Consider the following 111648-nt stretch of genomic DNA (forward strand, 5'->3'; position numbering starts at 1 on the left):
GTAGGTGAAGTCCCGCTGCTGGTTGCGCAGCAGGTCGTTGCCGTCACCCCGGCCGAACAGATACACGTCGCTGCCCGTGCCACCCTGCATGGTGTCGTTGCCAGCCTCGCCGTCCAGCGTGTCGGTGCCGCCCTGGCCACGCAGGTAGTCCGCGCCCGAGCCGCCCAACAGCGTGTCGGCCCCACCGGCGCCATACAGCGCGTCGGCGCCAGCGCCGCCGTTCATGACCTCGGCGGCTTCCGTGCCGTAGAGCGTGTCGTTGCTTTCGCTCCCGGCGTAGAGCCTTGCGCTCAGGTCCGCATCAGTGAAGACAGTACCGTCGGCAAACTCAATCAGATCAACACTGACGCTGTGATTGATGACGTTGCCCTGGAAGAATCCGCCCAAAGTCACCTCATCGGCGGCGCCCCGGATCTTTAGGACCAGATCGTCACCCTGGCGGGTCGCCTGCAAATCGGAAGCGTGAATGCCCTCCTTGAAGCGCAACACGTCCGCGGTGCTGGCCGCGTCGCTCTCCGCCACATGCGGCGCGCCATCGTTCGGCCGATTGCTGATGTAGTCGCGCCCACTGCCCCGTCCGAACAGGTAAACATCACTACCTAAGCCGCCGCGCAACAGGTCGTCGCCCGATCCGCCATCGAGCAGATCATTGCCGGCACCGCCATACAGCGCGTCGTTGCCTTGACCACCCAGAAGTACGTCATCGCCGGCATCACCAGACAACATGTCGTTGCCTGCTCCGCCGTCTAGAACATCGCCACCTTCTCTACCGGTAAGCTGATCCCACGTAGCCTTGCCGAGCAGGATATCGGCTTTAGCCGTTCCACGGCTATCGCCTCCTAGCAGCTTGACGCCTAAAGATTGCAGTTCTGCTTGGAACTGGGCATCAGCAGAATAGGCATCCACCCAGCCGCGCAGCTTTTCTGTTGCGCCCTGCCAACCCAGCTCGATCAAACTGGAGCCTTGTGTCTTGACCAGTTCCGCGAGGTCCAGCGTGGTCTCCTTAGCATCGCTCCGATACCTCGTGTCCATCAGCACATTGAGCGCCGTGAAATCGAAGCGAACGCCGCTATCGTCGATGTTCATCTCGATAGCATCCAAATACGGCTTCAGGCGAGTCTGAGAGAGCAGGCTGTCGTAGAGGGCCTCTTCGATCGCCGTGGTCTGCTCCTGATACTCTGCGCGCCAATTGATGCCGCTTCTTGCGAAAAACACGCCTGAGACGGTGCCCCGCAGTGCATCCATCACCCGCACGTCGCGTGCGAAGTCCGCTTCAACCGTCACCGGTGTCGGCGGCTGGAGAAAGCTGGTCAGACTTGCCGCTTGGCTGCGCCTGACATAGATGACATTAGGCGAGTCCAGGGTCCGTAGTCCCCACGAGTACCTGTCCTCGAGCACCGGTTGCTGGAAGAGGGGATCTGTCTTGGCCCACTCAGTTAGCAACTCTTGAATGAGCGCCTTTTGCTGAGCACGCGTCCCAGTAGCGTACTGGGCAAGCAACTCTGCAAGCGCGGGCGAAAGCGCAGCTGCCTCGCGCAAGTCCCGCAAACGTCCCATCCCCTTGAGGCTGGGGAGCCCCATCAAGCTTTCAGGTACTGCAACGGGCTCACCGTACTGGCTGTAGAAACCATCCTGTACGGTACTGAGATCGACGGCCGTGGTCACGCTGCCGTCCGCATGCGTGACGTTTACTGCACTGCTCGCGTTATAGCGCCCTCCATCCACCTGAATAAGGTTGCCATTGGTCGGCGCGTTGGGTTGCAGGCCGATCTCAGTGAGCCCGGCCTCTGACAGCGTCTTGAGTTCGCCTGACTCCGTCAAACCGTTTTGGTTTAGGTCCTGCCAAATCTTGAGTTCTGCAAAGGCACCGTCCTGTGCATCAATCCTTTGGTCACCGTTGGAGTCGAGTGCGCCTAATGCGGCAAGGCCGGATGTTGCCTTTTGACCGTTGGGAAGCTGTGTTTGGTCGCCGAACAGCTCGGCACCGCTATCAATCTGACCATTACCGTTCAGATCTCGGGCGAGCCAGGCATCATCCGACTTCAGCCAGCCGGTTCCGGTACGGAGTCCGTCTGCATCATGGTCGAACATCACTGTCGACGGACCATTGATGCCGAGGGTTTCAATTCCGTCGCCGTCCAGATCAATGGCAAGGGGATCGATGTAGACGATCCTGTATGTCGGCGGCGATGTTGGAGCTCCTGGGCGGCGCACTATTGGGTCGAATCGGGCCTGCGGCCCCCAAAGGTCAAACGCCGCCTCTCCAGCTCTTTGCCCTATTCCTTTCGCGGCCGTTATCGCCTCCCTGTAAAGGAAGTCGCCAGCGGCGCCAACTGCGAGACCACCTGCGACGGCAATTACTCCTGTTCCCCCGATGGCAGCCCCTAGTCCTATGCCAAAGCCGACCGCGCCAACGGCAGTGACTGAATCGAGCAAGCGATCCGAGCCTGCTGCGGCGTCGATGACGGCTTGGGCTTCTTTGAGTAGCAAATCTGCTTGATCAGCAACATCTTTGAGCTCATTCAGCCTGGTCGCAACGTCGTCGGCGATGCTTCGTAGCGCCTGCATGGCTTCGGGGCCCGCGCGGACTGCAACCACGCCGTTATTGAAGTAAAAGTACGCTTGTCCTGCAGTCACATGCTCCTCCTGTTTGCGAAAAGACGGAAGAATCCCCCGAATAAAAAGACCATCGATGCCCAAGCTGAGGCGCTGACGATCAACGCCTGCATTACAGCCACTCCCCCAGTGCGCTCTGCGAGGCGAGCGAATGCGATTCCGAAGTCTCCGGAGAGGCCGACGTACATCCCCAGTAGCGAGAGCGCACCTATGACGAAGTGCAGACCGTCCTCTGAAGAAGCGAGCGCGGCTCTTACGGTAGCTCCATGGCGCCTGACGGACGTTGCCCATATGCCGTCCGATACCGGCAGCAGATTGACGGACGGTATAAGGCACAAATCACCTAGGCATTTCTGGCTTGCAGCTCTTAACCCAGCTATCTTCTCGGCAGGTACGTTCTGATCCAGAATCCGCCCGCATCGCCGCGCCCAAAATGCCGAGGTGCCTATTGTCGTAGACAGGGTAACCAAGCTACTTACGAGCAACAGCTCCATGTACTCGAAGCGGCCCGCGAAGTGTCCCGCAATGGGCAGAGTAATCGCGCTGATGTTAGCAACGTTCACTAATAAGGTGCCGATCTTCATCTTGCTCGCTGATAGTTGAAGTACACGAGCACCACTAGGGGCGCAAGAAAGAGAAGAGTTCGTAGCAGCCTCGAAATTGCGGCCTCACTATTGATCATCTGCCGTAGGCGGACATACCAGAGGAATGAAAGTATCGGCATGATGGCCCAGATCGCAATCCATTTAGCGGCACCGCCGCGGCTGGTGCTTGCGAGGTCTGGGAATAGTGCGTTAGCCAGCAGCAGCGCAACGCAGCAGATCGAGCTCAGGTAGTAAGTCCTCCCCTCTGTTTTATGGGACACCGTCATGAATAACGTACGGACTGACTGTTTCTCGACTATCACCTGAGTCTTCATTTGCAGGTTTCACGCGATGAGCGACGGCGGGTGCAATGAGGCTCCAGGCGGAACGAGAACGCTCCTACACTGGCCTCGCTTAGGGGTTAGCGCTATCATTTAATCGACTTCTGGGCCTTGCTTCCCCTGTGGCGGCGGCACGCATCGCCTTTGCGCCGCGCGCGTCAAGATGAACTACTTCATCTAGCCTTAGGCCCTTGGGAATCGCGTGGGTAATAAAGACCATCGTCACCTTGCCCTTCAGCGCGTTGATGGTCTGTGCGAACTGCTCGGCCGTTCCCGCATCAAGCGCACTAGTGGCCTCATCGAAGATCAGCACCTTCGGTCGCTTCAGGAGGGCCCGCGCAATTGCGAGTCGCTGCTTTTGTCCACCGGACAAGCCCGCCCCGCGCTCGCCGATCGGCGTCTGGTAGCCCTGCGGCAACGCCTCGATGGCCGCGTGAATCTCGGCCATTTTGCACGCCTGCGCCACTTGTTCAAATGTGGCGTGCGCGTTGGCCATGGCCAAGTTTTCGTAGATGGTCCCCGAGAACAGCACTGTTTCTTGCGGCACCACGCCGAAATTGGCGCGCAGCTCATTGGCGCTCAGGTGCCGGATGTCGATTCCGTCCACCTTGATTTGCCCTTCGGTGGGCCAGTAAAAACCTTGTAGCAATTTGGCCAGCGTGCTTTTGCCACTACCGCTAGGACCCATGATCGCCACCGTTTTGCCGGGCTGGATTTCCAAGGTGAGGTTTTCGTAGAGGAACGGCCGGTCGAGTCCATAACGGAACGAGACACCCGCGATTTCGATGCGTCCGTTGCCTTGACCTTTGCGTGACGGCGTGAGGCTGTAGGGTTCGATGGGAGCGTTCATCAAGTCACCTAGCCTCGCCACGGCAAGTCGTGACTGCTGGAATTGCTGCCAGAGCCCGACCAGCCGCATCACGGGCTGGCTAAGCTTGCCGGCGAACATCTGGAAAGCTACCAGCATGCCGATAGTGAACACGCCCTTGCCACCTGTGGCCGGATGCATGACGATCCACGCGCCCACCACTAGGATTAGCAGCGTCATCAACTGCTCCAGCGTGGAAGCCACGACGTTATAAGTATTGCCAATCTGCTTGGTGCGAAACCCTGAATGGAGGAAGCTGGCCAGATAGCCGGCGTACTTGGCCTTGAGTTGTGGTTCGAATTGCAAACTCTTCACCGTCTCAAAGCCTGCGATGTATTCAGTGAGGAAGGCCTGGTTGCGCGCGCCGAGCATGAACTGCTCATTCAGTCGGCGCTGGAATATCGGCGCGACCAAGGCGGAGAGCAATGCGATGACGGCCAGAATCCCTAGAGCCAAGAGAGTTAGAGGGACCGCGTAGTAGAACATCACCGCTACTGCAATTAGCAGAAAGGGGATATCCAAGATCAACGTCACGGCTGCCGAGCTCACAAATTCGCGGATTGTCTCCACTCCATGCAGACGCGCTGCGACCACGCCCGTGGGACGGTTCTGAAAGTAGCGCGGTGGCAGTTTGAAGAGGTGGTCAAAGACCGTGGCGGCCAATACCGCATCGACGCGGTTCCCTGTATGCAGCACCAAATATTGCCGCACCCAGGTCAGAATGGCCGTCGCGGCCATGAAGATCCCCATGCCGATGCTGATGGCGATCAGCGTACTCTCGGTCTGGTGCACCACGACCTTGTCGATGATGACCTGCGTGAAGAGTGGCAGCCCTAGCGCTAGAAGTTGCAGGACCAAGCTGGCACCTAGCACGTCTCGCCAGACCTTGCGATGCCTTAATAGCTCAGGCACAAACCAGTGGAAACCAAAGGCAGTCGCGGCGGCTTGCTGATCGGGGTCATTGGCGGCTTCGGCTTGCGGCCGTAAGTCGATGACCCAGTCGGTGAAGCGCTGACCAAACTCTTCGACCCGTTCGGTCACAGGCTCGGTGGCGCCGGCAGGAATCCACGTCACTGTCGCTTCGTCGGCGGCAACCAGTAGGCCCGTGCGGCCGGCTGAAGTGTCAGTGGCGGCGAGCAAAAGGATGGAACCGCGGAGCAATGCCAGCTCATTGGCCCTAACGGCGCGTACGTTTGCGCCGAAGCCAAGCTCCCGAGCCGCCTCGACGAGGCTGGCAACGCAGTAGGGCGGCAGATGCCGCTGCAAGACGAGCTGCGCGTCAAACGGCTTGCGCGCGAGCGTGCAGCAAGATCCCAACGCCCAGACAAACTCCGGCTTCGATAGTCCCTCTCCCTCCACTGCAATTTCTCTTTTTGATTCGACTGACGCACTTTCTTACGCGTAAAGTAGCTTGTAAATAGGCTTTTGGGCATTAGGCGCCTAGCCGTGTCGAGGTTGCAACACGACTCCGCAGGACTGCTCCCCCATTGAGAGGAGTGGTTCAGATCTGAATGAGAAAAAAGTTCGAGATTGGCGAACTTCGGAATTACGGCGAGATGGCTGCCGGGTTTGAACTCGGTCACCGCCGTGCGTAGTGCGGACCCGATCGCTAGCCCTCGCCCACAGCCACGGGCATGCGGTCCCCGAACTCGACGCCATGCTGACCGTTGGTCTTGACGGTTCACCCTTCCCATTGGGCATGCGGGGGAAGGCGGCGCGCTGCAGCGTCTTGGCATTTTGATCATTGGCGCCACGACGCCACCAGGCGAAGCGCCCTTCCCCGGGAAGCCTAGCCCGGTGCGCCCTTTTGCGCGAAGGGGATCCGCGGGCACCGCACCAGCTCGCTTCTGCGGTCGGCAACACCGCAAGAACATCCCCCAAATGGACGAAGCGATCAGTCACAGACTGCCACTAGCCTTCGCGAGGGCCGTGGAACTGCCGCTCGGCATACGAGGGAGACTATATGCATCCAGTTTGGTCACTGTCGGCTATTGCCCTCCTCCTCGCCGGGTGCTCCACACCGCACTTCTTCAACCAGTCCGCAGATGTCACGGGCTCTAGCCTGGTGACGGATGCAAAGCAGCGGGCCATACTGTCCTTGAGTCGGACGGACTCACGCACCAATACGACGCGCCGGATCGTTTGTGCTGAGCCCAGCCCAGACGTGGCTCAAGCGCTTTCCGACGCGATCAGTGCTGGACTGAGCGTCAGCCTCAAGGCCGGAGCTGCAGATCCAGTAGACAAGAGTCTAGGCGGCCAGTTCTCGCGCAGTTCCGCCGCAAGCGTTGCGCAGCTCGGCGAACGCCTAGCAGTTGTCCAACTATTGCGCGACCGCATGTACCGGGCCTGCGAGGCGTATGCGAACGGGGCCATCAATGAGGCCGCTTATACGCTCCTCATGGCCAGGAACGACAAGACCATGATGTCGCTGCTGTCCAACGAGATGGCCGCAGGCGCATTCGGCCGTGCACTTGCCTTAATTGGAGGCACGAGCGCGACCGCCGGAGTCTCTGACCCGGATCTGACGAAGCAGAAGGAAGCAGTAAAGACCGCCTCGGCCAAGTTGGTGGCGGCATCGCAGGCGACTGAGCCGAAGAAGGACGAGATCAGCGTGGCTGCGGCAGCTCTGGACGGTGAGGTTGCGAAGCTCACTGCAATGGAGCGGCAAGTGGCTCAAGCCTCTACGGCTGCAGGCAGCGCCTTCGGATCGCTGAACAAGACGGGGCAGTCTGCCGAAGTGCAATCGGTCGGCGAAATCCACAAGAACTACATTGACGACGACGGGATCGACCCACTCGTCGATGCTTGCATCATCGGCGTCGAACGTCTGAACAATGAGAGTCCACGCGCTCAAGCCTTCCTGAACTCCATAAATGGACGCCTGATCGAGACGCGGACCCAAGCCTATGAAATTCCTGCACGAATCAATGAAATCCGAAAGAGCATAGCAGCCATGCAAGCTGACAGGACGGGTCTAACGATTGAGCTGGGGACCGCTCCGCCTCCTAACACTCCCCCATCGGAAAAGCAGCGGGAAGTCCTAAAGAAGTTGGCATATATAGATCAGTCCATTACTGCCAACGAGTTGGCTATCAAGGATCTTCAGTCACAGCAGTCCATCCTACTCAACACAAGAGGGGTGGAGTTGCGCGACCTATACCTCGCAAGCCAATCCGCCTTTGCCGCCTTCTGTTTCGAGTCGATCCTCGCCGGAGAGTCGCACTTCATGAATTCGCGCATGAAGCAAAAGAGAGCGCTCCGCGGAGTCTCACCTGATCGTGATCAAGTGACCAGCAAGCAATTGGACCTATGTCTTGGCGCATTGAAGGCTGATAAAGCCACGATCGATGACAAGACGCGTGCTGCCGTACTGGGGCAATGTGCAGATGTACTTAAGCGCGCTGCCGGCGAGGGCTCATCGCCAGATCTGGAAGGGACTCGACCGCCCGCGGGCCAGCAAGCAGGAAAGTAGCGGTCTCTGCCGTCAGCATCCTTTGTAGTTCTTGCGTCCGCTCTTCGTGATCGTGTAGGTGCCTCCGCGCGGGCCCACAAAACAGGTGGGCATGCCTGGGGCGGTCTTCGGTGATGCCTTGTCGCCCGGCCGCTCTGACCTTGAAACATCAGGCGCCGGCGCGACACTCGCGCCGCCCCTATGACAGTGGTACTCGCCAGTCTTCCTGTTGTTGTGACATCCCTCGCCATTGAGCCCTCCAGGGTGCGCGATCGCACCGGTCGAGACCAGTAGCGCAATTAGAGCTGCGTGCTTCATGGCAGATCCGTAGAGCATGGGTTAGGGGTTTATCTCCACAAGGCCACCCCCGCATCCTCATAACGGATGAAGCTTTGGGTTCTGCGCGCAACCCTATCCCGGGAAGCGACCGACGGAAGTGGCCACGCGACAGGGCTCGCCTACCCTTCTGGCGCGCAGTACCGCATGCGGCGCGCCGCCGCTTGCCGTCATACGCCAGGATCTTTTCCACTTTCTTAGCAGAGTCTCGCTGACCGCCCTCGCGCCCTTACGGCAGAGTCAGCAGCATTCCGACGTCCATCCGCGGCGGTGACTCACAGCCCCGCTATTCCGCTGCGCCTAGCTTCATGGCACGGACCAGAATCAGGGCCCGCGTATCCAGGCGGCGGTGCATCCCAATCAGCGGATCGCAGCACGCCAGAAGAGACGGGTTCTCGGCACTCGGCAGAGGAAACCCACGCTGAACGCCATTCTGGTGAAGGCTCCAATTCGGCGTTGGATCGCATGAAGAATCAAGAACGAGCGAAGGCGCAAAGCGGGCTCGGCCCCACGAACACCCGTCCCTCGTAGCGAAGCCGCACGTGGCGGAAGTGAATCCTGAGACGAATCACTTCCACCAACAGCTCAGGTCGCTGGGAGCAGCAGGGGTGTGAAGCAACGCGAACACCAGTAAAGCTGCCGGCCACGAAAGAAGGTGCGCATCCACCATCTGCGGTGAACCTTCTTGTAGCCGCCGGTGCCGCAGGCGCAATGCTTCCATCTCACCATTCATTGCCCCATGTGAACCCACTGGTCTTCAGGGAGCGCGCAGACAAACGCAGCGATCAGCTGAAGTGCGCCATTCTGCGCAGCCCATTCGACTTGATCGCGAACTCGAATCCGCTTCGTCAGCTTCGGAGTACTTCGGGCCGCCGCTCCGCAGATGGCTGCTGGCGGGTCCATCCCCACGGCCTCACGCAGGATCGAGCACAAGCGGCTCCACTGGGGCTCCGATGGGCAGATCCGATTGAAGCGCCTGACTTCTGCCATGACGTCGTCGACGGTAAATCCGTGTCCTGGCTGTTCCCTGGACTCGGACAAGCCGGCCATCTGCGATGGGACAGTATTCGAGAATGCGGCTCTTTCGTGCGCCTGGAGCTGCATGAATGTCTGCCACACGGTCTCGCTATTGCTCTCCACCACCTCTGGGAGCGGCCCAAGATCCGCCAGCACAGATGTTTTTTGCCCTACGTTCCACCACTCGTCCATTGCTCCTCCTCGTCAACGATGAAGTCAGGCTCACCCCACCTGCATCGGCTGCGTGGCCAGGAACTCTGCGGGTTCATGTGGCCGCCTTTTCGCACCTGCTTGGAATTGCACTTCCAGCCGATCGCGGGCTGAGGGGCCAGAGGCTGCATCGGCCTTCTTGGGCTGCCAGCCATGTGTCGGCGGCGGCAGCGCCGGGCACGTGCTGTCATCCACGACGTCATACCGCCAGGACACGCCCGCAAACCACGCCGGCGAAAGGGGATCGATGCGAATGAGCCGCGTGAGGATCGCACGCTGGATCGACACCGTGTAGGGAAGCAGCGAGGGCAGCCACTCTCTCACGACCAGGCGCACGTGCGTGCCCCGAATGCGATCCCGCGTATGGCCTGGCAAGACTTCACAAGCGACCCACGTCGTCGGGATGCCGTGCTTCTTGAGCACATCCCTCACAGCCATCTTCACCAGTTCATGCCGGGTGCCGTGCTGCTGCATGGTGGCCGGTGCTCCGGCTCGTCCGGGGGCTGCGCCCGGCTTTTGAGTGCCGAACAGGCGGCGGATGAATTGCATGACGTCTCCAGGTTGAAATGCCACCGTCAGGCGTAGCGGCGGAGTACGCGAGAAGCGGCCGTCGCAGGAAGGGGCCGCGGCGGCATGTAGACGGCGGAGTACAGGCCTCGCTGCTGGACCCGGGGCCGGAACACTCTCAGGCCGCAATGGAGGCAGCGATAGAGGCGGAAAAACGGAACGACCCGCATCCGGGAAAGCCTTGGGATCCGAACCCACTTCTTGCAATCGCATCTGCAGTCAAGGTACGTGAGTCTTCCTGGCTGCAAACGTCGGCCGAGGTACGCGGGCTCCGGCATCACCTGCGTTGGCGCGAAATCGCGCTCGATGGAATGAAGATAAATCCTGGACATGGCCAACTCCGGGCTTGAGGACCACTACACGGCTGCTGCCGTCGGGGCTACTTGCGCGTGAACCAAGCTGCGAGCACGGCGCACGCGAGCGATGGCCTCCAGCCATACGCCCTGCAGCCGGACTGCTTCGGCTGAGCCCGACGCCAGGCTATGTTCGTAAGCAGCCCACGCCGCCTTCTGCCACTGGATGGCATCCTTGAGCGGACCTTTCGCCGAGGAATGACCTTCGGCTTCGTTCGCTTCGTTCGTCCCCTTGCGTCGAGGAGAGGTCGACTCGAGAAAGGCTGCACGCGCGTGGTTGGCCGCAGCAATCGAGCGCCGCCAGATCCTGAGTTGATGGGAATCGTGGGGCCCGGCAAAAAGTGCATCCCATGCAGCCCGCTCCTTTCGCAGCAGCTGCTTGTAAAGGTCCTCGGCGTCAGCGACGGCCAAGTGTTCCACTGCAGGCATCCTAGAGTCCTCCGAGCGAAGCGGGCTGGTTCACGTTCGTGCAGCTGTCACGAACATCCAAGCGGACTCCCGACATCCCGGCGGCTGCGCCTGTCCGCAGAAGAGCGGTTGCGCGATCAGCCGAAGGCGGCAAAAGGGTCTGGGAGTACATGTTGCGAAATGCTACGGCCGGGCTTGGCTGCGCGAAGGGCCATTTCCTTCCGAATTGCTAGGCGGATTGCTTAGCGCCGTAGTTCTCTTGGGAGAGTCTCAAGTCGGCACTCGCCTGCGTAGGCAATGTCCGTAGCAAACCTCGGTGGTACGCAAATACCTCCACACGCGGGACGCAGCATGACAAGCGCGCCAACTCTTGACGCTAGCCGCCTTAGCCCTGCCGCGCGCTATGCGCCACTCGGGCACGTTGTTCAGCAAATGGTGAGTCGTCCGGAAAACACTCGAGTTCTATTGAATTCGCACGCCTAGGGTCGCCAGGAGCTCCAGTCCCGTGCAGCACCGAACCCCACAGGCAGGCTCAAGCTCTAGTGACCACGGAGAGGCTTCGTACTCCGGTGCCGTTACAAGCACGAAGTCGGCCGCACCTCGGGCATCTTGCATCCGCACGAACAGCACGTACTGGCAGTCGCCGCAGGTCCGCTTTTTGATCTGCCATCGCGGCCTGCCCGCAACGTCCTTGCGCCAGAGGATCTGAACAACTACGCGGCTTCGACCCTGAAGGAGGATCGCGCATTGATGGGGGAGCCGAATCGCGGGAACATCTGCGCCACGCAGTAAAGCCAGCAAGTCGTGAATGAAGCGCTCGACCAAGCCTCGCGTAGCCCGCATTCGATTCCGCACCTCAGCCAGTCCGTTGCGACGATTTGCCACGGCGAGTTGCGCAGCGGCAAGAAAGGAGCCGAACCGCCTGCGGTAATTTGCGGCCGACTGGCATCCGTAGAGCGGAAGGTCTCTTTCCTTTAGGTTGGGCTGCCGGCGAAGCGCATTGCGCAACGACTGGAGAACCTCTCGATCCGAGAGCCTGCATGCGGTGGGATCTTGTCGCTTTCGCTTGGCGCGCTCCCATGTTTCGCGATCAACGATGGCCGGCAGCACTGCCACTTTCCGGCTGAGTTCCGCATCGTCATCCGCACGTCGGCATGAACGCGCGCTATGGGCATTGCGACCCCAGACGAAATCCCCGACATACGCTTCGCACCCGAGAAGAAGGCCAATCCCAGCCTCGGAAAATCTCGTCCCGCGTGAAGTGACCTCGCCCTGGCTGTTCAACAGATCAGCGATTCGCTGCATCGATAGTTTAGTGGTCGTGTACAGGTGAAAGATCGTCCGAACGAGCTCCACCTCGTGCTCTGGGCCCAGGACCCAACGTACTCGGTCCGTCGGTGCTGGTTTTCGCTCGCCCGCTTCCAGCACTCGCTTCCGAGCTCCATCGGCAGAGACCGCAACTCGCCTGAATCCGAGACATGGCAGGAGTCCCATTTGGTAGCCCATTTCCACGACCCTGCTCTGGCCGGCGCGCGACTTGGAAGCCAGTTCCCGGCTGTACTCAGCGGCCATCACGCGTCTCATGCTCTTAAGCAGCGCCGTCGTCGGGCTTGGGTCCGAGGAAAAGATCTCGCCCACATAGTGGACCTGGACGCCATGCAGACGGCAGTGATATTCGTAATACGCCGCGGCATCGGTGTCCTGAAAGCGACCCCATCGACTTACGTCATACACGAGAACCATGGAGAAGCCGCAGTCATCGGACAGAACGTCCTTAAGAAGCTGCTGCATTCCTGCTCGGAGCTTGATACTGAGGCCGCTGCGCCCCTCGTCTCGGTATGTGGCGACGATGGCGATGCCGCGGATGTCTGCGTACTCGCTAATCGCGCGCTCTTGAATGGCTATCGAGAGGTCTTGCTGATCCGTGGACATCCGCACGTATTGCGCAGCCCGAATCGGTGGGGTGGATCTCGCGGAGGACGGCATTACCGAGTCACCGGCGGGCTGACACATCACAAAGCGCACGTGCAGCAGATTCCAGCGATTTGTGGAGGTAGGGCGCGAGCATGGGATCGTCGCGTGGGCGCATGAAGACCGGCAGTCGAGCGAGCACGCCCATGGATAAAAGCAAATAGTCGCGGATCCCATCGTTGCCGGGAGTCATTCTGCAGGCCAACAGCACGTGCGCACCCAAGTTGCGCTGGTACGCGGCGCGCCAACCCGCGCGATACGAGTGGGAGCGCTGGAAGCGGCACAAAACAACTTCGACGGTGGTATGCCCTTCGACGTCCTCGAATGCGATCAGCCCCCGCGGCTCTCCACTGGAGCGCCGCCCGAACTTCTGGAGTTCTTGGCGGAGTGCCTGTTCCACCTCGCCACGCACTGTTTGGAGCGCTCGATTCACCTGATGAAAGTCGAATCGAGGACGGAGCTGATATCCGATCTTCTCGTAAGCTTGACTGAGAGTCCCGAAACGCATGATCACCGTGTTCGCTGAGGGCAGCTCTGGAGCTGCGTTGATGATGGCCGTCGTGAGCTTGCCTTCGCGTTTCAGAACTAGTCTCAAGGCTTCAAGGATCTGGGCTTGCGATACGTATGTCTTCTGGCTGAAGTGACGCACGCGGCTGGCCGCTTCGAACAGCTCTCTCGGGACAATTGGTGCGAAAGCGGCATCGCAGCGGATCCATGTCTCAGGTGGGTTGACGATTTGCCGGGTGCGAAGTCTCTGGCAGAACTGGCCCACAATGTTGTTGCCGATGTACTTCTCGTTAGCCAGGATGGTCCGTACGAGGTTGCGGGACCAGCGTCGGTCGAAGCAGGTGCGTCCCTCGGCGTTTAGGTCTGCTGCGATTTCCCGTTCGCTCTTGCGCAGGTAGATGTAATCCCGGTAGATGCGCTTGACGACTCGGATCTCCTCTTCCGGGCCCGGCACCAGGGTGACGCGGTCCGACTGGATGCACTTGCGCTGGTGGTCCTGCAGGATCATCCCGGGATTCCTGCCATCCTCCAGTACTTGCCGGCGCAAGGCGTAGCCGGCGATTCCCCCGACCCGGTAGCCCATCCGCCCAATTCGGGCCTTACCCGCGGCCACCTTGACCGAGAGTTCGCGGCTGTACTCGCCGGCCATAGCCCTTTTCAGCGCTTTGAGGACGCTGCCAAAGGGAGTTCCATCAGCGCCGAAATGCTCGGCGCAGTAGATGACCCGGATCCCCGCTCGTCTGCAAAGGAACTCGTAGTGGGCGCTTTCGTCTGCATCCTGGAATCGTCCCCAACGGCTCATGTCATAGACAAGCACCGCTTGAAACTTCGCGGCGCCAGCGATGATGGCGGCCAAGAGGCGTGACAGGCCTGGCCGATCCCGCAGCGTCAAGCCGGTGCGCCCTGGGTCCGCATACGACTCCACTATCTGCATACCGTTGGCCTCCGCATAGGCGTGGATCAAGGCCGACTGGTTCGCGATCGAATACCGCTGGTGGTCCGTCGACATGCGGACGTACTCCGCCGCGCGGATTGGCTGTTGCTCCTTGCAGTACCTGTCCACGCTCGGATCATGCGCTCCCCTGCAGGTTAGGAGCTGTGAACAGCGTCACTTCGGCTCGCGGCAGCCAGCCGAGCGCCCCGGAAGCTTAGTTGCTGTAGAAGAGGAAGGCCTAGGAGCGACCTTTCCCTCAGAATTGAGGGCGTTGCGAAATTGGTCGCGTGATGCTCATCACAGCCACGAAGATCGGAAGCCCCCAAGATCACGGCATGTTTCACCGGCTAGCTTGGGTCGGCCTGCGCTGCTGCCGCATGCAGATGCGGGAGCGCATGCTGCGCTGGCGCCGACGGCAGGCACAGATGCGGAGCATCTAGTCTGCAGGCGAACGCTTGGTCAGGCCATCGGCGAGCTCAAGTCGTGTGACCGGGCCTCGAGCAGAATGCGCAGTCGTGATCCTCCACCAGGACGGGGGCGCCGCTTCGCTTCAGAAACGGCGGAGTGGCACGTCACGTGAATGCCAAGATCTTCTCGATTGGAAGCCGCCGGCATGTATGCTCGATCATGCTCCGGGCTCTGTTCGTGACCAGGCTCGTAGGACGAAAGCTGAAGTTGCGCGGGCTCCGGCGGGAAGTGCATGAGTTCGAGCCATACGCGATGCATCATGGATGCGCTCTGGCGCAAAGGCCGGCACGTTGCGGCAACGCGGTCCCGGCAGAAGGGCAGTCACGCGACGTCGCGCTTGGCAGGGGCGCCGCGCCCGGATTGTCCGTGCGGCGCGCCCTCGCGAATCGCCGTGTCCAGCGGCGCCCTGCGGCCGTAGCTAGGATGGGCGGTATTGCGGCGCGGAGGCTTCCAGCCAAATTCCTCCGGACTAGGATCCAAGCCGGCTCAGGCGGGCTTTGCAGCGTCGACCACCGCTCCGACGTAGCTCACGAGGCCTGCTGCTCCAGGCGAACCAAGGCTTCGCGCTTTCCCATTGTTCGGATCGCAGCGATCGCTTCGAGCTGCGCGCGTCGCGGCCTCACCTCGCCCGATTCCCACTTGTAGATCGATTGCCCCGAAACACCGAGCAGCTTGCCGAAGTCCGCCGCAGACAGGCCGAGACGTTTGCGGTGGTTGGCCAGCCCGTCCGCGCGAAACCTTAGTGGCTGCTGCTCATCGTCACCATCCGAAGCGACGCGACGGCGAGAGGCTGCGTTGGTGGACTTGGCATTTGCCTTGGCCGCGCTCTTCACGGACCGCTCCAGCGCATCAATGGATCGGCGCAGGGCCGCAATCTGCGAGCGATGCTGCGCAGCCGCCCTTTTCAGGGCAGCCAGCTCGGCACGGATCTCTTTGCGGGCAATCCTCGCGATTTCGGATTTCAGCGCAGTGGCGATGTCGGGCATGTCGCGGATTATGCACATTAGGAACTTTCGAACCTGCAGCGTGCATCACGGGTGCCACTTCAATTTTGGACTTGCCTGTCGGATCGCAGCGTCTTCCCAATCCATCGCTCGGCCTCAACTGCTGACTTGCGCGGACCACGCGCCTTACAGAACGGCTCGAAACTTTGCGTTTGCGACCTCTTTCTGCAGCCAGGGTCACACAATGAGGGATTGACGGGCCATGCGGCTGCGCTAGGCTACTTGCAGGAGCGTTTCGATGAACCCGGTTTTCGAGCAGGCCGTCGTCACGGCGCGATATTCGTTGCGCTTGTACGCGGCACCTTTCGTCGGCGCGGCACGGGGCGCCTTGCACGAGGTGCGCCGCGTCCGGCGCCAAATGGAGCGCGAGCAACGTAGGCTGCTTGCCCGTCCCCTGGGGGCGACGCGCACAAAGTGATGGCCACTGCCGTCGCACGCTGCATCTGCGCGCGGGCGGACATGTTGAAAGGCGTCGTTCCCGTTCGCCTTGCAGCACACACCTTGGATGGCCTCTCAAGCACGTTCCGGCGACAAATAGTGGCGCCTACAAGAGCGATCTCCCTGATTCACCCGGTCCGCCCATGTCGGTCGGGCGCCTTGCGCGAGGTGACGTGTGCGCTTGGTATTCCTGGATTTTGACGGTGTGCCGCACCCAGCCCCTACGAAGCCGGCCGAATCACAGCCGTTCGAGTGGGTTGCGCAGTTGACCGCGCCTCTTTCGAGGCTTCGGATTTGGGGATTGCGGTGCACTCGTCGTGGGCCCAGAGGTTTGAGCTCGAGCAGCTGCGGGACTTCCTCGGGCCCCTCGGGTCACGTGTGGTCGGCCGCGTTGAGCCGGGCTTCAAAGCGAGTTCGATTCTCCATTTCCTGCAGTCACGACCTGATGTCACCTCCTGGATCGTGCTCGACCACGACAGCCGTGAGTTCCCCCCGAGCTTTCCGGGACGCGTGATTGCGTGCGATCCGGCGCGCGGAATTTCGGATCTCGCAGTCCAGGAGCAAGTCCGCCGCCGCTAGCCTTGCCTGGTCATCCGGTTGCGAAAAGCGCTCCTTTAGGCGCATCAAATGCCCCTTCCGCATGAACTCGCGCGCGTCGTGAGGCAGCGTTGCCAAGAGATTGGCCTCACGCCACGGCGGCTGTCAGAGCTCTCGGTTGGCAACGACGACACTGTGCGGAAGGTGCTTGATGCGACGAGCGAGGATGTGAGCCTTTCGGATGCGGAGAGCATCGCAAATGCCGTTGGCCTGGCGCTCGGGGGCATGGGAGGTCGGCGGCGGCGTCGAGGAACGCAATGCGCAATGTCCGTTGCATCGCGAAGTGCATCCACGAGCTTTAGAGATCGCATGCCACCTCAGGCGCTGGCCGAGTCGTTGGCGACAGGAATTCCCGCCGCCGAATACAGACCGCACATTCGCGCACTGCTGGACGAAGCTCCCATGGGGTTGCTGGCAAGCCTCGCCGACGAAATGCAAGAACGCCGGGGCACCCCTGCGGCACAGACATGGCAGAGGATACGGCAGTTGGCCGCCACGCTCGCCTGCCTGCGTCCCATTTGGCGGTGAGTTCTGCACTTGCAGCACGTGTGCATCCGCCCAATCCACTGTTGGCCCACGCTTGCTCCTGCCTTCAATTTGGGCCAAACCGTCAGGGCAGCCGCCACGGAGGCAAGGACTTGGGAAGCACAAACAAAAAGGGCCGCCCTTATGGGGCGGCCCTTTTTCGGTTGAGTATGCAGCACGGCGCACAGTGGCTCAGTGCAACCAGCGCTGCGTGGCCGCGGCGACCCTCAACTCGCTCGCTGGACACGGCGTCAGGAAGTGGCTGCCCAGCGCATGCTCCGAGCTCTTGATGGAGGGCAGCCACAACTTGCGCGGTGCGAGCGGCCGCTGCAGCGGCAGGTCGTGCGGGGGCAAAGGCGAGTTGCCGCCCTGCGGGCCAGGAAGGTACACGGGGTCCTTGTTCAGAATGTTCATGGGTTGGCCTCAGGTAAAGGATTGGCCCACGCGCTCGTCGAGCGAGCGGCGTGAGCCAGTTGAGGGAACGCCTTTGCACAGGGGCCCAGGCGTGGAGATGCACGATGACCGGGAGTCCGGATCGACTTCGGCAGGTGCTGCGATCCGGCGGGACGCCGGTTCGCCTCGGGTGATGGTCGTGTCCCGGTGGGCACGACGAGGGTGGCCACCGCCACGCAACGCCTGTCATGTTGACGAGGCTTGCCGCTGCGCGCAAACGATCGGGGCCAGCTGGGACTGCCGTTCGTCGGCTCGCGTCCCTTGCCATCCCCCACAGCCCGGTGCCACCCAACGGTCGCAACGGACGTCTGCGGGTGTGTGGCGCTCACGCCCAGACATGCCGCTCTTAGCCCCCAAGGCGGCGCGCCTTGCGTTGTCAGCCCTGCCGCTGCAAAGAATCCAAAGCAAGACCAACTCGGATGCCTATCTCCTTGTGAGCGCGGTCCTCATGGGAGTGCTGCTGCGGGTCGCGCGCCGGGCGACGATCAAGACGCCGGCAGTTTGATTGCGCATGCTTCGGTACCATCGTCTGTGGGCGCGTTTGGAGAAGCAGGCGGCGGGCCGCCGCCTGCGCCTTCGCCATGGCCCACGCCGAGCAGGTGGACGTTGTGCGTGCAAAGGGTGTGCGCCCGGCGAATCAACCGCGTTCGGTGCGGAGACCGGCGAGCAGCGTCCGCAAACAATTCGCAGTCCCCTGCGGATCAGCAATTGGAAGGATCGTTCATGCAGAAGTGGCTGGAGCGCAACTTCAGCGACAACGTTCAGGCCCAGAAGACCATCGCCACCTGGGCCAGTGTTTGGTGCGATCGGGGCCATCATGTTCGCCATCGCTTTCTGGCTGCTGAAGCATTCCGGCTGAGGCAGGCGGCGAGTCTGCTTGACACGGTCGCACAGATGCCGGATGGCACGCCGTTGCGGCGATCACTTCTGCGATCGAACCCGCCTGGGCTACTTGGTAACGCGCCCTCTGGAGAACCGTTGCTGCGTCGACCTGACCCGTGCAGGCGGCGACCCCGAGGGACTCTCCAGCAAGGTCGCAACCTCCACTCCGAACGCCTCGGCGACCTGATACAGCATGGTCAAGGTCGGGTTCGCCTGACCGGACTCCATCCGGCTCATGTAGGTGCGAAACACGCCGATGCGCTCTGCCGCATCTTCTTGCGTCAAGCCTTGTGCGGCGCGCAATTCCTTGATCCTCTGCCCAAGCAGGCGCCGTGGATCCGCCTTGCTTGTGGAGGATTCGCCAGGTTTGCGATGCGGCTGAGGCGGAGCAGGCACCGGTGCAATGTCGCCAACGTATACTCATTCGTACACACACTAATCCGGACATTCGCTCCAGGAAGGATGGAAATGAAGGTGACTGCTGCGGGGAAGACGTTTGAAGTGGTGGAGTCGACGGGCCCGGTGCCCGGCCGTCGCTCGCTCGTATTCGTGGACGACACCGGCCGCGCATGGCCTGACTTGTTTCTGTACGACCCGCTGAGCCAGACGGTTCACTATGACGCAGAGCAGGTAAGCCAGTTCGTCATGTCTGCCCGTGTTTCTCAGGTCCGTTTGGCGTCGGCCCTGCTAGCGACGACCGATACGATCACGGCCCTGGGCAGGGGTGCCCACCGCTTGGCCAGCGGCGGCTATGGAGGGACATTCGGCTTCGGGAGCGCGGGTGGGCTCATTGCCGCGGCGGGGGGCCTTCTCAATCTGCTCGTGCAGATGGTGGCGTTCATCGTGACTGTGCCGTTTCGTCTGCTCGGGAGCGCGGTTCGATGGTGGCTGTCGCGGTCCATCAGGGCCGAGGAGCAGGAGCTGGTGCAGTCCATGCCGCAGGTATTCGCCGCACTGCGGCCTTCAGGTCATTGAGGTTTCTGCCGCCCCCCTCGCGGCCAGAGGCAAGACCACGGGGGCCGAGTGCCGATGTAGCGAGCAAATCGCAGCCTGCGCGAGCCGACATCAGGATCGACGTATCTGCGTCGGTAGTCTGACGGGGCGCAGCCGGCGACCGACGCGGCGTCTTGCGGCAAGGCATCTCTGCCTTGCGGGCACGGATAGTGATGCCCTATGAGACGTAAGGCCAGCTGCTTCGATCACGCTTCGATGCGTTGTTTGGGGAACCGCAAAGGGCACCTCTCCTCTGAGAGACGATCCCGCAGCGATAGCGGGCAACTATCTCTCCTCGGCTGTAGAAGTAGAACGGCGCCTTGCGGCGCCGTTTCGTTTGGCAGCAGGGATCCAGCGCTACCCGGCTGGTCCCGCGTCGTAGATCTCCAGCAGGCGCAGGACATCTTTCGCGCGACCTGTCGCTACGAGTTGCCTGGCGGTGGCGCCCTCGAATTCACGCAAGGGCTCGGCCTCGTACCAGGTGCGGGCCTTGTGCGCATCACCGCCCGCGAGCTCGCAGGCGGCAGCGAGCACTTCGGCTTCGTCAGCTTCAGTGGGCATCAACTTCCTTTCCAAGATGCAGGCAGTGCGGTTCAGGCTAGATTGAAATGCAGGCGGCCTTCGAGCTGCACCTTGGCGCGCCGCTCCATGCCAGCCGCCCAGTCGAGGGTCTTCTCGGGAAACAGGCGCGCAGTGACTTCGCTGCGGACGACGCCGGCTTCAACGGTGCAGGACCAGAACGAGCCGAACACCTCCTTGAAGGCCTCGCGGCTGTCGGCCTCGCTTTCCGCATGGTCGATCCTGGCCAGCACGGTCACGCCCTCCCCGGTGCCCTGGAACACAGACCACGCGGTCCACAGGCGCACTTGCGGCTGCGCGGCGTTGTGCCCCTGCGAGGGCTCCAGCTTCGGCTGCTCGCCTTGCGCGGCGTTGCTGGTTGCTTTCCGGCTATCCATTTCGAATCTGTCCTTGAATAAATGCCCGCCACCGGCAGGCGGCGGGCGGTGGCCGGTGGTCAGTTAGCGGTGGTGTGTCTCGCGCTCACCAGCCGCGCCACACGCGCTGGATCGTGGTCATGCTCATACGCACGGCGGTCACGAGACGTGCCACTTGCTGCAAGTCGCACTCGTCCTCCTGGCCACCGACGTCCAGCGCCGCAGCGAGCGTGGACGCGAGCACGTGGTTGTGACAGCGAAGCGACCGCAAGGGGTCGCGCAGCAGCATGTGGCGCAGCGCCACGGTGGTGTCCGCATCGCTGATGCGGCGCACGTCGGTTGCCGGCCGCAGGCTCGGGTCGGCGGCCACGAACATCCCGCAGGGGTAGGCGAGCGCAGCAACCCAGGCCAGGTCGTGCTCGTGCGCCAGGAGGCACGCCGCACGCGCAGCAGTCTTGGCCGCACGGATCGCGCAATCGAACGGAAGCACGAGCCGAAAGCTCGCGCGCCTGCCGTGCATCTCGCGCACCGGCGCCGGGCGGAAGTAGGCGGCGAGCATCTCCGTAGGGCGGAACATCTCGGCGGCGAAGTCGTCGAGCTCCCTGGGAGCGAGGCGCATCGGCATGCACCCCGCGGCATGAACGCGCAGCGTCTTGAGTTCGGCCGCCGTGAGGTTGTCCGGGTCCGCCTCGTGGCCCAGGATTGCGGTGAGCGGAGACGGCAGGGAGCCGCCGCGCGGCAGCTTCCCCGGGGAGGAGGAATCGTCGTTGAAATCGTTCTTTTCGGTCATGTGGGCCTCGTATGCAAGAAAATTTGGGCGTAGGGTTCCCCGCACCGGCTCGCAAGCCGGTGTCGAGGAAGACATCAAAGGTGGTGCTGACGCCTAGCGGTCAGGCATAGGCCACGTACACAGGCGGGGGCTTCGCGCGCGGCGCAGGCGGGGCGTCACCCTTGCGGCGCTCCTTGTTGTGGACTTGGCGCGCGATCGCACCGCGCAGCTTCGGCACCGGCATGGCGGGCGTCGGGGCGGCCTGGAGCGTCGTGCCGCTGGAAGCGCTGCGGTGGTCCTGCAGCGTGTTGGTGAGCGACACGCGGCTGGCAAGCAAGCGTTCCATGGCGCTGCCATCCTGGCGCGTGAGGTTGGGCACATACCGGCTGTACACGCGAAACAGCATCTCGGTGCTGGCATGCCCCATCTGCCGCGCGATCCACTCGGGCGCCTCGCCCGACGCAAGCCAGAGCGTCGCCGCCGTATGGCGCATCTGGTACGGCCGGCGGCGGTCCAGCCCGAGATGACGCAGCAGCGGATACCAAACCCGGTCGGTGAAGTTCTTGTTGTCCAGCGGGCGCCCCAGCACGTTGCAGAACACGTACTCCGAGATCCGACCCGTGGCCTCGAACTGCAGCTTCAAGGCGTCGAACACCGGCTGGCTCATTTGGATATCGCGCTGGCTACCGTCGTTTTTCGTATAGTCGTCCTGATCGAGCACGAAGGTTTCGCGCACCAGGATCAGCCGCCGCTCGAAGTCCACGTACTTCCACTTCAGGCCATGGACCTCGCCCGTGCGCATCGCAGTGAAGAAGCGCACCGTGAAGTAGCAGCGGTAGTCGGCGCGGACCGTGGCGAGGATGCTTTCCACCTCCGCCAGGCTGAACGGGTTCACGTCCGCCTTGGGGACCTTCAGGCGCCGGATGCCGTTAATGGCCGGCGTGAACTGGAAGCGGTCGGCGGCTTCGTCCAGGATCTGGCAAAGCAGGCCAATGATTTCATTGATCCGCTTCGAGGAAAGACGGTCCTTGCCTCCGCGACCTGGTACTTTGGCGAGTTCGGCGCGGAAGGCAAGGATGTCGGACTTGGTGATACTGCCGACCGCCTTTCCCCTGAACCGGGGAACAAGGCGACCGTTGAGGGTGGACAGCAGCGACTTGATATGGCTGCGGCGCCATTCGATCGAGCGCTCGTCGACCCACTGGTTCGCGAACTCCTCGAATGCCGGCGCCTGCACGCCCGCCACCTCCATCGATTGCGCCGCCGCGATGGCGACATCCGTAGATTCGACCGGCACGGGCTCCGCATCACTCTTGCTGGCAAGGCGCTGCAGCGCCTTGCTGTTCGGAAAGTACGCCTCGTAGGAGAAGGTGCCGGCCTGGATTTCGGACTCGATCCTTGCGAGGACTTTCTCCAGCTTCTTACGGTTCGCAGGAGTGTCCGGCAGGAGCGTGTATTCCCTGCACCTTTCGCCGTTGAACCGGAAGTCGAAGAACAGTGCTCCGTTCGGTTTGTGCACCCGGATGCTAGGCATGCAGGACGCCTCCGTTCGCCATCGGGATCGCCGTGGCCTGGGCGCTGCGAGTGAGCGGCGCCGCTTGCATGTCGCGCTCAATTGCGTCCCAAACGTAGAGGATCTTCCGGCCGCCAAACGGGCGGAAGTAATGCACGCCCTCAATCAGGACGCTGTCCTTCAAGCGTTCACGGATCGTGCGGACGTCGTATTTTATGCGGTCCGCGAGTTCTTCGGTTGTGAGATAGCAGACAGTCACTCGTTCTCCTTGGCCTTGCTTGCGGTGACGAGTCATTCATCACCTGCAATTCAAGCTACCGGAGAAGAGAAGAGCGTCAAGCCCCAACGATGAGATATTTCGCGGTGCGAATCTCGCTCCCCCGCGCGAACGTAAAGCGATGCCGCCGATCGTTGAAGATTTGAGAGTTCTGCACTTCAAGCATCCCGAAGCAGCCGACTGCGACCGCTTGGCCGGGAGTGGACCTCCGCTCGGTTGCAACTGGGGCAGCAACGGCCTGCGGCTACCGCTCATATCCGCCGGCAAGAACGACTGCTTTGCAGCGGTTGCTGTCGGTCGTCGGTGGACACCAAGGTCACGGTCTTGGCGACAATGCGGTCATTGAGACACCTGTCCAAACGAAGCGCAAAAAAGACAGCGATGGGGTCGAGAGCAGCCGTCCCGCCTCTTTCGACGGAGGTCGGCGCCTAAGGTTCTGCTTCACCGCATGAACTACGTGGCGATTCTCTCGTGCGACGTGGCAGCCCAGACCTCGCGGCTTTTCAAACAACGAGCGAGAAAAAGTGTGTTCGCATGCTTGTCCGACTCGGAGCGAGCTTCGATCTCGTCCGCTATTCCCTGCACGTCTGGCACCTCCAGACTCATAGCGCCAGTACAGAGCGCAACGAGGAATTCGTTGATAGCCTCAGCTCTAGGATCGCCGAGGCCATGCAGAACCATGTCTGAGAGAAGCTGACGCATGGCCCCTGAGACCGTCGAGCCGCAGTTTGCGTAGGCGAGTTCAGGAGAGCGTGCCGCCCGCAAAATGCTCGCTTGCAAGATCCCGTCGCTGAACCTATCAAAATTCTTAGGAGACAAGATGGACCGATGGTAGGCGTTTTGCGTTAGGCTTCGGGCGCCGTGAGCGTGACGTAGGGAATTCAGAATCACGCTGAATAGAACATATAAGTCTGCGGGTGTGACCTTAGGGTCTTCCAAACTCCAGTCAAGCAGAGTGAAGTCAGAGCGCAACTGGAGATGGTCTCCGTTCGGTGATCGCCAATAAGCGTCTTCGATCAAACCAGTTGCTACCGCGCGTTGAAGTAGCTCGATCCTGTCGTCGACGCCTGATGGGATGTCTATTTCCTGCGAGTCTGCCCACCTGCGCATACGGCGGAGGGTGTCCAGTTCCATCCGCCAGCTACCACCCGTCCTGTTAACTTCAACATTCAGCTCGAACAAAGAGTCCAGTCGAAACGTTTGACGTCCATGACTGCCGAATGTGAGATTCGAGAGAAAGCCTTCCCGATCTTTCGATGTCGGAAACATGGAGAACTGCACTAGGTAGTATGCGGCTCCCTCAGGCTGAAAGGCACGCATCGCGCGACTGACGGAGACCAGTTCGTCTTCGCGGTCGACCGCCGAAACGATGACGGTTGCCGCCGAAGCAGGTTCAGGGACGAGATAGGGAAGCTCTCGGGGGTTTGTGCCGCGAAGGTGCTGTGCACGCGTCCGGTAGTCGGCCAGAGATTGATTCGCAAGGTAGTCGGACCCGGAGTAGTCGCTCGCAACCACGGTAGTAACGTCGAGGGTCATCGCTTGGGAAATGGAGTGGCGCCATGATGCTGACGCCTTCTCTAGACTCTTGGCCTTGCGCGGAAAGTTGCCTTCCAGGAGCACGGTACCGTCAACCCACAGGTCTCGGATCACCTTGCTGTCCTGAGTGTCGCGTCGGTATAAGCGGAACGCCTTGCTGCCAGCGAGTGCGCTCAGGAGGCTCTTCGTTCTGGCGTCAAGATCTCTGGCCTCAATTCGAACCTGTTCGACGGATGGAGGTGCAAGGCTGAACTGATCTCCTTCGACTCGGATCACCTGCGAACCGCCCCGGCACATGGCGCAGTGGTCTGATGGTTGACTGACTATCGGAGAAAGGCCTCCGTATCCTTCGTCCAACAGCTCGCAGACCACGTGTCCCGGGACACGCTCATCGCCCCTAACAAGTGAAAAGCACGTCAGAATGCGATCGGCTGTTACTCCTTTTGCAAGAAGCCGCTGGGCCAAGCCACCCGAAGTGGATGCTGAGATGAGAAACAAGCCTTCCGCTATCACCTCGGGTTGAAGAGAATCCACGCCGCTATGCGAACTGTGAGACCAAATGAGGGGAGGAACTGCCAGTTGTGAGTGTGCAAGGAGGTAGTCGCTGGCGATAAGGGCGACGTCGTGAATTCCAGTTGTATCGAGCACTATGTACCGCGGACGTGTGCTCGACAGGCGAGGGACAATCCAGAAGGCGGCGAGATGCACGTGGGCCGTGTCCTCAAAGACTCTTGACACCCGCAAGAACCGGTCACTGTGGCTGTGCGATGTCTTCGCGAAATGCACTCCTGCTGGGGCTTTCTCCTCGCCTCCTGAACGTATGAATGCTTGAGTCAACGTTCGCCGTTGTTCGACATGTAGCTTCATCACATCTCGGACGGGGCGACCGTCGAGCGTCTCTGCCTGATGTGCGCCAGCTTTTACGTCGTAGGTAATTAGTAGAACAGCCTCGCCGACCTCTGTATCCGGCTTCCGAATTGAGCGGAGGATGCGCTCGCGAATCGCGCTGCCGTGCGTGCGCGCGGCTCGTCTGAAAACTTCTAGGCGCTCAGAAGTGCCCACGAAGTGGATCGCGTCTGGCGGTGCCATGCTCGCAAGTTGCGTCGAGAGAAGTACGTCTGCTTCAGACTCAGACAGGTCGTACATGATCGGCATGACGCTAAGCACACGTTCCTGGTGGCGCGGCCCGGAGCGCCAATAAGTCGAGAACAGTACTTTTCGCATCAGTGATCGACAGGGAGAAGGACGGATACAACCGTCCCCCGAACGTGTGGAAACAGACTGAACTTCCGCGCGAAGCCCATACGCCAGTCCAATAGGGCCTCCTCGGGGATAGGACGTTCGCCGAATTGAGTTATCTGATTTGCACCTCGGTAAATGCTGGCGTCGAATCTCCGGTACGCTCTGATGCCGTTAGTTCGAACGGTGATCAATCCTCTCACCTCTTCCACAGCCCTCAGTACCTTCCAGAGACCAAATCCCCTCGACGGAGCTGCAGTCGATGTCTGACCCTTCCTGAAGCAGGCGAGTACGCTCGCTATCTGATCCGCGGCTGATTCACTACTGACCTCGCGTCCGCTCCATCGTGCGGCCATCCCGGGTCCAGAGTCAAAGACACTAATTTCGAGCACTCCAGCCGCTGCACTTTTGCGCGCTGGTCTTCCTTTGGTCTCAAGTGTGTGTTCCCAGTAGGCGCGGCTTGGAGAACTGTGAACTATGTCTTTCGCCTTCTTTGGGATTTGATGTGGACCACCGAAAAATTGTGCGTAGATGCCTCGAACTGACCCTCGTATGTCGGCGCCAGAGAGTTCATGCGTCGCATGATCCTCCGTATTTTTGAACAGCTCGTACAACACGTTGCTCAGAGCTGCCTCTGTCGCGGAGCTTCGACCGGACGCATCGGCCAGAACTCCGCCTGTAGTCAGGCTAACAAGCCGTGAGATGAGCTGGGAGAAGCTGGAAAGTGACGCGAGCTCTCGATCATGAGCACTGAAGTAGAGTTGCTTCGGCAATCCAATCTCTGAGTCGCTGTCAGAGCAAATGATGTGCGCGGTACCCTGAGCAGCACCGAGATCCGGCCAACTTACTTGCCCCTCAAGAATTTTCATCTGTTGCCGTCTCTGCGCGCGGCGAGCAGAAGATTCAACAGGTTCGGGCGCCAGGAATGGCAGCAAGGCACCCACTAAGTCAGTTGGAGGAAGTACGGGTACACCAAGGTGAAACAACGAGGCCAGTTGGTCTGGTGAGTCTCTGTGCAGAGTAATCAGTTGCTGGGCGACTGAAACGGCACCAAGTGGCTCCGATATGAGGCCCGGAAGTAACTGAAGAAACTTGTTGGGGTCGCTCAATGTCGCCGCGATCCCGTCGCCATCTTGAGGGGTTGTCATGATTCATCCGCTGTGATCGCCAGTTTAACTAGAGAACTTATTTCTCTCTCTCATTTGATCTGATTCACGTTCCCGCATCCTGCCCCCCGTACCTTGGCGATCCAGGTGCAGGATCACGCCCAGCCACCTTTACAGAGCCAAGACGGTCGCCTCGTCGGCGGGCAGTACGCCGTCCGTCGCCCTCCGAACTGTCGCATGCATTGCTCAGCGCAAAACCGGCGACGTGTAGGTGCAAAGGCGCTTCGCGCAGCGCCGCCATCCGTGGACCGTTTAGTACTTGTAATCTGCGGGTTCGAGTTCCTCCAGAACCTCTTCTATGCGAGGGTTGGCTTGATCCGAGTTGAAACGTACCAGCAGGCACTTGTGTCGGCTCAAAGGCCACGCGTACCGCACAAAGTCGAGGTCCTTGAATGATCTGTCTAACTTGTCAATCACTTCATATCGGTACTCGTACTCCCGCGCAGCTTTCTTGTACTCGGTTGACACCACGCGAATCTTGATCTCTTGGCCGTGAACGGGAACGCAGCCGCGCACGGTTTTTCGGTTCGACCATTTGGCTGCAGTTTGGCTGACCGAGAGCGGCCTGTTGAACGGCATCGCTGCCGACTGCTTTGCCAACTTGTCTGCCGCCTTGTTGTGGACACTGGTCTTGTGGCCCTTGACCCATTTGATGTCGACCCGGATTGGACAGGACTCGACGATCCGTCGCAACTTCTTCCAGAGTTCGATGTTCTCCACTGGAACCCCACGTGCGCCACGCCAGCCCTGCTGAGGCCAGATGTTCATTGCCTTCACAAAATTGTCAGTGACGTACATTGAGTCGGAGAAGATGAAAATTCTCCGGAACCGCGACATGTCTGCAAACAGTCGGAGTGCTTCCGTCAACCCGGCAAAGCACGCCATGATTTCCATCTCGTCCACAGTGGCGCTCTTCCAGCCGGTTGGCGCGTGGTCGTGTACCACTTCCGCGCCGGCGTCGTCCACCCAAACAATACGGACGCCGACGCCTGCTGCTCGCTTTTTGTCAGGAAAGGACGAACCGTCGGTGTAGATGTTCAATGAATCCTCGACTGGGATTCCATCAAGTTTCTTCATTCATCGACTCCTGAAGTCTTGACTCAAGGCAACCTTACGTCCAAAGGTCAGAGACGACTTGGCATTCTCTTGGCTGCTACAGGCGGGCTTGCGGCGGTGAGCTCTATGGCAATGCCTTTCCTCTCGGCTAGAAGCTGCGACTCAAGCCCCGGGGAAAGTGGTCTGTGCGTGTGCGGCATGCACCTTCTTCTTCACCGGAACGCTCTAATGATCGCCGCCACTGCCAGCAGGATGGTGGGCGTCATCATCAAACCCAATGCAAGCAACTTGACCGCGGGGTGGTTCTTCGAGAAATCGAACTTGGGCATGAGAGCTCTCCAGCGCATGCCCGAGATTGTCTTTGGGGCACTGGAAGCATGTCCAGTGATAACGCTGGGGAAGCGCTGTGGATAACCCCGGCGCAACGTGTGGAAAGGAGCTTTTCACCTCTGAAAGTGCCGTTGGGGGGCTGTGGGAAAAGCTGGAACAGGATACCGCGGTGTTCTCTGGCCAACTCGTGCAGACCCCGCCCACACGCGCTTCGCGTGCAGTAGGGCATTGCAATCGGTCTGCGCGAGGCAGGCGGACGCGCCGGGACGTGGGCTGCACGAAAAAACGCTCTCTCCGAAACGTCACTTTTCAGTCTTTGCACTCGTTTGTCGTGTTCATTCCCCAATGTCGACTCTGGACGACTGCAGCCATTGAACGGGCCAAACCTGACGGACCGCACCCAGTTGCGGATTCAGCCGGTCGATGCAACGACTTGGTTATACATCTCGGCCGGTGTCCTGAAGTCGAGAGTCTTCCTGGGACGCTCATTGAGCCTCCTCGCCACGGCATTCAGTTGCGCCTGTGAGTAGCCGGAGATGTCGACCCCTTTGGGCAGATACTCGCGCAGCAGGCCGTTCGTGTTCTCATTCGTGCCGCGCTGCCACGGGTTCTGCGGGTCGCAGAAGTAGACCTTGATGTCTGTGGCCAGCGTGAATTGCTTGTGGGCCGCCATCTCATGGCCTCGGTCCCAGGTGAGCGACTTATAGAGCTCTTGCGGCAACTTGCGAGCGTGCTTGATCAGGGCGTTCACGACCGTCTCGGTGTCCGTGGCGTCCACCTTCACCAGCATCACGTAGCGCGTCTGCCGTTCGACCAACGTGGCAATTTGGCTGCTGCGGTCACCAAAGAGGAGGTCACCTTCCCAGTGGCCAGGCACCGCACGGTCCTCTACGGAGGCCGGACGCTCGCTGATTAGATGGCGTCGCTGATCCTGCCGTGCTCCGCTGTCTTCTGCGTGTGATGTCTAGACCGTCGCATGCCGCGGGTGCGCCGCAAGTGCTGCAGCAGCTCGCGCTTCAGAGCGCCGCGAGCTTGGATGTACAAGCTGCGGTAGATCGTCTCGTGTGACACGTTAAGGGTCGGGTCGCTCGGGTAAGTATGCTTTAGCCACCCGGCGATCTGCTCTGGAGACCATTGCATCTGGAGCTTGACCGTCACGATCCGAGCGAGGCCCGGAAGCTCGACGAGTTTGCAGGGCTTTGGTCGATGCGCTCGCCTCCAGGTCTCCTGGTCGGCGTGGATTGCTCGATAGCTGGGCCGCCCACCATTGCGGCTGATCTCCCGACTGATGGTCGACGGCGCCCTTCCGAGCCGCTCAGCGATGGCTCGAATCGACAGCCCCTCCACCAGGTACCGCGAGATCTCCTCTCGCTCAACCAGGGTGATTGCCAACCTGGAACGTCGTCGCGCAGAAGGGCGGATGCCGCCGGTCTCTGCCAAGATCCTGTGGACCGACGAGTGAGATCGATCAAGAGGTGGGCAATCTGATGGAGCGTCTCTCCTGCCTTCCATCGCTCCCACATCAGGGCCTTCTGACTATCCGAGTAGTAGATCCGGGATCTGCGGGTCATGAGCAACACTCCTGTTGCCGCTGGGGCGGCTAGTGTGTTGCATCGACCGGCTGAATCCGCAGTCTGAAGCGGTCATTCACCGACGGTGCATCTGGCCCGAAAGGACCTATCGGCGCAGTAGCAGCGCGATGCCGCTCTCGGCCGAGGCTGTGTGGAAACCGTGCCACCCAGCTAAGCTGAAGCATCGCCTTTTCAGGAGTCCATGTCATGTCGGGTTGTGAAGATTCCACTGCAGCGGCGTGCCGCTATCTGTTAGTCGCACTCCTGCAGCGGCTCGATTCACAGAACGCTGGGCTGGTCGATGACTTGCGTAGTGGGATTGATGCTGACCGCGCAGCTGCTATCCAACATGGGAGTTTGGCCAAGCACGTGGACGCGACGTTCTCGGAGGCTGTGAGAATCCTGCAGCTCGCGAAGGGCACCTAGCATATCGGAGGCACCGAGGCAGGGGGAAGGAAACTAGACTCTGCCAACTCGCGCCGGAGGTGCCGGTGCCTCGCTACGTGGAAGGCAGTGCCCGAGACCAGGTAACGCTGTTGCCGGAGTGCCTGGACGACTACATCGCCGAGGACAACCCGATTCGCGTGGTCGAGGTGTTCGTCGAGGAGTTGGACCTCGAGAAGCTCGGGTTTGAGCGGGCCACGCCGGCGAGCACTGGACGGCCGTCGTATCACCCGGCGGTGCTGTTGAAGATCTACATCTACGGCTACCTGAATCGTGTGCAGTCCAGCCGCCGGCTGGAGCGAGTGCCAGCGGAACGTGGATGTGATGTGGCTCACAGGCCGCTCGGCGCCGGACTACAAGACCATTGCTGATTTCCGCCGGGACAACGGTGCTGGCATTCGGAATGTGTGCCGGCGATTCGTCACGCTGTGCCGGGACCTGAAGCTCTTTAGCCAGGCTCTGGTTCCTGTCGACGGCAGCAAGTTCAAGGCAGTCAACACCCGGGACAAGAACTTCACGCCGGGCAAGATCCAGAAGCGGCAGCAGCAGATCGAGGAGAGCATCCATCGCTACCTTGTCGCTCTCGACACCGCAGACCGTACCTAGCCTCCGGAGCTCGAGGCGAAGACCACCCGGCTGAAGGCGAAGATCGAGCAGCTGCGGCAGCAGATGCGCGTACTGGATGACATCAAGGAACAGCTCGAGTCGCAACCGGGCGGGCAGCTGTCGACGGATCCTGATGCTCGCTCGATGGCTACGAGTGGCAGGGGCTCCGGGATTGTCTGCTACAACGTACAGGTCGCGGTCGATGCGAAGCACCACCTGATCGTGGCCCACGAGGCGACGAACCGTGGACACGACAGGGAGTCCCTCGCTGCCGTGGCGCAGGCGGCGCGCGACGCAATGGGCAAGAAGCGATTGCGCGCGATCGCCGATCGTGGCTACTACGGTGCGCTGCAGATCAAGGCCTGCGCCCATCCTGCCCAAGCCTACAACCTCTAGTGCGAGGGCCGAGGGCCGCTTCGACAGGTCAGACTTCATCTACGTCGCCCGTGACAACGAATACGAATGCCCGGCCGGCGAGCGCGCCATTTATCGATTCACGACAGAACAAGACGGCCTGCAAGTGCGAAAGTATTGGAGCAGCGCTTGTCCTCAATGTCGGTTGAAGGCGCAGTGCACGCCGTCGCTGAGGTGAAAACCATCAGGAGCCACTACGGCACCAGTCCGCGCCGAGGCCGTCGACGCGGAGGCACCAGAAGAAATTGCGCCGACGCCGCAGCTGCCGCCGCTTGACCCGGCTTTCCTCGCCCCAATCGAAGTCGGCGGCGAGGACACACCAGAAGGCCGGCTTGCCAAGTGGAAGGGCAAGCTTCTTGACCTAACGCTGCAAAACAAGCTTCTGAACTTCAAGCCGACCAAGGCAAGCCTGCAGTTCGTGGCGCCAGACCTGGGCGCCCTGGAAGACAGTCTGGCTGCGGAGCAGGACTTCCGAATCAGGCCGCTCCCCGGACTGATGGAAGGAGCAGACCCTCGCTCGGCCCAGGTGCACACCAATCGTTCGGGGAAGACTCCGCTGGACGACATGGCGCTTAAGTCGCTTGCGAACCAGGAGGTCATTGCCCGCGCCCAGCAGGACTCGTTGGATGGCAATCTGCTGGCCCTCTTCAGTGCGGCGCGCACGGGACTGGAGGAGGGTGGTGCTAACACCCTGTACCTCGCGCTGGGCATGCTCAAGCGGCGCGAGGCAGAAAAGGCCGAATCCGTCCACACCGCCCCCATCATCCTGGTACCGGTAAGTCTGTCGCGCCAGTCCGTCAAGAGCGGCTTTCGGCTGACACGGCACGACGACGAAACCATCGTCAATCCGCCGCTGCTGCAGATGCTCAAGGGAGCCTTCGAGCTGAGCATCCCTGGCCTGGACGTCACGCCAATGGACGACAAGGGCGTCGACGTCGGCCGAATCCTCCAATCGTTCCGGCTCGCCGTACGCGATGTAGCGGGCTGGGAGGTGCAGGACAGCGCATGGCTACGGCCGCTTGGCGCACGCGTTTCGGTGCGCGGAGACAGCCTAGCCGCGGTGCCGCAATAGCAGCGTCTGCCGCTTGCGGTGATGCGCAGGGCCCGGGTTAGGGCGCTAGTGGCGAACGCCACCGATGGGCAGGTAGATCCAGTCAGCGGCAGCCATGCAGGGCCCCGCCACGAATGGGCTCAGAACTTTTGTGGCCCGCGCCAGGAGTCTGGAAGTTTGCGCGAAAGGCTGGTGCCCGCACCGCTTCGTAAAGTCGAGGCGTAAAGTGCTCGGCTCCATTGGTTAGACCGCGCTTTACACAGCTGAATCGAGCGCGTGCTGGGCGGAGCCACGTTCCAGCTCATCGGCACGCGAATAACCCTAAAATTCAGTCGGGAATCTTTCAGAACCCGTCTTCCGCTGCGATTGGCCAAGGAAGGGGACTGTGCGGGCCGGCCATGACTACCTAGGAAAAGACATCTTGAAAGCAGATTCGAATCACCAAAAAGCCCTCGACGAGGCGTCCCAGCAGTCGGGAGACGAGCTACGCCGCCGCCTGGAGGTCAGGAGCTACAAGGATCCCAATTTCCTCCCGTCGGAGGTGCTGGTCTCGTTCTTCAAGCTGCAGTTCGGACGAGCATCGGGCCTGCTGGACGCCATCGTCGGCAAGCTCAATCAGCGAATCCTCGGGCTGGTCGAGAAGCTCCTGGAGACGCGCGGCAAGGGCGTGCGTGGCAGCGAGCAGCTGGCGGAAGACGCGACCCACGCCGTCTGGGAGGCCCTGCTGAAGGACAACAAGCCGGTCGGGCGGGGTTTTGCCGAAATCCGTTTCGTCATGTTCGTCAAGCGCCGGCTCAGTGACTTCTTGTCCACGGCTCGAACCCAGCAGGGCGACGCCATTCTGATGAGCGAGCTGGACGAGACGGATGAGGACGGCGAGGAGGTGCCATTCGAGGACACCGTTACCGGGGACAAGGGTGACCAGCCCGAGAACGAGGCGATGCGCAACCAGCTGAAGGAGCGCCTGACGCAAACCATGACGCTGAAGATGCCGAAGAAGGAGAAGCTCGCCGTTTACTTCCGCCTCGAACAGGACTACGACTGGCAAAAGACGGCCGACCTCATGGGATGCAGCATCCCCACCGCGCGCAAGTACTACGCCCAGGGCGTCAAGCGCCTCCTCGGAGAGATGAACAAATGACTGACAAGACCAATCTGGACGCTGAAAGCGTCATCGCCGACTTCTTGTACGAAGTTCCCCAGCCAACCGCCAGGGACTGGGACGGTCTACTCACTCGTTTTCCGCAGTTCGCCGCGGACATCGTGGACGCCGCGCTGATGGAAAAGAATCGAGTGTCTTTTGAAGCCGAGAGCATTGAGAATGCTCCTGTGAGCGGTGAGGTTCTTTCTCGCACGACGTCGAGGGCAATCAACCTAGCTTATTCGCGCCCCTCGCCACAACTGAAAGCGACGCAAGACAAGATTGCGTCATTTCAGGGACCAGCCATTCGAAATCTATGCACTGAGTTGGCCATTCCTCACGTGGCCCTACTCAGTGGCGTCCTAGCGGGGACAATCAGTCCACCGATAAAGCTACTAAGGCGATTGGGAGAGAAATTTGGCGAGCCAATCGCAGCTCTGAGAGAAAGCTTCTCTCAGAGCTTTCGCGCTAGACCGATGCCCGCATTCAAGTCAGAAAACGGGAAACCCTCGATTCCAACGCGCCCGAAGTCTTGGGAGGAGGCGGTTCGCAGCCTGGATTTGTCGGACGAACAAATTAAGTCTCTTCTAACTTGGGACGCAGATAAGCGATGAATCCATTTCAGCGGGCGCGCATAAAGGCTGGCGAGATTCGCGAGCAGCTGCAGCCAGGGCGTTCGGCGCAACCACTGAAAGCAGGCGAACTTCTCTCGCGTATTGAAGGTGTACTCAATCTCGGAGTCACACCAGTTCCTCCCGACTATCACGACCTCGGGAGCGGAAGCGCGGTCCTCGACCGTATCCAACGCTTCATCTTCGTCAGCACGAAGTACGCAGAAGGCACAGATACCCATGCCGGCTTAGTCGCGCACGAGCTCGGGCACTGGTTTCTCGACCCGCAGCAATCTCCAAAGACGGTTGCAGATTACCAAACTGTCTTCGGCTCCGCTGGCTCGCCAGCGGCACTGCAGGTAGAGGCCTATGGCGCTCGGGAACGGCAAGAGCTGCAGGCAAACGTGTTCGCACGTGAGTTCCTGCTCCCCAGAGACGTAGCGAAAGCTCTGGCCCATGCCGGCAAGGGACCTCGTCAAGTCGCATACGAGCTGGGAATTCCGCTCGACTTCGCACAGCAGCAGATGCTCGACGCAGTCTTGCTGCCGGAATTTGTCGAGAAACCCGTTGTCCTGCACGCGCCGAGTCCAGCTCAATGGAAGGCCGCCCATGCCCCTGAGCGTTTCGCAAACGTGGTTGCGGGCCCAGGCACAGGGAAGACCTCCACGCTCATTCACCGGGTGAAGTATCTGGTCGAGGAACTGAAAGTTGACCCGCGCCATATCTTGGTGCTCACATTCACCAACAAGGCCGCCTTCGAGCTCGTTGAGCGGCTTCGCGCCGCTGGAATCGAGCGAGCCTCTGATATTTGGGCTGGCACGTTTCACGCATTCGGCCTGGAGTTCCTTCGCAAGTACCACCAGCATTTCGGCCTGAAGCCAAGCTTTGCGGTCGCAGACAACCTGCAGTTGATGCAAACGCTGGTCGGCGGACTGCCTCGCTTGCAATTGAACCACTACTTGAGAGTCGTGGACCCGTATCTGTGGCTTGGGAAGGTGGTAAAGGTCATCTCGCGCGCCAAGGAGGAGATGCTCACTGCGGCGGACTACCGTAAGGCCATCGAAGATTTCCGCTCCGATGACCCGGAGATTCAGGCTCGCAGGGAAGACATCGCAACGCTTTTCGAAGCTCACACAGCGTTGCTGCGGCAAAGAAACAGCGTTGACTTCGTGGACCTCATCACCGAGCCTGCTCGAGCCATTCGCGCCGACCGCGCCCAGTACTCGGAGCTGGCCGACCGGTTCCATCACATATTGGTCGACGAGTACCAGGACGTCACCAAGGCGATGGTGGTTCTGCTGCGCCAGCTTGCCCACCATGAGGCCAAGGTCTGGGTTGTTGGCGATGTCAGGCAGGCCATCCACCACTGGCGGGGCGCGTCCTTGTACAGCCTCCTGCGGTTCGAGAAGCAGTTCCAGTCTGCAGACGAGTCCGAACTGATTGGCAAGTACCCGCTGGACATCAACAGACGTAGTTCTGAAGAGGTCCTTGCGCTCGTGCAGCAGGCAGGTCGCCTACACGCGCTCGAACGCCGCCTGCCGCTGGACGAGGTAACTTCTGCGATGGGCACGGTCGGCGTCACGCCGATATTGACCCATTGCAAGGAAAAGAAGCAAGTGCCCGGCGCCGTTATCGACGCAATCGAAGCCCTCAAGGCTGATGGTGTTCGATTGGGCGAGCAAGTCGTGCTGTGTCGCAAGGGCCGCGACGTCGACGAGATGTTCAACGAGTTGAGAGCTCGAAATGTGGATGTCATCCACATTGGAGAGCTCGCCAGGGCGCCTGAGGTAAAGGTGCTGCTATGCCTCATGCAGCTGCTGGTGGAGCGCCAGCCGCGAGCACTCATTGGCTTGACGGCAATCCCGGCTCTCTCCATGCCGATGGCCGACATTCAGTTGCTCTTGACGGCATCGGAGCGGGCAGCCGAGTTGCAGCGGGGGCGCTGGCTCTACGCGCCCCCTGGTGGCCTGTCGCCAAAAGCGCTGCAGGTGCTTGAGCAGCTGAAGGCACTCTTGGGGCGTAGCACGCACAACACGAATCCATGGCCATTCGTCTGCGACCTGATGCTTGAGCACGGAATGGCATTGCCGGCCAACTCGGATACTTCAGTGGCCGCCGCCGTCACTCGGCTTCGCCTTTGGCAGTTCGCGTATGCGGTGCGCAACGGTGAAGGAGACATCCGCGAGTCGAGGCTTTCGCGGTTTCTCTTGCGGTTCAGGCTGCGTGAACGTGTTGGAGATTCGTATGGGCAGCGGGAGCTACCTCCCGAGGCGGCCGCTCTCAATGGCGTGCGGCTCCTGACCATCCACGGCGCCAAAGGCCTTGAGTTTGAAGCAGTTCACGTTTTCCAAACCGATGCCGAACGGTTCGGAACCCAACAGCGCACCGGTGAATGGGATGACAACAACATCCTTGACCTCCTCTCCCCTGAGATGCTTGGCAGCACCGCCAAGGACTACGAGTACGAACAGGCCGTAGAACGGAACAACCTGCTGTACGTGGCCCTCTCGCGCGCGAAGAAGCACCTGCGCATGTACTTGGACACTCAATTCAAGGACAGCGCCGTCGCGCCGCAGCTCCAGGACCATGAGCATTACCAGTACGTGTACCTGGACGGCCGAGCTACCCAAGGTCGGTCTGCGCCACCCACGCCGCTAGTCACGAATGGGGCGAAGTCGGTGGAGTTTTCAGAGTTCCGGACGTTCTACGAGTGTCCGCTCCAGCACTGGTACAACTACACGATGCGACTGCCGCGTGAGCAGCAGTACGAGAGCGGGGTTCGAGCTCAGGCCGCCATCATGCGAGCCCTGTGCGCTGTTGCAGCCGGCTCTGGCGAGCAACCATCGAACCTGTTGGCATCGGAGTGGGCTGACTCGAAACTCGCGTCGTCCGAGGAAGACCCGGGGCTGTGGGCCGATGCGCAGTATGCGATGGAGCGCGGACTGGCGAAGATTGCAGACCTGCGAGCCAGGGGCGGTGCGTTCTTTGAAGCCACCAGCGTGGTGGGCGGGTTGCGCATCCAGCTGCCTTGGGGCTTCCGGCTGCAGGATGCCTATGGCGGCTCAGAGTTCCACGTGGTGCTCTTTGGGCGGCGCACCTACGACATGACCACCATGTTCAAGCCCATCATCCCCGGCTTGGAAGTCCCCGGTCAGCGTCACTTGGTGTTCCACAGCGTGCTTTCGGACATCGTCGACCAAGGTGAGCCAGCGAAGTGGGTGGAAAAGACCAACGGGTTCGCCGCCGCCGTGGGTCTTCTGGCGGGCCGCAACACCCCGTCCGAGGGCAGGCACTGCGGTCGCTGCTCGTACGCCACCATCTGCCCGTCGGGGCCGCAGCCGGGCTGACCTGCCCCGCACGCAGCCTCACTGAACTGCCTCGCAAATAGTTTTTCTTTTTTCGGACCTGCCTGCGATTAAGTAGGTAAGGGGGCTCACCAGCCACCGAGAAAGGAAAAAACATGAAGCGACAAATTTTCGTGCAGTCCGAGTTCTTGGAGGACGTCGCAGTCCTGGAGGTCGACCAGGCGGCCAAGCTGCCCGAGGTGCGCGTACAGCTGCTCAAGCTGCTGCCCGAGTCTGCCGAGCGCGGCAATGTACACATCTACCTGGAAGACCAGGACGATGAAGACAGCTTCGAGAAGCTGAAGGAAATCCCGGAGGGCCTGCGGGTGCAGCTGCACCGCGAAAAGGGCATCGACGTGGCCGTGCGCTACGCCGGCCGCGACGTGCGCCGTACGTTCCGCCCCAGCGCGACCATCCAGCGCATCAAGCAGTGGTCCACCCAGGAGCTGGGCATCCAGCCCTCCGACGCCGCCGAACTGATGCTGCAAGTCGCCGGTACGAGCAACCGCCCGGACACCGACGTGCACCTGGGCAGCCTCGTCAAGGGAGAGAAGTCCATCACCTTCGACCTGGTCCCCTCGCCGCGCGTGAACGGGGCGCCGCAGTGAGCGGCCAGCAGCTTCTGGCCGAGCACCTGCGGTCTGGCCGGTTCATCGCCGGCCAAAGCCGAGGCCGCTGGCGCCTGGTGGATGCGGCCTGGCCGCACCCGCTCATCGAGGTCAGCGCACGCGACGGCCGCAAGTTCGTCTTGCGGTTTAACTGCAACGGCTACCCCGACCTGGCGCCGACCGCCACGCTGTGGGACGTCGAGCGCGGTCAGATGCTGGCTGCCGACCTGTGGCCCCGCGGCGGCCGCGTGTCGCAGACCTTCAACCCCGGCTGGAAGAGCGGCACGTCGCTGTACCTGCCGTGCGACCGCGGAAGCATCGAAGGCCACACGAACTGGTTCGCCGAGTACCCCTGGATGATTTGGAAGCCCGCGCGGGGCCTCACGCAGTACCTGGAAGCTGTCTATGAACTTCTCCAAAGCAACGAGCTCCTCCCCGCCGGCCGTTGAATTCGCGCTTGGCGTTTGGACGGCGCTGATGGAAGACCTGCGTGTGCGCGGTCAGGGCCGTCGCGAGTCCGGGGCGTTCCTGCTGGCAGCGGCCGATGGCTCCACGTCGACGGTTACCAGCTGGCTGCCGTACGACGAACTTGCACCGGAGTCGCTGGCGTACGCGTACGTGCGCCTGGAGCCCGAGGCGTTCACGCGGCTGTGGGCCTTTTGCGCTGACAACCGGGTCAAGGTCGTTGCCGACATCCACACCCACCCCAAGGGGCCGGGGCAAAGCCCGTCGGACAAAAAGCATCCGATGGTGACCTTCGCCGGCCACGTGGCGCTCATCGCGCCGTGGTTCGCCCAACGCTCCCCCACGCCTTACGACGTCAGCCTGAACGTGTACCAGGGGGGCGGCAAGTGGCTCAACTACTACCGCGAGGAGGCGGCCGCTCGTATCAGCGCGCCGTGAATTGCAATGGAAGCTGACTCTTTCCACCGCCTCGCCAAGGCGCTCGTCGACAGCGGCGAGGTCGCCACGGTGCAGGAAGCACTCGATACCTTCGCGGCATACGGCGTGCGGGTGCGCTTGGCTGCGGACGTCTCCGGGGATGTCACGGCGCAGGTCATCGCCTTGACGGTCATCAACTCGGCGGCCCGCAGCTTTCAAGGCAACGTCGTGGTCGAGACCGCGGACTTCGAGCTACGCGCACCTGGCTTCGTCGGCGTACGCCTGAGCGACTTCCTCTCGTGGGCGAAAACCACAGGTCAGCCGCCCGAGTCCAGCCGGAACTGGCCGGTCATCGACATCGGCGCCACAGGCGGCGACGCCGGCGCAATCCGTCCCTGGGCGGCCGGGTGGGATTTCGGCATCGGGGCCTCGCGGCAAAACGGCGCCTTGTTCGCGCCCGCGTGCGTCGCAGCGGGCGGCTTGGCAGTCAGCGAGGCCTTCTCGGTACTGCGCAAAGACAACCCGTATGCCGGCCGCCGTGAGCTCGCCCTCACGACCTGGTTAGGGAGGGGCGAGGCGCCGCCTGCGCCGCAGCAGGTTGGCGCGACGGGACTCTGGATTGTGGGCCTGGGCCATCTTGGCCAATCGTACGCGTGGACGCTCGGCTTTACCGAACCTGGCGCGGTCCCGCACGTTCTCCAGGACGTCGATCACATCACCAAATCGACGTTGTCCACGTCGATGGTCAGTCGGGAGGGTGACATCAGCCACAGGAAGACGCGCGTCGCCGCTGACTGGCTGGAGGCACGTGGCTTCAAGACGTCCATCGTGGAGCGCCGGTTCGACGAGAACCAGCAGGTCGCCGCCAGCGAGCCGTTGGTCGCGCTGTTCGGCGTGGACAACCCGGCGGCCCGGCGCTGCATCGAGGGGGCGGGCTTCCGGCTTGTCATTGATGCCGGCCTGGGCGCGGGCTATCGCGACTTCCGCGCGATGCGCCTGCGCACGTTTCCCGGCCCTTCGAAGGCGGCTGACCTCTGGGCGGTACCGGATGCCGCCGCGGCAGGCCAACCGCAGCTGGCCAAGGCCTACCAAGACCTCGTTGCGAAGGGCGCCGACTCGTGCGGAGTGACCACGCTGGCCACCCGTGCCGTAGGCGCGCCTTTTGTCGGCTGCGTCGCGGCGGGCTATGCGCTGGCCGAAATCGCCCGTCGAGAGCTCGTTGGGGCGGGCACGACTTTCATCGACCTGAACCTGCGTGAACCGCAGCGCCAGGAGGTCGGCTTGTGAGAGCGAGTGGAATGCATACCAAGGTCTCCAAACGCCTGGTGGAGCGTTCCGAGGGGATGGAGGCCCGGAAGGTCAGCTCCCCGCGGTGGCAGGATCTCACCACGGCGGCGCTGCTCTTGGGGTTGTCGTCCACAGTACTTACGCTGCTCGGCTACGGCGTGGCGCGGTCGAACGACGCCATGTTCGGTTTCTCGTACCCGCTCTGGTACGACACCCCAGTGGACCTGATGGCAATGTCAGGTGATGCGTTCATCGGCTGGCTCGATTGCATCGAGAACTCGTTAGGGAACGTTTCGACTTGGCAGGGCGCCCGCGCGGCAGGTCTTTTGGTGGCCTCGATAGCCATGTCCCTCATGGTCTGGCACTGGTTCGGAACTTCGCCTCAGGCGCGTTCCTGGCGGGCGCGTGCGGCCCTCCTGCGCATCCGTCTCGCAACCTGGTTCACTACGCCCAAGGTCAAGTTCCGGGAGCAGGTCACACATGCAACCGTGACGGCTGCCGCTGCCGGTGTCATTGGGGGCCTGAGTGCTCTGTCGGGCCTGCTGGCGCTTCTCGGCGTCGTTGCCGCCATCTGCCTCATCCCGATGCTCGGCTTCATCGGGGGCGCGTCTTACGTGCGTGCAGCCATCATCGAACCGGCGTCTTGCATCAGTCCTATTGCGATGCGGCTGCGCGCCAAGTCAACGACGGTGGGCGCCCCGTGTGTGGAGATTACGGATTCGACCAACGGCAAGACCGTCACAGGTAGGCTCATTCTCGCCCGCGGCTCACGAGTCTTCGTCTACTCGAAGGAAGAAGACCGTGCATACATGTACACCGTCAAGGACGTTTCGTTAAGCACCGTCCATGTTCTACCGACCGACGCACGCGCGAGCCACGCACGTTCGCCAGGCAGGAGTACAGACCGCGCAGACCTCTAAGCATTCACTCACCAAGAAAGAAAGGCCACATGGCAACGAATTACTACGTCACCAAAGTCAAGTACAACAGTGACGACACGCACATCCAGAAGCTGCACGTTCACGAAATCGGCAGCGATGGAAAGTGGTTCTCGGGCAAGCCGACCGAAATCAGCCGGCCGCAGGCGGTCGAAAAAATCAAGACTGGCAGCAAGTTCACGACGGTCTTCCAACGTGACGGCAAGTGGGTAGCCGGCGCTGCGCTCGAAATCATCTCGGTCGAAACTGAGTACCTCAAGACCAAGAAGGACAAGACGACCCGGGACAACCTCGAGAGTCTGCCGACGTTCTGAATCCGCTGCCAGTGAGAAGACGGCCTCGCGAGGTGCATCCGCCACAAGGCGGCGAGGCAGAGGACCTGGCTGGAGCGAATCCTCCGGACCCGCAAGTTGCCTGGGGCCTCGGTTCGGGTCTCGAGCCTGCGCAGAATGGCTTCTTCCACTGGGGGCACAGTCCAGGCTTTCGCGCTTATGTCGTTGGCAATCGTGCAACGCGCGACGCCGTCGTGTGGTTCGCAAATTCGGCACGGGATTGCGGCTCGCACACCACATCCTTCCGTTGGCGGTACCCGGCGAACATCCGTCGGTGCAGTGGATGAAGATTGGACAGTTGTAGCGTGTGGGCAAGATCGGGTGTCCACGCTCAGCCCCAAGCGGAGATCTCGCCGCTCATGCATCGCGCTGTCGGCGACGAGGAAACGGCTCGAGCACATTCTTCATCGGCGCTGTGTCTCACTCGCGGTGTTGGGCACCCACACGATCGCGCTCCAGCCCAGCACGTTCATTGAGCGCCGCTCGTTTATCGCGACGCTGCCGCCCTGCACGTTCCAGCGGCGCAGGCCGTCGCGGCCAGGGGGCTTACCCGGCCCCATTCGCCGCGACAGTGCATCGGCCGCGCGGCCATGACCCCACCACGGCACATGCACCATGGGGAGTGCCAGGTACCCCTTGCGCAGGAACAGCGCCAACGTGAGGGCCGGGTGGCCGTCGACCTCGTGCACGGCGGCGTAGCACACCCGATCGCCAAGCTCGCTTCGTTCCGGCATGCAAGTCAGCGGCACACCAGGAAAGCGTTCACACACGCCCGGCTCGTCCAAGGACGGCGAGAGGGCCTCCCACGCAACGCTCGCCTCGGGCAGCCTTTCGCTGAAATGGTTCTGGTAGACGTGCAGGACCGGAAAGTTGACCACCGCCATCAGCACCGGGTAGCAGAGCAAGATCACCAGGGCAATGTTGGCCCAGCGGGGCAGCGGCCGCTTGAGGAGGCTCGGCTCCTGCGACGACACGCGCAAAGGTGCCCTCTCCCTTGCTTCCACGCGTTCGGTGATCTGGCTTCTGTCCTCGTTCATTTCCATCTCCTCTGGGGCATGGCCTCCTGCGCGACGGCGACCGTTTGCAGCACCAGCGTCACCTGCGCGCCGCTGGACGCCCGCCAGCGAACCGCCAGGTCCCGTAGCTGCGCACCGCATCGCGCAGCGAGTCAAGCACGCGCGGCGGAAGGAAGGTGGCAGACTGCACGTGCTCCAGCAGCGACTGCCCCAGCGTGATCGGATGACGCTGGCGCCGCTAGATGCAGCGCAGCGCCAGCATCGAACAGCGCATCGCCGCACCCGGCACGCCCGGCCCGAGAACCACGCGCCGGTGAGCGCGACAGCGATCGCGATGCGCCAGCGCTGCCACCAGAGCAGCGCCGCGGCGAGGAGCAGCCAGAGCAGCTTGGCCAGCAGTCGCAGCATGGCCTGCACGGCGGCTGCGCGCGCACGGGCTTCCGCCGCTTCCTGCGCGGTCATCGGCCGGGCGAGGATGCGCCAATCACCTTCGCCGGTGGCACGCGCGAGCGCCTCCGCTCCGGCGAGCAAGGACCCGACCACCCTGCGCTGCCATGCAGGCAGGGCACGATCAACAGAGGACCCTGCTCGGGGGTACCCAATGGTCACGACGGCGATTGAGCGCAGAAGCGTGGGCTACGCGCGGGCTAGAAATGGGCTACGCGTGGGCTACAAACAAAAACGCCCACATGAAGTGGGCGTTTGCTGAAGCGGCGGACCGCTCCGGTGTTGGTTGCGCGGGCAAGATTTGAACTTGCGACCTTTGGGTTATGAGCCCAACGAGCTACCAGGCTGCTCCACCGCGCGTCAGAGAGGGAGAGTATAGCCGATTCGGCGGCGCTTCGCCGGCTGCCGCATCGCTGAGCCGCCATTCCGCCGCCGTCCTACGGGGCAACGAGGGCCCCTGATCTACGGTGTCTGCGTGTCCGCCACCGACCCGCTGGATCGCCCTTCGCTGCAGGGGCGCGGAACGGCGCAGCCTTCGCCCTCGCCGGCGGGCTCGCGCCGCGCCGTGCTCACCGCCATCAGCGGCCTGCTGATCTCGATGCTCCTGGCCTCGCTGGACCAGACCGTCGTCGGCACGGCGCTGCCCGTCATCGTCGGCGAGCTGGGCGGGCTGGAGCGGCTGTCGTGGGTGGTGACGGCCTACCTGCTCGCGCAGACCATCGTCACGCCCATCTACGGCAAGCTCGGCGACCTGTACGGGCGCAAGCGGATGATGCAGGTGTCCGTGGTCGTGTTCCTGGTTGGCTCGGCCCTGTGCGGGCTGAGCCGCAACATGCCGGAACTCATCGCCTTCCGCGCGTTGCAGGGCGTGGGCGGCGGCGGTCTCATGGTGACGGCGATGGCCGTGATCGGCGACATCCTGCCCCCGCGCGAACGGGGGCGCTACCAGGGGCTCTTCGGCGCCGTGTTCGGGCTGTCGAGCGCGGCCGGCCCGGTGATCGGGGGCTACTTCGCCACGCACCTGTCCTGGCGCTGGATCTTCTACATCAACCTGCCGCTGGGCCTGCTGGCCCTCGTCCTGATCGCCTCGACGCTGCCTTCGGGGTCGCCGCGCGCCGAGCGCCGCATCGACTACGCGGGCGCGGCGCTGCTCGCGATCGGCCTCGCCGCGATCGTGCTCGTCACGGACCTGGGCGGCAACGCGGCGGCGTGGCAGGGGCCCTACCTGTTCGTGCTGGCCGGCGCCGGCCTGCTGGCGCTCGTCGCGTTTCCCTTCGTGGAGCACCGCGCCGCCGAGCCCATCCTGCCGCTGCGCCTGTTCCGCAGCCGCGCCTTCCTGGTCGCCGCCGGCGTGGGACTGATCGCGGGCTTCGCGATGTTCGGCTCGGTCACCTACATCCCGGTGTTCCTGCAGGTTGCCAAGGGCGCCACGCCGACGGAGGCCGGCCTGCAGATGCTGCCGCTGATCGCGGGCATGCTGCTGTCGTCCATCGCCTCCGGCCAGGTCATCAGCCGCACGGGCCACTACCGGTCCTTCCCGATCGCGGGAACGGCGCTGATGACGGTGGCCCTCGCCGCCCTGTCCACGGTGCATGCGGACAGCGGCATGGGCTTCATCCTGTCCATGGCGCTCCTGCTCGGTCTGGGGATCGGCCTCGTGATGCAGGTGCTCGTGATCGCGGTGCAGAACACCGTGGACTACCGCGACCTCGGCATCGCGACGGCGGGAACGTCCCTGTTCCGCTCCATCGGCGGCGCGGTGGGCACGGCGGCGCTGGGCGCGATCTTCATCGCCGCGATCGCGAACGCGCTGCCGGCGGGATCGCAGATCCCGGACGTGCAGGCGATGGCGCAGATGGACGCCACCGCGCGGGCAGGGTACGCCGGCGTGTTCACGCACGCCATGGCGGTGGTGTTCCGCGTGGCGGCCGTGATCGGCTTCGTCGGCTTCCTGATCGCGTGGGCCCTGCCGCAGCGGCCGCTGCGCGAGACGGTGGCGGCGGCCAGCGGCGACGTCGGCGAGGAAATGGGCCAGGCGATGGCGATGCCGCGCAGCCCGGGCGCGGCCGAGGAACTGATACGCGGTCTCGCGGCCGTGATGGACCGCGACTTGCGGCGCGAGCACGTGGGCCGCGTCGTGGAACGGGCGGGCGTCGGCCTGCCCGCCGCCTCGGGCTGGCTGCTGCTGCGGCTGAACGATGCGCCGCACGCGCGGCTTCCCGAGCTCGTGCCGCTGTCCCCGTTCAGCGCGTCCGAGGTGGAGGCCGCGGCACAGGACCTCGCCGGCCGGGGACTCGTGGTGCAGGAGGCCGGCGGCAGCTGGGAACTCACGCGCTCGGGCTGCGCGGCGCTGCACAGCATCCAGCAGGCGCGCCGCGCCCACCTCGATGCGCTGTTCGCGCAGTGGTCGCCCGAGCAGCAGTCGGAGCTCGCGCAACTGGTGCAGCGGCTCGCGCCCCAGCTGGTGCCGCCCTCGCGCCAGGCGGCGGCCTGAAAAAGAAAAACGCCCGCGATGCGGGCGTTTCATCGGACTGCGCGGGGCCGCTTATTCAGCGGCTTCCTCGCCGGTTTCGGTCGGCTCGGGACGGTCGACCAGTTCCACCAGCGCCATCGGCGCGTTGTCGCCAACGCGGAAGCCCATCTTCAGGATGCGGGTGTAGCCGCCCGGACGGGTCTTGTAGCGCGGGCCCAGCTGGTCGAACAGCTTGGCGACGTTGTCGCGGTTGCGCAGGCGGTCGAAGGCCAGGCGCTTGTTCGACAGGGTGGGTTCCTTGCCCAGCGTGAGCATCGGCTCGATCACGCGGCGCAGTTCCTTCGCCTTCGGCACGGTGGTCTTGATGACCTCGTGCTCGATCAGCGAATTCATCATGTTGCGGAGCATCGCGAGGCGGTGCTCGCTGGTGCGGTTCAGTTTGCGGAGGCCGTGGCCGTGGCGCATGGTGCTTTCCTTTCCTTAGTTCGCGGCGAGCCGTGTCAGGTACTCGCCGGTGCACTTTGCGGGTTGATTGATCAGTCGAGGACAGAGCAGCGCGCTACGCGCTTCTGGTCTGTCCCGCGATTACCTTTTATCGAGGCCGGCGGGCGGCCAAGATTCCAGTTTCATGCCAAGGGTCAGGCCGCGCGAGGCGAGCACTTCCTTGATCTCGTTGAGCGACTTGCGGCCCAGGTTCGGGGTCTTCAGCAGCTCGTTCTCGGTGCGCTGGATCAGGTCGCCGATGTAGTAGATGTTCTCGGCCTTCAGGCAGTTCGCGGAACGCACCGTCAGTTCGAGCTCGTCGACCGGGCGCAGCAGGATCGGGTCGAACTGCTGCGAGCTGCGCTGCACCGGCGCATCGAAGGCGGCCAGTTCGCTGCCTTCCAGCTGGGCGAAGACGGCGAGCTGTTCCACCAGGATCTTGGCCGAGGCGCGCACGGCGTCCTCGGCGGTGATCGCGCCGTTGGTCTCGATCTCCATCACCAGCTTGTCCAGGTCGGTGCGCTGCTCCACGCGGGCGCTTTCGACCGTGTAGCTCACGCGCTTGACCGGCGAGAACGAGGCGTCCAGCACGATGCGGCCGATCGACTTGGTGGGCTCGTCGCCGTAGCGGCGCATCGTGCCCGGCACGTAGCCGCGGCCCTTCTCCACCTTGATCTGCATGTCGATCTTGCCGCCTTGCGACAGCGTGGCGATGACGTGCTCGGGATTGATGATCTCGACGTCGTGCGGGGTCTGGATGTCGGCGGCCGTCACGACGCCTTCGCCATCCTTGCGCAGGGAGAGCGTCACCTCGTCGCGGTTGTGGAGCTTGAACACCACGCCCTTGAGGTTCAGCAGGATGCCCACCACGTCTTCCTGCACCCCGTCGATCGACGAGTACTCGTGCAGGACGCCGGCGATGGTCACCTCGGTCGCCGCGTACCCCAGCATCGACGAGAGCAGGACCCGGCGCAGCGCGTTGCCCAGCGTGTGGCCGTAGCCGCGCTCGAAGGGCTCCAGGGTCACCTTGGCGCGGTTCGTGCCAAGCTGTTCCACGTTGATGGACTTGGGTTTCAGCAGGTTGGTTTGCATGCAGGACTTTCCTCTCAATACCCCCGGCTCGTTACACCGGTAAGGCTGGGGCCCTGCCGCGGTGCCCCGCGGCAGGGAACAAAATTAACGCGAGTAGAGTTCGACGATCAGCGATTCGTTGATGTCGGCGCCGAACTCGTCGCGGTCCGGCACCTTCTTGAACGTGCCTTCGGCCTTGTCGACGTTCACTTCGATCCAGGCCGGGATGCCGACCTGGGTGGCCAGTTGCAGGGCCTCGACCACGCGGTTCTGCTTCCTGGACTTCTCGCGCACGGCCACCACGTCGCCCGGCTTGACCAGGTAGGACGGGATGTTGACCGGCTGGCCGTTCACCGTGATGGCCTTGTGGCTCACGAGCTGGCGCGCCTCGGCGCGGGTGGAGCCGAAGCCCATGCGGTACACCACGTTGTCCAGGCGGGACTCGAGCAGGAACAGCAGGTTGGCGCCGGTGTTGCCCTTGCGGCGGTCGGCCTCCTCGAAGTAGCGGCGGAACTGCTTCTCCAGCACGCCGTACATGCGCTTGACCTTCTGCTTCTCGCGCAGCTGCAGGCCGAAGTCGCTGGTGCGCTGGCCCGAGGTGCGGCCGTGCTGGCCGGGCTTGGAGTCGAACTTGGCCTTGTCGCTGATGGCGCGGCGGGCGCTCTTCAGGAACAGGTCGGTGCCTTCGCGGCGGGAGAGTTTGGCCTTGGGGCCGAGGTAACGTGCCACTTTTCTCTTTCCTTCAAATGACTACCGCGGCCTGTTGCCGCGGGAGCCGGTGATGCATGCACCACCGGCGGTGGGCTTCAAACGCGCCCTGGGTCCCCGCCTCCGCGGGGATGACGCGGGGGCCGGAACGTCGGGCGACTGCTTAGATGCGACGACGCTTCTGGGGGCGGCAGCCGTTGTGCGGCACCGGCGTGACGTCCGAGATCGAGTTGATCCGGATGCCCAGCGCGGCGAGCGCACGCACCGACGACTCGCGGCCCGGGCCGGGGCCGCGGATCTCGACGTCCAGGTTCTTGATGCCCTGCTCCATCGCGGCGCGGCCGGCCACTTCCGAGGCCACCTGGGCGGCGAACGGCGTGGACTTGCGCGAGCCCTTGAAGCCCTGGCCGCCCGAGGAGGCCCAGGACAGCGCGTTGCCCTGGCGGTCGGTGATCGTGATGATCGTGTTGTTGAAGGACGCGTGCACGTGGGCGACGCCGTCGTTCACGTTCTTGCGGACCTTCTTGCGCACGCGCTGCGCTGCGTTGTTGGCAGGAGCCTTGGCCATTGCTTAATCTCTTTCCGGTTTATTTCTTGAGCGCCTGCGCCGCCTTGCGCGGACCCTTGCGGGTGCGGGCATTGGTGCGGGTGCGCTGGCCGCGCATGGGCAGGCCGCGGCGATGGCGGAAACCACGGTAGCACCCGATGTCCATCAGGCGCTTGATGTTCATCGTGGTCTCGCGGCGCAGGTCGCCTTCGATGGTGAACTGGGCGATCTGGTCGCGGATCTTCTCCAGGTCGGCGTCGGACAGGTCCTTCACCTTCCTGGAGTAGGGGATCCCGGTCGCTTCGCAGATCTTGCGGGCGCGCGTGCGCCCGATGCCGAAGATCGCCGTCAGGCCGATCTCGGCGTGCTGGTGCGGCGGAATGTTGATGCCGGCGATACGTGCCATGTCGTCGTTCCTCTAAATCTCAACCCTGGCGCTGCTTGTGGCGCGGGTCCGTGCAGATCACGCGGACCACGCCCTTGCGGCGGATGATCTTGCAGTTGCGGCAGATCTTCTTGACGGAAGCCGAAACTCTCATGTTCTTTCTCTCCTAAATCCCACTCGCGCCTACTTGGCCCGAAACACGATACGTGCCCGCGACAAGTCGTAGGGCGTCAGTTCCACGGTGACCTTGTCACCTGGGAGGATGCGGATGTAGTGCATCCGCATCTTTCCCGAAATATGTCCGAGCACCAGGTGCCCGTTTTCCAGCTTCACCCTGAACGTCGCATTCGGAAGGTTTTCGACCACCTCCCCCTGCATCTGGATGACGTCGTCCTTCGACACGATCTTCAGCCACCGAGGGACGTCTTGAAGTTCGCCTTCTTCAGCAGCGATTCGTATTGCTGGCTCATCAGGTAGTTCTGCACCTGCGCCATGAAGTCCATCGTGACCACCACGATGATCAGCAGCGAGGTCCCGCCGAAGTAGAACGGAACGTTGTACTTCAGGATCAGGAACTCCGGCAGCAGGCAGACGATGGTGATGTAGACGGCGCCCACCAGGGTGAGGCGCGCCAGGATCTTGTCGATGTACCGGGCCGTCTGCTCGCCCGGGCGGATGCCCGGCACGAAGGCGCCGCTCTTCTTCAGGTTGTCCGCCGTCTCCCGGCTGTTGAACACCAGGGCCGTGTAGAAGAAGCAGAAGAAGATGATCGCCGCGGCATAGAGCATCACATAGATCGGCTGGCCGGGGCTCAGCGTCGCCGCAATGTCCTTCAGCCAGCGCAGGCCATCGCCCGTCGAGAACCAGCTGACCACCGTGGCGGGCAGCAGGATGATCGAGCTGGCGAAGATCGGCGGGATCACGCCCGACATGTTCAGCTTCAGCGGCAGGTGCGAGGACTGGCCGCCGTACACCTTGTTGCCCACCTGGCGGCGCGCGTAGTTCACGAGGATCTTGCGCTGGCCGCGTTCGATGAACACCACGAAGTAGGTCACCAGGACCACCAGGATGACGATGAAGATCGCCACCAGGGGACCCATGGCGCCAGTGCGCACCAGCTCCAGCAGTCCGCCGATCGCGCTGGGCAGGCCCGCGGCGATGCCCGCGAAGATCAGGATCGAGATGCCGTTGCCCAGGCCGCGCTCGGTGATCTGCTCGCCCAGCCACATCAGGAACATGGAACCGGCCGTCAGGCTCACCACCGCGGTCATGCGGAAGCCGAAGCCCGGGGCGATCACCAGGCCCGGCGAGCCTTCCAGCGCGATGGCGATGCCGAGCGACTGGAACAGGCACAGGCCCAGCGTGCCGTAGCGCGTGTACTGCGTGATCTTGCGGCGGCCCGCCTCGCCCTCCTTCTTCAGCGCCTCGAACGTGGGGACCACGTAGGTGAGCAGCTGCATCACGATGGACGCGGAGATGTAGGGCATGATGCCCAGGGCGAAGACCGTGAAGCGCGACAGCGCCCCGCCCGAGAACATGTTGAACAGGCTCAGGATGCCGCCCTGCTGGCCCTTGAACAGCTGCGCGAGCTGGTCCGGGTTGATGCCGGGCACGGGGATGTGCGCGCCGATGCGGTAGACCACCAGGGCGAGCAGCAGGAAGACGAGCCGGCGACGGAGGTCGCCGAACTTGCCGGTCTTCGCGATCTGGGCTGCGGTTGCCACGTGTGCGTGTGCCTCTTAGTTCAGGGAGCCGCCGGCCGCCTCGATGGCCGCCTTGGCACCCGCGGTCGCGCCGATGCCCGTGAGCTTGACGGCGCGCTTGAGCTCACCCGACTTGATCACCTTCACGTTCTTCACGATCTGGGCGACCAGCTTGGCCTGCTTGAGCGCCAGCAGGTCGACTTCGGCCGCGCCGAGCAGCTCGAGCTGCGCCAGCGTGACTTCGCCGTTGAACTGCTGCGTCTGCGACTTGAAGCCGCGCTTGGGCAGCCGGCGCTGCAGCGGCATCTGGCCGCCTTCGAAGCCGACCTTGTGGTAGCCGCCCGCGCGGGACTTCTGGCCCTTGTGGCCACGGCCGGCGGTCTTGCCCAGGCCGGAGCCGATGCCGCGGCCGACGCGGCGGCGGGGCTTCCTGGAGCCTTCGGCGGGCTTGAGGTTGTTCAGTTCCATGTCAGAGCACCTTCACCAGGTAGTCGACCTTGTTGATCATGCCGCGCACGGCGGGCGTGTCCTGCAGCTCGCTGACGGAGTTCAGCTTGCGCAGGCCCAGGCCGCGGATGGTCGCGCGGTGCGATTCCTTGGTGCCGATGGGGCTGCGCACCAGCTGCACCTTGACCGTCTTGGTTTGTTCTTTCGCCATGTTGCGTTCCTTCAGGCGGCGAAGATCTCTTCGACCGACTTGCCGCGCTTGGCCGCCACTTCGCTCGCGGTGGTGGCGTTCTTCAGCGCGTCCAGGGTGGCACGGACCATGTTGTAGGGATTGGCCGAGCCGTGGCTCTTGGCCACGACGTCGGTGATGCCCATCACCTCGAACACGGCGCGCATGGGGCCGCCGGCGATGATGCCGGTCCCCTTCGGGGCCGGCGCCATCATGACGCGGGCGGCGCCGTGGTGGCCGTACACCTGGTGGTGCAGCGTGCCGTTCTTCAGCGACACCTTGGTCATGTTGCGGCGGGCTTCTTCCATCGCCTTCTGCACGGCCAGGGGCACTTCCTTGGACTTGCCCTTGCCCATGCCGACGCGGCCGTCGCCGTCGCCGACCACGGTGAGCGCGGCGAAGCCGAGGATGCGGCCGCCCTTCACCACCTTGGTCACGCGGTTCACCGCGATCATCTTCTCGCGCAGGCCGTCTTCCGGACCGTCACCCTGACGATTAGCTTGAATCTTTGCCATGTTGGTTATCCGTGTCCGTTAGAACTGCAGGCCGGCTTCGCGGGCGGCCTCGGCCAGCGCCTTGACGCGGCCGTGGTAGGCAAAGCCGGCGCGGTCGAAGGCGACCTTCTCGACGCCGGCGGCCTTGGCCTTCTCGGCGATGCGCTTGCCGACCGACTGGGCGGCGGCGACCGTGGCGCCCTTGCCGGCGCCGCCGAGTTCCTTGCGGACGTCGGCTTCGACCGTGGAGGCCGTCGCCAGCACCTTCGAACCGTCGTCGGAGATCAGGCTGGCGTAGATGTGCAGGTTGGTGCGGTTCACCGTCAGGCGAGCCACGCCCTGCGTCGCAATGCGGATGCGGGTCTGGCGCGCACGGCGCAGACGCTGCTCCTTCTTGGTCAAACTCATGGTGTGGCTCCTTACTTCTTCTTGGTCTCTTTGATCACGACCTTCTCGTCCGCGTAGCGGATGCCCTTGCCCTTGTAGGGCTCGGGCGGACGGACGGCGCGGATCTCGGCGGCCAGTTGGCCGACGCGCTGGCGGTCGGCGCCCTTCAGCACGATCTCGGTGGGCGCGGGGGTCGCGACCGTGATGCCCGCGGGCATCTCGACGTTGACGGGGTGCGAGAAACCGATCTGCAGGTTCAGCTTGTTGCCTTGGGCGGCGGCACGGAAGCCCACGCCCACCAGGTTCAGCTTCTTCTCGAAGCCCTTGGTGACGCCGGTGACCATGTTGTTCACCAGCTGGCGCATGGTGCCGCTCATGGCGTTGGCTTCGCGGGACTCGTCCACCGGGGTGAACGTCAGCTTGCCGCCTTCGTTGCTGACCTTGACCAGCGGGTTCAGGGACAGCTGCAGGTTGCCGCCGGCGCCCTTGACGCTGATCTGGTCTTGCTTGATGGCCACGTCGACGCCCTGGGGGACGGCGACCGGCGATTTTCCGACTCGGGACATTTCTTCAATTCCTCCCGCTTAGGCGACGTAGCACAGGACTTCGCCGCCCACGCCGCTGGCGCGCGCCTTGCGGTCGGTCATCACGCCCTTGGGGGTGGTGACGATCGCCACGCCCAGGCCGTTCATGACCTGGGGGATGGCGTCGCGGCCCTTGTAGACGCGCAGGCCGGGACGGCTCACGCGCTCGATGCGTTCGATCACGGGACGGCCGGCGTAGTACTTCAGGGCGATCTCGAGCTCGCTCTTGCCGCCTTCGGTCTTCACCTGGAAGCCGTCGATGTAACCCTCGTCCTTCAGCACCTGGGCGATGGCCACCTTCACCTTGGAAGAGGGCACCGACACCGTCGCCTTGGAGACCATCTGCGCGTTGCGGATGCGCGTCAGCAGGTCGGAGATGGGATCACTCATGCTCATATCTGAATCTCCTCCTGCGCTTACCAGCTGGCCTTGGTCACGCCCGGGATGTCGCCACCGAAGGCGAGCTCGCGGATCTTGGCGCGGGCCAGGCCGAACTGGCGGAAGGTCCCGCGCGGACGGCCGGTCATTTCGCAGCGGTTGCGCTGGCGGGTGGGGTTCGAGTTGCGGGGGAGCTTCTGCAGCGCCAGGCGGGCCGCCGCGCGCTCCTCGTCGCTGCGCTTGGCGTCGGTCGCGATGGCCTTCAGTTCCTCGTGCTTCTTCGCGTACTGGGCAACCAGCTTTTCGCGCTTGAGTTCGCGCTGGATCAGAGCAGTCTTAGCCACGATGTACCTTTATTGCTTGAACGGGAAACGGAAGCCCGCGAGCAGCGCCTTGCACTCTTCGTCGGTCTTGGCCGTGGTGGTGATGGAGATGTTCAGGCCGCGCAGGGCGTCGACCTTGTCGTACTCGATCTCCGGGAAGATGATCTGTTCCTTGACGCCGATGTTGTAGTTGCCGCGGCCGTCGAAGGCACGGGCCGACACGCCGCGGAAGTCGCGCACGCGGGGCAGGGCAACCGTCACGAAGCGGTCGAGGAATTCGTACATGCGCTGGCCGCGCAGCGTGACCATGCAGCCGATGGCCTGGCCTTCGCGGATCTTGAAGCCGGCGATGGCCTTCTTGGCCTTGGTCACCACGGGCTTCTGGCCGGCGATCTTGGTCAGGTCGCCGACGGCGTTTTCCATGACCTTCTTGTCGGCGACCGCCTCGCTCACGCCCATGTTCAGCGTGATCTTGGTGATGCGCGGCACTTCCATCGGCGACTTGTAGCCGAACTTGGCGGTCAGCTCGGGAGCGACCTTCTCGCGGTAGTGTTGTTGCAGACGGGACATGGTCAGGCCTTGATTTCCTCGCCGGACGACTTGAAGACGCGGGAGCGCTTGTCGCCATCGAGCTTGATGCCAACGCGGTCGGCCTTGCCGGTCGCGGGGTTGAAGATCGCCACGTTGGACTGGTGGATCGGCATGGCCTTCTCGACGATGCCGCCGGTCGTGCCCTTCATGGGGTTCGGCTTGGTGTGCTTCTTGACCAGGTTGATGCCCTCGATCACGAGGTACTGGTCGTCCTTGCGCAGCGTCACGCGGCCGCGCTTGCCCTTGTCCTTGCCGGCCAGGACGATGACTTCGTCACCCTTGCGGATCTTGTTCATGGACGGTGTTCCTTACAGGACTTCCGGGGCCAGCGACACGATCTTCATGAACTTCTCGGTGCGCAGCTCGCGCGTCACCGGGCCGAAGATGCGGGTGCCGATGGGCTCCAGCTTGTTGTTGAGCAGCACGGCGGCGTTGCCGTCGAACTTGATGAGGGAGCCATCGCCGCGGCGGATGCCCTTGGCGGTGCGGACCACGACTGCGCTGTAGACCTCGCCCTTCTTGACGCGGCCGCGCGGCGCGGCTTCCTTGATGCTCACCTTGATGATGTCGCCCACACTGGCGTAGCGACGCTTGGAGCCCCCCAGCACCTTGATGCACAGGACGGACTTCGCGCCGGTGTTGTCGGCGACTTCGAGCCGGGATTCAGTCTGGATCATTTCGTTTATTCCCAACTTGTCCCGAACGCACCCTGCAGGACGATCCGGCAGGACATCGGGGCAGTCTTGGTCCCGTCGTCACCCCGAGGGGCTCCGAATGGGTAGAAGTTCGCCTCCAAAAAGGCGAGCCCGCGATTATGGCAGATCGCGGGCGCTTGTCAAACGGGTCCTACAGGAGACCCGCTCAGGCGGGCATCTTCATATAGGAGGAGGCCAGCTCCCGGAAGGCCGCGGCCTGCGGGTCCACGCCGGTCTCCTGCCTCAGCAGCTCGCCGACCTCCGCCGCCAGCGACGCGGCCAAGGCCGCGTCCAGGAACAGCAGGCGGATGCGCCGGGCCAGCACGTCCTCCACGGTCCGGGCGTATTCGTGGCGCGCAGCGAAGCGGACCATGGCCTCGGTCAGGCCGCCGCCGAGCTGCCGCCGCGCGCCCGGAAGGGACTCCACCTGGGCCGCTTCGGTTCCGTAGAGGTGCATGCCTGGCGCGGCGCTGATGGGAGTGGTGGGGGCGCCGGACGAGGGCGCACCGACCACCGGCAAGTCGGCGGTCACTCCGCCCGCGCGCCTTTCCAGCAGCCCCGCGTCGAAGCACTTGTCCAGAACGTCCTCGGCCATCGCGCGGTAGGTCGTCCACTTGCCGCCGGTCACCGTCACCAGGCCGCTCTTGCTCACCAGCACCGTGTGCTCGCGGCTGAGCGACTTGGTCGGCTCGCCCTCGTCGCCGACGGGCTTCACCAGCGGCCGCAGGCCGACCCAGAGGCTGCGGATGTCCTCGCGCCGGGGCGCGCGGACCAGGTAGCGGGCGGCCTCGCCCAGGATGAAATCCAGCTCCTCGCGGAACGGCCGGGGCTCGCGGGCCAGGTCGCCGCGCGGCGTGTCGGTGGTCCCCAGGATCACCTTGCCCATCCAGGGCACCCCGAAGAGGACGCGGCCGTCGGCCGTCTTGGGCACCATCAGCGCGTGGGTGCCGGGCAGGAAATCCCGGTCGACCACGGCATGGACGCCCTGGCTCGGCGCCACCATGGGCTGGACCGAGCGGCCGAGCGCCTGCGCGTCCTGGCGGCGCAGCTCGTCGACCCAGACGCCGGCGGCATTGACGATGCAGCGGGCCCGGACCGTGAAGGCGCGCCCGCTCTCCGCGTCGCGGCATTCCAGGCCCGTGAGCTTGCCGCCGGCATGCAGCAGGTTCGTGACCGCGCAGTAATTGAGCACCAGCGCGCCGCGCGCGGCGGCCGTGCGGGCGAGCGCCAGGGCCAGGCGGGCGTCGTCGAACTGGCCGTCCCAGTACTTCACGCCGCCCTTCAGGCCCTCCGGGCGGGCGGTCGGCAGGCAGGCGAGCGTCTGCCGCCGGCCCAGGAACTCGGTCGAGCCCAGGCCGGCGGAGCCGGCCAGCGCGTCGTACATCTTGAGGCCCATGCCGTAGAAGGGCGTCTCCCAGATCTTGTAGGAAGGCAGAACGAAGGGCAGCGGCTGCGCCAGGTGCGGCGCGTTGTGCAGCAGGGTCGTGCGCTCGTGCAGCGCTTCCCGCACCAGGCCGATGTCGCCCTGCGCCAGGTAGCGCACGCCGCCGTGGACCAGCTTGGTGGCCCGCGAGGACGTGCCCTTGGCGAAGTCGTGCGACTCCAGCAGCACCACGCTCAGCCCGCGGGCGGCCGCATCGAGCGCCACGCCCAGGCCGGTGGCGCCGCCGCCGACCACGGCCAGGTCCCAGGTGCCGCCGCGCGCCAGGCGCGCGAGCAGCTCCTCGCGCCGCGTGGGGGCGGCGGGTGTTCCGGTCGCCGCGCTCAAGATCGGGCCCAGCCCTTGGCGCGCTCCACCGCCTCGCGCCAGCGCGCGAGCTTGGCCAGCCGCTGCGGCTCGGGCAGGCGCGGCTCGAAGCGGCGGTCGACCTGCCACTGGGCCGCGATCTCGCCGGCGTCGCTCCAGAAGCCGGTGGCCAGCCCCGCGAGATAGGCGGCGCCCAGCGCCGTCGTCTCCGTCACCCGCGGGCGCACCACCGGCACGCCCAGGAAATCCGCCTGCATCTGCATCAGGAGATTGTTGCGCGAGGCGCCGCCGTCCACCCGCAGTTCGCTCAGCGCGATCTGCGAATCGCGCCCCATCGCGGCGAACACGTCAGCGCTCTGCAAGGCGATCGCCTCCAGCGCCGCGCGCGCGATGTGGGCCCGGTTCGTGCCGCGCGTCATGCCCACCAGCGTGCCGCGGGCGCGCGCGTCCCAGTCGGGCGTGCCCAGGCCGGCGAAGGCCGGGACCAGGTAGACGTCGCCGCTGTCCGGCACCTGCGCCGCGAGCGACTCCACTTCGGCCGCCGACTGGATCACCCCCAGGCCATCGCGCAGCCACTGCACCGTGGCGCCGGCCATGAAGACGCTGCCCTCCAGGCAGAAGGCCAGGTTGCGCGGGCCGGCCGGACCGCGCCAGCCCACGGTGGTGAGCAGCCGGTTGCGGCTCGGCACGCGCTGGCCGCCGGTGTTCATCAGCATGAAGCAGCCGGTGCCGTAGGTGTTCTTCGCCATGCCGGGCGCGAAGCAGGCCTGGCCGAAGGTGGCGGCCTGCTGGTCGCCGGCGATGCCCGCGATGGGCAGCGCGGCGCCCAGCAGCGAAGGCTCGGTGACGGCGATCTCGCCGCTGGAGGCCACCACCTGGGGCAGCACCGATGCGGGCACGCGCAGCAGCTTCAGCAGCTCCGGGTCCCACTCGCCGGTGCGCAGGTTGAACAGCATGGTGCGCGAGGCGTTGCTGGCGTCCGTGGCGTGCACGCGGCCGCCCGTGAGCTTCCAGACCAGCCAGCTGTCGATGGTGCCGAAGGCCAGTTCGCCGCGTTCGGCCCGCTGCCGCGCGCCCGGGACGTTGTCCAGGAGCCATTCGAGCTTGGTGCCGGCGAAGTAGGCGTCGATCAGCAGGCCGGTCTTCTGCTGCACGCGGGCCGCGTGGCCGCGCGCGCGCAGTTCGTCGCAGCGGCCCGCCGTGCGCCGGTCCTGCCAGACGATGGCGTTGGCGACCGGCTCGCCGGTGGCGCGGTCCCACAGCAGCGTGGTCTCGCGCTGGTTGGTGATGCCCACCGCGGCGATCCCGCCGGCGCCGCCCACCTGCTCGATCGCCTCCAGCGCCACGGCATGCTGTGTCGCCCAGATCTCGCGGGCGTCGTGCTCCACCCAGCCGGGCTGCGGAAAGATCTGCCGGAACTCGCGCTGCGCCAGCGCCGCCACCTGGCCGGCGCGGTCGAACACGATCGCGCGCGAACTGGTCGTCCCCTGGTCGAGGGCCAAAACGTAGTTCATGGGGGCGCAGCGTAACGCATGGCCGCGTCGGCGAGCTAGACTGCCGCTCGCATGCCCCGTCTGCCCGCCGCCCCGCTGTCCCGCCGCGCGCTGCTGCGCGGGGCGGCCGCGGCCTGCGCGGCGACGCTCGCCGGCTGCGCGCTGCGCGCCCAGCCGCTGGAGCCGCCCCCGCCCACGCGCCTGCGCCTGATCGGCGAATCGCGCCTGCCGCACGCGATGGAGTTCCAGGGCACCACGGTGGGCGGCCTGTCGGCGATCGACTACGACCCGGCCAGCGGCCTGTGGCTGGCGCTGAGCGACGACCGCTCCGAGCGGCAGCCGGCGCGCTTCTACCGGCTGGAAGTGGACCTGCGCTCCGACGGCCTCGTGGTGCAGGTGCAGGGCGTGGTGACGCTGCGGCAGGCCGACGGCCAGCCCTTTCCCAAGCGCGCCACGCGCGGCCAGGTGGTAGACCCGGAAGCCCTGCGCCTGCTGCCCGGCGGACGCTCGCTGCTGTGGACCAGCGAGGGCGACGCGGGCGTGAACCAGCCGCCCGCGCTGCGCGAGGCGGCCGCCGACGGCAGCTTCGTGCGCGCCTTCGACGTGCCGCGCATGCTGCAGTTCGGCCAGCGCCCCGGCACGGGCCCACGCTCGAACAACACCTTCGAAGGCCTCGCGCTCACGCCGGACGCCACGACCGCCTGGGTCTCCATGGAAGCGGCCCTGCAGCAGGACGGCCCGGTGCCCGGCGTGGGGCGACCCGGCGGGCCCTGCCGCTTCACCGCCTTCGACGTGGCGAGCGGGCGCGCGCTGCGCCAGGTCGCCTACCTGCCCGACGCGGTGCCCATGCCGCCGCTGATCCCCGGCGGCTTCACCGACAACGGCGTCGCCGAGATCCTGATGGTCGACGCGCACCGCATGCTGGTGCTGGAACGCGCCTACAGCCTGGGCATGGGCACGTCGATGCGCCTGTACGAGATCGACACGCGCGAGGCGAGCGACACGCTGGCCCTGCCGCAGCTGCGGGAGGACGCGTTCCGGCCCGCGGCCAAGCGCTTCGTCGCCGACTTCCGGCAGCTGGGGCTCCCGCGCCTGGACAACACCGAGGGCATGTGCTGGGGCCCGCGCCTGCCCAACGGCCATCGCAGCCTGGTGGTGGTCAGCGACGACAATTTCAGCGCGCGGCAGATCACGCAGTTCGCCGCGTTCGACTACGGGGAATGAACATGGACGACAGCAGGGACCGCATCGCCTTCATCGGCGGCGGCAACATGGCCAGCGCGATCATCGGCGGCCTGGTCCAGCAGGGGCTGGCGCCGGGGCGGGTGAGCGTGGTGGAGCCCCAGGCCGAGGCACGTGGTCGCCTGCGCCAGCAGTTCGGCGTCGCCGCCGAGGAACACGCCGGGCCGGCGCTCGCCGGCGCCGGCCTCGTGGTGTGGGCCGTGAAGCCCCAGACCTTCAAGGAAGCGGCGGCGCAGGCGCGGCCGCACGTGGGTGGCGCGCTGCACCTGAGCGTGGCCGCGGGCATCCGCTCCGACAGCATCGCCGCGTGGCTGGGGACCGAGCGCATCGTGCGCGCCATGCCCAACACGCCGGCGCTGGTCGGCAAGGGCATGACGGCGCTCTATGCGCGCGCCGCGGCCGGCGCGGGCGACCAGGCCCGGGTGGAAGGCGTGATCGCCACCACCGGCGAGTTCCTGTGGGTGAAGGAGGAGCGGCAGCTCGATGCGGTGACGGCGCTCTCGGGGTCCGGGCCGGCGTACGTGTTCTATTTCCTCGAGGCGATGACCCAGGCCGGCGCGGAGATGGGGCTGGACGCCGAACAGGCGCGGCGGCTCGCCATCGGCACCTTCGCGGGCGCCTCGGAGCTGGCGCGCGCCTCGTCCGAGCCGCTCGCGACCCTGCGCGAGCGCGTCACGTCCAAGGGGGGGACGACGCATGCGGCGTTGACCTCGCTGGAAGGGGATGGGGTGAAGGCGGCGTTCGTGAAGGCGATGCACGCGGCGTGCAGGCGGGCGGAGGAGTTGGGCGACGAGTTCGGGAAGTGAGGCGGGCGGTGGGGTTCGCTGCGCTCACCTTCCGGCGGCGCGCCGCCGCCACCCTACGGGGGATTGCGGCGCAATGGGTCGGAATTCGCGGGAATTCGCCGAATCCGTAGGGTGGTGGTGAGCGCAGCGAACCCCACCGCTCACCCGAGCGCGTACCCCGCGACGGTTCCCGCAAACAAGGTGAACCCGAACCAGTGGTTCAGCCGGAACGCACGGAAGCACCCTTCCCGCGACCGCTCGCGGATCAGCGTGTAGTGCCAGCCCGCCTGCGCGCCGGCGGCTGCGAGGGTCGCAAGCACCACCACCGGCGCCACGCGCGAGGCCATCACCACCGCCCACACCGCCAGCGTCGCCGCATAGCAGCCCATCACCACCGCCACGTCCGCGCGGCCCAGCGTGATCGCCGAGGTCTTGATGCCGATGTGCAGGTCGTCGTCGCGGTCCACCATCGCGTACTCGGTGTCGTAGGCGAGCACCCAGAACAGGTTGCCGAGCAGCAGCACCCAGGCGAGCAGCGGCACGCGCGCCTGCACGGCGGCGAAGGCCATCGGGATGCCGAAGCTGAAGGCGATGCCCAGCACGGCCTGCGGCATGGAGACGTAGCGCTTCGCGTAGGGATAGGCGACCGCGATCGCGAGCGCCGCGAAGGACCACGCGATCGCCGCCGCGTTGGTGGTCAGCACGAGCAGGAAGGCGAGCAGCGCCAGCACGGCGCCGAGCACCAGCGCCTCGCGCACCGACACGGCGCCCGTCGTCACCGGCCGTTGCGCCGTGCGCTTCACGTGCCGGTCGAACTCGCGGTCGGCGACGTCGTTCACGCAGCAGCCCGCGCTGCGCATCAGGATCGTGCCCAGCGTGAACACCGCGACCAGGTGCCAGCCCGGGAAGCCGCCCGCGGCGATCCACAGCGCGGCCAGCGATGGCCACAGCAGCAGCAGCCAGCCCGCCGGGCGATCCCAGCGGACCAGGTCCAGGTAGAGCCGCAGCTTCCCGGTCATGCCACGCCGAGGCCCAGCCGGCGCAGGTCCAGCCGGCCGTCGCGCATCGGCGGGCACCAGAAGTAGGCGCCCGACACCGGCTGCGAGATCGAGAACATCGCATCCACGATGCCGTCGTCGCGCCCCGCCATGCGGTGCATCTGCTGCTCGAAAGCCTGCAGCGACTTGCCGAAGGCGACGAACATCAGCCCCGCGTCCATGCCTTCCATCCAGGGCATGGAGCGGCGCAGCACGAAGGCCTCGGGGTCGAAGCTCTCCTGCGCCGTGCGCTTGACGTGCGCCGTCTCGGGCGCGTCCTCGATCTCCTCGTTGTCCGCGAGCCGGCGGCCGATGTGGTGCTCGCGCACCTGGTCCTCCAGCGCCTCGAAGGCGTCGAGGTCGTGCTTCCACTGCTGCACGGCGACGAAGCTGGCCCCGTCGAGGCCCTCGCCCTGGCCGTGCGTGAAGGCGGCCGCTTCCGCCTCGTCGCCCTTGGGGTTCTCGGTGCCGTCCTCGAAGCCGGTCAGGTCGCGGCCCAGGCCGCTTTCCGTCGGCGCGTGGCGGAAGGCATTGACGGCACCCTGCGCGCGGAAGGCCGGCGCCAGGGCCTTCTGCACCTTGCGCGTGAGGTGCAGAAGGTCGCCGAGGTCGGAGCCGCGCAGCCAGCACCAGAGCGTGCCGGGCGTGGCCGGCACGCGCACCTCGCCGCGCGAGAAATCGGGGAATTCGTGCAGGCCGGGAATCTCCGCGCCCAGCGCGCGCACGAGCGCCGGGCCGATGCCGACGACGACGTCGCTGCCGTCCACCAGCGGCGTCACGCGCGTGAGCGCCTCGCGGATCGCGGCGGCGTCGACGCCGCGATCGGCCAGGTCGAACACGACGTAGCGCGCCACCGGCGGGATGGGATCGAAGATCCCGGGCTGGTAGGGCTTCTCGGCGGGAGTGGGGCTTGCTTCTCTCATGACAGTCTCTTCACGCCCGGCAGTTCGCAGGCGTAGATGGCGTTGCGCAGCGCGGCGATCGCCTCGTAGCGGGTGAAGCTGCGCCGCCAGGCCAGCACCACCCGCCGGCTCGGCGGATCGCCCTCGAAGGGGATGTACTTCACGAAGGCCTGGTCGTCGTTGCGCCGGCGCGGCTTGGCGGCGAACGCGTCGCGGGGCACGGACAGGCGCGGCACCAGCGTCACGCCCATGCCGGCCGCGACCATGTGCTTGATCGTCTCCAGCGACGAGCCCTCGAAGCTCTTGCGGATGCCCTCGGCGTCGCTGGAGAAGCGCGCGAACTCGGGGCAGACCTCCAGCACGTGGTCGCGAAAGCAGTGGCCGGTGCCCAGCAGGAGCATGGTCTCCTGCTTCAGTTCCTCCGCCGTCACGGTCTTGCGCGCGGAAAGCGGATGGTTCGTCGGCACCGCGGCGAGAAAGGGCTCGTCGTACAGCGGCGCGATCGCCAGGCCGGTATCGGGGAAGGGCTCGGCCATGATCGCGCAGTCGATCTCGCCGGTGCGCAGCATCTCCAGCAGCCGGACGGTGAAGTTCTCCTGCAGCATCAGCGGCATCTGCGGCGTGCGGGCGATCGCCTGGCGCACCAGGTCGGGCAGCAGGTAGGGGCCGATGGTGTAGATCACGCCCAGGCGCAGCGGGCCGGCCAGCGGGTCCTTGCCGCGCTTGGCGATCTCCTTGATCGCGGCCGCCTGCTCCAGCACGCTCTGTGCCTGGCGCACGATCTCCTCGCCCAGGGGCGTGACGGAGACCTCGTTGGCGCTGCGCTCGAACAGCTTCACCTCCAGCTCATCCTCGAGCTTCTTGATCGCCACGGACAGCGTCGGCTGCGAGACGAAGCAGGCTTCGGCGGCGCGGCCGAAGTGCTTCTCGCGCGCGACGGCGACGATGTACTTGAGCTCGGTGAGCGTCATTGCTTGCGGCTATGCCTTCAGGTATTCGGATTTTCCACCCAACCACCGGGCCACGTGTTGCGCCGCCAGCCCCGGATGCCGGTCCAGCATCTGCGGCGCCAGGGCGCGCGCCCATTCCAGCAGCGGCGCGTCGGTCACGAGGTCGGCGAAGCGCAGCAGCGGCGCGCCGGACTGCCGCGCGCCCAGGAACTCGCCGGGCCCGCGGATCTCCAGGTCGCGGCGCGCGATCTCGAAGCCGTCGCTGGTCTCGGCCATCGCCTTCAGGCGCGCCCGAGCGGTCTCGCCGAGCCGGCCGTTGTCGCCCGCGGAGTACAGCAGCACGCAGGCCGAGGCCGCCGCGCCGCGGCCCACGCGGCCGCGCAGCTGGTGCAGCTGCGACAGGCCGAAGCGCTCCGCGTGCTCGATCACCATCAGCGAGGCATTGGGCACGTCCACGCCCACCTCGATCACGGTCGTGGACACCAGCACGCCCATCCGGCCGCTGGTGAACAGCTCCATGACGGCCTTCTTCTCCGGCACCGGCATGCGCGAATGCAGCAGCCCCACCAGCACGCCGGGCAGCGCCTCGCTCAGGGCCGCGTGCGTGGCGGTGGCGTTGGTCAGGTCCAGCGTCTCGCTTTCCTCGATCAGCGGGCAGACCCAGTACACCTGCCGGCCTTCGGCGAGCTGGCCGCGGATGCGCTCCACCACTTCCTCGCGCCGGCTGTCGGAGATCAGCTTGGTGACCACGGGCGTGCGTCCCGGCGGCAGTTCGTCGATGGTGGAGACGTCCAGGTCGGCGTAGTAGCTCATGGCCAGCGTGCGCGGGATGGGAGTGGCGGACATCATCAGCAGGTGCGGTTCGAGTGGATCCCCGCCTTCGCGGGGACGGGTCTTGCCGCGCAGCGCCAGCCGCTGTTCCACTCCGAATCGATGCTGCTCGTCGATGATCGCGAGCGCCAGCGCCTTGAACTGCACCTGCTCCTGGATCACGGCGTGCGTGCCGACGACCAGCGCCGCCTCGCCGCTGGCGACCAGTTCCAGCATCGCGCCGCGTTCCTTCTTGCGCTGGCTGCCCGTGAGCCAGGCGACCCGCAGGCCGCGCGGGGCGAGCAGCGGTTCCAGCCAGCCGATCAGCTTGCGGAAGTGCTGCTCCGCCAGGATCTCGGTGGGCGCCATCAGCGCGCACTGCCAGCCCGCGTCGATGGCGATCGCCGCCGCCAGCGCCGCCACCACCGTCTTCCCGGAGCCGACGTCGCCCTGCAGCAGGCGGTGCATCGGCCGCGCGAGCGCCAGCGCCTGCGCGATCTCCTCGCTGACGCGCCGCTGCGCCCCCGTCAGCTGGAAAGGCAATGCGGCAAGCAGCTGCTCGTGCAGGCCGCCTGCACGGGGCGTGAGCGCCGGCGCCTGCAAGGCATCGTGCGCGCGCCGGGATTCCTGCTGCGACAGCTGCTGCGCCAGCAGCTCCTCCGCCTTCAGGCGCAGCCAGGCGGGATGCGTGCGGTCCTCCAGCGCGGCCAGCGACACCTCGGGCGCGGGATGGTGCAGGAACTGCAAGGCCTGCCGCAGGCTCCAGCGGGTGGCGTTGCCGGGCACCGGCGGCGCGTCGGCGGGGATGGTTTCGGTGAGGTCGGCCCGCGCCAGCCCGCTGGCCACCGCCTTGCGCAGGTAGGCCTGCGGCAGGCCGGCGACGGTGGAATAGACCGGCGTCAGGGCCTCGGGCAGCTCGCCGCCCGCCACCTTGTACGTGGGGTGCACCATGGTCCAGCCCAGGAAGCCGCCCTTCACCTCGCCGCGGATGCGCAGGCGCGCGCCCGGCGCCAGCGCCTTCTGCTGCGAGGGATAGAAGCTGAAGAAGCGCAGCTGGCAGGTGTCGCTGCCGTCGTCCACCGTCACCACCAGCTGCCGGCGCGGGCGGTACTGCACCTGGCTGTCGGTGACGACGGCCTCGATCTGCACCGTGTCGCCCTCGCGGGCCTCGCGCAGCTTGACGATGCGCGTCTCGTCCTCGTAGCGCAGCGGGATGTGCAGCGCCAGGTCGATGTCGCGCGCCAGGCCCATCTTGCGAAGGGCTTTCTGCGGCTGCGACAGGGCCTGGGCTTCCGGCATGGGACAATTCTGCCTTGCTCGACAACTTGGAACGGGTCCGTCCGGCCCTCAAGCGCATGCGCCACTTCTCCCTCGGCGATTTCGACTTCGCCCTCCCCCCCGAACTGATCGCCCAGCACCCGGCTGCCGAACGCAGCGCCTCGCGCCTGCTCGATGGCACCGGGCCCGAGCCGGCCGACCGCATCTTCCGCGACCTGCCTTCGCTGCTGCGGCCCGGCGACCTGCTGGTGTTCAACGACACGCAGGTGGTCAAGGCCCGCCTGTTCGGCGAGAAGCCGACCGGCGGCAAGCTGGAACTGCTGGTGGAGCGCGTGCTCACCGGCCGCGAGGTCGTCGCCCACATGAAGGTGAGCAAGAAGCCGCCGGTGGGCACCGAGCTGCGCATGGACGGTGGCTTCACCGCGACCCTGCTCGGTCGCTGGCCGGAAGACGACGGCCCGCTGTTCCGCCTGGCCTTCAGCGACGAGCCCCACGCGCTGATGGAGCGCCACGGCCACGTGCCGCTGCCGCCCTACATCACGCATGCCGACACGGCGGAGGACGCGCAGCGCTACCAGACCGTGTTCGCCCGCAACCCCGGCGCCGTGGCCGCGCCGACGGCGGCCCTGCACTTCGACCAGGCCGTGCTGGACGCGCTGGAAGCGCGCGGCGTGCAGCGCGCCAGCGTGACGCTGCACGTGGGCGCCGGCACCTTCCAGCCGGTGAAGGTGAACGACATCGCGCAGCACCGGATGCACAGCGAGTGGTACCAGGTGCCGCAGTCCACGCAGGACGCCATCGCGGCGCTGCGCGCCCGCGGCGGGCGGCTGGTCGCCGTCGGCACGACCACGGTGCGCACGCTGGAGTCGTGGGCGCGCAGCGGCCAGGCGAGCGGCGACACCGACATCTTCATCACGCCCGGCTTCGACTTCCGGCAGGTGGACCTGCTGCTCACCAACTTCCACCTGCCCAAGTCCACGCTGCTGATGCTCGTGAGCGCCTTCAGCGGCTACGAGCACATGATGGACCTCTATCGCCACGCGGTGGAAAGCCGCTACCGCTTCTTCAGCTACGGCGACGCCATGCTGCTCGCCCGCAAGACCTGAACATGCTCCAGTTCGAACTCCTGAAAACCGAGGGCCTCGCCCGCCGCGGCCGCCTCACCCTGAACCACGGCGTGGTGCAGACGCCGATCTTCATGCCCGTGGGCACCTACGGCACCGTCAAGGGCGTGACGCCGCGCTCGCTGGAGGAGATGGGCGCGCAGATCATCCTGGGCAACACCTTCCACCTGTGGATGCGCCCCGGGCTGGACGTGCTGAAGCAGTTCGGCGGCCTGCATGCCTTCGAGCAGTGGAACAAGCCCATCCTCACCGACTCCGGCGGCTTCCAGGTCTGGAGCCTGGGCGAGATGCGCAAGATCGCCGAGGAAGGCGTGAAGTTCGCGTCGCCCGTCAACGGCGACCGGCTGTTCCTCACGCCCGAGGTCTCGATGCAGATCCAGACCACGCTGAACTCCGACATCGTGATGCAGTTCGACGAGTGCACGCCCTACGACACCAAGGGCCACGTCACGACGGAAGCGGAGGCGCGCTTCTCGATGGAGCTGTCGCGGCGCTGGGCGCTGCGCTGCCGCGCGGAGTTCGAGCGCCTGCGCAACCCGAACGCGCTGTTCGGCATCGTGCAGGGCGGCATGTTCGAGAACCTGCGCGAGGAATCGCTGGCGGCGCTGGTGGAGATGGACTTCCCCGGCTACGCGATCGGCGGCGTCAGCGTCGGCGAACCCAAGGAGGACATGCTGCGCATCATGGCGCATACGCCGCACCGGCTGCCCGCGCACAAGCCCCGCTACCTGATGGGCGTGGGGACGCCGGAAGACCTGGTGGAAGGCGTCGCGCAGGGCGTCGACATGTTCGACTGCGTGATGCCCACGCGCAATGCGCGCAACGGCCACCTGTTCACGCGCTTCGGCGACCTCAAGATCCGCAACGCGAAGCACCGCAGCGACGAGCGCCCGCTGGACGAGACCTGCACCTGCTACACCTGCAGGGGCCACGCGCGTCCGGACGGCAGCGTGAGCGGCGGCTTCTCGCGCGCCTACCTGCATCACCTGGACCGCTGCGGCGAGATGCTGGGGCCGATGCTGGCCAGCATCCACAACCTGCACTTCTATTTGAACCTGATGCGGGAGATCCGCGAGGCGCTGGATGCGGGGACCTTCGCCGAATTCGCGCGGGCGTTCCGCGCGGACCGGCAGCGGGGGGTGTAGCGCGGTTTACGCGGTCGCGCCGGCCGCGTTGCCGCAGCTGTGGCAGAACTTGGTGAAGGCGCTCTTGCGCGTCGCGCAGCGGCCGCAGCGCTGGAACAGGCCGATGCCGCAGTGGGGGCAATAGTCGATCTTCTCGTTCCTGAAGTCCACCGGCCGCTCGCAGCCGGGGCACACGCCCTTGCCCAGGCGCGCCAGCGCCGTGTCGTAGCTCAGTTCCTCGCGCCGCTGCGCGTCGGGGAGCTGCTCCGCCGCCTTCTGGCGCTCCAGGTAGCGGTTCAGCGCGACGATCGCCTGCCGGCCCACGAGCACCGTGACCACGATCCCCACGACGTAGCGCACGTAGCCACCGTAGCTGGGGAGATAGGGCACCAGCTCCACGAAGAACGTGAACAGCGCGAAGAACGCGAAACCCCACACGAAGGGCCACCAGGTGCCGTGCCTGTGCTTGCGCAGCAGCCAGCCCGCGGCCGCCAGCAGCGGCAGGGTGAGCGCCAGGCGGTAGAGGAACACGCGCAGTTCGACGCGGCGCGCCTCGGTGTTCATCTTCTTCGCGGCCTCGCGCTCCATCTCCTGCAGCTGCGCGCGGGACCGGGCTTCGGACTGGCGCGCGTCCAGCAGCACCTGCTCCTGCCGCTGCTCCGCCGCGCGCGCGGCCCGCTCGGCCTGCTTCAGCTTGTCCTGCTGCTGCGTGCGGGCGATCAGCTCCGGGTCCTGCTGCGACAGCTGCGTGGCGCGGCGCGTGGCCAGCCAGTTCTGGAAGCTCTCGCGCCCGGCCTGCGTGTCCGACTCGGCCACCCGGCGCTGCAGCCGCGCCTGCTCCAGCGCGTCCTGCGCGTCGCGGGCCGTGCGCCCGGCCTGCTGGATGCCCGCGCGCAGGCGATCCGCCGCGGCGCGATCCAGGAAGTCCTCGGTGCGCAGCGGCTTCTCCACCTTGGGCAGGTCGCCCACGATCGTGCCGCCCAGGCCGATCAGGAAGCCGGCGAACACGAAAGCCACCAGCCAGAGGCCGCGGCGGAACCATTTCTCCGACAGGCGCAGGGCCTTGCTCATCTCGGTGCTCCTCTCTCGGCCTGCATCTTCACAGGGCCGGAGGAAGTCGCCAAGGCCGCGGGTCGTCAGCGGAACACCGTCAGGACACCCGTGTAGCCATAGAGGTGGCTGCGCGCGATCTCGCCGCCGGCGAAGAAGCCCACCAGCGGCACGTCGCCGAGCGCGCGGCGCACGATCTGCAGTTCGGCGCTGGGGCCGCCGAAGTGCGGGCCGCCGCGGCCGGCGCAGCTGACGTAGATGGCGCCGGCGATGGCGCGCACCGGCGTCGGCGCCGCCAGCGCATCGGATGCGGCGAGGGCGCTGGCCGCCGCCAAGGGCAGTTCCTCGGGCTCCAGCTCCTCGCGGATCTCCGAGCAGATGCGCACCAGGTCCGCGCGCGCGGCCTCCACGTTGCGCCGGCAGAACGCGAGCCGCATGCCTTCGTCCACCTTGCTGGCGATGGCCACGCCGCGCCGGTTCGGGTCCAGGCCGATGATGTGGCGCACCACGACGTCGGCGCCGAAGTCGCCGCGGCGCGTCACCACGTCCGCCGACGCCTCGGTCAGCCCGACGAGCGTCTTGCGCAGCGCCGCCATCGCGGCCTGCGGCTGCTCCAGCGTGACCTGCAGGTCTTCCAGCAGCACGTCCAGGGCCGGTTCGCCATCGAGCTCGGTCACCAGGTTGCCGTCGGCGCCGGTGATGCTGCGCGCCGGCGCGATCGGCTGGCAGCCCTGCGTGACGCGCGAGACGAGCTGCACGCCCTCGCCGAAGGCCACGCCCGACAGGCCGCCGCGGAACACGCCGCCGGCCTTGCCGTGGCCCTGCATGTTGCCGTCGCCGCCCACGGCGAACTGGACGACATCGCCGCGGCTGGCCGCGAGCCCGCCGAAGAGGTAGCCGGTCGCGGTGCGGTCCGCCATCTCGGCGATCAGTTCGGCGACGTCCGGCGTGCCGGCATCGGCGTGCACCAGCGCGGTATGCGGGCGGAAGCTGCCCGCCAGCGGCGCGACGCCGGAGAACACGCGGTACTGGTCGGGCGGCACGGCGCAGAGCATGACGGCCAGCGCCGGCTCGTCGAAGTATTCGACGTTGGAGGAGGCGATGCCCACGCCCACGGTGCCGGACCAGTCGGTCACCAGCGGCAGCTCGGCGCCGAGGTGGTCGAGGATCTCCTGCGCGCTGGCCGCGTAGTGGTCGGTGATGTACAGCAGGCCCAGCGTGGGGTTGCTCGCGTACTCGGGCAGGGCCATCTGCGCGCGCAGCTGCGCCAGCACCAGGCCCGCGGCCATCTGCCAGTGCGGATGCGTCGCGTGGCCGAAGGGAAAAAGCTGCATGGCCGTCCCCTCAGGTCTTGCGCTTGCGCGGCGCCGCCTTGCGCGCCGGCGGCTTCTTTGCGCTCGCGGACGCGGGGGCCGGCGCGCCGGCGGCCGGCTGCGCGGCATCCTGGATCGCGTTGGCGGCGATTTCCTGGAACTGCTGCGTGAGCGCCGACCACCACTGCAGCGGGTCGACCGCCGCGGCCGCCGCCGCATCCGGCTTCGCCGTCTTCGCCGCCTTGGCCTTGGCCGCCTTGGGCTCCTGCGCCGGCTTCGCCTTGGGATGTTCCTGGGGCTTCACCTTCAGCGCATCGGCCAGGTCGCCCATGCGGAAGTTCATGCCCTGCAGGGTGGCCAGGGTCATCTTCTGCACCTCCAGCGCCTGGATGGTGGCCGCGAGCGCCTTGCTGTTCTGTTCGAGCCAGAAGTGCACGGCCTTCAGCTCGGTGATCCGCTTTTCCAGTTCGCCGACGTCCAGCGTCGGCGCCACCCAGTTCGACAGGTTGGGCATCTGCGGCATGGACTGCGCCGCACCGCTGGCCAGGTTCTGCAGGAAATCGAAGCCGGGGACCAGCTTCGCAAAGCCGTTGTCGCTGGGGTCACCCATGGCCGCGCTCCTCTCTTGCTGCTGCGGGCAGCTTACCGCAAGCCCCGCCCGCGCGGGCGGACGCTCAGTGCGTATGCGACGGCATCTGCATCGGCGCCGGCGCGACCGCGGCCACCGGCACCGTGACCGGCAACTCCTTTTCCGCGCCCTTGCCGTCGCGGAAGCGCAGCGTCATGGCGATCTGCGTGCCGGCGCGCAAGGGCGCCTTCAGGTCCATCAGCATGAAGTGGTAGCCGCCGGGGCCCAGCTTGAGCGGCTTGCCCGGCGCGAGCGCCAGCGTCTCCGCCGCGCGCATCTTCATCACCTCGCCCACCATCTTCATCTCGTGGATCTCGACGATGCCGGCCGCCGGCGTGCTGGCGCCCACCAGGGTGAGCGGGTCGCGGGCCGTGAGAGTCATGTAGGCGCCGCTGGAATCCTGGCCGGGCACCGTGCTGCGGGCCCAGGCGCCCGTGACGGCCACCGGGGCGGGGCCCTGCGCGAACGCGAGGGAAGTCAGGGCGAGGAGCAGGCTGGCGAGGATCTTCTTCATGGCGGCCGATTATCCCGCCCCCGGCAAATCAGAACTTCGGGCTGCGCCTTTCCCGCAAGGACGCAATGCCTTCCCGCACCTCCGGGCCGGCGAAGCCCATGAATTCCAGCGCCAGCGAGGTGTCGAAGGCCGGCCCGGCCTGGCGCAGCCAGTTGTTCAGCGCGTACTTGGTCCAGCGGATCGCCGTCTGCGCGCCCTGGGCCAGGCGGTCGGCCACCTCGTAGGCCTTGGGCAGCAGCTGGTCGCCGTCCACGGCGAGCGACACCAGGCCGATGCGCTCCGCCTCTTCCCCGCTCACCGGCTCGCAGAGCATCAGGTAGTACTTGGCCTTGGCCATGCCGCACAGCAGCGGCCAGACGATGGCGGCGTGGTCGCCCGCGGCGACGCCCAGGCGCGTGTGGCCGTCGACGATCTTCGCGTCGCGCGCGGCGATGGAGATGTCGGCCAGCAGGCCCGCCACCAGCCCGGCGCCGACCGCCGGACCGTGCAGCGCGCTGACGATGGGCTTGTCGCAGTTGATCACGTTGTAGACGAGGTCGCGCGCTTCCTGCCAGACGCGGGTGCGCGTCCCGAAGTCGCCGGCCATGTCCTGCACCAGCCCCAGGTCGCCGCCGCCGGAAAAGCCCATGCCCTCGCCCCGCAGCACGGCGCAGCGCACCGTGTCGTCCGCGCCGACGTCGCGCCAGATCTCGGCCAGCTCGCGGTGCCCGGCATGCCCGGCCGTGGGCAGCTTGCCGTTGGCGGCCTTCATCTGGATGTCGAGCACGGTGTCGCCGGGGCCGCGGCGCGTGATGCGGAGGGTTTCGTAGCGGGCGTAGTCCATGGGTCGGTTACGGTAGGCTTGCGGGATGGCTAGCTTATTCCACCTCGCTTTCCACGTGACCGACCTCGACGTGGCCCGCCGCTTCTATGGCGACGTCCTGGGCTGCCGCGAAGGACGCAGCACCGACACCTGGGTCGACTTCGACTTCGAGGGCCACCAGCTCTCGCTGCACCTGGGCGAGCCCTTCCGCACGGCGCGCACCGGCCGCGTCGGCGACCAGATGGTCCCCATGCCGCACTTCGGCCTGGTGGTGGAGCTGCCGCAGTGGCAGGCGATGGCGCGCCGGCTGGAGGCCGCCGGCACCGAGTTCGTGCTGAAGCCGCAGGTGCGCTACCCCGGCGAGCCGGGCGAGCAGTGGACCATGTTCTTCTGCGATCCCTTCGGCAACCCGATCGAGGTGAAGGGCTTCGCGTCCCTGGATGGGCTGTACGCGACCTGAGGACGCAACGCCGCGGCCCGCCTGCCGCGCGTAGGATACCGCCTACCCGGCGCAGTGTTGGCAAGGTCTGGCAGCGCACGCCGGCCTTTGCTACGGTCACAACGCATGACGCTCGTCGAGGTCCTTCACCCCTCCTGCGCCCTGTTCCTGGATTTCGACGGGACCATGGTGGATATCGCTCCGCAACCGCACGCCGTGCGGGTGCCCGAACCGCTCATCACGCTGCTGCAGGACCTGGGACGCTACCTGCACGGCGCCGTCGCCGTCATCTCGGGGCGGCCCATCGCGCAGATCGACGAGTTCCTGAACCCGGTGCAGCTGGCCGTGGCCGGCGTGCACGGCGCCGAGCGCCGCGGCGGCGACGGGCGGGTCCACCTGATCCACACGCAGCCGCTCGACCATGTCGAGGAGGCCGCCTGCGCGCTGGCGGCGCTCAACCCCGGCCTGCTGGTGGAGAACAAGCGCGGCTCGCTCGCCCTGCACTACCGGCAGCGCCCCGAGCTCGAGGAACTGTGCCTGCGCACCATGCAGCAGGCCGTCGACGAATCCCCCGGCCTGACGCTGCTGCGCGGCAAGATGGTCGCCGAGGCCAAGCCCGGCGGCGCCAGCAAGGGCCACGCCATCGAGGCTTTCCTGGCCGAGCCGCCCTTTGCCGGCCGCACGCCCGTCTTCATCGGCGACGACGTCACCGACGAGGCGGGCTTCTCCACCGTCCAGCGCCTGGGCGGACTGGGCATCAAGGTGGGCGAGGGCGCGACGATCGCCGCGCGCCGCCTGGCCGATCCCACGGCGCTGCGCCGTGAACTGCAGGCGGCCGTGGCCGCCCGGATGACGAGGACCGCATGAACGACGCCACTCCCACGCCCTCCACGCTGCAGGTGGGCATGATCGGCAACTGCGCCTACAGCGCGCTGATCGACCAGCGGGCGCGCATCGTCTGGTGCTGCCTGCCGCGGTTCGACGGCGACCCGGTGTTCAACGCGATCCTGGACCCCAGCGAGAACGGCAGCATCTGGGCCTTCGAGCTGGAGGACTACGAGCGCAGCGAGCAGCACTACGAGCCCAACACGGCCGTGCTGCGCACGCGCCTGTACGACCGCAAGGGCCAGGGCATCGAGGTCACCGACTTCGCGCCGCGCTTCTGGAGCCGTGGCCGCATGTTCCGGCCGCTGACGCTGGTGCGGCGGGTCAAGGTGCTTTCGGGCTCGCCGCGCATGCGCGTGCTGCTGCGGCCGCGCTTCGACTGGGGCCGGCAGAAGCCCGCGATCACCCAGGGCAGCACGCATATCCGCTACTACGCGGGCAACAGCACGATCCGCGTGAACTGCGACGCGCCGATCGCCTACGTCCTGGCCGAGACCTTCTTCGTCGTCGACCGGCCGATGAACTTCGTCATGGGCCCGGACGAGACGCTCGCCACCGGCATCGAGGACACGGCCCGCCTGTTCGAGCAGGAGACGGTGGCGTACTGGCGGCAGTGGTCGCGCGCGCTCGCCGTGCCGCTGGAGTGGCAGGACGCGGTGATCCGCGCGGCCATCACGCTCAAGCAGTCGCTGTTCGAGGACACCGGCGCCATCGTCGCCGCCATGACCACCAGCATCCCCGAGGCGCCGCACAGCGGGCGCAACTGGGACTACCGCTACTGCTGGCTGCGCGACGCCTTCTTCGTCGTGCGCGCCCTGAACTCCATCTCCGAAGTGGCGACGATGGAGGAGTACCTGCGCTGGCTCATGAACGTGGTGATCCGCTCGGGCGGCGGCCACATCCAGCCGCTGTACGGCATCGGCCAGGAGGAGCAGCTGCCCGAGATGATCCTGGAGCACCTGCCCGGTTACCGCGGGATGGGTCCCGTGCGCGTGGGCAACCAGGCGCAGGAGCACTTCCAGCACGACGTCTACGGCAACATCATCCTGGCGGCGGCGCAGGCCTTCCACGACCACCGCCTGTTCAAGCGCGCCGGCCGGGCCGAGTTCGTGCACCTGGAAGCGGTGGGCGAGCAGGCCTTCCGCATCTACGACACCCCCGACGCCGGCATGTGGGAGCTGCGCACCCGCGCGCGCGTGCACACCTCGTCCGCGCTCATGAGCTGGGTCGCCTGCGACCGGCTGGCCAAGGTGGCGGCGTCGCTGGGGCTGCCCGAGCGCATCCGCTTCTGGCGCGAACGCGCCGACACCATCCGGGCGCGCATCCTGAAGGAGTCGTGGAACGAGGAGCGCCAGGCGTTCACCGAGAGCTTCGGCGGCCGCGACCTCGACGCGAGCGCGTTGCTGATGGCCGAAGTGAACATGATCGACCCGAACGACGCCCGCTTCGTCTCCACCGTGGACGCGCTGGAGAAGTCGCTCTGCGACGGCCCCTACATGCGCCGCTACGAGGCGGCCGACGACTTCGGCAAGCCCGAGACGGCCTTCAACATCTGCACCTTCTGGCGCATCGACGCGCTCGCGCGCATAGGCCGCAAGGCGCAGGCGCGCGAGATCTTCGAGGTGATGCTCAAGAGCCGCAACCACCTGGGCCTGCTGTCCGAGGACACGCACCCGGTCACCGGCGAGATGTGGGGCAACTTCCCGCAGACGTATTCCATGGTCGGCACCATCAACGCGGCGGTGCGCCTGTCGGCGCCATGGGACAACGTGATATGACATGAGCCGTCTCGTCGTCGTCTCGAACCGCATCGCGGATCCGCGCAAGACGGCGGCAGGCGGGCTCGCGGTGGCCCTGGCCGAGGTGCTGAACAACACCGGCGGCCTCTGGTTCGGGTGGAGCGGACGCATCGTCGATGCCACCGAGAACGAGGAAGTGCACGTGCAGCAGGCCGGGCCGGTCAAGCTGCTGACGGTGGACCTCTCGCAGGCGGACCACGATGCGTTCTACCTGGGCTACTCCAACGGGGTGCTGTGGCCGGTGTTCCACTACCGCGTGGACCTGGCCGACTTCGACGCCGGCTACATCGGCGGCTACCGGCGCGTGAACCAGCTGTTCGCGCGCAAGCTGCTGCCCTACCTGCAGCCGGACGACGTCCTGTGGGTGCACGACTACCACCTGATCCCGCTGGCGGCCGAACTGCGGGCGCTGGGCTGCCGCCAGCGCATCGGCTTCTTCCTGCACATCCCGCTGCCGCCGCCGCTGCTGCTGGCCGCGATCCCGGGCCACGACTGGCTGATCCGCGCCCTGTTCGCGTACGACCTGGTCGGCTTCCAGAGCGGGGCGGACCTGGACCACTTCGCCCGCTACGTCGAGATGGAGGCGCACGCGCTGCGGCTGGAGGGCCGGCGCTGGCGCGCCTTCGGCCGCACGGTGCAGGCCGGCGCCTTCCCGATCGGCATCGACGTCGCGGAGTTCAACGCGCTGGCCGCCTCGCCGGACGCCGTGCAGATGTACGAGCGCATGCGGCGCGAGTATTCGCGCCGCAAGCTGCTGGTGGGCGTGGACCGGCTGGACTACTCCAAGGGCCTGCCGCAGCGCCTGCGCGCCTTCCGCGAATTCCTGGCGCGCAACCCGGACCTGCGCTCGAGCGCCACGCTGATCCAGATCGCCTCGCCCAGCCGCGAGAACGTCAGCGCCTACAGCGACATCCTGCACGAGCTGGAAACGCTGTGCGGCTCCATCAATGGCAATTTCGGCGACCTGGACTGGATGCCGGTGCGCTACATCCACCGCACGGTCGCGCGCTCGCGCCTGCCGGGCCTGTACCGCGCGAGCCGCGTGGCACTGGTCACGCCGCTGCGCGACGGCATGAACCTGGTCGCCAAGGAGTTCGTGGCGGCGCAGGACCCGGAGGACCCGGGCGTGCTGGTGCTCTCGCGCTTCGCCGGGGCGGCCGAGCAGCTGAAGGAAGCGCTGATGGTCAACCCGTACGACACCGAGGGCACGGCCGCGGCGATCCTGCTGGCGCTGCAGATGCCGCTGGAGGAGCGCCGCCATCGCCACGAGGCGCTGATGCGCGTGGTGAGGGAGTACGACGTGCACTGGTGGTGCGAGAGCTTCCTCGCGGCGCTGGGAGAGACGCAGGCGGAGGAGGCGGGGACGTCGTGGTTGCGGTTGTGAGCGGCGTGTTTGCTGGGGTTCGCCTGCGGCTCACCGCCAGCCTACCAACGCGAACTCTGGCTGTTCGTAGGCTGGCGGTGAACGAAGTGAACCCCAGCACCTTCACAACACTGTCGCGAGCAGTCCCGCCACCCCGATCCCCAACGCCGCCAGCGCATCCCCCGCAATCAAGCCGCCGCCGAACAGCGAACTCGCGCTCATGTCCTCGGGCAGGTCGCCTTGCCTCGGCCTGCGCGCGGACAGCGCGCTGCCCACCACGCCCCCGCCCGCGAGCCACAGCGACGTCGGCAGGTTGACGAAGCCGCCGAAGGACAAGGCGTAGGGCGACGGCAGCAGGATCGCATCCACGACGAAGCTCCTGGGCCGCAGGATCTTGCGCAGCACCTCGATCGCGAAGCCGAGCGCGATGCCGACGACGATGGCCGTGCGCTGGTACGGCTTGTCGTCGGTGAGGCTGCGCAGCACGCCCACGAACTTGTACGTCATCGCCGAGGTCCACTCCGCCGGTTGCTGGCCCGCCTTCAGCACCGTCTGGTCCAGCTGCAGCACCGGGTAGGCCGCCATGAACAGGCGCGCGAAAACCACAGCCAGCACCGCCCCGACCAGGATGCCCAGCACCTGGTAGCGGAACTGCAGCACGCGCGGCGTGCCGAGGCGCCAGCCGGTGGAGCGGTCCTGCTGCATGTCGCAGGCCACGCTGGTGGACACGAGCAGGATCGCCCCGGCCATCAGGCCCGCCCCGGCATCGGCCAGGCCCAGCAGCGCCATCAGCACGACAGCCACGACGAAGGCCGAGGAGATCGGGTTGGAATCGCTGATGCCCACCGAGATGCCGTTGACCAGCGCGAACAGGAACACCAGCGCGACGGCGATCGCGAGGAAGAAGAGCGGCTGGGCGAGCAGCCAGTGCCCGGTGGCCAGCGTCGCGGCGCCCCAGCACAGCACCCACAGCCACAGGCGCCCGCGATGCACCCGGCGCCAATCGTCTTCCTCCGCTCGCGCTTCGCCGCCGCCGCGTTCGCGCGCTGCGCGCCACGCCTGGCGGAAGATCACCGCGAGATCCACGAGGGCCGCGCCCATGATCGTGCCCAGCGCGATGAGAAAGGTGATCTTGCGGAAGGGGTCGCCCGGCTCCAGCCAGCCGATCCCGACGAAGAAGGGCTGCAGCGCCCAGCCCAGCAGCCCGCCGAGGGCGGCCGGGATGCCGATGCGCGCGCCGATGACCATGCCGGCGCCAAAGGTCGAGGCCGACAGCTCGATCGCGCCGAGAAAGGCGAGCCGGGGTGCCGCGAGACCGAGCGCGAGCCCGGTCGCGGCGCCACCCCCGAGCTGCTTCACCGAACGGCGCAGCAGCGCCGGATCCGTCAGCGCCCGCAGGATGTTGGCCACCGCCAGGCCGGACGGGAACACCAGCCGCAGCCGGTCCACCAGCACGGGCGTGTAGAGCATGCCCACGCCGACGCCGAACATGCCGATGCAGACGAAATAGGCCACCAGCTGCCAGGCGGGCGGCTGCGGCAAGCCCATCCACACCATCGCCTGCACCAGCACGGCCATGCCGCTCATGCTGGCCACCGAAGCCGCCGCCGTCTGGATGCAGTTCGCGCCATGCTTGCCCGACACACCGTAGCCGGCCGTCACGGCCGAGCCCAGCAGGCCGGCCAGCACCTGGCCGCCGACGAAGAAGCCCAGCGAGAAGTTCATGTACGCGGCCGTCACGCCGGCCAGCGGCCCGAGCACCAGCATGCCGGTGCCGGCCAGCAGCAGGTGATAGGCCCAGCTGCCCGGGACGGGCAGCCAGGACCAGCGGGCTGGGGCGGCGCGGGCGTGCACGGCCGCAGTATGCGCAAGCGCAAGGATCCGCGCTGCGGACGCCCCACGGTCGCCGCCGTCGTGCCTACACTTTGCCCGTGAGTCCGCATCCGCCCTTGCGCCTGCATGTGCCGGAACCCTCCGGCCGGCCGGGCCGCAGCACCGACTTCTCCTACCTGTACCTGTCCGAGCCCGGCAGCGTGCGGCGGCCGCCGGTGGACACGACGCACTTCGACACCCAGGACCTCGCCTACAGCCTGGTCGGGGTGCTCGATGGCGAGGGACGCGCCGTCGGGCCGTGGGACCCGCAGCTCGACGCGGACACGCTGCGCCGCGGCCTGCGCGCGATGATGAAGACGCGCATCTTCGACGCCCGCATGCTGGTCGCGCAGCGGCAGAAGAAGATCTCCTTCTACATGCAGTGCCTGGGCGAGGAGGCGATCGCCGTCGCGCACGCGATGGCGCTGTCGCCGGGAGACATGTGCTTCCCGACCTATCGACAGCAGGGCCTGCTGCTCGCGCGCGACGACATTTCCCTGGTCGAGATGATGTGCCAGCTCATGAGCAACGAGCGCGACCCGATGAAGGGCCGGCAGCTGCCGGTGATGTACTCGTACCAGCGCGCCGGCTTCTTCTCCATCTCGGGCAACCTCGCGACGCAGTTCATCCAGGCGGTTGGCTGGGCGATGGCGTCGGCGATCCAGGGCGACACGCGGATCGCCTCGGGCTGGATCGGCGACGGCGCGACGGCCGAGGCCGACTTCCACACGGCGCTCACCTTCGCGCACGTGTACCGCGCGCCGGTGATCCTGAACGTGGTCAACAACCAGTGGGCGATCTCCACCTTCCAGGCGATCGCGGGAGGCGAATCCACCACCTTTGCGGCGCGCGGCGTCGGCTGCGGCATCGCCTCGCTGCGCGTGGACGGCAACGACTTCCTCGCCGTCTACGCCGCCTCGCGCTGGGCCGCCGAGCGCGCGCGCCGCAACCTGGGGCCGACGCTGATCGAGTGGGTGACCTACCGGGCCGGCGCGCATTCCACTTCCGACGATCCCTCGCGCTACCGGCCGGCCGACGACTGGCAGCGCTTCCCGCTCGGCGATCCCATCGCGCGGCTGAAGCAGCACCTGCAGGCGCTCGGCGCCTGGAGCGCGGAGGAGGACGCGCGCGTGCAGGGCGAACTGGAGGCGGAAGTGGCGGCCGCGCAGAAGGAAGCCGAGGCGCACGGCACGCTGCTGGACGGGCACACGCCCGCCGCCGCGTCCATGTTCGAGGACGTGTATGCGCAGGTGCCGCCGCACCTGCGGCGGCAGCGCGAGCAACTGGAGGCCGGCGATGGCGGCGGTGGTTGAAGCGCCTGCGCCCGCCGCGGCCGGCGCCGTGCGCAGCATGACCATGATCCAGGCGCTGCGCTCGGCGCTGGACGTGATGATGGAGCGCGATCCGCGCGTGGTCGTGTTCGGCCAGGACGTCGGCTATTTCGGCGGCGTGTTCCGCGTCACCGAAGGCCTGCAGGCGAAGTACGGCACCTCGCGCTGCTTCGACACGCCGATCAGCGAAGGCGGCATCGTCGGCGTCGCCGTCGGCATGGGGGCGTACGGGCTGCGGCCGGTGGCCGAGATCCAGTTCGCCGACTACTTCTATCCGGCCTCGGACCAGATCGTCTCGGAAGCGGCGCGCCTGCGCTACCGCTCGGCCGGCGACTTCAGCTGCCCGCTCACGCTGCGCATGCCCTGCGGCGGCGGCATCTACGGCGGGCAGACGCACAGCCAGAGCCCGGAGGCGCTGTTCACGCACGTGTGCGGCGTGCGCACCGTGATGCCCAGCAACCCCTACGACGCCAAGGGCCTGCTGATCGCGTCGATCGAATCCGACGACCCGGTGATCTTCCTGGAGCCCAAGCGCATCTACAACGGCCCCTTCGACGGCCACCACGACCGCCCGGTCGTGCCCTGGTCGGGGCAGCCGCTGGCGGAGGTGCCGGAGGGCTACTACCGCGTGCCTCTGGAATCGGCGTCGGTGTTCCGTCCCGGCCAGCAGGTGACGGTGCTGGCGTACGGGACGATGGTGTGGGTCGCGCGCGCCGCCGCGGAGGAAACGGGTATCGACGCGGAGATCATCGACCTGCGTTCGCTCTGGCCGATGGACCTGGACACCGTCGTGGCGTCGGTGAAGAAGACCGGTCGCTGCGTGATCGTGCACGAGGCCACGCGCACCAGCGGCTTCGGCGCCGAGCTGTCGGCGCTGGTGCAGGAACACTGCTTCTACCACCTGGAGGCGCCGATCGAGCGCGTGACCGGCTGGGACACCCCCTATCCGCACGCGCAGGAATGGCTCTACTTCCCCGGCCCGGCGCGCGTCGGCGCGGCGCTGAAGCGGGTGCTGGAGGACTGAATGGGGCAGTACGCGATCCGCATGCCCGACATCGGCGAAGGCATCGCCGAAGTGGAGTTGGTCGCGTGGCGGGTGCAGCCGGGCGACAGCGTCGCCGAGGACCAGGTGCTCGCGGACGTGATGACGGACAAGGCGACGGTGGAGATCCCGTCGCCGATCGCGGGCAAGGTGCTGACGCTGGGCGGCGCGCCGGGGGAGAAGATGGCGGTGGGGGCGGAGTTGATCCGGCTGGAGGTGGAGGGGGCAGGGAATCTCAAGGAGGGCGCCGAGGCTGTTGGCTCCCTCCCCCTCCGGGGGAGGGCTGGGGTGGGGGCACCCGCATCCGAGCCATCGGCCGAACCGGAGCGCGCCCCGGAGCGCCCCCACCCCAACCCTCCCCCAGAGGGGGAGGGAGAAAGGCACGTCGACGCGCCGAAGGCAGCAGACAGGCCGATCGCCTCGCCCTCCGTGCGGCGCCGCGCGTGGGAACTGGGCGTGGACTTGCGGTTCGTGCGCGGCAGCGGGCCGGGGGGCCGCATCATGCATGCGGACCTGGAGGGCCACGGCGCACGCCAGGCGCCTGCGCCCGCGGCGTCCGCGCCGCCCTTCCAGGCACGCGAAGGCGAGCAGGCCATCCCCGTCATCGGCCTGCGCCGCCGCATCGCGCAGCGCATGCAGGAAGCCAAGCGGCGCATCCCGCACTTCACCTACGTCGAGGAAGTCGACGTCACCGAGCTCGAATCTGTGCGCCGGCAGCTGAACGGCCGCTACGGCGAGGAGCGCGGCAAGCTCACGCTGCTGCCTTTCATCGCCCGCGCGATCGTGCTGGCGCTGCCGGACTTCCCGCAGATGAACGCGCGCTTCGACGACGAGGCCGGCGTGGTGACGCGCCACGCCGCCGTGCACCTGGGCATCGCGACGCAGACCGACGCCGGCCTGCTGGTGCCGGTGCTGCGCCATGCCGAGACGCACGATCTCTGGAGTTGCGGCCGCGAGATCGCGCGCCTGGCCGAAGCCGCGCGCGGCGGCCGCATCACGCGCGACCAGCTCTCCGGCTCCACGATCACCATCACCAGCCTGGGCGCGCTGGGCGGGGTGGTCTCCACGCCCGTGATCAACCCGCCCGAGGTGGCGATCGTCGGCGTCAACCGCATCGTCGAGCGCCCCATGCTGCAGGGCGGCGCGGTGGTCGCGCGCCAGCTGATGAACCTGTCGTCGTCCTTCGACCACCGCGTGGTCGACGGCGCCGACGCCGCCGGCTTCATCCAGGCCGTGCGCTTGCTGCTGGAGCAGCCCGCGCTGCTGCTCGCGTGAGGCGCGTGCTCAGCGCTGGCGCGGATCGAGCGCGTCGCGCAGCCCGTCGCCCAGCAGGTTGAACGACAGCACCAGCAGGAAGATGGCCGCGCCCGGCCAGATCGCCATCCACGGCGCGTTGTCGACGTAGTTCTTGGCGGTGTTCAGCATGCTGCCCCAGCTCGGCGCCGGCGGCTGTTGCCCCAGGCCCAGGAAGGACAGGCTCGCTTCCGCGATCACGGCGGCCGCGATGGCGAGCGTGGCCTGCACCATCAGCGGCGCGACGATGTTGGGCAGGATGTGGCGCAGCGCGATGCGCAGCGGCGGATTGCCGACGGCGCGCGCGGCTTCCACGTAGTCTTCCACCTTCACGCCCAGCACCTGGCCGCGCGTGAGGCGCACGAAGATCGGCGCGGCCGAGATGCCGATGGCCACCATCGCGTTAGTCAGGCTCGGGCCCAGGAAGGCCGCGAGCGCGATCGCCAGGATCAGGAAGGGGCAGGCGAGGAAGGCGTCGGTCACGCGCGAGATCACGCCGTCGACCCAGCCGCCGACGAAGCCGGCCAGCAGGCCCAGCGGCACGCCGATCAGCAGCGCGATCGAGACCGAGACCACGCCCGCCAGCAGCGAAGCGCGGGTGCCCCAGATCACGCGCGACAGCACGTCGCGGCCGATGTCGTCGGTGCCGAACCAGTGCTGGGCCGACGGCGCCTGGCGGATCGCGCTCCAGCTGGTGGCGATCGGGTCCTGCGGCGAGATCCAGGGCGCGAACACCGCCAGCGCGATGAACAGCAGCACCACGACCAGCCCGAGCAGCGCGGCGTGCCGGCGCCTCAGGCGGCGCCAGGCGCGCTGCCACGGCGTCGCGGGGGCGGGCGCCGCCGGGCGCTGGACGGGCAGGGGCAGGACGGCGGACATCAGTGCCTCAGGCGCGGGTTGACCGCGAAGTAGGCCAGGTCGGCCAGCAGGTTCAGCACCATGTAGGCCGTGGCGGTGCAGAGGACGACGCCCTGCACGACGAGGTAGTCGCGGTTGAACACCGCGTCGATGATCAGCTTGCCGAATCCCGGGATGGTGAACACCTGCTCGGTGAGCACGGCGCCGGACAGCAGCGTGCCCAGCTCCAGGGCGCCGAGCGTGATGACGGGCGTCAATGCATTGCGCAGCGCGTGCTTCAGGACCACCGTCTTCTCGTTCAGCCCCTTGGCGCGCGCCGTGCGCACGTAGTCGGACGACAGCACCTGCAGCATCGCGCTGCGGGTGTGCCGCATCAGCACCGCGGCGATCGCGTTGCCCAGCACGAAGGCCGGCATGATCATCGCGCTCAGGTTGGCGCCCAGGTCCTCGAACGGGCTGACGTAGCCCGAGGCGGGCAGCCAGCCGAGCTGCACCGAGAACAACATGATGAAGAGGATGCCGAGCCAGAAGTTCGGCGTCGAGATGCCCCACAGCGCGAACAGGTTGGCCGCCCAGTCCCAGCGGCTGCCCCGCTTGACCGCCGACAGGATGCCGGCCGGGATGCCGATGACCATCGCGATGCACATCGCCAGCAGGGCGAGCTCCAGCGTGACCGGCAGCTTCTGCGCGATCAGCGACAGCACCGGCTGCTGGTTGCGGATGGACTCGCCCAGGTCGCCCTGGAGCACGCCCTTCATCCAGTACGCGTAGCGCACCGGCAGCGGCTCGTCGAGGTGCAGCTTCTTGTGCAGGTAGGCGATCACCTGCGGGTCCTGCTCCTCGCCGGCCAGGATCATGGCCGGGTCCCCGGGCAACAATTGCTGCAGCCCGAAGATCAGCATCGACACCAGGACCAGCGTCGGGACCAGGGTGGCGATGCGCTTGACGAGGTAGTCGAGCACGCGTGCGGCGGATTACATCTTCACGCCGGTCACCCGGAACAGGCCGTCGGGGATGTTGCGCACGCCTTGCAGCTTGGGCGTGTACGCCCACAGCCACTTGCGGTGGTACAGGTAGACGATGGGCCGCTCCTTGAGCATCTTGGCGGCGACCTGCTCGAACACCTTCTTGCGCTGCGCCGGGTCCAGCACCTCGCGCGACTTCTTGATCATGGCGTCGGTCTCGGGGTCGCAGTAGCCGGAGTAGTTGAGCGGCTGCTTGCACACGTCGAAGCTGTACAGGTTGCCGTCCGGGTCCGGCCGGCCGCTCCAGGCCAGCACGTAGGCTTCGAAATCGCCCTTGTCTGCCATGTTCAGCGAGGTGGCGAATTCGGCGGCCTGGATCTTCACGTCGAAGCCGGCTTCGCGGGCCATCGCCTGCACCACCAGGCCGATGCGCTGCGCGTCCGACGTCGTCGGCGTCAGCAGGGTGAAGCTCGGGTTGGTCACGCCGGCCGCCTTCAGCAGCGCCTTGGCCTTGGCGACGTCGCGCTTGGGCACCGGCACGTTCTTCGCGTACCAGGGGTTGGTCGGCGCCACCCACTGGTTGCCGGCGATCGCCTCGTTGTCCATCACCACCTGCACCAGTCCCTGGCGGTCCAGCGACAGCTCGAAGGCTTCGCGCACGCGCGGGTCGCGCAGCACGCTGGTGTTGGCCTTGTCGCTCTTGCCGACGTTGATGGTGATGCCCTGGTAGCCGATCTCGGTGATGTTCGAGGTCTTGAACTTCTTCTCGGCGGCGATCTTGGCCATGTCGCTCGGCGCGAACCGCTCGATGAAGTCGAGCTGGCCCGAGCGCAGGTTCGCCAGCCGCACCGTCGCGTCCGGGATCGGCGTGTAGATCACCTTGTCGAAGTGCACCGCGCCCTTGTTCCAGTAGTTGTCGAAGCGCTCCAGCACGATGCGGTCCTGCGGGACGCGCTCGACGAACTTGAACGGGCCGGAGCAGACCGGGTGCAGCGCGAACTTGTCGCCCTCGGCCTTCGCCGCCTTGGGCGACACCATCATGCCGGCGCGGTCGGTCAGCTGCGCCACCAGCGGCGCGAAGGGCGCGGCCACGTTCAGGCGCACGGTGTGGTCGTCGACCACGTCGACGCTGGTCACGGGCGCCAGCTCGCCGCGGCGGTTGGAGCCGGCCATCGTCTTGTGGCGCTCGATGTTGAACTTGACGGCGGCGGCGTCGAACTTCTCGCCGTCATGGAAGGTCACGCCCTCGCGCAGCTTGAGCACGAGCGACTTGTTGTCGGGCGCCCACTGGTAGCTGGTCGCGAGCTGCGGCACGATGTTGAGCTTCTCGTCGATGTCGAACAGCTTGTCGCACAGGCTGGCGAACACCATGCGGCCGACGAAGGTGCGCGCCAGGGTCGGGTCCAGCGCGTCGGGGTCTTCGGCGAGGCCGATGCGCAGGGTCTGGGCGTGCGCCGCGGCCGCCAGGGCGGCGCCGAACGCGAGGGCGGCGAGCGGCCGCAGGAATCGTCGCAATGCAATGGAAGGCATGGTGAGCGCTCCGGTTGGTTGTCAGAGAGGGGACGAAACGGGGTCGGCGGCGACGAAGGCCGCCTGCAGGCGCTCCAGGCGCCGCCGCGCGGGCGTGAAGGCGACCGGCTGCACGGCGCCGGCGCGCGCCTGCAGCTCGCGCCAGAAGTGGCAGGCCGCGGCGTGGCCATCGGGCGTGGCTTCCAGCAGCGGCGTCTTTTCCGAACAGAGCGGCTGCGCGAACGGGCAACGCGTATGGAAGTGGCAACCCGAAGGCGGGTCCAGGGGGCTGGGCACGTCTCCGCCCAGCACCGCGCGTTCGCGCCGCGCATCCGGCTCCGGCTGCGGGATCGCGCCCAGCAGCGCCTGCGTGTACGGGTGGCGCGGCGCGGCGTACAGCGCGTTCTTGTCGGCGATCTCGACGATGCGCCCGAGGTACATCACGGCCACCCGGCTGGCGATGTGCTTGACCACCGCCAGGTCGTGCGCGATGAAGATGTAGGCCAGGCCGAAGCGGCGCTGCAGGTCCTGCAGCAGGTTCACCACCTGGGCCTGCACGGAGACGTCCAGCGCGGACACGGCCTCGTCGCAGACGATCAGCCGCGGTTCCACCGCCAGCGCGCGGGCGATGCCGATGCGCTGGCGCTGGCCGCCGGAGAACTCGTGCGGATAGCGCTGCGCGTGCTCGGGCGCCAGGCCCACCGTGTGCAGCAGTTCGGCCACGCGCTCGCGTTCGCGGCCGGCGTGCAGCCCGTGCAGCTTCAGCGGCTCCAGCAGGGTCTGGCCGACCGTCATGCGCGGGTTCAGCGACGAATACGGGTCCTGGAAGATGATCTGCATGGCCCGCCTCTGCGCGCGCAACTGCCTCGCGCCCAGCTCGGCGATGTCGCTGCCTTCGAAGCTGATGCGCCCGGCGGTCGGCTCGATCAGGCGCAGCACCAGCCGCCCCAGCGTCGACTTGCCGCAACCGGACTCGCCGACCACGCCCAGCGTTTCGCCGGCCGCCAGCTGCAGGTCCACGCCGTCGACGGCGCGCACCAGGCCGCCCACGCGCCCGAACAGGCCGCGGCGCACCGGGAAGTGCTTGACCAGCCCTTCGGCCCGCAACAGCGGCGCGGTAATGATGCTCATGCTGGCACCACGGCTGCGGCCGGATGCGGCACCAGCACGTCCGGGTCGAGCGGCGCGCGCCAGCACGCCGACAGGTGCCGCGCACCGACCTCCATCAGCGGCGGCACCTCGGCGCGGCATCGGTCGATGGCGAAGGGGCAGCGGTCGGCGAAGTTGCAGCCCGCCGGCCGGTGCAGCGGGTTGGGCACCTGGCCTTCGATCGAGGCGAGGCGCTCGCGCTCGACGTCCAGCCGCGGGATGGAGCCGAGCAGGCCGACCGTGTACGGGTGCTGCGGCGCATCGAAGATGGCGCGCACCGGCGCCCGCTCGACGATGCGCCCGGAATACATCACGGCCACTTCATCGGCCACTTCCGCGACCACGCCGAGGTCGTGCGTGATCAGGATGACGGCGGTGCCGGTCTCGGCCTGCAGTGCGCGCATCAGCTCCAGGATCTGCGCCTGGATCGTGACGTCCAGCGCCGTCGTCGGCTCGTCGGCGATCAAGAGCCGCGGCTCGCAGGCCAGCGCCATCGCGATCATCGCCCGCTGGCGCATGCCGCCGGACAGCTTGTGCGGATATTCGTGGAAGCGCTGTTCCGGCGCCGGGATGCGCACCTGGCGCAGCACCTCGATGGCGCGTTCGCGCGCCTGCGCCCGCGGCATGGAACGATGCCGAAGCAGCCCTTCGACGATCTGGTCGCCGATGGTGAAGGCCGGGTTCAGCGAGGTCATCGGCTCCTGGAAGATCATCGCCATGCCGTTGCCGCGCAGGTCCAGCAGCTCGCGCGCCGGCGCGCCGACCAGCTCGCGGCCCTCGAAGCGGATCGAACCGCCGGCGATGCGGCCCGGCGGATTCGGCACCAGGCCCATGATGGACAGCGCCGTCACGCTCTTGCCGCAGCCCGATTCGCCGACGATGGCCAGCGTCCGGCCGGCTTCGATGCCGAAGCTGACGCCGTCCACGGCGGGAAACTGCCCGTCGTCCGTCGTGAACTCCGTGCGCAGGTCCCGCAACTCCAGCACCGCCATCAGCCGCGCCCCTCGCGTTGTGCGTGGAAGCGCGCGACGCGCTCCTCGATCCGCGCGCGGTCGGTCAGGCCCACGGGGTCGTGGCGGCCGGCCAGGCAGGCCATGAAGGGCTGGTAGCGATCCAGGCTGACGCGGTACAGGCGCTGCAGCTCCCGCACCGGCTCGGCATGGTCGTCCACGCGCAGGTCCAGCTGCGGCCAGTCCTCGTCGGCGTGGATGCGCAGGGCGGCGCCCTGCTTGCCGCGCTTGTCGCCGCCGGCGGCCTCGCCGGCGGCGAGCGCGGCCAGCAGGCGCCCGGCCAGGTCCTGCCCGGCGCTGTCCAGGAAGGCCCGCGCGGTGGCCTCCACGACCTGCGGGCCGGCCAGCATGTTGCCGGCCACGCTGAAGTCGTCGCCGAGCTGGTGGCCGCACCAATCGATGCACTCGCTGCCGGTCCATGCGGCCGGCGCGCCCCGGGCCGGCAGCACGTGCAGCTGGCGCTGCTCGCGGCCGGCGTCGGCGGCGGTGAGGGAGGCCACCACCTCGGCGGGCGCCAGGCCCTGCTCGAGAAGCGCCAGGCCGCGGGGGCCGTAGAGCGGATTCATGAGGGCCTGCGTGGACAGCGCGCCGACGCCGCGCCGCGTGTGCACGCACAGGGCGCCGACGGCGAAGAAGCGGCTGGCAATGGCGACGCCGAATCGCCCTTGCGCGTCACGCGCCAGGATGGACCAGGTCATGGGGCGGTTGGCATGCTAGCAGCGAGCACGCGCCGCCGGACCCGGGTTCACCCTGTCCGGGAAAGGGCCGCTATGCCGGTCCCACCACCCTCTGCTCGATGGCGCCGAAGATGCTCTGCCCGTCCTTGCCCTTCATCTCGATGCGGATGGTGTCGCCGAAGCGCATGAATCCGGTGGAGGGCTTGCCGTCCTGGATGGTCTCGATCGCGCGCTTCTCGGCGATGCAGCTGTAGCCCTTGGGCCAGTCGGTCTTGCCGTTGGCGCCCGTCACGCCCTTGTTGCTGACCGTGCCGGAGCCGACGATGCTGCCGGCGCGCACGTTGCGCGTCTTGCAGATGTGCGCGATCAGCTGGCCGAAGTGGAAGGTCATGTCGGGGCCGGCCTCGCACATGCCGACCTTGCGGCCGTTCCAGCTGCTTTGCAGGACCAGGTTCACGCGGCCGCCGTCCCAGGCGTCGCCCAGTTCGTCCGGCGTGACCGCGACCGGACCGAAGGCGGTGGCCGGCTTGCTCTGGAAGAAGCCGAAGCCCTTGGCGAGCTCGCTGGGGATCAGGTTGCGCAGGCTCCAGTCGTTGGCGATCGCCAGCAGCCGCACGCCTTCCAGGGCCTGCTCCGGCGTGGCGCCCATGGGCACGTCGCCGGTGATCACGGTGATCTCCGCCTCGAAGTCGATGCCCCAGTCCTCGGACAGGAACTTCGCGTCTTGCTGCGGGCCCAGGAAGTCGTCGCTGCCGCCCTGGTACATCAGCGGGTCCTCGTAGTAGGTCTTGGGCACTTCCGCGTTGCGCGCGGCGCGCACCAGCTCCACGTGATTGAGGTAGGCGGAGCCGTCGGCCCACTGGTAGGCGCGCGGCAGCGGCGCCATGCACTGCGCCGGGTCGAAGGGGAAGGCGTGCCGCGCCTTGCCGGCGTTCAGCGCGTCGTAGAGGTCCTGCAGTTGCGGGGCGAGGAAGTTCCAGTCGTCCAGCACCTGCTGCAGCTTGCCGGCAATGCCGGTCGCATAATGGGCCGACTGCAGGTCGCGCGAGACCACCACCAGTTGCCCGTCGCGCGAGCCGTCCCTGTACGTTGCCAGTTTCATCGAATGGACCTCGGATTCCGGATGCGCTAGAGTCCCGCCGGACGTTACGCATAGTGAAATGAATTTACCTAATCGTAATTCTATCGGATGAAGGAACGGGCAGGCATCCAGTCGGTGGAGGTCGGTTTCACGCTGCTGCAGGCGCTCGGCGAGGCGGAAGGCCCGCTGATGCTGCGCGACCTCGCGCGCGCCGCCAACATGAGCGCCGCCAAGGCCCACCGCTACCTCGTGAGCTTCCAGCGCCTGCAGCTGGTGGTGCAGGATGCCGCCAGCACCCGCTACGACCTGGGGCCCGCGGCGCTGAAGCTGGGCCTGGCCTCGCTCTCGCGGCTCGACGCGGTGAAGCTCGCCCGCGAGCGCGTGACGCTGCTCATGGAGGAGATCGGCCACACGCTCGCGCTCGCCGTCTGGGGCAACCACGGGCCGACCGTGGTGCACTGGGAGGAGTCGCCTTCCGCCGTCACCGTGAACCTGCGCCTGGGCGACGTCATGCCGCTGCTCACGTCCGCCACCGGCCTGTGCTTCGCGGCGCACGCACCCGAGGAGGCGATCAAGGCGCAGCTGAAGGAGGAGATGGCGCTCGCGCAGAAGCAGGGCCGCAAGGACGTGCCCGCCACGATGGCGGAGGCGCGGGCCCTGCTGCAGCAGGTGCGGCAACGCGGCGCCTCGCGCGTGGTCGACACCCTGCTGCCGGGCATCGTCGGCTTCTGCGTGCCGGTGTTCGACTCCGACGGACACATGGCCCTGGGCATGGTGGCGCTCGGTCCGTCCGGCACCTTCGATGCCGAGTGGGGCGGCGCCGTCGACAAGCCGCTGCGCGCCGCCGCCGCGCAGCTCTCCAGCGACCTCGGCTACCGGGGATGAAGCGCAAGGCCAGCGGCGGCCGCTGGCAGCAGCTGTCGCTGCTGGCCGGCGTGGTGCTGGCGGCGCACCTCGCGCTGCTGCAAGGCAGCTGGCCGGTGCTCGCGCCGCGGCACGAGAAATCGGTGCAGCACTTCACGACGCGCACGATCGTGGTGCCGGCTGCGCCGCAGCCGCCCGCGGCGACCGTCGCCCCGCCCGCGCCCCCGGCGCGGATCGCTGGGGTGCCTGGCGGCACCACCAGCCTACGAACACCCGCCCCACCCGCCGCCCCCCGTAGGCTGGCGGTGAGCGAAGCGAACCCCAGCACGCCGCCACCCCCGCCATCCCCGCCACCCGAAGCCGCCGCCCCCGCCCTGACGCCGGCCCCCGCCCCGCCGGCCGCCCCGGCCCCCTCCGCCGCCGCCTCCTTCGTCCCCCCGATCCTCGCCGTCCCCCAACCCGCCGTGATGCGCTACGAGGTGAGCGTGCACGCCCGCGGCTTCACGCTCTCCGGCCAGGCGCGCCTGGACTGGTGGCACGATGCCGAGCGCTACGACGTCCGGCTGGAGGTCTCCGCCCTCGGCCTGCGCCCGCGCGTACAGCAAAGCACCGGCCGCCTGACCGAGGAAGGCCTGGCGCCGGAGCGCTTCTCCGACAAGTCGCGCAGCGAGCAGGCCACCCATTTCGACCGCGCCGGCGGCCGCGTGGTCTTCAGCAACAACCGGCCCGAGGCGGCGCTCGCGCCCGGCATGCAGGACCGCCTGAGCGTGGTCGTGCAGCTGTCGATGCTGGTGGCGAGCGATCCCGCGCGCTTCACGCCGGGCACGGAGGTCCTCATCCCCACGGCCAGCACGCGCGAGGCGGAGGACTGGACCTTCCGCGTCGAGGGCGAGGAAGACCTCGACCTGCCCGGCGGCCGCGTGCGCGGCCTCAAGCTCCTGCGCCTGCCGCGCAAGGAGTTCGACCAGAAGGTGGAACTGTGGCTCGCTCCCGGCAAGGATTACGCCCCGGTGCGCCTGCGTCTGACAAACCCGGACGGTGGGTGGGTCGACCAGCGCTGGTCCTCTACCGACAGGGGCTGAGCCCGCCCCCGCCTAGATTGGAGTCATGGCCAATCCGGCCCGCCTGCGGTGTCCGCACTTGAGTGCCACACTTGAATCGGAGCCCATCGCAGCCAGCTAAGGCAAAAGGAATCAATCATGCAAATGCTCTATGACTCCGACTCTTTCGTGGTGGTGCACCTGCAGGCCAACGAGCCTGCGGAGGGCGAGGCGCACCCCCACATGGTCCGGCACGGCTTCGAGATCGTGGACAAGCGCTCCAACAAGGAGGTCTACCTCGACGGTACCTGGGCCGACGCCTTCCAGCGCCAGATCAACGCCTGGCAGCTGAACACCCCCACGCAGGAAGAGGTGGAAGAGACGCTGGACGGCTATGCCGAGCTGGCGCAGAACCCCCTGGTGATCCACTGACGGGCTCGACCCCGGAAAAGAGCGCGGGCAGCCCCCGCGCTTTTTTCATGGGAAGCCCGGCCGTGCGGCCAAAGCTTAGGATCGCCCCCATGCGCCTGCCGCTCGCCTTCCCGCTCACCCTGCTGCTGCTCTCCGCCTGTGCCGCGCCGCCGCCCCTGCCGGGGATCGGCGACGTGCAGGCCTTGCTGATCGGCGAACAGCACGACGCCGGCGCGCAGCCCCGGCTGCAGGAACGCTGGGTCCGCGCCCTGGCCGGGCGTGGAAAGCTCCGCGCCCTGGCGCTGGAGATGGCCGAACGCGGCGCCAGCACCGCCGGCCTGCCGTCCACGGCGAGCGAGACCGAAGTCCGCGAGGCGCTGCGCTGGGACGCCGCCGGCTGGCCCTGGGAGCGCTACCGGCCGGCCATCATGGCCGCCGTGCGCGCGGGCGTTCCGGTGCTGGGCGCGAACCTGCCCCGCTCGCAGCAGCGGCAGGCGATGCAGGACGCGGAATTCGACCGGCTGCTGCCCGGCCCGGCGCTGAAGGCGCAGCAGCAGGCCGTGCGCCTGGGCCACTGCGGGCTGCTGCCGGAAAGCCAGATCCGGCCGATGACGCGGGTGCAGATCGCGCGCGACCAGGCGATGGCGCAGACCATCGCCTCGCTCGCGCGGCCCGGGCAGACGGTGCTGCTGCTGGCGGGCGCCGGCCACGTGGAGCCGGAAGTCGGCGTCCCGCTGCACCTGCCCCCCACCGTCACCGTCCGCCCGCTGACGCTGCCGCCGGAGGAGACGGGGAAGGATTACTGCGACGAGATGCGCAAGGAGATGGGCAAGCCCATGTCATTGCGGCCTTGAGCCGCAATCCATGGCTTACGCGTTCGCCTTGATCGAATCCGCCAGCGTGTTCACCAGCTGGTCTATGTGCTGCTTCTCCACGATGTACGGCGGCGCGATCACCACCACGTCGCCGGCGGGCCGCACCAGCGAGCCCTTCTTGAAGCAGTCGACGAAGATGTCGTAGGCGCGCTTGCCCGGCTTGCCGGGCAGCGAGGCCAGTTCCACCGCCGCGGCCAGGCCCAGGCTGCGGATGCCGATCACGTTGGGCAGGCCCTTGAGCGTGGAGTGGAACGCGTCGCCCAGCACCTTGCCCATTTCCGCCGCGCGCGGGAACAGGCCCTCGTCCTTGTACAGCTGCAGCGTCGCCACGGCGGCGGCCGCCGCCACAGGGTGGCCCGAGTAGGTGTAGCCGTGGAAGAACTCGATGACGTGCTCCGGCGCGTCGGTCTTCATCATCGCGTCGTAGATCTTGTCGCGGCAGATCACCCCGCCCATGGGGATCACGCCGTTGGTGACGCACTTGGCGAAGTTCAGCATGTCGGGCACGACGCCGTAGAAGTCGGCGCCGAAGTTCGTGCCCATGCGGCCGAAGCCGGTGATCACCTCGTCGAAGATCAGCAGGATGCCGTGCTGGTCGCAGATCTCGCGCAGGCGCTTCAGGTAGCCCTTGGGCGGCAGGTACCAGCCGGCCGAGCCGGCGACGGGCTCGACGATGATGGCCGCCACGTTGCTCGGGTCGTGCAGCGGCAGGATCCGGTTGACCAGGTCGGCCAGGTAGTCCTCCTGGGACTCCGGCTCCTTGTTGTGGATGTACGGGTTGGCCGGGTCGTGGATGAAGCGCATGTGGTCCACGCGCGGCAGCAGCGCCGTGCCGTAGACCTTGCGGTTGGCGGAGATGCCGCCCACGCTCATGCCGCCGAAGCCGACCCCGTGGTAGCCCTTCTCGCGGCCGATGAAGACGTTGCGGTGGCCCTCGCCGCGGGCGCGGTGGTAGGCCAGCGCCACCTTCAGCGACGTGTCGGCGGCCTCCGAGCCGGAGTTGCAGAACAGGACCTTGTTCAGGTCGCCGGGCGCCATGGCGGCGATCATCTCGGCGGCCTGGAAGGCGCGGTCGTTGCTCGCCTGGAAGGCCGTGGCGTAGTCCAGCGTGTCGAGCTGCTTCTTGATCGCCTCGTTGATGGGCTTGCGGTTGTGCCCGGCGCCGACGCACCAGAGGCTGGAGATGCCGTCGATCACCTTCTTGCCGTCGTGCGTGGTGAACTGCATGCCGTCGGCGGCGACGAAGACGCGCGGATCCTTGCGGAAGGCGCGGTTGGGCGTGAAGGGCAGCCAATGGCTGTCCATGTTGAAGTCGTTGTAGGCCATCTGGGGAACTCCTGGAACTCCTGGACGAGCCCCCATTCTGCTCCTGTCGTCAGCGCAGGGCGCCGAAGACCTTCTGCAGGATGGCGCTTCCCGTGCCCACGGGGTCGCGGCGGATCTTCTTCTCTTCCTCGCCGATCATGAAGTACAGGCCGTCCAGGGCCTTGCGCGTGACGTAGTGGTCCACGGTGGGGTCCTCGGGCTTGTAGAGGCCGAGTCCCCGCGCCTTGCCGACCACGCGGTCGTACTTCTTCACCAGGCCCACCTTCGAGGTCGCCTGGTGGACCACGGGCAGGAAGGTGCCGCCCAGGGGCGTGCGCGTCTTGTCGGCGAAGAAGCTCGTGACCGAGGTGTCGCCGCCCGTGAGGATCTTCTTGGCGTCGGCGACGGTGATGTTGCGCACGGCGTCGACCAGCAGGTCCTTCGCCATGGGCACGGCGGATTCGGCGGCGCGATTGAGCGAGACCTCCAGGTCCTCCAGCTGCCGGCCGAGGCCCAGGGACTGCAGCAGCCGGGCGACGTCCTGCATCGCCTTGGGCAAGGGGATGTGGACCTCCGGACGGGCGAGGAAGCCGTCCGGCCGCCCGAGCAGCTTCACCGCGGCCAGGGCGCCGGTTTCCAGGGCCGCCATCAACCCCCTGTTCGCATCGAGGTCGCTGATGCCGGCGAGCCCCGGGCCGCCCTGCCCCTGCTGGCCGTGGGGCCGGACGAATCCTTCCAGGAGGTCGTGCAGGCTCTGGGCGCGCGCCGGCGCGGCGAGCACGGGGATGAACGCCGCCAGGGCGGCGGACAGGTCACGGCGTCGCATGGGTCCCCCAACTGTCGTTTTCTATGGCTGGGCATGATGCCCCGCCCCCCTCGGAAGCGTCAATCCGCGCGCCTGCGACAATTGCACACTTATGTCCGAAGCCTACATCCTCACCCTTTCCTGCCCCGACCGGCCGGGGATCGTCCACGCGGTTTCCGGTTTCCTGCTGGAGCGCGGCGGCAACATCGAGGAAGCCGCCCAGTACAACGACCACGACACCGGCCTGTTCTTCATGCGCGTGCGCTTCGCCTGCGGCACGCTCACGCAGGAGGACCTGCGGGCGCAGCTGAAGATGTTCGCCGAGGGCTTCCAGATGCAGTGGAAGCTGCACGCCAGCGCCCAGCCGATGAAGACCGTGATCTTCGTCAGCAAGGAAGGCCATTGCCTGAACGACCTGCTGTTCCGGTGGAAGAGCGGCCTGCTGCCGCTGGACATCCGGGCGATCGTCTCCAACCACCGCGAGTTCTACCAGCTGGCCGCGAGCTACAACGTGCCCTTCCACCACATCCCGGTGACGGCCGCCACCAAGGCCCAGGCGGAGGCGCGCGCGTACGAGGTGATCGAATCCGAAGGCGCCGACCTGGTTGTGCTGGCGCGCTACATGCAGATCCTGTCGGACGACCTGTGCCGCAAGCTGGCGGGCCGCGCGATCAACATCCACCACAGCTTCCTTCCCAGCTTCAAGGGCGCCAAGCCCTACTACCAGGCGCACGAGCGCGGCGTGAAGCTGATCGGGGCGACGGCGCACTACGTGACCGCGGACCTCGACGAAGGCCCGATCATCGAGCAGGACGTGTCCCGCGTGGACCACTCCCGCTCGGTCGAGGACCTCACCGCGCAGGGCCGCGACACGGAGAGCATGGTGCTGGCGCGCGCCGTGAAGTGGCACAGCGAGCACCGCGTGCTGCTCAATGGCCACAAGACGGTGATCTTCAAGTAGCCTGCAGCCCATGAACGCGCCCGAGCCCCTCTCCGTGCACGAACGCGCCGAACGCCAGGCGCAGGTCGTGGCCGCGCTGAAGCAAGTGCTGCCGCACGGCTGCCTGCTGTGGAACGAGGAGGAGACCACGCCCTACGAGTGCGACGGCCTCACCGCCTACCGCGAGCGGCCGCTGGTCGTGGCCCTGCCCGAATCGGAAGCGCAGGTGCAGGCGGTGCTGAAGGCCTGTCACGCGCTCAGCGTACCGGTCGTGGCGCGCGGCGCGGGGACGGGGCTCTCCGGCGGCGCGCTGCCGCACCGGCTGGGCGTGACGCTGTCGCTGGCCAAGTTCAACGCGATCCGCGGCATCGACCCGGCATCGCGCACGGCCGTCGTGCAGTGCGGCGTGCGCAACCTCGCCATCAGCGAGGCGGCCGCGAGCTACGGCCTGTACTACGCGCCCGATCCGTCCAGCCAGATCGCCTGCACCATCGGCGGCAACGTCGCCGAGAACTCGGGCGGCGTGCACTGCCTGAAGTACGGCCTGACGCTGCACAACGTGATGAAGGTACGCGGCTTCACGGCGGAAGGCGAGCCGGTGGAGTTCGGCAGCGACGCGCTCGACGTGCCCGGCTACGACCTGCTGTCCGTGGTGATCGGCAGCGAGGGCATGCTGGCCGTCGCCGTGGAAGTCACGGTGAAGCTGATCCCCAAGCCGCAGCTGGCGCGCTGCATCATGGCCAGCTTCGACGACGTGCGCAAGGCCGGCGACGCGGTCGCGGCGGTGATCGCCGCCGGCATCATCCCGGCCGGGCTGGAGATGATGGACAAGCCGATGACGGCGGCCGTGGAGGACTTCGTGCACGCGGGCTACGACCTGCAGGCCGAGGCGATCCTGCTGTGCGAGAGCGACGGCACGCCGGAGGAGGTGGAGGAGGAGATCGGCCGCATGACCGAGGTGCTGCGCGCCGCCGGCGCCACCGCGATCGCGGTGAGCCGCGACGAGGCCGAGCGCCTGCGCTTCTGGAGCGGCCGCAAGAACGCGTTCCCCGCCTCGGGGCGCATCAGCCCCGACTACATGTGCATGGATTCGACCATCCCGCGCAAGCGCCTGGCCGACATCCTGCTGGCCATCCAGGAGATGGAGAAGAAGTACGGGCTGCGCTGCGCCAACGTGTTCCACGCGGGCGACGGCAACCTGCACCCGCTGATCCTGTTCGACGCCAACGACGCCGAGCAGCTGCACCGCTGCGAACTGTTCGGCGCCGACATCCTGGAGACCAGCGTCGCCATGGGCGGCACGGTGACGGGCGAGCACGGCGTCGGCGTCGAGAAGCTGAACTCGATGTGCGTGCAGTTCAGCGCCGCGGAGATGGAGCAGATGCGCGGCGTGAAGCGCGCCTTCGACCCGCAGGAAGGGCTGAACCCGGGCAAGGTCATCCCCACGCTGAACCGCTGCGCCGAATACGGAAAGATGCTGGTGCGCGGCGGCCGCATCACCCACCCGGACCTGCCGCGCTTCTGACGCGGCCGGCCCGGCTCAGGGCTTGCAGGCGGTGTCGGTGATGACGATGTCGTCCTTGCCGATGCGCCTGTCGTCGGTGTCCTGCTGGTTGGACATCTGCACGAACAGCTGCGCGAATTCGACGACCTGGCTGGTCACGTTGTGCACGGCGTCCTGCTGCGCCGATGACGGAGCGGGTGCTGGCGTCGGCGCGGGCGTGGGTGCCGGCGTGGGTGCCGGCGTGGGTGCGGGTGTGGGCGCGGGTGTGGGCGCGGGTGTGGGCGCGGGCGTCGGCGCAGGCGTGGGCGCCGGGGTCGGCGCCGGCGGCGGGTAGGCCGCCGTGGCGCGCAGCAGCAGCTTCGTCCCGCTCGCTTCCGCCACCAGCTCCGGCTGGTCGACCGTCGGCCGCGTGCCGTCGAGCGTGGTCGCCTGCAGCATCTCGAAGCCCTGGCCCACCGTGAAGCTGGCACCGGGGAGATAGGTCACTGCGAAGCCCCCGCCGGAAGTCGCGTTGCCGTTGACGACCAGGCGGTCGTGGCTGGTGGCGTCCAGGAGGTCGGCCGCGTAGGTCGAACCGGACTGCATGACGAGATTGCTCTCGAGCGTGAGCGTGCCCGCGCTCCCGGTGCCCCCGGGCGCGATCGTGCCGAAGTTGCTGATCGTCCCGCTGCCGCCGTCCACCACGATGCTGCCGTTGCCGGTGAGCTTGCCCGCCGCCTGGTTGGTGAACTCCATGCCGCCAGCCTGGGCCGCCAGCTGCAGCAGGGCCTGGGTTCCCCAGCTGCCGATCTGAAGGCTGCCGTCCGCCTGCACGGTGCCCTCGTTCGAGAGGAAGAGCGGCGCATTGAAGGTGGTGCCCGCCTGGACGTCCACCAGGCCGGTGTTCTGGATCAGCGCCGCCGTGACCTCCCCGGAGGTGCTGGCCAGGGTGCCGGCATTGATCACGCCGCCCTCGGGATTGACCAGCGCGCCGTCGGCGAGCCGCAGCGCGTTGTTGTTCAGGAAAGTGCCCGGCCCCTCCAGCGAAGAGCCCGCGCCGATGTTCACGATCGAATTGTTGGTCCAGTTCGCCGGCAGCGTCATCGGCCCCTGGACATCCACCGAAGTCCCGGTGGCCGTGAAGTCGCCCAGGGCGCCGTTGGCAGCGTACGTGACGTCGTCACCGTTGCCGCCGCCGCCACCGCCGGCGGCGTCGATGTCCGGGCTGGCCAGCACGACGCGGCCCGTGGCCGCCAGCTCGACCCGGCCGCCGGCGCCACCTGTGCCGCCGGTGGCACCGGGCTGCACATCGGCCCAGCCGCCGTAGCCGCCGGTGGCAGCCAGGCGGACGCTGCCATCCAGCTGCAGGTCCCCGCCGTTGCGCGTCACGCTGACCAGGCCGCCACGGCCGCCGACCACGCCGTTGCCGGCGGCATCGGTGCCACCCTGGCCGCCCGAGGCGCTCACGGATGCGGTGTAGAAGGAGCTGAACGCCTGCTCGCCGTCGGTGAGCACGGGCGGCGGCGGAGCATACAGGCTGCCGCCGATGTTGATCCGGACCTCGCCTCCGTCACCCCCGCGCCCGCCGTTGCTGTAGCCGCCGTCGGCCCACAGGCCCGTGCCCTCGCCGGCGTTGATGGTGAGGTCGCCGGCCGAATCGATCAGGATCCGCCCACCGGCGGCCCCGGCGCCGGCGCCCATGTTGGCACCGCCCACGGCATAGATGCCTTGCACGCTGACATTGCCGTTGCCCGTCCTGACCTGGACGGTGCCGCCCGCCGTGGGCGTATCGCCGCTGGCGCCACCCACGTTCACGTAGCCGAGCGCCACGTGGGCGGGAACGCCGCCCAGGCCTTTCGCCTCGACGCTGACCCGGCCGGCCATGCCGCCGCCCGTGGAACCCGTCGAATAGCTGTCGCCGCCGGCATACGCCACGATGCCGTCGACGGTGATGCTGCCGGTTTCGGAAACGACGTTCACGGCGCCGGCATTGCCGCCCGTCGTTCCGTAGACGCCGCCGTCGGCGTAGACGTAGCCGCCCTGGATGTCGCCACCCGCCTGGAGGTTCACCTGGCCGGCATGGAAGGTGCCGCCCACTTCGTCGTAGCTCCTGCCGGAAGCGTCGATGTAGCTGTAGGCGAGGGAGCCCCCGGCGGTGAGATTGATCGCGCCACCGGCGCCCGTCGGGTCACCGGTGCCCGCGCCGTAGAAGACGCCGTCGCCGGTGATGTCCTGGCCTGCGGACACGTCGATCGGCGCACCTGTCGAAGTGATCACGGGCTGGCCGGCGAAATTCACGCTTCCCGCGGTAGCGTGGATGCCGACGCCGTTGCCCGAGACGTCCACGTAGGCGGGATAGGTCGTGCCCGAGCCAAGGGCTCCCAGGGTCACGCTCCCCGTACGCGCCAGCAGGCCGACGGCGCCGGAGCTGTCGAGGCTCATGTAGTGCGTGATTTCGGGGCTCGTGCGGGTGCCGATGATCACGTTGCGCTGGGCGTCGACGGAGAGCGAGGCGCCGCCGTAGACCCAGGTGTCCGAACCGGTGTCCGTGGTCGCGATCGTGACGTCGCGCCCGGCCGTCATGGCAAGCGCCCCGTCGGCATACACCTGGCTGGACTCGACGCGGATGCTGCGCCCTGCCCGCAGGTCCAGGTTCCCCAGGGCGCTGACATCGCCGGTGAGCGCCAGGTCGGACGACGTCCCGTTCGCCCGCAGCGACACGGGGCCCGCGGTCACGAGGGCGCCTGCTTCCACGGTGAGCGCGCCTTCGCTGCTGATGTCCACCACGGCGGGATTGGCGCCGTCCCAGCCGGCGATGCCGCTGCCACCGCCGTACTGCGTGGACACGGTGCCGATGGCGAGCGGCGCGTTGTTGTGGAAACGGACCTCCGCGCCGGGTCCGTCCACCCGCGCGGCCAGCACGCCCACCTGGTTCGGGCCGTTCAGGAGGATCTTGCCGGCATTCGTCGTCGACCCGGTGTCGATGGCATAGGCGAACAGGGCCGGGGCCGTGATCTTGCCGGTGCCGCCATCCGTGATGCTGCCGTCCTTCGCGAGCAGGTGCACCGCGCTGCCGGCGCCCGTGGCCTGGACCGTGCCGAGGAGGTCGATCCCCTTGTCGGCCTGCAGGGACAGGTGCGATCCCGACGTCCAGTCCACCACCGCACCCGAGGCGAGGGTGATCTGCCCGCCGCTGCCGGTGCTCGTGTCCGAAGAAGTCGTCACCAGCACGTGCCCGCTGCCAAGCTGCGCCTTCAGGTGCGCGTCCGTCAAGGTGACGTTGCCGGGCCCGCTCGGCTCGAACATCGCTCCGGGCGGCGAGCTCGTGCCGACCGGGAACGTATTGACCGTGTCGGGGTACGGAGCGCCGTTGGTCGAGTGGATGATCGTCACGTTCTCGGGGTCGAGCAGGAGGCTGCCCAGCTTGCCCTGCGAAGCCCGCAGGTCCGCGAAGCCGGCGTATTCCAGCGACTTCTTGCCCGACACCTCCGCGAACCCGCCATCCCCGCCTTCCGCCCCGCCGCGCGCCGAGATCTCCCCGCGCATGCGCGTCATCTCGTCCGACCACACGATCACCCGCCCGCCGTCGCCGCGCCGCGTGGCGTCCGCCTCGATGCGTGCTTGCGCATCCACGTACACCGCCTTCGCGTTCGGAACTTCGGCGTTGCGCCCCTGGTAGTCCCCGCCCACGCGCACCTGCCCGCCGCCGTTCGCGCCGCTCGCCTGCAGCTTCGCGCCGGCCAGCAGGCCCACGCGCTCGCCGAGCACGTCGATGCTGCCGCCCTTGTCGGCAGCGGACGCGGCCACGGTGCCGGACACGAGGTTGTCGCCCGCTGCCTTCAGCACCACCTTGCCGCCTTCGGTGGTGACGGCCTGCGCCTGCACCAGCCCGGTGTGCTTCAGCGTGCCCGCGAAGATGCCCACCGCGTCGCCCTGCAGCGTGCCGAGGTTCACCGCCTCGTTCCCCGCCTGCACCTCCAGGTGGATGCCCTCCAGGCCGCGCCCGGTGATCTCCACCTTCTGCCCCGCGGCCACCAGCGTCGCGCCCTGGCTGCGCACCAGCGCATTCGCGCCCGCCTGCACGTCCGACCCGATCAGCACGACGTCGCCGCTGCGGGCGAGGACGGTGCCGTCCACGCCCAGCGCACCGGTGCCGCCCACGAAGCGCATGCGCCCGGCGATCGCGTCGGATTCGCTCATGCCCAGCGTGGAGGCCGTGAAGCCCGCCGTGTCGACGACGGCGCCCTGGCCCACGGCGATGCCGGCCGGGTTCACCAGCACCAGCCGCCCGTTGGAGGTGAGCGTGCCGAAGATCGCGGAGGGATCCGGTCCCAGCACGCGGTTGATCGAGGTGCTGCGGGCCGAGGGCTGCAGGAACTGCGTGATGCTGCCGGCCGGCACCGAGAAACTCTGCCAGTCGATCGCCGAGTGGCTGGTGCCCGCGCCGTTGCGCGTCGTGACGACGAAGCGGTTGCCGATGGTCGCGAAGCTCGCCTGCCCGTGGATCACGTGGGCGCCCGTGGGCTGCGCGCGCGCGGCCAGCGGCTGCAGCGAGAACGCCGCCGCCACGGCCAGAGCCGCGGCCGTGGGCCGGAATCCGGCGACGGCGGGACTGGCCGCGGGCGGCTGCGCGGAACGCCGCGTGGTCGTCGACGGAACGCTGGACATGGATGGCCCCTGAAAATGGTGCCAAAAGGTAGCACAGCACTTCGGGGGTCGCAATGCGCCGTTCGGGAGACGGAACCCGCACCGGCTACCATCGCCGTGAAAAAGTGGGCATGCGCATCTTCGTCAGCATCGCGTCCTATTGCGATCCCGTCCTGCCGTTCACGCTGCAACGCGCCGCGGCGATGGCGGCGGCGCCGCGGGCGCTGCACTTCGGCGTCGTCGACCAGTCGCCGGACGGCGGCGCGCGCCTGGCCGCGCCGGCCGGCACGCGGCTGACGCGCGTGCACCTGGATCCGCGCGACGCGCGCGGGCCCTGCTGGGCGCGCGCCATCGCCATGTCGCTGCACGATGGCGAGGACTGGTTCCTGCAGCTCGATTCGCACATGGACTTCGCCGCCGGCTGGGACGAGCGGCTGGTCGCCGCGGCGCGCGCGCTCGGGGCGCCGCAGCGGGGGCTCGTGATTTCCACATACCCGGACGCCTTCCGCTTCGTCGATGGCGAGCCGGTGTGCCAGCCGACCACGCGTGGCGTGCTGGCGCAGGTGCTGAAGCCGGGCGCCGCGTTCGCGCCCGACCATCCGGTGCTGGCCTTCGAGGCGCAGCCGGTGGACCGCAGCGAGCCGCTGCCGGCCTTCCACCTCGGCGCCGGCTGCCTGTTCGCGCCGGGCCGCATCGTGCAGGCCTTTCCCTACGACCCCTGGCTGTACTTCCACGGCGAGGAGCAGGCGCTCACCCTCCGCCTGTTCACGCACGGCTGGGACCTGTTCCACATCCCGGACCTGCCGATCCACCACCTGTACAACGACGCCGCCTCCGGCGCGCCGCCGCGGCCGCTGCACTGGGACGCGCAGCAGGAGGCCGGTCGCGAGCAGGGGTGGTGGCCGCTGGAGCAGCGCTCGCGCGCGCGGCTGGCGGCGCTGGTGGCGGGGGAGGACCTCGGCGTCTACGGGCTGGGCAAGGCACGAACGCTGGCCGACTTCGCGGCCTTCAGCGGCATCGACTACGCCGCGCGCACCCTGTCGGCGTCCGCCTTCACGCCCCGGACCGCCTAGCGCGCGTCGCCGCGCAGCACCGCCTGCGCCAGGCACAGGTCGGCCCAGGCCTTGGCCTTGTCCGGCAGGTTGCGCAGCAGGTAGGCGGGGTGGTAGGTGACCACCACCGGCACGTCCTGGTAGCGGTGCACGCGCCCGCGCAGGCGGCCGATCGGCTCGGTCGACTGCAGCAGCGTGTTCACCGCGAAGCGGCCCATGGCCAGGATGATCTTCGGGCGCAGCAGTTCCACCTGCCGGCGCAGGAAGGGCTCGCACTGCGCGATCTCCTGCGGGTCCGGGTTGCGGTTGCCGGGCGGACGGCACTTCAGCACGTTGGCGATGTAGGCGCCGCCGCCGCGGCCGACGCCCAGCGCGCCCAGCATGTTGTCCAGGAGCTTGCCGGCCTGGCCGACGAAAGGCTCGCCCTGCAGGTCCTCGTTCTCGCCCGGGGCCTCGCCGACCACCAGCCAGTCGGGCTGCAGGTCGCCGACGCCGAACACCGTGTTGCTGCGGCCTTCGCACAGCTTGCAGGCGCGGCAGGCGGCGACGGCCTGCTCCAGCGCTTCCCAGGACATGTCCGCGACGCCGGGCGCGCGGTCGCGCACGACGACGGGCTGCGGCGGCGGCTGCACGATCGCCCGCGGCGGCTCCTGCACGGCCACGGAAACCGGCGCGCGCGGCGCCTCGTCCACCACGGCCTCCGGCAGGGACTCGGGCGCGAACACGCGCACACCCATCTCCTGCAGCATCGCCCGCTGCCGCGCGTCCAGCACCAGGCTCATAGCTTGAAGCTCATGACGATCGCGTCCTCGCGCCCGCCGCCGTCGGCGGGGTAGTAGTTCTTGCGCTCGCCCACGCGGCGGTAGCCGTAGCGCTGGTAGACCTGCTGCGCCCGCGCGTTGCCGGTGCGCACTTCCAGCCAGAGCCACTGCGCGCGCTGGCCGCGCGCCCACAGCGCCAGCGCGTCGAGCAGGACGCGGCCCCAGCCCTGGCCCTGGTAGCGCGGATCCACGGTGATGTTCAGCAGGTGCACCTCGTCCACGCCCTGCATGGCGACGAAGTAGCCGATGACCGCCTCGCCGACGCACAGCAGCTGCGCCTGGTAGCCGGAGCGCAGCGAATCGGCGAAGTTGCCGCGCGTCCAGGGATGGGTGTAGGCGCGGCGCTCGATGGCCACCACCTCGTCGAGGCGGGCCTCCGTCATGGGCTCGAAGCCCGCTTCCATGCTCTTGAAGACTGCGCTCATGTCGGGCCCGCCACGGTCGCGCCGCGAAGCGACTCCTTGCGCGCGCGGTCGGCCGCGCGCTCCTCGGTAGTTTGCGCCACTTTGTCGCGGATGTAGAGCGGCAGCGCATCGGCCGCGTCGTGCCCGCCGCCCGTGGCCAGCGCCTGCGGCGCGAGGCGCAGCAGTGCGCGCGCGGTGGGCAGCGCCGCGACGCGCGGAGCGCCCGCCGGCAGGCGCGCGCCGTGCAGGTCCAGCACGTTGCCGGCGACGGTCCAGCCGTCCGGCACGCGGGCGTCCTCCGGCCGGCCCAGGGCCGGCGCTTCGCGCGTCCGCCAGGCATCGCCCTGGCGCTCGTAGGCGGCGAAGTAGACCTCGCCCATGCGGGCATCCAGCATCGCGATCACGCGGGTGGCGCCCGACAGGGCGTGCGCCTCCTCGGCCACGGCCAGCAGCGTGTCGATGGCCAGCACCGGCACGCCGGCGCCGAAGCCCAGCCCCTGCGCGACGGCGGCGGCCGTGCGCAGGCCCGTGAAGGAGCCGGGGCCGCGGCCGAAGGCGATCGCGTCCAGCGCGGCGAGCGACAGCCCCGCGCGCCCCAGCAGCTGCTGGATGGCCGGGATCAGGCCGGCCGAGGACTGCGCCCCGCCCGCGGCCGTGTGCTCCAGCACGGGCGCACCCGCCCCGGCGCTGGCCGCGATGGACAGGGTTTCGGTGCTGGTGTCGAAGGCGAGGAGTTTCATGCGGCCCAGCCCCCATTATCGAAGCTCCGGCCATCCCATAATGGCGCGCATGCCGCGCTGGTTCCGCCTTGCCTGCTGCCTGCTCGCCTGGGCGGGCGCCGCCGTCGGCCAGCCGCTGCCGCCCGAAGTGGCCGCGGCGCTGGACGCGCAGAACCTGCCGGGCGATGCCGTGACGGTGCTGGTCGCGCCGGCTGAAGGCGGGCCGCCGCGCGTCGCCCACCGCATCGACGCCCCGGTGAACCCGGCGTCCATCGCGAAGCTGGCCACTACCTTCGGCGCGCTGGAGCTGCTGGGGCCGGCCTTCACCTGGAAGACGCCCGTCTATTTCGACGGGCCGGTGCGCGCCGGCGTGCTCGAAGGCAACCTGGTCATCCAGGGCCAGGGCGACCCCGCGCTGGTGATCGAGCGCCTGTGGCTGCTGCTGCGCAAGGTGCGGGCCCTGGGCGTGCACACGATCGCCGGCGACATCGTGCTGGACCGCAGCGCCTTCGCCCTGCCGCCGCACGACCCGGCCGCCTTCGACGCCCAGCCCCTGCGGCCCTACAACGCCGGCCCCGACGCGCTGCTGCTGAACTTCAAGACCGTGACGCTGACCTTCACGCCCGAGGGCGCGCGGGCCCGCGTGCAGGCCGAGCCGGCCCTGGCCGGCGTCCACTGGCCGGCGACCGTGCCGCTGGGCGGCGGCGCCAATTGCGGCGACTGGATCACGGCCCTGCGCGCGGACTTCGGCAACCCGCAGCGCGTGCGCTTCGGCGGCAGCTTCCCGCGGGCCTGCGGCGAGCAGACCTGGCAACTGGCCTTTCCCGATCCCGACAGCTATGCGGCGCGCGCGATCGCCGCGCTGTGGCAGGACATGGGCGGGCACCTGCGCGGCGCCGTGCGCGAGGGCCGCGTGCCGCAGGGGCTGCAACCGGCCTTCGAATTCAGCTCGCCGCCGCTGGCCGAGGTGATCCGCGACATCAACAAGTTCAGCAACAACGTGATGGCGCAGCAGGTCTTCCTGACGCTGAGCCTGCAGCAGCGCGGCACCGCCACCTGGGAGGGTTCGCGCGAGGTGCTGGCGCAGTGGTGGCGCGAGCGCATCGGCGGCGAACCGCCGGTCACCACCAACGGATCGGGCCTGTCGCGCGACGAGAGCACCACGGCCCGCCAGCTCGGCCAGCTGCTGCAGGCCGCCTGGGTCTCGCCGCTGATGCCGGATTTCGTCTCCTCGCTGCCGGCGCTGGGCCTGGACGGGACGCTGCGCCGGCGCCGCGAGAACGTCGGCCTCGCGCACCTCAAGACCGGCAGCCTCAACGAAGTCTCCGGCGTCGCCGGCTACGTGCACGGGCCGCAGGGCCGGCGCTACCTGCTGGTGGCCATCGCCAACGGCCCGCGGGCCTGGGCGATCCGTCCGGCGGTGCAGGCGCTGGTCGAATGGACCGCGCGCCAACCCTGACCCCCATGGATTCGTCCGAACTGATCGGCTACTGCGCCGCCGCGCTCACCACCCTCAGCTTCGTGCCGCAGGCCTGGCTGACCTTCCGCACGCGCGACGTGCGCGGCATCTCGCTGGGCATGTACAGCGTCTTCACCATCGGCGTGGCGCTCTGGCTGCTCTACGGGGTGCTGATGGGCGCCTGGCCCATCGTGCTGGCGAACGCGGTGACGCTGGGCCTGGCCAGCGTCATCCTCGGGATGAAATTGCGCTACGGGTGAGCGCCTACCAGCGGTCGCGCAGGCGGTCGCGCGCGTAGTCGCCGAACTTCTGGTGCGCCCGCGGCGTGACGTAGACGCGGTCGGCGAAGATGTAGTCCTGGTAGTTCTGGCCGGCGGCGATCGTCGACGGCGTGCACAGGAACGAGTTCACCTGGTTCGTCCCGGTGCCGATGCCCGGGCCCGGATCGACGGACGTGCACACGGCCGCGTTGCGGTGGCCGAACTCGCTGGCGCTGCCCGTGAGGTTGTTGAAGAACAGCGGCGCGTCGATGTACAGAACGTTGTCGCCCAGGTCGGCGACCGAGGCGAGGAACGCCTCGACGAAGCTGCGCGGCTCGCCGACTTCCTTGTTGTTCGACACGTTGCTCAGCTTCCTCAGCAGCCCGTCCTGCCCGGTCTCGACGGCCCAGGGCGAGCGGCCCAGGTTGTAGGGACCGGCGACCAGCACGTGCTGCGCGCCGGCGTCCACCAGCCTGCGCACCTGCGCGGCGAGCTGGCGGCCGGCCTGGTCGATGTTCACCTGCGCCTGCGCGGCCGTGATGGAGCCGCTGATCACGCCCTGGCCCTGCACGATCACGTCGGAGGTGCCGGCGCTCACGATGACGAGGTCCGCGTCGGTGAAGCTGCCGGTGGCCAGGAAGGCGTCGATCTGGTCCTTGACGGTGGGCGTGCTGGCGTCGCCGGCGGCGTCGGGCGTGGCGGCCACGCGCGCGTTGCCGGTGGCGTACGACAGGCCGCCGGAAGCACTGGGCGTCAGCGTCAGCCCGAAGGACTGGGCCAGGAACTCGGTCCAGTTGTTGACCGAGCCGTCGTTGACCGTGTAGCGGGCGCCGTTCTGGCCGAGGTCGGCCATGCCGTCCCCGAAGGCGACGATGCGCCCGGGAGAAAACTGGGAGACGACGCTGCCGCCGCCGCAGGACGCGAGCAGCAGGGCCGAGGCGCAGGCGGCCAGCAGCCAGGCGCGGCGCAACCACTGAGTTGCCATGAAGTTCACTCCGGTGAAACCGGCGAGTTTAACGAGGACCGGTAAAGCGCCGGTCAAGCGCGCTCAGGCCGCGGCGCGGCCCAGGCGGTCGCGCACGCCGTCCCAGGCCGGATCGTCCGGCGGCGTCTCCACCCAGATCAGCTTGACGCCCGCGGCGTCGAATTCGCGCAGGACGGCGAACAGCTGCCGCGCCGTCTCCGCCGCGTCGTCGGGCATGCGCCGGTAGTGCGGCGTGCGGGTGCGCAGCGGGCTGCGGGCGTAGACCGCGATGGCGGCGGCGTCGGCGCCGAGCACGTCGAGCGCCGCCTGCAGGTTCTTCGCGTCCATGAGCCGGACGCGGGCGTTGGGCGCGTAGTGCGAGGCCAGCGTGCCGGAAGCGCGCGGGGCGGCGCCGGGGCGCTCGTGCGGCAGCCACAGCCGTTCGCCGCAGGCCGCCTGGATCTCCGCGTGCGCCAGCGTGCCGGGACGCAGCAGCACCGGCATGCCGCGCGTGCAGTCGACGATGGCCGATTCGATGCCGACCGGCGTCGCACCGCCGTCGAGCACCAGCAGCTGCTCGCCGAACTCGGAGGCGACGTGCGCCGCCGTCGTGGGGCTGACGCGGCCGAAACGGTTGGCGCTCGGCGCGGCCAGGCCGTGCACGGGCGGCGTGGCGGCGGCGCAGGCGAGCAGCAGCGCGTGCGCCACCGGGTGCGCGGGGCAGCGCACGCCGATCGAGTCCTGGCCGCCGGCGGCGGCACGGCCCACCTCGGGGCGGCGCGGCAGGATCAGCGTGACCGGCCCGGGCCAGAAGGCCTGCATCAGCCGCTCGGCCACCGGCGGCACGGCGGCCGCGAAGTGCCGCACGCCCGCGGCGTCGGCGACGTGCACGATCAGCGGATGGTCGCTCGGGCGGCCCTTGGCGGCGAAGATGCCGGCGACGGCGGCGGCGCTGCTCGCGTCGGCGCCCAGGCCGTACACCGTCTCGGTGGGGAAGGCGACGAGGCCGCCGTCCGCGAGCACGCGGGCGGCCTGCGCGATCGAGCTGTCCTGGCGGCCGTCGAGGATCATGGGTTTCAGAAGGGCGCGATGCCCAGGACCTGCGCGGCCTGCAGCGCGGTGGCGCGCACGTCCGCCACGCTCGCGCCGGTCACCGTCAGGTGGCCCATCTTGCGGCCCGGGCGGGCGCTGCGCTTGCCGTACAGGTGCAGATGCGTGCCGGGCAGGGCGAGCACGCCGGCCCAGTCGGGCGCGGCTTCGGAATCGCCGCCGCGGAACCAGAGGTCGCCCAGCAGGTTGAGCATGAGCGCGGGACTGTGCTGGCGCGGCGGCACCAGCGGCAGGCCGGCCAGCGTGCGCACCTGCAGCTCGAACTGCGAGACGTCGGCGGCGTCCAGGCTCCAGTGGCCGCTGTTGTGCGGGCGCGGGGCCATTTCGTTGACGACCAGCGAGCCGTCGTCCAGGCCGAAGAACTCGACGCAGAGCACGCCGACGTAGTCCAGGCCGGCGGCTATGGCGCGCGTGGCGGCGATCGCGCGCTGCGCCAGCGGCACCGGCACGCAGCCCTCGTGCACCTCGGTGACGGCCAGGATGCCGGCGCGGTGCAGGTTGCGCTGCACCGGCAGGTGCACCATGGCGCCATCGCGCCCGCGCGCCACCACGACCGAGCACTCGAAGGCGAGGGGCAGCAGCTTTTCCAGCACGCAATCGGCGCGCTTCAGTTCCTCCCAGGCGGCGCGCAGCTGCTCGCGGCCCGCCACGCGCACCTGGCCCTTGCCGTCGTAGCCCAGGCGCGCCGTCTTCAGGATGCCGGGCAGCAGCTCGTCGCCGACGGCGGCGAGGTCTTCCTCGTTGGCGATCACCGCGTGCGGCGCGCAGGGCACGCCGCAGCGCTGGAAGTGCGCCTTCTCCTCGGCGCGGTCCTGCGCGATCGCGACGGCGGCCGCGCCGGGGGCGACGAAGCGCCGGCCCGCCAGCCGCGCCAGCGCATCGGCCGGCACGTTCTCGAATTCGGTGGTGATGGCGTCGCTGCACTCGGCCAGCTGCGCGAGGCCGCGCTCGTCCAGGTAGCCGGAGCGGACGTGGTGGTGGCTCACGTGGCCGGCGGGGCTGTCCTCGTCCGGATCCAGCACGGCCGTGAAGTAGCCCAGGCGCTGGGCCGCATGCACGAACATGCGACCGAGCTGGCCGCCGCCCATCACGCCCAGCGTCGCGCCCGGCATGAGCGCCGTCATGCCGGATCCCGCGGCGGCAGCGCCATCGCGCGTGCGGCCGCGGTCTGGGCGGCGCGGTAGGCGTCGAGCTTCGCGCGCAGGGCGGCGTCGTTCACGGCGAGCATGGCCACGGCGAACAGGGCCGCGTTGGCGGCGCCGGCCGCGCCGATGGCGAAGGTGGCCACGGGAATGCCCTTGGGCATCTGCACGATGCTGTGCAGCGAATCGACGCCCTGCAGGTGGCGGCTCGCCACCGGAACGCCGAGCACCGGGACGGTGGTCTTGGCCGCCAGCATGCCGGGCAGGTGGGCCGCGCCGCCGGCGCCGGCGATGATCGCCCGCAGGCCGCGGCCCGCCGCGGCCTCGGCATAGGCGAACATGTCGTCCGGCATGCGATGGGCCGACACGACCTTCGCTTCATGGGGGATGCCGAATTCCTGGAGAATCTGCACGGCATGCTGCAGGGTGTCCCAGTCACTGGCGGACCCCATGACGACCCCGACTGTCACCGTGCTCGTGTCCATGGAATTCCAACGAAGAAGCCCCAAATTTTACTTTGCCGCGCGGAGGGAGCCGGAATGATCGACGTCACCATCGAAAACTTCGAACAGGAGGTCATCGCGGCCTCCATGAGCCAGCCGGTGCTGGTGGACTTCTGGGCGCCCTGGTGCGGCCCCTGCAAGGCGATCGGCCCGATCCTGGAGAAGCTGGAGACCGAGTACGGCGGCGGCTTCCGCCTGGCCAAGATCAACTCCGACGAGGAGCAGCAGCTCGCCGGCGCCTTCGGCATCCGCAGCATCCCCACCGTGGTGCTGATGAAGAACGGCCAGCCGGTGGACGGCTTCATGGGCGCGCTGCCCGAGGGCAAGGTCCGCGAATTCCTCGACAAGCACGTGCAGGCGCAGGCGCCGGCGGAGGAAGAGGAAGAGCCCCTGGCCGAGGACGATGCGGAGCCTGCCACGCCCGAGGCGCAGCTGGAGCGGCTGCAGCATGCGGTGGCGACCGACCCGTCCAACGACGATGCGCGTTTCGACTACGTGAAGGCCCTCCTCGCGGCCGGCCGCGAGGCCGATGCGCGGCGCGCCTTCGAACCGGTGGCGAACAAGGCCGGCGTGGTGCGCAGGATCGACGCGCTGGCGCGCTGGTTCGACGCGATCGACTTCGCCGCGGGCCACAAGGACGAGAAAGCCTTCGACGCGAAGATCGCGGCCGACCGCCGCGACTTCCAGGCGCGCTTCGACCGCAGCCGGGTGCTGATGGCGCAGCAGCGCTGGACGGCGGCGATGGACGAGCTGCTGGAGATCCTGATGCGCGACAAGGCCTGGAACGAGGACCTCGCGCGCAAGACCTACATCGCCATCCTGGAGATCATCGAGCCGCCGAAGCCCCAGGTGGCCGAAGGCCAGATCCCGCCGGACGACCCGACGGTGGCGACGTACCGGCGGCGGCTGTCGAGCGTGGTGCTGTCCTGATCGCGGGGCGGTGGGGTTCGCTGGCGCTCACCTTCCGCGGCCTGCGGCCTCGCCACCCTACGGGGTCCTGGCCCGCCTCGTAGGGTGGCGGTGAGCGCAGCGAACCCCACCGCCCGTGGAGTGCTCACCGCCTGAGCATCACCACCCGTTCCGCCGGCACGCGCACGCGCAATTCCACCAGCACGCCGCCCGTGCGCAGTGGCGGGAAGTGCACGGCTTCGACCTCCACCGTGCCGGGCGACAGCGCCGGGCCGTCGGCGGGCGGCACGGGCGGATCGTTGTCCGCGTTCGCCAGCGGCTGGTCGCCATCGCACCGCGACAGCAGGGCGGGCTGGTCCAGGACGGCGTTGCGCACCCCGGAGAGCGCCGCGCGCGTCGGCGTCGCGATCGGACGGCCGCGCTCGCCGAACAGGTGCACGGTCGCGAACTTCGGCGCCCAGAGGCCGTCGCTGAGGCGTCCCGCCAGGATGCATTGCCCTTCGTCCTGCGCGAACGCGGGCGCCGCGAGCGCCGCCGCGGCGAGGAAGAGGAAGCGCGCTTTCATCGGGCCAGCATAGCGCGCGCGTTCGCGCGGCGGCGGGCCTTTACACGCTCAGGCCGACGTGAGCCGCTGCAGCGCCTCGCGGTACTTGCCCGCCGTCTTCTCGATGACGTCCTTGGGCAGGCGCGGCGCCGGCGGCGTCTTGTCCCAGGGCTGGCCGTCGATGCGCACGCTCTCCAGCCAGTCGCGCACGAACTGCTTGTCGTAGCTCGGCGGGTTCGCGCCGGCGGCGTACGCGGCCTCATAGCCCTCGACGGGCCAGTAGCGCGAGGAATCGGGCGTCAGCACCTCGTCCATCAGTACCAGCTGGCCGTTGTCGTCCAGGCCGAACTCGAACTTGGTGTCGGCGATGATCAGGCCCTTGGTGAGCGCGTAGTCGGCCGCTTCGCGGTAGATGCGGATGCTGGTGTCGCGGATCTGCGCCGCGAGATCCGGACCGATCAGCTCCACCACGCGCTCGTACGAGATGTTCTCGTCGTGGCCCGATGCCGCCTTCGCCGCCGGCGTGAAGATCGGCTCGGGCAGCTTGCCCGCGTTCTTCAGGCCCGCGGGCAGCGGCACGCCGCAGACCGACTGCGTCTCCTGGTACTCCTTCCAGCCGCTGCCCGCGAGGTAGCCGCGCACGACCGCCTCGACCAGGATCGGCTTCAGCCGCTTCACCAGCATCGAGCGCCCCTGCACCTGCGGCACTTCCGCCGGCGTCACCACGCTTTCCGGCGCTTCGCCGGTCAGGTGGTTCGGGCAGACGTGGCCCAGGCGCGCGAACC

At 67.2% G+C, this 111648-nt stretch carries 104 protein-coding genes, 1 tRNA gene and 2 pseudogenes (1 of these 107 only partly in view); 36 read left to right on the top strand and 71 right to left on the bottom strand.

Annotated elements, in window-relative coordinates:
- The 3 genes from ACY0MJ_RS02515 to ACY0MJ_RS02525 all read right to left on the bottom strand — a co-directional run.
- Positions 1 to 2637 (bottom strand): calcium-binding protein (locus ACY0MJ_RS02515; protein WP_462636702.1); only part of this gene is annotated, 2637 nt, incomplete at its 3' end.
- Positions 2634 to 3200, bottom strand: coding sequence for a hypothetical protein (locus tag ACY0MJ_RS02520; RefSeq protein WP_462636703.1), 567 nt, complete (start codon positions 3198 to 3200; stop codon positions 2634 to 2636). The genes ACY0MJ_RS02515 and ACY0MJ_RS02520, both read right to left, overlap by 4 nt.
- A 414-nt stretch (positions 3201 to 3614) precedes the next feature.
- The gene (locus ACY0MJ_RS02525) at positions 3615 to 5675 is read right to left on the bottom strand and encodes a peptidase domain-containing ABC transporter (RefSeq protein ID WP_462636704.1); all 2061 of its coding nucleotides are present in this window, start codon (positions 5673 to 5675) and stop codon (positions 3615 to 3617) included.
- Positions 5676 to 6372: 697 nt separating this feature from the next.
- Here ACY0MJ_RS02525 and ACY0MJ_RS02530 point away from each other — a divergent pair.
- Complete coding sequence (locus ACY0MJ_RS02530; protein ID WP_462636705.1) at positions 6373 to 7881, top strand: hypothetical protein; 1509 nt, start codon at positions 6373 to 6375, stop codon at positions 7879 to 7881.
- A 12-nt stretch (positions 7882 to 7893) separates the two neighbouring features.
- On the opposite strand, the gene ACY0MJ_RS02535 is transcribed toward ACY0MJ_RS02530, so the two are convergent.
- From ACY0MJ_RS02535 to ACY0MJ_RS02565, 7 genes are all read right to left on the bottom strand, one after another.
- Complete coding sequence (locus tag ACY0MJ_RS02535; RefSeq protein ID WP_462636706.1) at positions 7894 to 8196, bottom strand: YHYH domain-containing protein; 303 nt, start codon at positions 8194 to 8196, stop codon at positions 7894 to 7896.
- Positions 8197 to 8925: 729 nt separating this feature from the next.
- A complete protein-coding gene (locus ACY0MJ_RS02540) occupies positions 8926 to 9405 on the bottom strand; it encodes a hypothetical protein (protein ID WP_462636707.1) in 480 nt (159 codons plus the stop codon).
- Positions 9406 to 9435: 30 nt separating this feature from the next.
- Positions 9436 to 9972 (bottom strand): hypothetical protein, encoded by a 537-nt coding sequence (locus ACY0MJ_RS02545; RefSeq protein ID WP_462636708.1) that lies wholly within the window; start codon positions 9970 to 9972, stop codon positions 9436 to 9438.
- 374 nt (positions 9973 to 10346) lie between these two features.
- Entirely contained in the window at positions 10347 to 10772 is a 426-nt protein-coding gene (locus ACY0MJ_RS02550) for a hypothetical protein (protein ID WP_462636709.1), read from the bottom strand.
- A gap of 441 nt (positions 10773 to 11213) precedes the next feature.
- Entirely contained in the window at positions 11214 to 12764 is a 1551-nt protein-coding gene (locus ACY0MJ_RS02555) for a recombinase family protein (protein ID WP_462637087.1), read from the bottom strand.
- Entirely contained in the window at positions 12745 to 14292 is a 1548-nt protein-coding gene (locus tag ACY0MJ_RS02560; RefSeq protein ID WP_462636710.1) for a recombinase family protein, read from the bottom strand. Before ACY0MJ_RS02560 ends, ACY0MJ_RS02555 begins: the two co-directional genes overlap by 20 nt.
- An 866-nt stretch (positions 14293 to 15158) precedes the next feature.
- Complete coding sequence (locus tag ACY0MJ_RS02565; RefSeq protein WP_462636711.1) at positions 15159 to 15617, bottom strand: helix-turn-helix domain-containing protein; 459 nt, start codon at positions 15615 to 15617, stop codon at positions 15159 to 15161.
- Between the two features lie 708 nt (positions 15618 to 16325).
- On the opposite strand from ACY0MJ_RS02565, the gene ACY0MJ_RS02570 reads away from it, so the two are divergent.
- Positions 16326 to 16652 (top strand): HAD domain-containing protein, encoded by a 327-nt coding sequence (locus tag ACY0MJ_RS02570; protein WP_462636712.1) that lies wholly within the window; start codon positions 16326 to 16328, stop codon positions 16650 to 16652.
- Positions 16653 to 17387: 735 nt separating this feature from the next.
- On the opposite strand, the gene ACY0MJ_RS02575 is transcribed toward ACY0MJ_RS02570, so the two are convergent.
- A complete protein-coding gene (locus tag ACY0MJ_RS02575; RefSeq protein WP_462636713.1) occupies positions 17388 to 17609 on the bottom strand; it encodes a hypothetical protein in 222 nt (73 codons plus the stop codon).
- A gap of 987 nt (positions 17610 to 18596) precedes the next feature.
- Positions 18597 to 18926 carry a helix-turn-helix domain-containing protein gene (locus ACY0MJ_RS02580; RefSeq protein ID WP_462636714.1) on the bottom strand — a complete coding sequence of 110 codons (330 nt, stop codon included), beginning with the start codon at positions 18924 to 18926 and terminating at the stop codon, positions 18597 to 18599.
- Positions 18927 to 18998: 72 nt separating this feature from the next.
- Here ACY0MJ_RS02580 and ACY0MJ_RS02585 point away from each other — a divergent pair, with 72 nt between their 5' ends.
- The gene (locus ACY0MJ_RS02585) at positions 18999 to 19505 is read left to right on the top strand and encodes a hypothetical protein (RefSeq protein WP_462636715.1); all 507 of its coding nucleotides are present in this window, start codon (positions 18999 to 19001) and stop codon (positions 19503 to 19505) included.
- A 375-nt stretch (positions 19506 to 19880) separates the two neighbouring features.
- On the opposite strand, the gene ACY0MJ_RS02590 is transcribed toward ACY0MJ_RS02585, so the two are convergent.
- The 8 genes and pseudogenes from ACY0MJ_RS02590 to ACY0MJ_RS02625 form a co-directional block, all read right to left on the bottom strand.
- A complete protein-coding gene (locus tag ACY0MJ_RS02590) occupies positions 19881 to 20084 on the bottom strand; it encodes a hypothetical protein (RefSeq protein ID WP_462636716.1) in 204 nt (67 codons plus the stop codon).
- A 32-nt stretch (positions 20085 to 20116) separates the two neighbouring features.
- Complete coding sequence (locus ACY0MJ_RS02595) at positions 20117 to 20479, bottom strand: hypothetical protein (protein WP_462636717.1); 363 nt, start codon at positions 20477 to 20479, stop codon at positions 20117 to 20119.
- Positions 20480 to 20564: 85 nt separating this feature from the next.
- Entirely contained in the window at positions 20565 to 21248 is a 684-nt protein-coding gene (locus tag ACY0MJ_RS02600; RefSeq protein WP_462636718.1) for a hypothetical protein, read from the bottom strand.
- Positions 21249 to 21348: 100 nt separating this feature from the next.
- The gene (locus ACY0MJ_RS02605) at positions 21349 to 22761 is read right to left on the bottom strand and encodes an Arm DNA-binding domain-containing protein (RefSeq protein ID WP_462636719.1); all 1413 of its coding nucleotides are present in this window, start codon (positions 22759 to 22761) and stop codon (positions 21349 to 21351) included.
- Positions 22754 to 22999, bottom strand: a complete 246-nt coding sequence (locus ACY0MJ_RS02610) for a hypothetical protein (RefSeq protein ID WP_462636720.1) — start codon at positions 22997 to 22999, stop codon at positions 22754 to 22756. The genes ACY0MJ_RS02605 and ACY0MJ_RS02610 overlap by 8 nt, the downstream gene beginning before the upstream one ends.
- A gap of 471 nt (positions 23000 to 23470) precedes the next feature.
- Positions 23471 to 25699, bottom strand: a complete 2229-nt coding sequence (locus ACY0MJ_RS02615) for a hypothetical protein (RefSeq protein ID WP_462636721.1) — start codon at positions 25697 to 25699, stop codon at positions 23471 to 23473.
- 1511 nt (positions 25700 to 27210) lie between these two features.
- On the bottom strand, positions 27211 to 28035 hold the full coding sequence (locus ACY0MJ_RS02620) for an RNase H family protein (RefSeq protein WP_462636722.1): 825 nt from the start codon (positions 28033 to 28035) through the stop codon (positions 27211 to 27213).
- Between the two features lie 721 nt (positions 28036 to 28756).
- Positions 28757 to 29915, bottom strand: a pseudogene (locus tag ACY0MJ_RS02625) (IS30 family transposase).
- Positions 29916 to 30406: 491 nt separating this feature from the next.
- Between ACY0MJ_RS02625 and ACY0MJ_RS02630 the strand changes: the two are divergent.
- The 11 genes and pseudogenes from ACY0MJ_RS02630 to ACY0MJ_RS02680 all read left to right on the top strand — a co-directional run.
- Positions 30407 to 31548 (top strand): annotated as a pseudogene (locus ACY0MJ_RS02630) (IS1182 family transposase); the annotation flags it as partial.
- A 126-nt stretch (positions 31549 to 31674) separates the two neighbouring features.
- Positions 31675 to 32451 (top strand): DUF4011 domain-containing protein, encoded by a 777-nt coding sequence (locus ACY0MJ_RS02635; protein WP_462637088.1) that lies wholly within the window; start codon positions 31675 to 31677, stop codon positions 32449 to 32451.
- Between the two features lie 400 nt (positions 32452 to 32851).
- Positions 32852 to 33571, top strand: a complete 720-nt coding sequence (locus tag ACY0MJ_RS02640) for a sigma-70 RNA polymerase sigma factor region 4 domain-containing protein (protein ID WP_462636723.1) — start codon at positions 32852 to 32854, stop codon at positions 33569 to 33571.
- Positions 33568 to 34185 carry a hypothetical protein gene (locus ACY0MJ_RS02645; protein WP_462636724.1) on the top strand — a complete coding sequence of 206 codons (618 nt, stop codon included), beginning with the start codon at positions 33568 to 33570 and terminating at the stop codon, positions 34183 to 34185. The genes ACY0MJ_RS02640 and ACY0MJ_RS02645 overlap by 4 nt, the downstream gene beginning before the upstream one ends.
- A complete protein-coding gene (locus ACY0MJ_RS02650) occupies positions 34182 to 37529 on the top strand; it encodes a UvrD-helicase domain-containing protein (protein WP_462636725.1) in 3348 nt (1115 codons plus the stop codon). The genes ACY0MJ_RS02645 and ACY0MJ_RS02650 overlap by 4 nt, the downstream gene beginning before the upstream one ends.
- 113 nt (positions 37530 to 37642) lie before the next feature.
- Entirely contained in the window at positions 37643 to 38134 is a 492-nt protein-coding gene (locus tag ACY0MJ_RS02655; RefSeq protein ID WP_462636726.1) for a hypothetical protein, read from the top strand.
- Positions 38131 to 38583, top strand: coding sequence for a DUF7665 family protein (locus ACY0MJ_RS02660; protein WP_462636727.1), 453 nt, complete (start codon positions 38131 to 38133; stop codon positions 38581 to 38583). The genes ACY0MJ_RS02655 and ACY0MJ_RS02660 overlap by 4 nt, the downstream gene beginning before the upstream one ends.
- Positions 38540 to 39037, top strand: coding sequence for a hypothetical protein (locus ACY0MJ_RS02665; protein ID WP_462636728.1), 498 nt, complete (start codon positions 38540 to 38542; stop codon positions 39035 to 39037). Before ACY0MJ_RS02660 ends, ACY0MJ_RS02665 begins: the two co-directional genes overlap by 44 nt.
- 6 nt (positions 39038 to 39043) lie before the next feature.
- Positions 39044 to 40303: a hypothetical protein gene (locus ACY0MJ_RS02670; protein WP_462636729.1), complete on the top strand. Its 1260-nt coding sequence runs from the start codon at positions 39044 to 39046 to the stop codon at positions 40301 to 40303.
- An 11-nt stretch (positions 40304 to 40314) separates the two neighbouring features.
- Positions 40315 to 41223 carry a hypothetical protein gene (locus ACY0MJ_RS02675; RefSeq protein WP_462636730.1) on the top strand — a complete coding sequence of 303 codons (909 nt, stop codon included), beginning with the start codon at positions 40315 to 40317 and terminating at the stop codon, positions 41221 to 41223.
- 29 nt (positions 41224 to 41252) lie between these two features.
- Entirely contained in the window at positions 41253 to 41555 is a 303-nt protein-coding gene (locus ACY0MJ_RS02680; protein ID WP_462636731.1) for a DUF3892 domain-containing protein, read from the top strand.
- Positions 41556 to 41977: 422 nt separating this feature from the next.
- Here ACY0MJ_RS02680 and ACY0MJ_RS02685 read toward each other — a convergent pair whose 3' ends face one another.
- Together ACY0MJ_RS02685 and ACY0MJ_RS02690 are read right to left on the bottom strand one after the other, a co-directional pair.
- Positions 41978 to 42610, bottom strand: a complete 633-nt coding sequence (locus ACY0MJ_RS02685; RefSeq protein WP_462636732.1) for a hypothetical protein — start codon at positions 42608 to 42610, stop codon at positions 41978 to 41980.
- Positions 42611 to 43319: 709 nt separating this feature from the next.
- A tRNA-Met gene (locus tag ACY0MJ_RS02690) sits at positions 43320 to 43396 on the bottom strand.
- A gap of 115 nt (positions 43397 to 43511) precedes the next feature.
- Between ACY0MJ_RS02690 and ACY0MJ_RS02695 the strand changes: the two genes are divergently transcribed.
- A complete protein-coding gene (locus ACY0MJ_RS02695; protein ID WP_462636733.1) occupies positions 43512 to 45530 on the top strand; it encodes an MDR family MFS transporter in 2019 nt (672 codons plus the stop codon).
- A 51-nt stretch (positions 45531 to 45581) separates the two neighbouring features.
- Here ACY0MJ_RS02695 and rplQ read toward each other — a convergent pair whose 3' ends face one another.
- The 20 genes from rplQ to glpK form a co-directional block, all read right to left on the bottom strand.
- On the bottom strand, positions 45582 to 45974 hold the full coding sequence (gene rplQ / locus ACY0MJ_RS02700; protein WP_462636734.1) for a 50S ribosomal protein L17: 393 nt from the start codon (positions 45972 to 45974) through the stop codon (positions 45582 to 45584).
- 120 nt (positions 45975 to 46094) lie between these two features.
- The gene (locus ACY0MJ_RS02705) at positions 46095 to 47084 is read right to left on the bottom strand and encodes a DNA-directed RNA polymerase subunit alpha (protein WP_462636735.1); all 990 of its coding nucleotides are present in this window, start codon (positions 47082 to 47084) and stop codon (positions 46095 to 46097) included.
- A gap of 84 nt (positions 47085 to 47168) precedes the next feature.
- Complete coding sequence (gene rpsD / locus ACY0MJ_RS02710) at positions 47169 to 47792, bottom strand: 30S ribosomal protein S4 (RefSeq protein ID WP_462636736.1); 624 nt, start codon at positions 47790 to 47792, stop codon at positions 47169 to 47171.
- A 142-nt stretch (positions 47793 to 47934) separates the two neighbouring features.
- Positions 47935 to 48339 carry a 30S ribosomal protein S11 gene (rpsK, locus tag ACY0MJ_RS02715; protein WP_462636737.1) on the bottom strand — a complete coding sequence of 135 codons (405 nt, stop codon included), beginning with the start codon at positions 48337 to 48339 and terminating at the stop codon, positions 47935 to 47937.
- Between the two features lie 19 nt (positions 48340 to 48358).
- Positions 48359 to 48724, bottom strand: a complete 366-nt coding sequence (gene rpsM / locus ACY0MJ_RS02720) for a 30S ribosomal protein S13 (RefSeq protein ID WP_462636738.1) — start codon at positions 48722 to 48724, stop codon at positions 48359 to 48361.
- A 19-nt stretch (positions 48725 to 48743) separates the two neighbouring features.
- Positions 48744 to 48857: a 50S ribosomal protein L36 gene (gene rpmJ / locus ACY0MJ_RS02725; RefSeq protein WP_011481465.1), complete on the bottom strand. Its 114-nt coding sequence runs from the start codon at positions 48855 to 48857 to the stop codon at positions 48744 to 48746.
- Between the two features lie 29 nt (positions 48858 to 48886).
- Positions 48887 to 49105 carry a translation initiation factor IF-1 gene (gene infA / locus ACY0MJ_RS02730; protein WP_169417113.1) on the bottom strand — a complete coding sequence of 73 codons (219 nt, stop codon included), beginning with the start codon at positions 49103 to 49105 and terminating at the stop codon, positions 48887 to 48889.
- A 5-nt stretch (positions 49106 to 49110) separates the two neighbouring features.
- Positions 49111 to 50427 carry a preprotein translocase subunit SecY gene (secY, locus tag ACY0MJ_RS02735; protein ID WP_462636739.1) on the bottom strand — a complete coding sequence of 439 codons (1317 nt, stop codon included), beginning with the start codon at positions 50425 to 50427 and terminating at the stop codon, positions 49111 to 49113.
- 15 nt (positions 50428 to 50442) lie between these two features.
- Complete coding sequence (rplO, locus tag ACY0MJ_RS02740) at positions 50443 to 50874, bottom strand: 50S ribosomal protein L15 (protein ID WP_462636740.1); 432 nt, start codon at positions 50872 to 50874, stop codon at positions 50443 to 50445.
- Position 50875: 1 nt separating this feature from the next.
- Positions 50876 to 51064, bottom strand: coding sequence for a 50S ribosomal protein L30 (gene rpmD, locus ACY0MJ_RS02745; RefSeq protein ID WP_462636741.1), 189 nt, complete (start codon positions 51062 to 51064; stop codon positions 50876 to 50878).
- A gap of 11 nt (positions 51065 to 51075) precedes the next feature.
- On the bottom strand, positions 51076 to 51597 hold the full coding sequence (gene rpsE, locus ACY0MJ_RS02750; RefSeq protein WP_462636742.1) for a 30S ribosomal protein S5: 522 nt from the start codon (positions 51595 to 51597) through the stop codon (positions 51076 to 51078).
- Between the two features lie 18 nt (positions 51598 to 51615).
- Entirely contained in the window at positions 51616 to 51984 is a 369-nt protein-coding gene (gene rplR, locus ACY0MJ_RS02755; protein ID WP_462636743.1) for a 50S ribosomal protein L18, read from the bottom strand.
- Positions 51985 to 51995: 11 nt separating this feature from the next.
- Positions 51996 to 52529, bottom strand: coding sequence for a 50S ribosomal protein L6 (rplF, locus tag ACY0MJ_RS02760; protein ID WP_462636744.1), 534 nt, complete (start codon positions 52527 to 52529; stop codon positions 51996 to 51998).
- A gap of 18 nt (positions 52530 to 52547) precedes the next feature.
- On the bottom strand, positions 52548 to 52943 hold the full coding sequence (rpsH, locus tag ACY0MJ_RS02765) for a 30S ribosomal protein S8 (protein WP_462636745.1): 396 nt from the start codon (positions 52941 to 52943) through the stop codon (positions 52548 to 52550).
- Between the two features lie 20 nt (positions 52944 to 52963).
- Entirely contained in the window at positions 52964 to 53269 is a 306-nt protein-coding gene (rpsN, locus tag ACY0MJ_RS02770; RefSeq protein ID WP_462636746.1) for a 30S ribosomal protein S14, read from the bottom strand.
- 9 nt (positions 53270 to 53278) lie between these two features.
- A complete protein-coding gene (rplE, locus tag ACY0MJ_RS02775; RefSeq protein ID WP_462636747.1) occupies positions 53279 to 53818 on the bottom strand; it encodes a 50S ribosomal protein L5 in 540 nt (179 codons plus the stop codon).
- Positions 53819 to 53820: 2 nt separating this feature from the next.
- Positions 53821 to 54135: a 50S ribosomal protein L24 gene (gene rplX, locus ACY0MJ_RS02780; RefSeq protein WP_462636748.1), complete on the bottom strand. Its 315-nt coding sequence runs from the start codon at positions 54133 to 54135 to the stop codon at positions 53821 to 53823.
- Between the two features lie 12 nt (positions 54136 to 54147).
- The gene (gene rplN, locus ACY0MJ_RS02785; protein ID WP_187075638.1) at positions 54148 to 54516 is read right to left on the bottom strand and encodes a 50S ribosomal protein L14; all 369 of its coding nucleotides are present in this window, start codon (positions 54514 to 54516) and stop codon (positions 54148 to 54150) included.
- A gap of 184 nt (positions 54517 to 54700) precedes the next feature.
- A complete protein-coding gene (locus ACY0MJ_RS02790) occupies positions 54701 to 56302 on the bottom strand; it encodes a glycerol-3-phosphate dehydrogenase/oxidase (protein WP_462636749.1) in 1602 nt (533 codons plus the stop codon).
- A complete protein-coding gene (gene glpK, locus ACY0MJ_RS02795) occupies positions 56299 to 57795 on the bottom strand; it encodes a glycerol kinase GlpK (protein WP_462636750.1) in 1497 nt (498 codons plus the stop codon). The genes ACY0MJ_RS02790 and glpK overlap by 4 nt, the downstream gene beginning before the upstream one ends.
- Positions 57796 to 57846: 51 nt before the next feature.
- Here glpK and ACY0MJ_RS02800 point away from each other — a divergent pair, with 51 nt between their 5' ends.
- On the top strand, positions 57847 to 58998 hold the full coding sequence (locus tag ACY0MJ_RS02800) for an esterase-like activity of phytase family protein (protein ID WP_462636751.1): 1152 nt from the start codon (positions 57847 to 57849) through the stop codon (positions 58996 to 58998).
- A 2-nt stretch (positions 58999 to 59000) separates the two neighbouring features.
- Entirely contained in the window at positions 59001 to 59822 is an 822-nt protein-coding gene (gene proC, locus ACY0MJ_RS02805) for a pyrroline-5-carboxylate reductase (protein ID WP_462636753.1), read from the top strand.
- A gap of 140 nt (positions 59823 to 59962) precedes the next feature.
- Here the strand turns inward: proC and ubiA are convergent, their stop codons facing one another.
- From ubiA to recG, 4 genes are read right to left on the bottom strand one after another with little or no spacing between them, the layout of a single operon-like run.
- Positions 59963 to 60820 (bottom strand): 4-hydroxybenzoate octaprenyltransferase, encoded by an 858-nt coding sequence (ubiA, locus tag ACY0MJ_RS02810; RefSeq protein ID WP_462636754.1) that lies wholly within the window; start codon positions 60818 to 60820, stop codon positions 59963 to 59965.
- Complete coding sequence (locus ACY0MJ_RS02815) at positions 60817 to 61761, bottom strand: Dyp-type peroxidase (protein ID WP_462636755.1); 945 nt, start codon at positions 61759 to 61761, stop codon at positions 60817 to 60819. The genes ubiA and ACY0MJ_RS02815 overlap by 4 nt, the downstream gene beginning before the upstream one ends.
- Positions 61758 to 62711, bottom strand: coding sequence for a LysR substrate-binding domain-containing protein (locus ACY0MJ_RS02820; protein ID WP_462636756.1), 954 nt, complete (start codon positions 62709 to 62711; stop codon positions 61758 to 61760). Before ACY0MJ_RS02820 ends, ACY0MJ_RS02815 begins: the two co-directional genes overlap by 4 nt.
- Positions 62712 to 62720: 9 nt before the next feature.
- On the bottom strand, positions 62721 to 64799 hold the full coding sequence (recG, locus tag ACY0MJ_RS02825; protein ID WP_462636757.1) for an ATP-dependent DNA helicase RecG: 2079 nt from the start codon (positions 64797 to 64799) through the stop codon (positions 62721 to 62723).
- 56 nt (positions 64800 to 64855) lie between these two features.
- Here recG and queA point away from each other — a divergent pair, with 56 nt between their 5' ends.
- Together queA and tgt are read left to right on the top strand one after the other, a co-directional pair.
- Positions 64856 to 65884, top strand: coding sequence for a tRNA preQ1(34) S-adenosylmethionine ribosyltransferase-isomerase QueA (queA, locus tag ACY0MJ_RS02830; RefSeq protein ID WP_462637089.1), 1029 nt, complete (start codon positions 64856 to 64858; stop codon positions 65882 to 65884).
- A gap of 2 nt (positions 65885 to 65886) precedes the next feature.
- The gene (tgt, locus tag ACY0MJ_RS02835) at positions 65887 to 67047 is read left to right on the top strand and encodes a tRNA guanosine(34) transglycosylase Tgt (RefSeq protein WP_462636758.1); all 1161 of its coding nucleotides are present in this window, start codon (positions 65887 to 65889) and stop codon (positions 67045 to 67047) included.
- 6 nt (positions 67048 to 67053) lie between these two features.
- Here tgt and ACY0MJ_RS02840 read toward each other — a convergent pair whose 3' ends face one another.
- From ACY0MJ_RS02840 to ACY0MJ_RS02860, 5 genes are all read right to left on the bottom strand, one after another.
- The gene (locus tag ACY0MJ_RS02840; protein ID WP_462636759.1) at positions 67054 to 68097 is read right to left on the bottom strand and encodes a serine endopeptidase; all 1044 of its coding nucleotides are present in this window, start codon (positions 68095 to 68097) and stop codon (positions 67054 to 67056) included.
- Between the two features lie 65 nt (positions 68098 to 68162).
- Entirely contained in the window at positions 68163 to 69410 is a 1248-nt protein-coding gene (locus ACY0MJ_RS02845) for an FIST signal transduction protein (protein WP_462636761.1), read from the bottom strand.
- A 10-nt stretch (positions 69411 to 69420) separates the two neighbouring features.
- The gene (locus tag ACY0MJ_RS02850) at positions 69421 to 69999 is read right to left on the bottom strand and encodes a PhaM family polyhydroxyalkanoate granule multifunctional regulatory protein (RefSeq protein ID WP_462636763.1); all 579 of its coding nucleotides are present in this window, start codon (positions 69997 to 69999) and stop codon (positions 69421 to 69423) included.
- 64 nt (positions 70000 to 70063) lie between these two features.
- Positions 70064 to 70531, bottom strand: a complete 468-nt coding sequence (locus tag ACY0MJ_RS02855; RefSeq protein WP_462636764.1) for a copper chaperone PCu(A)C — start codon at positions 70529 to 70531, stop codon at positions 70064 to 70066.
- A 28-nt stretch (positions 70532 to 70559) separates the two neighbouring features.
- Positions 70560 to 71354: an enoyl-CoA hydratase/isomerase family protein gene (locus ACY0MJ_RS02860; RefSeq protein ID WP_462636765.1), complete on the bottom strand. Its 795-nt coding sequence runs from the start codon at positions 71352 to 71354 to the stop codon at positions 70560 to 70562.
- A gap of 25 nt (positions 71355 to 71379) precedes the next feature.
- On the opposite strand from ACY0MJ_RS02860, the gene ACY0MJ_RS02865 reads away from it, so the two are divergent.
- The 4 genes from ACY0MJ_RS02865 to otsA all read left to right on the top strand — a co-directional run bounded on the left by ACY0MJ_RS02865 (position 71380) and on the right by otsA (position 75840).
- Positions 71380 to 71793, top strand: a complete 414-nt coding sequence (locus ACY0MJ_RS02865) for a VOC family protein (RefSeq protein ID WP_462636766.1) — start codon at positions 71380 to 71382, stop codon at positions 71791 to 71793.
- Between the two features lie 105 nt (positions 71794 to 71898).
- Positions 71899 to 72639, top strand: coding sequence for a trehalose-phosphatase (otsB, locus tag ACY0MJ_RS02870; protein ID WP_462636767.1), 741 nt, complete (start codon positions 71899 to 71901; stop codon positions 72637 to 72639).
- Positions 72636 to 74435: a glycoside hydrolase family 15 protein gene (locus ACY0MJ_RS02875; protein WP_462636768.1), complete on the top strand. Its 1800-nt coding sequence runs from the start codon at positions 72636 to 72638 to the stop codon at positions 74433 to 74435. The genes otsB and ACY0MJ_RS02875 overlap by 4 nt, the downstream gene beginning before the upstream one ends.
- Before the next feature lies 1 nt (position 74436).
- Positions 74437 to 75840: an alpha,alpha-trehalose-phosphate synthase (UDP-forming) gene (gene otsA / locus ACY0MJ_RS02880; RefSeq protein ID WP_462636769.1), complete on the top strand. Its 1404-nt coding sequence runs from the start codon at positions 74437 to 74439 to the stop codon at positions 75838 to 75840.
- Between the two features lie 102 nt (positions 75841 to 75942).
- Here otsA and ACY0MJ_RS02885 read toward each other — a convergent pair whose 3' ends face one another.
- Complete coding sequence (locus ACY0MJ_RS02885) at positions 75943 to 77673, bottom strand: OPT/YSL family transporter (RefSeq protein WP_462636770.1); 1731 nt, start codon at positions 77671 to 77673, stop codon at positions 75943 to 75945.
- Between the two features lie 77 nt (positions 77674 to 77750).
- Between ACY0MJ_RS02885 and ACY0MJ_RS02890 the strand changes: the two genes are divergently transcribed.
- Genes ACY0MJ_RS02890 through ACY0MJ_RS02900 form a run of 3 tightly spaced genes read left to right on the top strand, consistent with a single transcriptional unit; the run spans position 77751 to position 81339 of the window.
- Positions 77751 to 79004: a thiamine pyrophosphate-dependent enzyme gene (locus tag ACY0MJ_RS02890; protein ID WP_462636771.1), complete on the top strand. Its 1254-nt coding sequence runs from the start codon at positions 77751 to 77753 to the stop codon at positions 79002 to 79004.
- Positions 78988 to 80046, top strand: coding sequence for an alpha-ketoacid dehydrogenase subunit beta (locus ACY0MJ_RS02895; RefSeq protein WP_462636772.1), 1059 nt, complete (start codon positions 78988 to 78990; stop codon positions 80044 to 80046). Before ACY0MJ_RS02890 ends, ACY0MJ_RS02895 begins: the two co-directional genes overlap by 17 nt.
- Entirely contained in the window at positions 80047 to 81339 is a 1293-nt protein-coding gene (locus tag ACY0MJ_RS02900; protein ID WP_462636773.1) for a dihydrolipoamide acetyltransferase family protein, read from the top strand.
- A gap of 9 nt (positions 81340 to 81348) precedes the next feature.
- Here the strand turns inward: ACY0MJ_RS02900 and ACY0MJ_RS02905 are convergent, their stop codons facing one another.
- The 7 genes from ACY0MJ_RS02905 to ACY0MJ_RS02935 all read right to left on the bottom strand — a co-directional run bounded on the left by ACY0MJ_RS02905 (position 81349) and on the right by ACY0MJ_RS02935 (position 88627).
- The gene (locus tag ACY0MJ_RS02905; protein ID WP_462636774.1) at positions 81349 to 82236 is read right to left on the bottom strand and encodes an ABC transporter permease; all 888 of its coding nucleotides are present in this window, start codon (positions 82234 to 82236) and stop codon (positions 81349 to 81351) included.
- On the bottom strand, positions 82236 to 83177 hold the full coding sequence (locus ACY0MJ_RS02910) for an ABC transporter permease (protein WP_462636775.1): 942 nt from the start codon (positions 83175 to 83177) through the stop codon (positions 82236 to 82238). Before ACY0MJ_RS02910 ends, ACY0MJ_RS02905 begins: the two co-directional genes overlap by 1 nt.
- A 12-nt stretch (positions 83178 to 83189) precedes the next feature.
- On the bottom strand, positions 83190 to 84710 hold the full coding sequence (locus tag ACY0MJ_RS02915) for an ABC transporter substrate-binding protein (RefSeq protein ID WP_462636776.1): 1521 nt from the start codon (positions 84708 to 84710) through the stop codon (positions 83190 to 83192).
- 21 nt (positions 84711 to 84731) lie between these two features.
- On the bottom strand, positions 84732 to 85820 hold the full coding sequence (locus tag ACY0MJ_RS02920; RefSeq protein ID WP_462636777.1) for an ABC transporter ATP-binding protein: 1089 nt from the start codon (positions 85818 to 85820) through the stop codon (positions 84732 to 84734).
- A complete protein-coding gene (locus ACY0MJ_RS02925) occupies positions 85817 to 86830 on the bottom strand; it encodes an ABC transporter ATP-binding protein (RefSeq protein ID WP_462636778.1) in 1014 nt (337 codons plus the stop codon). The genes ACY0MJ_RS02920 and ACY0MJ_RS02925 overlap by 4 nt, the downstream gene beginning before the upstream one ends.
- Positions 86830 to 87546, bottom strand: coding sequence for a DUF1028 domain-containing protein (locus ACY0MJ_RS02930; RefSeq protein ID WP_462636779.1), 717 nt, complete (start codon positions 87544 to 87546; stop codon positions 86830 to 86832). The genes ACY0MJ_RS02925 and ACY0MJ_RS02930 overlap by 1 nt, the downstream gene beginning before the upstream one ends.
- A gap of 70 nt (positions 87547 to 87616) precedes the next feature.
- Positions 87617 to 88627 (bottom strand): fumarylacetoacetate hydrolase family protein, encoded by a 1011-nt coding sequence (locus ACY0MJ_RS02935; protein ID WP_462636780.1) that lies wholly within the window; start codon positions 88625 to 88627, stop codon positions 87617 to 87619.
- A gap of 87 nt (positions 88628 to 88714) precedes the next feature.
- Between ACY0MJ_RS02935 and ACY0MJ_RS02940 the strand changes: the two genes are divergently transcribed.
- From ACY0MJ_RS02940 to ACY0MJ_RS02955, 4 genes are all read left to right on the top strand, one after another.
- Entirely contained in the window at positions 88715 to 89491 is a 777-nt protein-coding gene (locus ACY0MJ_RS02940; protein ID WP_462636781.1) for an IclR family transcriptional regulator, read from the top strand.
- Positions 89488 to 90552 carry a DUF3108 domain-containing protein gene (locus tag ACY0MJ_RS02945; protein ID WP_462636782.1) on the top strand — a complete coding sequence of 355 codons (1065 nt, stop codon included), beginning with the start codon at positions 89488 to 89490 and terminating at the stop codon, positions 90550 to 90552. The genes ACY0MJ_RS02940 and ACY0MJ_RS02945 overlap by 4 nt, the downstream gene beginning before the upstream one ends.
- A gap of 117 nt (positions 90553 to 90669) precedes the next feature.
- Entirely contained in the window at positions 90670 to 90942 is a 273-nt protein-coding gene (locus ACY0MJ_RS02950; RefSeq protein WP_462636783.1) for a BTH_I0359 family protein, read from the top strand.
- 89 nt (positions 90943 to 91031) lie between these two features.
- Positions 91032 to 91775, top strand: a complete 744-nt coding sequence (locus ACY0MJ_RS02955) for a ChaN family lipoprotein (RefSeq protein ID WP_462636784.1) — start codon at positions 91032 to 91034, stop codon at positions 91773 to 91775.
- A gap of 15 nt (positions 91776 to 91790) precedes the next feature.
- Here the strand turns inward: ACY0MJ_RS02955 and aptA are convergent, their stop codons facing one another.
- The gene (aptA, locus tag ACY0MJ_RS02960; protein WP_462636785.1) at positions 91791 to 93122 is read right to left on the bottom strand and encodes an omega-aminotransferase AptA; all 1332 of its coding nucleotides are present in this window, start codon (positions 93120 to 93122) and stop codon (positions 91791 to 91793) included.
- A gap of 49 nt (positions 93123 to 93171) precedes the next feature.
- Positions 93172 to 93927, bottom strand: coding sequence for a DUF4197 domain-containing protein (locus ACY0MJ_RS02965; RefSeq protein WP_462636786.1), 756 nt, complete (start codon positions 93925 to 93927; stop codon positions 93172 to 93174).
- A 91-nt stretch (positions 93928 to 94018) separates the two neighbouring features.
- On the opposite strand from ACY0MJ_RS02965, the gene purU reads away from it, so the two are divergent.
- A complete protein-coding gene (purU, locus tag ACY0MJ_RS02970) occupies positions 94019 to 94867 on the top strand; it encodes a formyltetrahydrofolate deformylase (RefSeq protein WP_462636787.1) in 849 nt (282 codons plus the stop codon).
- 10 nt (positions 94868 to 94877) lie between these two features.
- Entirely contained in the window at positions 94878 to 96371 is a 1494-nt protein-coding gene (locus tag ACY0MJ_RS02975; RefSeq protein WP_462636788.1) for an FAD-linked oxidase C-terminal domain-containing protein, read from the top strand.
- A 15-nt stretch (positions 96372 to 96386) separates the two neighbouring features.
- On the opposite strand, the gene ACY0MJ_RS02980 is transcribed toward ACY0MJ_RS02975, so the two are convergent.
- Positions 96387 to 100997 carry a two-partner secretion domain-containing protein gene (locus ACY0MJ_RS02980; RefSeq protein WP_462636789.1) on the bottom strand — a complete coding sequence of 1537 codons (4611 nt, stop codon included), beginning with the start codon at positions 100995 to 100997 and terminating at the stop codon, positions 96387 to 96389.
- Positions 100998 to 101107: 110 nt separating this feature from the next.
- Between ACY0MJ_RS02980 and ACY0MJ_RS02985 the strand changes: the two genes are divergently transcribed.
- Entirely contained in the window at positions 101108 to 102049 is a 942-nt protein-coding gene (locus ACY0MJ_RS02985) for a GlcNAc-transferase family protein (protein WP_462636790.1), read from the top strand.
- Here ACY0MJ_RS02985 and ACY0MJ_RS02990 read toward each other — a convergent pair.
- From ACY0MJ_RS02990 to tsaB, 3 genes are read right to left on the bottom strand one after another with little or no spacing between them, the layout of a single operon-like run.
- Complete coding sequence (locus ACY0MJ_RS02990; protein ID WP_462636791.1) at positions 102046 to 102810, bottom strand: uracil-DNA glycosylase; 765 nt, start codon at positions 102808 to 102810, stop codon at positions 102046 to 102048. The genes ACY0MJ_RS02985 and ACY0MJ_RS02990 overlap by 4 nt on opposite strands.
- The gene (gene rimI, locus ACY0MJ_RS02995) at positions 102807 to 103274 is read right to left on the bottom strand and encodes a ribosomal protein S18-alanine N-acetyltransferase (RefSeq protein WP_462636792.1); all 468 of its coding nucleotides are present in this window, start codon (positions 103272 to 103274) and stop codon (positions 102807 to 102809) included. The genes ACY0MJ_RS02990 and rimI overlap by 4 nt, the downstream gene beginning before the upstream one ends.
- Complete coding sequence (tsaB, locus tag ACY0MJ_RS03000) at positions 103271 to 103993, bottom strand: tRNA (adenosine(37)-N6)-threonylcarbamoyltransferase complex dimerization subunit type 1 TsaB (protein WP_462636793.1); 723 nt, start codon at positions 103991 to 103993, stop codon at positions 103271 to 103273. Before tsaB ends, rimI begins: the two co-directional genes overlap by 4 nt.
- A 49-nt stretch (positions 103994 to 104042) precedes the next feature.
- On the opposite strand from tsaB, the gene dacB reads away from it, so the two are divergent.
- Complete coding sequence (gene dacB / locus ACY0MJ_RS03005) at positions 104043 to 105431, top strand: D-alanyl-D-alanine carboxypeptidase/D-alanyl-D-alanine endopeptidase (RefSeq protein ID WP_462636794.1); 1389 nt, start codon at positions 104043 to 104045, stop codon at positions 105429 to 105431.
- Between the two features lie 5 nt (positions 105432 to 105436).
- Positions 105437 to 105691 carry a SemiSWEET transporter gene (locus ACY0MJ_RS03010; protein WP_462636795.1) on the top strand — a complete coding sequence of 85 codons (255 nt, stop codon included), beginning with the start codon at positions 105437 to 105439 and terminating at the stop codon, positions 105689 to 105691.
- Between the two features lie 4 nt (positions 105692 to 105695).
- Here ACY0MJ_RS03010 and ACY0MJ_RS03015 read toward each other — a convergent pair whose 3' ends face one another.
- The 4 genes from ACY0MJ_RS03015 to purE form a co-directional block, all read right to left on the bottom strand.
- A complete protein-coding gene (locus ACY0MJ_RS03015) occupies positions 105696 to 106676 on the bottom strand; it encodes an SGNH/GDSL hydrolase family protein (protein ID WP_462636796.1) in 981 nt (326 codons plus the stop codon).
- Between the two features lie 63 nt (positions 106677 to 106739).
- Entirely contained in the window at positions 106740 to 107726 is a 987-nt protein-coding gene (locus tag ACY0MJ_RS03020) for an L-threonylcarbamoyladenylate synthase (RefSeq protein WP_462636797.1), read from the bottom strand.
- A 5-nt stretch (positions 107727 to 107731) separates the two neighbouring features.
- On the bottom strand, positions 107732 to 108889 hold the full coding sequence (locus tag ACY0MJ_RS03025; protein WP_462636798.1) for a 5-(carboxyamino)imidazole ribonucleotide synthase: 1158 nt from the start codon (positions 108887 to 108889) through the stop codon (positions 107732 to 107734).
- Positions 108886 to 109392 (bottom strand): 5-(carboxyamino)imidazole ribonucleotide mutase, encoded by a 507-nt coding sequence (gene purE, locus ACY0MJ_RS03030; RefSeq protein WP_462636799.1) that lies wholly within the window; start codon positions 109390 to 109392, stop codon positions 108886 to 108888. Before purE ends, ACY0MJ_RS03025 begins: the two co-directional genes overlap by 4 nt.
- Before the next feature lie 54 nt (positions 109393 to 109446).
- Between purE and trxA the strand changes: the two genes are divergently transcribed.
- Complete coding sequence (trxA, locus tag ACY0MJ_RS03035; protein WP_462636800.1) at positions 109447 to 110340, top strand: thioredoxin; 894 nt, start codon at positions 109447 to 109449, stop codon at positions 110338 to 110340.
- A 124-nt stretch (positions 110341 to 110464) separates the two neighbouring features.
- Here the strand turns inward: trxA and ACY0MJ_RS03040 are convergent, their stop codons facing one another.
- Positions 110465 to 110884, bottom strand: a complete 420-nt coding sequence (locus ACY0MJ_RS03040; protein WP_462636801.1) for a hypothetical protein — start codon at positions 110882 to 110884, stop codon at positions 110465 to 110467.
- A gap of 48 nt (positions 110885 to 110932) precedes the next feature.
- On the bottom strand, positions 110933 to 111648 hold the 3' portion of the coding sequence (locus ACY0MJ_RS03045; RefSeq protein ID WP_462636802.1) for a phosphoribosylaminoimidazolesuccinocarboxamide synthase. The gene runs 193 nt beyond the window's last position; the window shows 716 of its 909 coding nt (coding positions 194-909); its start codon lies beyond the right edge, outside the window; the stop codon is at positions 110933 to 110935.

Source organism: Ramlibacter sp. bp-362 (assembly GCF_054956735.1).

Bases quoted from the DNA above. Each gene is read 5' to 3' on its own strand.
- ACY0MJ_RS02520 (WP_462636703.1), bottom strand. From the start codon at position 3,200: ATGAAGATCGGCACCTTATTAGTGAACGTTGCTAACATCAGCGCGATT.
- ACY0MJ_RS02530 (WP_462636705.1), top strand. From the start codon at position 6,373: ATGCATCCAGTTTGGTCACTGTCGGCTATTGCCCTCCTCCTCGCCGGG.
- ACY0MJ_RS02535 (WP_462636706.1), bottom strand. From the start codon at position 8,196: ATGCTCTACGGATCTGCCATGAAGCACGCAGCTCTAATTGCGCTACTG.
- ACY0MJ_RS02540 (WP_462636707.1), bottom strand. From the start codon at position 9,405: ATGGACGAGTGGTGGAACGTAGGGCAAAAAACATCTGTGCTGGCGGAT.
- ACY0MJ_RS02545 (WP_462636708.1), bottom strand. From the start codon at position 9,972: ATGCAATTCATCCGCCGCCTGTTCGGCACTCAAAAGCCGGGCGCAGCC.
- ACY0MJ_RS02550 (WP_462636709.1), bottom strand. From the start codon at position 10,772: ATGCCTGCAGTGGAACACTTGGCCGTCGCTGACGCCGAGGACCTTTAC.
- ACY0MJ_RS02555 (WP_462637087.1), bottom strand. From the start codon at position 12,764: ATGTGTCAGCCCGCCGGTGACTCGGTAATGCCGTCCTCCGCGAGATCC.
- ACY0MJ_RS02565 (WP_462636711.1), bottom strand. From the start codon at position 15,617: ATGCCCGACATCGCCACTGCGCTGAAATCCGAAATCGCGAGGATTGCC.
- ACY0MJ_RS02575 (WP_462636713.1), bottom strand. From the start codon at position 17,609: ATGAACATTCTGAACAAGGACCCCGTGTACCTTCCTGGCCCGCAGGGC.
- ACY0MJ_RS02585 (WP_462636715.1), top strand. From the start codon at position 18,999: ATGAAGGTGACTGCTGCGGGGAAGACGTTTGAAGTGGTGGAGTCGACG.
- ACY0MJ_RS02590 (WP_462636716.1), bottom strand. From the start codon at position 20,084: ATGCCCACTGAAGCTGACGAAGCCGAAGTGCTCGCTGCCGCCTGCGAG.
- ACY0MJ_RS02595 (WP_462636717.1), bottom strand. From the start codon at position 20,479: ATGGATAGCCGGAAAGCAACCAGCAACGCCGCGCAAGGCGAGCAGCCG.
- ACY0MJ_RS02600 (WP_462636718.1), bottom strand. From the start codon at position 21,248: ATGACCGAAAAGAACGATTTCAACGACGATTCCTCCTCCCCGGGGAAG.
- ACY0MJ_RS02605 (WP_462636719.1), bottom strand. From the start codon at position 22,761: ATGCCTAGCATCCGGGTGCACAAACCGAACGGAGCACTGTTCTTCGAC.
- ACY0MJ_RS02615 (WP_462636721.1), bottom strand. From the start codon at position 25,699: ATGTACGACCTGTCTGAGTCTGAAGCAGACGTACTTCTCTCGACGCAA.
- ACY0MJ_RS02620 (WP_462636722.1), bottom strand. From the start codon at position 28,035: ATGAAGAAACTTGATGGAATCCCAGTCGAGGATTCATTGAACATCTAC.
- ACY0MJ_RS02645 (WP_462636724.1), top strand. From the start codon at position 33,568: ATGACTGACAAGACCAATCTGGACGCTGAAAGCGTCATCGCCGACTTC.
- ACY0MJ_RS02650 (WP_462636725.1), top strand. From the start codon at position 34,182: ATGAATCCATTTCAGCGGGCGCGCATAAAGGCTGGCGAGATTCGCGAG.
- ACY0MJ_RS02655 (WP_462636726.1), top strand. From the start codon at position 37,643: ATGAAGCGACAAATTTTCGTGCAGTCCGAGTTCTTGGAGGACGTCGCA.
- ACY0MJ_RS02665 (WP_462636728.1), top strand. From the start codon at position 38,540: ATGAACTTCTCCAAAGCAACGAGCTCCTCCCCGCCGGCCGTTGAATTC.
- ACY0MJ_RS02670 (WP_462636729.1), top strand. From the start codon at position 39,044: ATGGAAGCTGACTCTTTCCACCGCCTCGCCAAGGCGCTCGTCGACAGC.
- ACY0MJ_RS02675 (WP_462636730.1), top strand. From the start codon at position 40,315: ATGCATACCAAGGTCTCCAAACGCCTGGTGGAGCGTTCCGAGGGGATG.
- ACY0MJ_RS02680 (WP_462636731.1), top strand. From the start codon at position 41,253: ATGGCAACGAATTACTACGTCACCAAAGTCAAGTACAACAGTGACGAC.
- ACY0MJ_RS02685 (WP_462636732.1), bottom strand. From the start codon at position 42,610: ATGAACGAGGACAGAAGCCAGATCACCGAACGCGTGGAAGCAAGGGAG.
- rplQ (WP_462636734.1), bottom strand. From the start codon at position 45,974: ATGCGCCACGGCCACGGCCTCCGCAAACTGAACCGCACCAGCGAGCAC.
- ACY0MJ_RS02705 (WP_462636735.1), bottom strand. From the start codon at position 47,084: ATGCAAACCAACCTGCTGAAACCCAAGTCCATCAACGTGGAACAGCTT.
- rpsK (WP_462636737.1), bottom strand. From the start codon at position 48,339: ATGGCCAAGGCTCCTGCCAACAACGCAGCGCAGCGCGTGCGCAAGAAG.
- rpsM (WP_462636738.1), bottom strand. From the start codon at position 48,724: ATGGCACGTATCGCCGGCATCAACATTCCGCCGCACCAGCACGCCGAG.
- rpmJ (WP_011481465.1), bottom strand. From the start codon at position 48,857: ATGAGAGTTTCGGCTTCCGTCAAGAAGATCTGCCGCAACTGCAAGATC.
- rplO (WP_462636740.1), bottom strand. From the start codon at position 50,874: ATGGAACTGAACAACCTCAAGCCCGCCGAAGGCTCCAGGAAGCCCCGC.
- rpmD (WP_462636741.1), bottom strand. From the start codon at position 51,064: ATGGCGAAAGAACAAACCAAGACGGTCAAGGTGCAGCTGGTGCGCAGC.
- rpsE (WP_462636742.1), bottom strand. From the start codon at position 51,597: ATGGCAAAGATTCAAGCTAATCGTCAGGGTGACGGTCCGGAAGACGGC.
- rplR (WP_462636743.1), bottom strand. From the start codon at position 51,984: ATGAGTTTGACCAAGAAGGAGCAGCGTCTGCGCCGTGCGCGCCAGACC.
- rplF (WP_462636744.1), bottom strand. From the start codon at position 52,529: ATGTCCCGAGTCGGAAAATCGCCGGTCGCCGTCCCCCAGGGCGTCGAC.
- rpsH (WP_462636745.1), bottom strand. From the start codon at position 52,943: ATGAGCATGAGTGATCCCATCTCCGACCTGCTGACGCGCATCCGCAAC.
- rplE (WP_462636747.1), bottom strand. From the start codon at position 53,818: ATGTCCCGTCTGCAACAACACTACCGCGAGAAGGTCGCTCCCGAGCTG.
- rplX (WP_462636748.1), bottom strand. From the start codon at position 54,135: ATGAACAAGATCCGCAAGGGTGACGAAGTCATCGTCCTGGCCGGCAAG.
- rplN (WP_187075638.1), bottom strand. From the start codon at position 54,516: ATGATCCAGACTGAATCCCGGCTCGAAGTCGCCGACAACACCGGCGCG.
- glpK (WP_462636750.1), bottom strand. From the start codon at position 57,795: ATGAACTACGTTTTGGCCCTCGACCAGGGGACGACCAGTTCGCGCGCG.
- ACY0MJ_RS02800 (WP_462636751.1), top strand. From the start codon at position 57,847: ATGCCCCGTCTGCCCGCCGCCCCGCTGTCCCGCCGCGCGCTGCTGCGC.
- proC (WP_462636753.1), top strand. From the start codon at position 59,001: ATGGACGACAGCAGGGACCGCATCGCCTTCATCGGCGGCGGCAACATG.
- ubiA (WP_462636754.1), bottom strand. From the start codon at position 60,820: ATGACCGGGAAGCTGCGGCTCTACCTGGACCTGGTCCGCTGGGATCGC.
- ACY0MJ_RS02815 (WP_462636755.1), bottom strand. From the start codon at position 61,761: ATGAGAGAAGCAAGCCCCACTCCCGCCGAGAAGCCCTACCAGCCCGGG.
- ACY0MJ_RS02820 (WP_462636756.1), bottom strand. From the start codon at position 62,711: ATGACGCTCACCGAGCTCAAGTACATCGTCGCCGTCGCGCGCGAGAAG.
- recG (WP_462636757.1), bottom strand. From the start codon at position 64,799: ATGCCGGAAGCCCAGGCCCTGTCGCAGCCGCAGAAAGCCCTTCGCAAG.
- queA (WP_462637089.1), top strand. From the start codon at position 64,856: ATGCGCCACTTCTCCCTCGGCGATTTCGACTTCGCCCTCCCCCCCGAA.
- tgt (WP_462636758.1), top strand. From the start codon at position 65,887: ATGCTCCAGTTCGAACTCCTGAAAACCGAGGGCCTCGCCCGCCGCGGC.
- ACY0MJ_RS02840 (WP_462636759.1), bottom strand. From the start codon at position 68,097: ATGAGCAAGGCCCTGCGCCTGTCGGAGAAATGGTTCCGCCGCGGCCTC.
- ACY0MJ_RS02845 (WP_462636761.1), bottom strand. From the start codon at position 69,410: ATGCAGCTTTTTCCCTTCGGCCACGCGACGCATCCGCACTGGCAGATG.
- ACY0MJ_RS02850 (WP_462636763.1), bottom strand. From the start codon at position 69,999: ATGGGTGACCCCAGCGACAACGGCTTTGCGAAGCTGGTCCCCGGCTTC.
- ACY0MJ_RS02855 (WP_462636764.1), bottom strand. From the start codon at position 70,531: ATGAAGAAGATCCTCGCCAGCCTGCTCCTCGCCCTGACTTCCCTCGCG.
- ACY0MJ_RS02860 (WP_462636765.1), bottom strand. From the start codon at position 71,354: ATGGACTACGCCCGCTACGAAACCCTCCGCATCACGCGCCGCGGCCCC.
- ACY0MJ_RS02865 (WP_462636766.1), top strand. From the start codon at position 71,380: ATGGCTAGCTTATTCCACCTCGCTTTCCACGTGACCGACCTCGACGTG.
- otsB (WP_462636767.1), top strand. From the start codon at position 71,899: ATGACGCTCGTCGAGGTCCTTCACCCCTCCTGCGCCCTGTTCCTGGAT.
- ACY0MJ_RS02875 (WP_462636768.1), top strand. From the start codon at position 72,636: ATGAACGACGCCACTCCCACGCCCTCCACGCTGCAGGTGGGCATGATC.
- otsA (WP_462636769.1), top strand. From the start codon at position 74,437: ATGAGCCGTCTCGTCGTCGTCTCGAACCGCATCGCGGATCCGCGCAAG.
- ACY0MJ_RS02895 (WP_462636772.1), top strand. From the start codon at position 78,988: ATGGCGGCGGTGGTTGAAGCGCCTGCGCCCGCCGCGGCCGGCGCCGTG.
- ACY0MJ_RS02900 (WP_462636773.1), top strand. From the start codon at position 80,047: ATGGGGCAGTACGCGATCCGCATGCCCGACATCGGCGAAGGCATCGCC.
- ACY0MJ_RS02905 (WP_462636774.1), bottom strand. From the start codon at position 82,236: ATGTCCGCCGTCCTGCCCCTGCCCGTCCAGCGCCCGGCGGCGCCCGCC.
- ACY0MJ_RS02915 (WP_462636776.1), bottom strand. From the start codon at position 84,710: ATGCCTTCCATTGCATTGCGACGATTCCTGCGGCCGCTCGCCGCCCTC.
- ACY0MJ_RS02920 (WP_462636777.1), bottom strand. From the start codon at position 85,820: ATGAGCATCATTACCGCGCCGCTGTTGCGGGCCGAAGGGCTGGTCAAG.
- ACY0MJ_RS02925 (WP_462636778.1), bottom strand. From the start codon at position 86,830: ATGGCGGTGCTGGAGTTGCGGGACCTGCGCACGGAGTTCACGACGGAC.
- ACY0MJ_RS02930 (WP_462636779.1), bottom strand. From the start codon at position 87,546: ATGACCTGGTCCATCCTGGCGCGTGACGCGCAAGGGCGATTCGGCGTC.
- ACY0MJ_RS02935 (WP_462636780.1), bottom strand. From the start codon at position 88,627: ATGAAACTGGCAACGTACAGGGACGGCTCGCGCGACGGGCAACTGGTG.
- ACY0MJ_RS02940 (WP_462636781.1), top strand. From the start codon at position 88,715: ATGAAGGAACGGGCAGGCATCCAGTCGGTGGAGGTCGGTTTCACGCTG.
- ACY0MJ_RS02945 (WP_462636782.1), top strand. From the start codon at position 89,488: ATGAAGCGCAAGGCCAGCGGCGGCCGCTGGCAGCAGCTGTCGCTGCTG.
- ACY0MJ_RS02950 (WP_462636783.1), top strand. From the start codon at position 90,670: ATGCAAATGCTCTATGACTCCGACTCTTTCGTGGTGGTGCACCTGCAG.
- ACY0MJ_RS02955 (WP_462636784.1), top strand. From the start codon at position 91,032: ATGCGCCTGCCGCTCGCCTTCCCGCTCACCCTGCTGCTGCTCTCCGCC.
- aptA (WP_462636785.1), bottom strand. From the start codon at position 93,122: ATGGCCTACAACGACTTCAACATGGACAGCCATTGGCTGCCCTTCACG.
- ACY0MJ_RS02965 (WP_462636786.1), bottom strand. From the start codon at position 93,927: ATGCGACGCCGTGACCTGTCCGCCGCCCTGGCGGCGTTCATCCCCGTG.
- purU (WP_462636787.1), top strand. From the start codon at position 94,019: ATGTCCGAAGCCTACATCCTCACCCTTTCCTGCCCCGACCGGCCGGGG.
- ACY0MJ_RS02975 (WP_462636788.1), top strand. From the start codon at position 94,878: ATGAACGCGCCCGAGCCCCTCTCCGTGCACGAACGCGCCGAACGCCAG.
- ACY0MJ_RS02980 (WP_462636789.1), bottom strand. From the start codon at position 100,997: ATGTCCAGCGTTCCGTCGACGACCACGCGGCGTTCCGCGCAGCCGCCC.
- ACY0MJ_RS02985 (WP_462636790.1), top strand. From the start codon at position 101,108: ATGCGCATCTTCGTCAGCATCGCGTCCTATTGCGATCCCGTCCTGCCG.
- ACY0MJ_RS02990 (WP_462636791.1), bottom strand. From the start codon at position 102,810: ATGAGCCTGGTGCTGGACGCGCGGCAGCGGGCGATGCTGCAGGAGATG.
- rimI (WP_462636792.1), bottom strand. From the start codon at position 103,274: ATGAGCGCAGTCTTCAAGAGCATGGAAGCGGGCTTCGAGCCCATGACG.
- tsaB (WP_462636793.1), bottom strand. From the start codon at position 103,993: ATGAAACTCCTCGCCTTCGACACCAGCACCGAAACCCTGTCCATCGCG.
- dacB (WP_462636794.1), top strand. From the start codon at position 104,043: ATGCCGCGCTGGTTCCGCCTTGCCTGCTGCCTGCTCGCCTGGGCGGGC.
- ACY0MJ_RS03010 (WP_462636795.1), top strand. From the start codon at position 105,437: ATGGATTCGTCCGAACTGATCGGCTACTGCGCCGCCGCGCTCACCACC.
- ACY0MJ_RS03015 (WP_462636796.1), bottom strand. From the start codon at position 106,676: ATGGCAACTCAGTGGTTGCGCCGCGCCTGGCTGCTGGCCGCCTGCGCC.
- ACY0MJ_RS03020 (WP_462636797.1), bottom strand. From the start codon at position 107,726: ATGATCCTCGACGGCCGCCAGGACAGCTCGATCGCGCAGGCCGCCCGC.
- ACY0MJ_RS03025 (WP_462636798.1), bottom strand. From the start codon at position 108,889: ATGACGGCGCTCATGCCGGGCGCGACGCTGGGCGTGATGGGCGGCGGC.
- purE (WP_462636799.1), bottom strand. From the start codon at position 109,392: ATGGACACGAGCACGGTGACAGTCGGGGTCGTCATGGGGTCCGCCAGT.
- trxA (WP_462636800.1), top strand. From the start codon at position 109,447: ATGATCGACGTCACCATCGAAAACTTCGAACAGGAGGTCATCGCGGCC.
- ACY0MJ_RS03040 (WP_462636801.1), bottom strand. From the start codon at position 110,884: ATGAAAGCGCGCTTCCTCTTCCTCGCCGCGGCGGCGCTCGCGGCGCCC.